The organism is Streptomyces sp. B1I3 (assembly GCF_030816615.1).
Classification (GTDB): Bacteria; Actinomycetota; Actinomycetes; order Streptomycetales; family Streptomycetaceae; genus Streptomyces.
Genome location: NZ_JAUSYD010000001.1, coordinates 4659367 through 4771436 on the forward strand (window position 1 = coordinate 4659367; position 112070 = coordinate 4771436).

The 112070-nt window shown below is 70.8% G+C and carries 101 protein-coding genes, 3 tRNA genes and 1 pseudogene (2 of these 105 only partly in view); 66 read left to right on the forward strand and 39 right to left on the reverse strand.

What is annotated here, in order from left to right; translation table 11 throughout:
• On the reverse strand, positions 1–568 hold the 5' portion of the coding sequence (locus QFZ58_RS21415) for a type 1 glutamine amidotransferase domain-containing protein (protein ID WP_307126518.1). 128 nt of this gene lie to the left of the window's left edge; only the first 568 of its 696 coding nucleotides appear in the window; it begins with the start codon at positions 566–568; its stop codon lies beyond the left edge, outside the window.
• Positions 569–737: 169 nt separating this feature from the next.
• Here QFZ58_RS21415 and QFZ58_RS21420 point away from each other — a divergent pair, with 169 nt between their 5' ends.
• A complete protein-coding gene (locus QFZ58_RS21420) occupies positions 738–1178 on the forward strand; it encodes a MarR family winged helix-turn-helix transcriptional regulator (protein WP_307126519.1) in 441 nt (146 codons plus the stop codon).
• A gap of 86 nt (positions 1179–1264) precedes the next feature.
• Here QFZ58_RS21420 and QFZ58_RS21425 read toward each other — a convergent pair whose 3' ends face one another.
• Positions 1265–1672: a PLD nuclease N-terminal domain-containing protein gene (locus QFZ58_RS21425; protein WP_307126520.1), complete on the reverse strand. Its 408-nt coding sequence runs from the start codon at positions 1670–1672 to the stop codon at positions 1265–1267.
• A 90-nt stretch (positions 1673–1762) separates the two neighbouring features.
• On the opposite strand from QFZ58_RS21425, the gene QFZ58_RS21430 reads away from it, so the two are divergent.
• Together QFZ58_RS21430 and mqnP are read left to right on the forward strand one after the other, a co-directional pair.
• On the forward strand, positions 1763–3220 hold the full coding sequence (locus QFZ58_RS21430; RefSeq protein ID WP_307126521.1) for a menaquinone biosynthesis decarboxylase: 1458 nt from the start codon (positions 1763–1765) through the stop codon (positions 3218–3220).
• The gene (gene mqnP, locus QFZ58_RS21435; protein WP_307126522.1) at positions 3217–4128 is read left to right on the forward strand and encodes a menaquinone biosynthesis prenyltransferase MqnP; all 912 of its coding nucleotides are present in this window, start codon (positions 3217–3219) and stop codon (positions 4126–4128) included. The genes QFZ58_RS21430 and mqnP overlap by 4 nt, the downstream gene beginning before the upstream one ends.
• Here mqnP and QFZ58_RS21440 read toward each other — a convergent pair.
• A complete protein-coding gene (locus QFZ58_RS21440; protein WP_307126523.1) occupies positions 4118–4723 on the reverse strand; it encodes a rhomboid family intramembrane serine protease in 606 nt (201 codons plus the stop codon). The two genes, mqnP and QFZ58_RS21440, sit on opposite strands and share 11 nt — an antisense overlap.
• A gap of 113 nt (positions 4724–4836) precedes the next feature.
• Between QFZ58_RS21440 and QFZ58_RS21445 the strand changes: the two genes are divergently transcribed.
• On the forward strand, positions 4837–5502 hold the full coding sequence (locus QFZ58_RS21445) for a UbiX family flavin prenyltransferase (RefSeq protein WP_307126524.1): 666 nt from the start codon (positions 4837–4839) through the stop codon (positions 5500–5502).
• Between the two features lie 10 nt (positions 5503–5512).
• Here the strand turns inward: QFZ58_RS21445 and QFZ58_RS21450 are convergent, their stop codons facing one another.
• Entirely contained in the window at positions 5513–5665 is a 153-nt protein-coding gene (locus QFZ58_RS21450; protein WP_307129101.1) for a hypothetical protein, read from the reverse strand.
• Between the two features lie 122 nt (positions 5666–5787).
• On the opposite strand from QFZ58_RS21450, the gene QFZ58_RS21455 reads away from it, so the two are divergent.
• The 5 genes from QFZ58_RS21455 to QFZ58_RS21475 all read left to right on the forward strand — a co-directional run bounded on the left by QFZ58_RS21455 (position 5788) and on the right by QFZ58_RS21475 (position 10337).
• Positions 5788–6243 carry an Lrp/AsnC family transcriptional regulator gene (locus QFZ58_RS21455; RefSeq protein ID WP_307126525.1) on the forward strand — a complete coding sequence of 152 codons (456 nt, stop codon included), beginning with the start codon at positions 5788–5790 and terminating at the stop codon, positions 6241–6243.
• 90 nt (positions 6244–6333) lie between these two features.
• Positions 6334–7497: an aminofutalosine synthase MqnE gene (mqnE, locus tag QFZ58_RS21460; protein WP_307126526.1), complete on the forward strand. Its 1164-nt coding sequence runs from the start codon at positions 6334–6336 to the stop codon at positions 7495–7497.
• Between the two features lie 126 nt (positions 7498–7623).
• Entirely contained in the window at positions 7624–8154 is a 531-nt protein-coding gene (locus QFZ58_RS21465) for a GNAT family N-acetyltransferase (RefSeq protein ID WP_307126527.1), read from the forward strand.
• Between the two features lie 120 nt (positions 8155–8274).
• Positions 8275–8571 (forward strand): DUF4229 domain-containing protein, encoded by a 297-nt coding sequence (locus tag QFZ58_RS21470; RefSeq protein ID WP_307126528.1) that lies wholly within the window; start codon positions 8275–8277, stop codon positions 8569–8571.
• A gap of 410 nt (positions 8572–8981) precedes the next feature.
• The gene (locus tag QFZ58_RS21475; protein ID WP_307126529.1) at positions 8982–10337 is read left to right on the forward strand and encodes a dicarboxylate/amino acid:cation symporter; all 1356 of its coding nucleotides are present in this window, start codon (positions 8982–8984) and stop codon (positions 10335–10337) included.
• A gap of 67 nt (positions 10338–10404) precedes the next feature.
• Here the strand turns inward: QFZ58_RS21475 and QFZ58_RS21480 are convergent, their stop codons facing one another.
• Positions 10405–11607, reverse strand: a complete 1203-nt coding sequence (locus QFZ58_RS21480; protein WP_307126530.1) for an alpha/beta hydrolase — start codon at positions 11605–11607, stop codon at positions 10405–10407.
• A gap of 232 nt (positions 11608–11839) precedes the next feature.
• Between QFZ58_RS21480 and QFZ58_RS21485 the strand changes: the two genes are divergently transcribed.
• A complete protein-coding gene (locus QFZ58_RS21485) occupies positions 11840–12460 on the forward strand; it encodes a TetR/AcrR family transcriptional regulator (protein ID WP_307128943.1) in 621 nt (206 codons plus the stop codon).
• A gap of 9 nt (positions 12461–12469) precedes the next feature.
• On the opposite strand, the gene QFZ58_RS21490 is transcribed toward QFZ58_RS21485, so the two are convergent.
• Positions 12470–13318, reverse strand: coding sequence for a MaoC/PaaZ C-terminal domain-containing protein (locus QFZ58_RS21490; protein WP_307128944.1), 849 nt, complete (start codon positions 13316–13318; stop codon positions 12470–12472).
• 4 nt (positions 13319–13322) lie between these two features.
• Positions 13323–14642: a 3-oxoacyl-ACP reductase gene (locus QFZ58_RS21495; RefSeq protein ID WP_307126531.1), complete on the reverse strand. Its 1320-nt coding sequence runs from the start codon at positions 14640–14642 to the stop codon at positions 13323–13325.
• 76 nt (positions 14643–14718) lie between these two features.
• On the opposite strand from QFZ58_RS21495, the gene QFZ58_RS21500 reads away from it, so the two are divergent.
• The 5 genes from QFZ58_RS21500 (at position 14719) to QFZ58_RS21520 (ending at position 22536) form a co-directional block, all read left to right on the forward strand.
• Entirely contained in the window at positions 14719–15996 is a 1278-nt protein-coding gene (locus QFZ58_RS21500) for an acetyl-CoA C-acetyltransferase (protein WP_307126532.1), read from the forward strand.
• 257 nt (positions 15997–16253) lie between these two features.
• Positions 16254–18182 carry a long-chain fatty acid--CoA ligase gene (locus tag QFZ58_RS21505; RefSeq protein ID WP_307126533.1) on the forward strand — a complete coding sequence of 643 codons (1929 nt, stop codon included), beginning with the start codon at positions 16254–16256 and terminating at the stop codon, positions 18180–18182.
• Positions 18183–18424: 242 nt separating this feature from the next.
• Positions 18425–19993 (forward strand): APC family permease, encoded by a 1569-nt coding sequence (locus tag QFZ58_RS21510; RefSeq protein WP_307126534.1) that lies wholly within the window; start codon positions 18425–18427, stop codon positions 19991–19993.
• 77 nt (positions 19994–20070) lie between these two features.
• On the forward strand, positions 20071–20916 hold the full coding sequence (locus tag QFZ58_RS21515; protein ID WP_307126535.1) for a TIGR03619 family F420-dependent LLM class oxidoreductase: 846 nt from the start codon (positions 20071–20073) through the stop codon (positions 20914–20916).
• A 135-nt stretch (positions 20917–21051) separates the two neighbouring features.
• The gene (locus QFZ58_RS21520) at positions 21052–22536 is read left to right on the forward strand and encodes a penicillin-binding protein 2 (RefSeq protein WP_307126536.1); all 1485 of its coding nucleotides are present in this window, start codon (positions 21052–21054) and stop codon (positions 22534–22536) included.
• A gap of 59 nt (positions 22537–22595) precedes the next feature.
• Here the strand turns inward: QFZ58_RS21520 and QFZ58_RS21525 are convergent, their stop codons facing one another.
• Positions 22596–23768 carry a hypothetical protein gene (locus QFZ58_RS21525; RefSeq protein WP_307128945.1) on the reverse strand — a complete coding sequence of 391 codons (1173 nt, stop codon included), beginning with the start codon at positions 23766–23768 and terminating at the stop codon, positions 22596–22598.
• Between the two features lie 178 nt (positions 23769–23946).
• Positions 23947–24618 carry an HAD family hydrolase gene (locus tag QFZ58_RS21530; RefSeq protein WP_307128946.1) on the reverse strand — a complete coding sequence of 224 codons (672 nt, stop codon included), beginning with the start codon at positions 24616–24618 and terminating at the stop codon, positions 23947–23949.
• A gap of 151 nt (positions 24619–24769) precedes the next feature.
• Here QFZ58_RS21530 and QFZ58_RS21535 point away from each other — a divergent pair, with 151 nt between their 5' ends.
• Positions 24770–27352, forward strand: coding sequence for a bifunctional FO biosynthesis protein CofGH (locus QFZ58_RS21535; protein WP_307126537.1), 2583 nt, complete (start codon positions 24770–24772; stop codon positions 27350–27352).
• 114 nt (positions 27353–27466) lie between these two features.
• Here QFZ58_RS21535 and QFZ58_RS21540 read toward each other — a convergent pair whose 3' ends face one another.
• The gene (locus tag QFZ58_RS21540; protein WP_307126538.1) at positions 27467–27841 is read right to left on the reverse strand and encodes a MerR family transcriptional regulator; all 375 of its coding nucleotides are present in this window, start codon (positions 27839–27841) and stop codon (positions 27467–27469) included.
• Between the two features lie 60 nt (positions 27842–27901).
• Between QFZ58_RS21540 and QFZ58_RS21545 the strand changes: the two genes are divergently transcribed.
• The 3 genes from QFZ58_RS21545 to QFZ58_RS21555 all read left to right on the forward strand — a co-directional run bounded on the left by QFZ58_RS21545 (position 27902) and on the right by QFZ58_RS21555 (position 31013).
• Positions 27902–28993 carry an alkene reductase gene (locus tag QFZ58_RS21545; protein WP_307126539.1) on the forward strand — a complete coding sequence of 364 codons (1092 nt, stop codon included), beginning with the start codon at positions 27902–27904 and terminating at the stop codon, positions 28991–28993.
• Between the two features lie 89 nt (positions 28994–29082).
• Positions 29083–29556 (forward strand): carboxymuconolactone decarboxylase family protein, encoded by a 474-nt coding sequence (locus QFZ58_RS21550; RefSeq protein WP_307126540.1) that lies wholly within the window; start codon positions 29083–29085, stop codon positions 29554–29556.
• Between the two features lie 341 nt (positions 29557–29897).
• Positions 29898–31013, forward strand: a complete 1116-nt coding sequence (locus tag QFZ58_RS21555; RefSeq protein WP_307126541.1) for an ADP-ribosylglycohydrolase family protein — start codon at positions 29898–29900, stop codon at positions 31011–31013.
• Between the two features lie 138 nt (positions 31014–31151).
• Here QFZ58_RS21555 and QFZ58_RS21560 read toward each other — a convergent pair whose 3' ends face one another.
• From QFZ58_RS21560 to QFZ58_RS21575, 4 genes are all read right to left on the reverse strand, one after another.
• On the reverse strand, positions 31152–32732 hold the full coding sequence (locus QFZ58_RS21560; RefSeq protein ID WP_307126542.1) for a sodium:solute symporter family protein: 1581 nt from the start codon (positions 32730–32732) through the stop codon (positions 31152–31154).
• 508 nt (positions 32733–33240) lie between these two features.
• Positions 33241–33447, reverse strand: a complete 207-nt coding sequence (locus QFZ58_RS21565) for a DUF397 domain-containing protein (protein ID WP_307126543.1) — start codon at positions 33445–33447, stop codon at positions 33241–33243.
• A 328-nt stretch (positions 33448–33775) separates the two neighbouring features.
• On the reverse strand, positions 33776–34633 hold the full coding sequence (locus QFZ58_RS21570) for a helix-turn-helix transcriptional regulator (protein WP_307126544.1): 858 nt from the start codon (positions 34631–34633) through the stop codon (positions 33776–33778).
• A 216-nt stretch (positions 34634–34849) separates the two neighbouring features.
• Positions 34850–35569 (reverse strand): GPP34 family phosphoprotein, encoded by a 720-nt coding sequence (locus tag QFZ58_RS21575; RefSeq protein ID WP_307126545.1) that lies wholly within the window; start codon positions 35567–35569, stop codon positions 34850–34852.
• Between the two features lie 164 nt (positions 35570–35733).
• Between QFZ58_RS21575 and QFZ58_RS21580 the strand changes: the two genes are divergently transcribed.
• The 3 genes from QFZ58_RS21580 (at position 35734) to QFZ58_RS21590 (ending at position 41726) form a co-directional block, all read left to right on the forward strand.
• Positions 35734–38523, forward strand: a complete 2790-nt coding sequence (locus tag QFZ58_RS21580; protein ID WP_307126546.1) for a hypothetical protein — start codon at positions 35734–35736, stop codon at positions 38521–38523.
• A gap of 226 nt (positions 38524–38749) precedes the next feature.
• Positions 38750–40600, forward strand: a complete 1851-nt coding sequence (locus QFZ58_RS21585; protein WP_307126547.1) for an MFS transporter — start codon at positions 38750–38752, stop codon at positions 40598–40600.
• Between the two features lie 280 nt (positions 40601–40880).
• A complete protein-coding gene (locus QFZ58_RS21590) occupies positions 40881–41726 on the forward strand; it encodes an adhesin (protein ID WP_307128947.1) in 846 nt (281 codons plus the stop codon).
• A 67-nt stretch (positions 41727–41793) separates the two neighbouring features.
• Here the strand turns inward: QFZ58_RS21590 and QFZ58_RS21595 are convergent, their stop codons facing one another.
• The gene (locus tag QFZ58_RS21595) at positions 41794–42567 is read right to left on the reverse strand and encodes an ATP-grasp domain-containing protein (protein ID WP_307126548.1); all 774 of its coding nucleotides are present in this window, start codon (positions 42565–42567) and stop codon (positions 41794–41796) included.
• 83 nt (positions 42568–42650) lie between these two features.
• Here QFZ58_RS21595 and QFZ58_RS21600 point away from each other — a divergent pair, with 83 nt between their 5' ends.
• The gene (locus QFZ58_RS21600; RefSeq protein ID WP_307126549.1) at positions 42651–43559 is read left to right on the forward strand and encodes an aminoglycoside phosphotransferase family protein; all 909 of its coding nucleotides are present in this window, start codon (positions 42651–42653) and stop codon (positions 43557–43559) included.
• Positions 43560–43648: 89 nt separating this feature from the next.
• Here QFZ58_RS21600 and QFZ58_RS21605 read toward each other — a convergent pair.
• Positions 43649–43715 (reverse strand) — tRNA-Arg (locus QFZ58_RS21605).
• 321 nt (positions 43716–44036) lie between these two features.
• Here QFZ58_RS21605 and QFZ58_RS21610 point away from each other — a divergent pair.
• Positions 44037–44882, forward strand: coding sequence for a hypothetical protein (locus tag QFZ58_RS21610; protein ID WP_307126550.1), 846 nt, complete (start codon positions 44037–44039; stop codon positions 44880–44882).
• A 282-nt stretch (positions 44883–45164) separates the two neighbouring features.
• Here the strand turns inward: QFZ58_RS21610 and QFZ58_RS21615 are convergent, their stop codons facing one another.
• Complete coding sequence (locus tag QFZ58_RS21615) at positions 45165–45557, reverse strand: hypothetical protein (RefSeq protein WP_307126551.1); 393 nt, start codon at positions 45555–45557, stop codon at positions 45165–45167.
• 230 nt (positions 45558–45787) lie between these two features.
• Between QFZ58_RS21615 and QFZ58_RS21620 the strand changes: the two are divergent.
• A pseudogene (locus QFZ58_RS21620) lies at positions 45788–45922 on the forward strand (site-specific integrase); the annotation flags it as partial.
• 71 nt (positions 45923–45993) lie between these two features.
• Here the strand turns inward: QFZ58_RS21620 and QFZ58_RS21625 are convergent.
• A tRNA-Arg gene (locus QFZ58_RS21625) sits at positions 45994–46066 on the reverse strand.
• Positions 46067–46370: 304 nt separating this feature from the next.
• Here QFZ58_RS21625 and QFZ58_RS21630 point away from each other — a divergent pair.
• From QFZ58_RS21630 to QFZ58_RS21640, 3 genes are all read left to right on the forward strand, one after another.
• Complete coding sequence (locus QFZ58_RS21630; RefSeq protein ID WP_307126552.1) at positions 46371–46997, forward strand: RNA polymerase sigma factor; 627 nt, start codon at positions 46371–46373, stop codon at positions 46995–46997.
• The gene (locus QFZ58_RS21635; protein WP_307126553.1) at positions 46994–48148 is read left to right on the forward strand and encodes a CU044_5270 family protein; all 1155 of its coding nucleotides are present in this window, start codon (positions 46994–46996) and stop codon (positions 48146–48148) included. Before QFZ58_RS21630 ends, QFZ58_RS21635 begins: the two co-directional genes overlap by 4 nt.
• Positions 48149–48444: 296 nt before the next feature.
• Positions 48445–50160, forward strand: coding sequence for a class I adenylate-forming enzyme family protein (locus QFZ58_RS21640; protein ID WP_307128948.1), 1716 nt, complete (start codon positions 48445–48447; stop codon positions 50158–50160).
• A 3-nt stretch (positions 50161–50163) separates the two neighbouring features.
• Here the strand turns inward: QFZ58_RS21640 and QFZ58_RS21645 are convergent, their stop codons facing one another.
• Entirely contained in the window at positions 50164–51441 is a 1278-nt protein-coding gene (locus tag QFZ58_RS21645) for a M6 family metalloprotease domain-containing protein (RefSeq protein ID WP_307126554.1), read from the reverse strand.
• Positions 51442–51708: 267 nt separating this feature from the next.
• Here QFZ58_RS21645 and QFZ58_RS21650 point away from each other — a divergent pair, with 267 nt between their 5' ends.
• Together QFZ58_RS21650 and QFZ58_RS21655 are read left to right on the forward strand one after the other, a co-directional pair.
• The gene (locus QFZ58_RS21650; protein WP_307126555.1) at positions 51709–52371 is read left to right on the forward strand and encodes a TetR/AcrR family transcriptional regulator; all 663 of its coding nucleotides are present in this window, start codon (positions 51709–51711) and stop codon (positions 52369–52371) included.
• Between the two features lie 238 nt (positions 52372–52609).
• Positions 52610–54142 carry an MFS transporter gene (locus QFZ58_RS21655; RefSeq protein WP_307126556.1) on the forward strand — a complete coding sequence of 511 codons (1533 nt, stop codon included), beginning with the start codon at positions 52610–52612 and terminating at the stop codon, positions 54140–54142.
• 53 nt (positions 54143–54195) lie between these two features.
• On the opposite strand, the gene QFZ58_RS21660 is transcribed toward QFZ58_RS21655, so the two are convergent.
• Positions 54196–54708: a MarR family winged helix-turn-helix transcriptional regulator gene (locus QFZ58_RS21660; protein WP_307126557.1), complete on the reverse strand. Its 513-nt coding sequence runs from the start codon at positions 54706–54708 to the stop codon at positions 54196–54198.
• Positions 54709–54875: 167 nt separating this feature from the next.
• On the opposite strand from QFZ58_RS21660, the gene QFZ58_RS21665 reads away from it, so the two are divergent.
• Complete coding sequence (locus QFZ58_RS21665) at positions 54876–55658, forward strand: dioxygenase (RefSeq protein WP_307126558.1); 783 nt, start codon at positions 54876–54878, stop codon at positions 55656–55658.
• On the opposite strand, the gene QFZ58_RS21670 is transcribed toward QFZ58_RS21665, so the two are convergent.
• The gene (locus QFZ58_RS21670; protein WP_307126559.1) at positions 55606–56187 is read right to left on the reverse strand and encodes a GNAT family N-acetyltransferase; all 582 of its coding nucleotides are present in this window, start codon (positions 56185–56187) and stop codon (positions 55606–55608) included. The two genes, QFZ58_RS21665 and QFZ58_RS21670, sit on opposite strands and share 53 nt — an antisense overlap.
• 147 nt (positions 56188–56334) lie before the next feature.
• Between QFZ58_RS21670 and QFZ58_RS21675 the strand changes: the two genes are divergently transcribed.
• Positions 56335–57336 carry an RNA polymerase sigma factor RpoD/SigA gene (locus QFZ58_RS21675; RefSeq protein WP_307126560.1) on the forward strand — a complete coding sequence of 334 codons (1002 nt, stop codon included), beginning with the start codon at positions 56335–56337 and terminating at the stop codon, positions 57334–57336.
• A gap of 141 nt (positions 57337–57477) precedes the next feature.
• On the opposite strand, the gene QFZ58_RS21680 is transcribed toward QFZ58_RS21675, so the two are convergent.
• Entirely contained in the window at positions 57478–58506 is a 1029-nt protein-coding gene (locus tag QFZ58_RS21680; RefSeq protein ID WP_307126561.1) for a YafY family protein, read from the reverse strand.
• A gap of 61 nt (positions 58507–58567) precedes the next feature.
• Here QFZ58_RS21680 and QFZ58_RS21685 point away from each other — a divergent pair, with 61 nt between their 5' ends.
• On the forward strand, positions 58568–60139 hold the full coding sequence (locus QFZ58_RS21685; protein ID WP_307126562.1) for an MFS transporter: 1572 nt from the start codon (positions 58568–58570) through the stop codon (positions 60137–60139).
• Positions 60140–60237: 98 nt separating this feature from the next.
• Here the strand turns inward: QFZ58_RS21685 and QFZ58_RS21690 are convergent, their stop codons facing one another.
• Positions 60238–60984, reverse strand: a complete 747-nt coding sequence (locus QFZ58_RS21690) for a DUF6227 family protein (RefSeq protein ID WP_307126563.1) — start codon at positions 60982–60984, stop codon at positions 60238–60240.
• A gap of 122 nt (positions 60985–61106) precedes the next feature.
• Positions 61107–62186 carry a P1 family peptidase gene (locus tag QFZ58_RS21695; protein WP_307126564.1) on the reverse strand — a complete coding sequence of 360 codons (1080 nt, stop codon included), beginning with the start codon at positions 62184–62186 and terminating at the stop codon, positions 61107–61109.
• A 357-nt stretch (positions 62187–62543) separates the two neighbouring features.
• On the opposite strand from QFZ58_RS21695, the gene QFZ58_RS21700 reads away from it, so the two are divergent.
• Genes QFZ58_RS21700 through QFZ58_RS21725 form a run of 6 tightly spaced genes read left to right on the forward strand, consistent with a single transcriptional unit; the run spans position 62544 to position 67975 of the window.
• Entirely contained in the window at positions 62544–63704 is a 1161-nt protein-coding gene (locus QFZ58_RS21700) for an MFS transporter (RefSeq protein WP_307126565.1), read from the forward strand.
• On the forward strand, positions 63701–66025 hold the full coding sequence (locus QFZ58_RS21705; RefSeq protein ID WP_307126566.1) for a molybdopterin oxidoreductase family protein: 2325 nt from the start codon (positions 63701–63703) through the stop codon (positions 66023–66025). Before QFZ58_RS21700 ends, QFZ58_RS21705 begins: the two co-directional genes overlap by 4 nt.
• Positions 66026–66032: 7 nt before the next feature.
• A complete protein-coding gene (locus QFZ58_RS21710; protein WP_307126567.1) occupies positions 66033–66635 on the forward strand; it encodes a 4Fe-4S dicluster domain-containing protein in 603 nt (200 codons plus the stop codon).
• A complete protein-coding gene (locus tag QFZ58_RS21715; RefSeq protein ID WP_307126568.1) occupies positions 66632–67327 on the forward strand; it encodes a ubiquinol-cytochrome c reductase iron-sulfur subunit in 696 nt (231 codons plus the stop codon). The genes QFZ58_RS21710 and QFZ58_RS21715 overlap by 4 nt, the downstream gene beginning before the upstream one ends.
• Entirely contained in the window at positions 67324–67728 is a 405-nt protein-coding gene (locus tag QFZ58_RS21720) for a hypothetical protein (RefSeq protein ID WP_307126569.1), read from the forward strand. Before QFZ58_RS21715 ends, QFZ58_RS21720 begins: the two co-directional genes overlap by 4 nt.
• Before the next feature lie 22 nt (positions 67729–67750).
• A complete protein-coding gene (locus QFZ58_RS21725) occupies positions 67751–67975 on the forward strand; it encodes a hypothetical protein (protein ID WP_307126570.1) in 225 nt (74 codons plus the stop codon).
• Positions 67976–67996: 21 nt separating this feature from the next.
• Here the strand turns inward: QFZ58_RS21725 and QFZ58_RS21730 are convergent, their stop codons facing one another.
• The 5 genes from QFZ58_RS21730 to QFZ58_RS21750 form a co-directional block, all read right to left on the reverse strand.
• A complete protein-coding gene (locus QFZ58_RS21730; RefSeq protein WP_307126571.1) occupies positions 67997–68596 on the reverse strand; it encodes an RcpC/CpaB family pilus assembly protein in 600 nt (199 codons plus the stop codon).
• Between the two features lie 204 nt (positions 68597–68800).
• A complete protein-coding gene (locus QFZ58_RS21735) occupies positions 68801–69649 on the reverse strand; it encodes an S-methyl-5'-thioadenosine phosphorylase (RefSeq protein WP_307126572.1) in 849 nt (282 codons plus the stop codon).
• An 89-nt stretch (positions 69650–69738) separates the two neighbouring features.
• Positions 69739–70083, reverse strand: coding sequence for an FmdB family zinc ribbon protein (locus QFZ58_RS21740; RefSeq protein WP_307126573.1), 345 nt, complete (start codon positions 70081–70083; stop codon positions 69739–69741).
• A 66-nt stretch (positions 70084–70149) separates the two neighbouring features.
• Positions 70150–71430 (reverse strand): MFS transporter, encoded by a 1281-nt coding sequence (locus QFZ58_RS21745; RefSeq protein WP_307126574.1) that lies wholly within the window; start codon positions 71428–71430, stop codon positions 70150–70152.
• Between the two features lie 298 nt (positions 71431–71728).
• Positions 71729–73327: a potassium/proton antiporter gene (locus QFZ58_RS21750; protein ID WP_307126575.1), complete on the reverse strand. Its 1599-nt coding sequence runs from the start codon at positions 73325–73327 to the stop codon at positions 71729–71731.
• Positions 73328–73602: 275 nt separating this feature from the next.
• Here QFZ58_RS21750 and QFZ58_RS21755 point away from each other — a divergent pair, with 275 nt between their 5' ends.
• Positions 73603–76353: a penicillin acylase family protein gene (locus QFZ58_RS21755; RefSeq protein WP_307126576.1), complete on the forward strand. Its 2751-nt coding sequence runs from the start codon at positions 73603–73605 to the stop codon at positions 76351–76353.
• A 24-nt stretch (positions 76354–76377) separates the two neighbouring features.
• On the opposite strand, the gene QFZ58_RS21760 is transcribed toward QFZ58_RS21755, so the two are convergent.
• Entirely contained in the window at positions 76378–76959 is a 582-nt protein-coding gene (locus QFZ58_RS21760; RefSeq protein WP_307126577.1) for a 5-formyltetrahydrofolate cyclo-ligase, read from the reverse strand.
• A gap of 106 nt (positions 76960–77065) precedes the next feature.
• Here QFZ58_RS21760 and galU point away from each other — a divergent pair, with 106 nt between their 5' ends.
• From galU to QFZ58_RS21795, 7 genes are all read left to right on the forward strand, one after another.
• Positions 77066–77968, forward strand: coding sequence for a UTP--glucose-1-phosphate uridylyltransferase GalU (gene galU / locus QFZ58_RS21765; RefSeq protein ID WP_307126578.1), 903 nt, complete (start codon positions 77066–77068; stop codon positions 77966–77968).
• Between the two features lie 4 nt (positions 77969–77972).
• Positions 77973–79283, forward strand: a complete 1311-nt coding sequence (gene glp / locus QFZ58_RS21770) for a gephyrin-like molybdotransferase Glp (RefSeq protein WP_307126579.1) — start codon at positions 77973–77975, stop codon at positions 79281–79283.
• Positions 79284–79406: 123 nt separating this feature from the next.
• On the forward strand, positions 79407–79907 hold the full coding sequence (gene moaC, locus QFZ58_RS21775; protein ID WP_307126580.1) for a cyclic pyranopterin monophosphate synthase MoaC: 501 nt from the start codon (positions 79407–79409) through the stop codon (positions 79905–79907).
• Positions 79904–80437 (forward strand): molybdenum cofactor biosynthesis protein B, encoded by a 534-nt coding sequence (locus QFZ58_RS21780; RefSeq protein ID WP_307126581.1) that lies wholly within the window; start codon positions 79904–79906, stop codon positions 80435–80437. The genes moaC and QFZ58_RS21780 overlap by 4 nt, the downstream gene beginning before the upstream one ends.
• 17 nt (positions 80438–80454) lie before the next feature.
• On the forward strand, positions 80455–81075 hold the full coding sequence (locus QFZ58_RS21785; protein ID WP_307126582.1) for a GNAT family N-acetyltransferase: 621 nt from the start codon (positions 80455–80457) through the stop codon (positions 81073–81075).
• 124 nt (positions 81076–81199) lie between these two features.
• Positions 81200–82348: a gephyrin-like molybdotransferase receptor GlpR gene (gene glpR / locus QFZ58_RS21790; protein WP_307126583.1), complete on the forward strand. Its 1149-nt coding sequence runs from the start codon at positions 81200–81202 to the stop codon at positions 82346–82348.
• Positions 82349–82433: 85 nt separating this feature from the next.
• Positions 82434–82507: transfer RNA gene (locus QFZ58_RS21795), tRNA-Ala, on the forward strand.
• Positions 82508–82870: 363 nt separating this feature from the next.
• On the opposite strand, the gene QFZ58_RS21800 is transcribed toward QFZ58_RS21795, so the two are convergent.
• Positions 82871–83404 (reverse strand): flavoprotein, encoded by a 534-nt coding sequence (locus QFZ58_RS21800; RefSeq protein ID WP_307126584.1) that lies wholly within the window; start codon positions 83402–83404, stop codon positions 82871–82873.
• A 373-nt stretch (positions 83405–83777) separates the two neighbouring features.
• On the opposite strand from QFZ58_RS21800, the gene QFZ58_RS21805 reads away from it, so the two are divergent.
• Positions 83778–84563: an SAM-dependent methyltransferase gene (locus QFZ58_RS21805; protein ID WP_307126585.1), complete on the forward strand. Its 786-nt coding sequence runs from the start codon at positions 83778–83780 to the stop codon at positions 84561–84563.
• A 24-nt stretch (positions 84564–84587) separates the two neighbouring features.
• On the opposite strand, the gene QFZ58_RS21810 is transcribed toward QFZ58_RS21805, so the two are convergent.
• The gene (locus QFZ58_RS21810; RefSeq protein ID WP_307126586.1) at positions 84588–85064 is read right to left on the reverse strand and encodes a GNAT family N-acetyltransferase; all 477 of its coding nucleotides are present in this window, start codon (positions 85062–85064) and stop codon (positions 84588–84590) included.
• Positions 85065–85113: 49 nt separating this feature from the next.
• Between QFZ58_RS21810 and QFZ58_RS21815 the strand changes: the two genes are divergently transcribed.
• A complete protein-coding gene (locus tag QFZ58_RS21815) occupies positions 85114–85938 on the forward strand; it encodes an exodeoxyribonuclease III (protein ID WP_307126587.1) in 825 nt (274 codons plus the stop codon).
• Positions 85939–86215: 277 nt separating this feature from the next.
• Here the strand turns inward: QFZ58_RS21815 and QFZ58_RS21820 are convergent, their stop codons facing one another.
• Entirely contained in the window at positions 86216–86884 is a 669-nt protein-coding gene (locus QFZ58_RS21820; protein WP_307128949.1) for a MerR family transcriptional regulator, read from the reverse strand.
• A gap of 168 nt (positions 86885–87052) precedes the next feature.
• Here QFZ58_RS21820 and QFZ58_RS21825 point away from each other — a divergent pair, with 168 nt between their 5' ends.
• The 4 genes from QFZ58_RS21825 to QFZ58_RS21840 all read left to right on the forward strand — a co-directional run bounded on the left by QFZ58_RS21825 (position 87053) and on the right by QFZ58_RS21840 (position 90688).
• The gene (locus QFZ58_RS21825; RefSeq protein ID WP_307126588.1) at positions 87053–88573 is read left to right on the forward strand and encodes an NAD(P)/FAD-dependent oxidoreductase; all 1521 of its coding nucleotides are present in this window, start codon (positions 87053–87055) and stop codon (positions 88571–88573) included.
• On the forward strand, positions 88570–89511 hold the full coding sequence (locus QFZ58_RS21830; RefSeq protein ID WP_307126589.1) for an alpha/beta fold hydrolase: 942 nt from the start codon (positions 88570–88572) through the stop codon (positions 89509–89511). The genes QFZ58_RS21825 and QFZ58_RS21830 overlap by 4 nt, the downstream gene beginning before the upstream one ends.
• The gene (locus tag QFZ58_RS21835; protein ID WP_307126590.1) at positions 89508–90392 is read left to right on the forward strand and encodes an SDR family oxidoreductase; all 885 of its coding nucleotides are present in this window, start codon (positions 89508–89510) and stop codon (positions 90390–90392) included. The genes QFZ58_RS21830 and QFZ58_RS21835 overlap by 4 nt, the downstream gene beginning before the upstream one ends.
• Before the next feature lie 86 nt (positions 90393–90478).
• Positions 90479–90688, forward strand: a complete 210-nt coding sequence (locus QFZ58_RS21840; protein WP_307126591.1) for a hypothetical protein — start codon at positions 90479–90481, stop codon at positions 90686–90688.
• Positions 90689–91175: 487 nt separating this feature from the next.
• Here the strand turns inward: QFZ58_RS21840 and QFZ58_RS21845 are convergent, their stop codons facing one another.
• Positions 91176–94517 (reverse strand): S41 family peptidase, encoded by a 3342-nt coding sequence (locus QFZ58_RS21845; protein ID WP_307126592.1) that lies wholly within the window; start codon positions 94515–94517, stop codon positions 91176–91178.
• 179 nt (positions 94518–94696) lie between these two features.
• On the opposite strand from QFZ58_RS21845, the gene QFZ58_RS21850 reads away from it, so the two are divergent.
• Together QFZ58_RS21850 and QFZ58_RS21855 are read left to right on the forward strand one after the other, a co-directional pair.
• Positions 94697–95269 (forward strand): TetR/AcrR family transcriptional regulator, encoded by a 573-nt coding sequence (locus QFZ58_RS21850; RefSeq protein WP_307126593.1) that lies wholly within the window; start codon positions 94697–94699, stop codon positions 95267–95269.
• A 118-nt stretch (positions 95270–95387) separates the two neighbouring features.
• Positions 95388–97601: an MMPL family transporter gene (locus QFZ58_RS21855; RefSeq protein WP_307126594.1), complete on the forward strand. Its 2214-nt coding sequence runs from the start codon at positions 95388–95390 to the stop codon at positions 97599–97601.
• Between the two features lie 164 nt (positions 97602–97765).
• Here the strand turns inward: QFZ58_RS21855 and QFZ58_RS21860 are convergent, their stop codons facing one another.
• A complete protein-coding gene (locus tag QFZ58_RS21860; RefSeq protein ID WP_307126595.1) occupies positions 97766–98125 on the reverse strand; it encodes an SsgA family sporulation/cell division regulator in 360 nt (119 codons plus the stop codon).
• Between the two features lie 194 nt (positions 98126–98319).
• Between QFZ58_RS21860 and QFZ58_RS21865 the strand changes: the two genes are divergently transcribed.
• The 5 genes from QFZ58_RS21865 (at position 98320) to QFZ58_RS21885 (ending at position 102940) form a co-directional block, all read left to right on the forward strand.
• On the forward strand, positions 98320–99372 hold the full coding sequence (locus QFZ58_RS21865; protein WP_307126596.1) for an energy-coupling factor ABC transporter permease: 1053 nt from the start codon (positions 98320–98322) through the stop codon (positions 99370–99372).
• Position 99373: 1 nt separating this feature from the next.
• Positions 99374–100135, forward strand: a complete 762-nt coding sequence (cbiQ, locus tag QFZ58_RS21870) for a cobalt ECF transporter T component CbiQ (protein ID WP_307126597.1) — start codon at positions 99374–99376, stop codon at positions 100133–100135.
• Positions 100132–100902, forward strand: a complete 771-nt coding sequence (locus tag QFZ58_RS21875) for an energy-coupling factor ABC transporter ATP-binding protein (RefSeq protein ID WP_307126598.1) — start codon at positions 100132–100134, stop codon at positions 100900–100902. The genes cbiQ and QFZ58_RS21875 overlap by 4 nt, the downstream gene beginning before the upstream one ends.
• Positions 100903–100979: 77 nt before the next feature.
• Positions 100980–102143: a serine hydrolase gene (locus tag QFZ58_RS21880; protein WP_307128950.1), complete on the forward strand. Its 1164-nt coding sequence runs from the start codon at positions 100980–100982 to the stop codon at positions 102141–102143.
• Positions 102140–102940: an SDR family NAD(P)-dependent oxidoreductase gene (locus tag QFZ58_RS21885; RefSeq protein ID WP_307126599.1), complete on the forward strand. Its 801-nt coding sequence runs from the start codon at positions 102140–102142 to the stop codon at positions 102938–102940. Before QFZ58_RS21880 ends, QFZ58_RS21885 begins: the two co-directional genes overlap by 4 nt.
• A gap of 77 nt (positions 102941–103017) precedes the next feature.
• On the opposite strand, the gene QFZ58_RS21890 is transcribed toward QFZ58_RS21885, so the two are convergent.
• The 3 genes from QFZ58_RS21890 to QFZ58_RS21900 all read right to left on the reverse strand — a co-directional run bounded on the left by QFZ58_RS21890 (position 103018) and on the right by QFZ58_RS21900 (position 105716).
• On the reverse strand, positions 103018–103869 hold the full coding sequence (locus QFZ58_RS21890; RefSeq protein ID WP_307126600.1) for a DMT family transporter: 852 nt from the start codon (positions 103867–103869) through the stop codon (positions 103018–103020).
• A complete protein-coding gene (locus QFZ58_RS21895) occupies positions 103866–104000 on the reverse strand; it encodes a hypothetical protein (protein WP_307126601.1) in 135 nt (44 codons plus the stop codon). The genes QFZ58_RS21890 and QFZ58_RS21895 overlap by 4 nt, the downstream gene beginning before the upstream one ends.
• 75 nt (positions 104001–104075) lie before the next feature.
• Entirely contained in the window at positions 104076–105716 is a 1641-nt protein-coding gene (locus QFZ58_RS21900) for a penicillin-binding transpeptidase domain-containing protein (RefSeq protein ID WP_307126602.1), read from the reverse strand.
• A gap of 449 nt (positions 105717–106165) precedes the next feature.
• On the opposite strand from QFZ58_RS21900, the gene QFZ58_RS21905 reads away from it, so the two are divergent.
• Complete coding sequence (locus QFZ58_RS21905) at positions 106166–106459, forward strand: hypothetical protein (protein ID WP_307126603.1); 294 nt, start codon at positions 106166–106168, stop codon at positions 106457–106459.
• Between the two features lie 124 nt (positions 106460–106583).
• On the opposite strand, the gene QFZ58_RS21910 is transcribed toward QFZ58_RS21905, so the two are convergent.
• Complete coding sequence (locus QFZ58_RS21910; protein ID WP_307126604.1) at positions 106584–108350, reverse strand: dolichyl-phosphate-mannose--protein mannosyltransferase; 1767 nt, start codon at positions 108348–108350, stop codon at positions 106584–106586.
• 53 nt (positions 108351–108403) lie between these two features.
• Between QFZ58_RS21910 and rsmI the strand changes: the two genes are divergently transcribed.
• The 5 genes from rsmI to rsmA form a co-directional block, all read left to right on the forward strand.
• On the forward strand, positions 108404–109300 hold the full coding sequence (gene rsmI, locus QFZ58_RS21915; RefSeq protein ID WP_307126605.1) for a 16S rRNA (cytidine(1402)-2'-O)-methyltransferase: 897 nt from the start codon (positions 108404–108406) through the stop codon (positions 109298–109300).
• Positions 109301–109471: 171 nt separating this feature from the next.
• Entirely contained in the window at positions 109472–109837 is a 366-nt protein-coding gene (locus QFZ58_RS21920; RefSeq protein WP_307126606.1) for a hypothetical protein, read from the forward strand.
• A 33-nt stretch (positions 109838–109870) separates the two neighbouring features.
• Positions 109871–110737 carry a TatD family hydrolase gene (locus tag QFZ58_RS21925; RefSeq protein WP_307126607.1) on the forward strand — a complete coding sequence of 289 codons (867 nt, stop codon included), beginning with the start codon at positions 109871–109873 and terminating at the stop codon, positions 110735–110737.
• 106 nt (positions 110738–110843) lie between these two features.
• A complete protein-coding gene (locus tag QFZ58_RS21930) occupies positions 110844–111488 on the forward strand; it encodes a ubiquitin-like domain-containing protein (RefSeq protein WP_307126608.1) in 645 nt (214 codons plus the stop codon).
• Positions 111489–111497: 9 nt separating this feature from the next.
• Positions 111498–112070, forward strand: partial view of a 16S rRNA (adenine(1518)-N(6)/adenine(1519)-N(6))-dimethyltransferase RsmA gene (gene rsmA, locus QFZ58_RS21935; protein ID WP_307126609.1) — the 5' portion only. It continues 300 nt past the right edge of the window; only the first 573 of its 873 coding nucleotides appear in the window; its start codon is at positions 111498–111500; the stop codon falls past the right edge of the window.

A 112070-nucleotide genomic window follows, 5' to 3' on the forward strand; every position in this document is an offset into this window, starting at 1 on the left:
CGACGAGCCGGTCCTCCAGCAGCCACGGAGCCTTGTCCGCGAACCCGGCCTGGGTCTCCTCGGCGTTGCTGAACCCGGTCATGCGGTAGCCGGCGAAGGGCCAGCTGCCGTCGTCGCGGCGGGCGGGCAGCAGGGCGGCGGGGGCGTGGCACAGGACGGCGACCTGGGCTCCCGAGTCGAGCGCGGCGGTGAGCAGCCGGCCGGAGGCCTCGTTGACGGCCAGGTCCTCCATGGGGCCGTGGCCGCCGGGGTAGAAGACGACGTCGTACGAGGTGGGGACGGTGTCCTCCAGCCGGGCGGGGATGCGGAGCGTCTCGTCGATCGAGGCGAGGTACGAGGCGACGGCGTCGGCCTGTTCCTGGCCCCCGTTGGCGTCGGCGGCCAGGCTCGCGGTGTCCACGGTCGGGGCGACGCCGCCCGGGGTGGCGATGGTGATGTCGAACCCCGCCTGCGAGAAGACGCGGTGCGGGGCCGCCAGCTCCTCGGCCCAGAAGCCGGTGGGGTGGGTGGTGCCGTCCTTGAGGGTCCAGTGGTCGGCGCCGGTGAGGACGAAGAGTACGGAGGGCATGGGGGGGGTGCTCCCTACGACATAGGCAGGACACAAGGAAGCTTGATATGCTCAAGCAATAAAAGCCATGTAACTGCCAAAAATTGGGCATGTCAAACGAATGCGGCTGTGTGGCGTCATCTGTCCCGGGGCCGCCGGGCCATGCGCACCGATCGAAGGATGACCGACCATGACGACGGAACCGGCACCCCGCGCCGTCCCTACTCCGGACGAACTGCTGGAACCCCTCGCGCTCGTCGTCCGCGGTCATCACGACGACCTCACCGCCGTCGCGGCCCGGCACGGACTCAGCACCTCGCAGGCGCGGGCGCTGATCGCGCTCGGTGAGCCCATGCCCATGAGCGCACTGGCCCGTCACCTGGTGTGTGACGCGTCCAACGCCACGGGGCTCATCGGACGCATGGAGAGCCGCGGCCTGGTCACCCGCGCCCCCGCCCCCGACGACCGCCGCTCCAAGGTCGCCGCCCGCACACCCGAGGGCACCGAGCTGGCTCACCGCATCCGCGCCGAGATGCGGGTGGTGCACGGCGCCCTGGAGGCGCTCACCCCCCAGGAGCGCACAGCGCTGCTGCCCCTGCTCGACCGGCTGGGGCGGCTGCTGTCGTCGTGAGCCCGTCCCGTGGCGGTATGGGCGGACGGAGTGGCGGTGCGGGCCCACGGAGCGGCGGGGTGGGCCCCTGCGCGGCGGGGGCGAACCTACGAAGTGGCGGGCGGGGCGGACTCGCCGGGTCCCGCGTTGCCCTCGGGGCGCTTGATCTCCTCCTCGCGGCGGCGCAGGTCCGCCTCCCAGTCCTTGAGGAGTGACTCGTCCCTCTTGTTCTCGTCCTTCAGCGACTTGAGGAAGTCCGGATTGTCGTCCGGTGCGACCCAGGTGGTGCGGTGGTTGCGGTGCCACTCGGAGGGCGTACGGCCCCCGGCGGGTACGTGGCGCAGCTTGCCGGCGGCGAACCAGACGATCGGGCCCACGATCCAGAACAGCAGAATGATGAAGACCCAGGCCAGCTTCGGCAGATGCCTGGCCTCGTCCTCCGGGGTGTTCAGGCAGTCGATGAACGCGTAGATCGTCAGCGCCAGCGGCAGAAGATAGATCAGGGCCCGCAACATGGTGGAAGGATCCCCCGAGATGAGGTGAGGGGGCGCACTGTCCCGCCCCGGTGACGGGCCCAGGGTAGCGGGTGGCCGATACTGGACGGCATGGCTTACGACGATCTTCGCTCCCTGCTCCGGGCTCTGGAGCGCGAGGGCGATCTCAAGCGCATCAAGGCCGAGGTCGACCCGCACCTGGAGGTCGGCGAGATCGTCGACCGCGTCAACAAGGCGGGCGGCCCCGCGCTGCTCTTCGAGAACGTCAAGGGGGCGTCCATGCCCCTGGCCATGAATGTCTTCGGGACGGACCGCCGCCTGCTCAAGGCGCTGGGGCTGAAGTCCTACTCCGACATCAGCGACAAGATCGGCGGACTGCTCAGGCCGGAACTGCCGCACGGTTTCGTCGGCGTCCGGGAGGCGTTCGGCAAGCTGGGCTCGATGGTCCATGTGCCGCCGAAGAAGGTGAAGCCCGAGAACGCCCCCGTCCAGGAGGTCGTCCTCACGGGCGACGACGTGGACCTGGACCAGCTGCCCGCGCTCTTCACCTGGCCCGAGGACGGCGGCTCCTTCTTCAACCTGGGCCTCACCCACACCAAGGACCCCGAGACCGGCGTGCGCAACCTGGGGCTCTACCGGCTCCAGCGCCACGACAGGCGCACCATCGGGATGCACTGGCAGATCCACAAGGACAGCCGTAACCACTACCAGGTCGCCGCCAGGCGTGGTGAGCGGCTGCCCGTGGCCATCGCGTTCGGGGCGCCGCCCGCGGTCACGTACGCCTCGACCGCGCCGCTGCCCGGGGACATCGACGAGTACCTCTTCGCCGGTTTCATCCAGGGCAGGCGGGTCGAGATGGTCGACTGCAAGACCGTGCCGCTGCAGGTCCCCGCCCAGGCGGAGGTCGTCATCGAGGGGTGGCTGGAGCCGGGCGAGATGCTGCCCGAGGGCCCCTTCGGCGACCACACCGGTTTCTACACGCCGCAGGAACCGTTCCCCGCACTGAAGATCGACTGCGTCACCATGCGCAGGCGCCCGCTGCTGCAGTCGATCGTGGTGGGCCGGCCGCCGACCGAGGACGGGCCGCTGGGGCGGGCCACCGAGCGGTTCTTCCTGCCGCTCCTCAAGGTGATCGTGCCGGACATCGTGGACTACCACCTGCCGGAGTCGGGCGGCTTCCACAACTGCGCGATCGTCTCGATCGACAAGAAGTACCCGAAGCACGCCCAGAAGGTGATGAGCGCCGTCTGGGGTGCGCACATGATGTCGCTGACCAAGCTGATCGTGGTCGTGGACGCCGACTGCGACGTCCACGACCTGCACGAGGTCTCCTGGCGGGCGCTCGGCAACACCGACTACGCCCGTGACCTCACCGTCGTCGAGGGCCCGGTCGACCACCTCGACCACGCCTCCTACCAGCAGTTCTGGGGCGGGAAGGCGGGCATCGACGCGACCCGGAAGTGGCCCGAGGAGGGCTACACCCGGGACGGCGGCTGGCCGGCCATGGTCGAGTCGGACCCGGATACGGCGGCCAAGGTCGACCGCCGCTGGAAGGAGTACGGACTGTGAGCACCTCCGCTTCCACCGCTGCCGTGCCGCAGCCCCGCAGCAGGCCCCGGGCGTTCCTGCGGTTGGTGATGATCGAGCACTCGGTCTTCGCGCTGCCCTTCGCGTACATCGCGGCACTGACCGCGATGTTCCGGCTGGACAAGGACATCCACTGGGGCACGCTGCTGCTCGTGACCGTCGCGATGGTCGGGCTGCGGACGTTCGCCATGGCCGCCAACCGGATCATCGACCGGGAGATCGACGCCCGGAACCCGCGGACGGCGGGCCGTGAGCTGGTCACCGGCGCGGTCTCGGTGAAGTCGGCGTGGACGGGTGCGATCGTGGCCGTCGTCGTCTTCCTCGGAGCGGCGGCCCTGCTGAACCCGCTCTGCCTGGCGCTGGCGCCGGTGGCCGTCGTGCCCATGGTCGTCTACCCGTACGGCAAGCGGTTCACGAACTTCCCCCACGCGATCCTCGGCGTCGCCCAGGCCATGGGGCCGATCGGCGCCTGGCTGGCGGTGACCGGGAGCTGGTCGTGGGACGCGGTGATCCTCGGGCTCGCAGTCGGCGTCTGGATCGGGGGATTCGACCTGATCTTCGCCTGCCAGGACGTGCAGGCGGACCGGGCCCACGGTGTCCTCTCCTTCCCCGCCCGCTTCGGGATTCCGGCAGCCCTGTGGGGTGCGCGGGTCTGCCACGTGGTGACGACCGGACTGCTGGTCTGGTTCGGCGTGGCGACGGACGCGGAGCTCTTCTACTGGATCGGCATGGTGATCGTCGCCGTTGCCTTCGTGTACGAGCACCGGGTCGTGCGGCCGCACGACCTGTCCCGGTTGAACCGGGCGTTCTTCTCGGTCAACGGATTCATCGGCATCGCCCTGTTCGCGTGCGCGCTGCTCGACCTGCTGGTGCGGGGCCTCACGCCGTGACGTACCCCTTCGGGCCCTGGGCGCGGCGGGGACGGCGGAAGGCGAACGCCGCCGCCACGCCGCCCACGAGTCCGAAGAGGTGGCCCTGCCAGCTGATGCCGGAGTCGGTGGGCAGCACACCCCAGAGCAGCGAGCCGTAGGCCGCGGCGATGATCACGCCGACCACGATGTCGAGGGGGCGGCGGTCCACGAAGCCCCGGACCAGCAGATAGCCGAAGAGGCCGAAGACCACACCGGACGCGCCCAGCGTGACCGTGTTCGGGGGAGCGGTGAGCCAGACGCCGATGCCGCTCGTCACGACGACCACGAGCACCACGGCGGCGAATCTGCGTATCCCCGCCAGGGCGGCGATGAAGCCGAGGACCAGCAGCGGGACGCTGTTGGAGGCCAGGTGCTCCCATCCGCCGTGCAGGAAGGCGGAAGGCACTATGTCCGCCAGCTCGGCCGGCTCGCGCGGACTGACGCCGTAGGAGTCGAGGGAGTGGCCGGTGATCGTGTCGATGCCTTCCAGCACCCACAGCAGTGCGATCCAGGCGAGCATCACCACGCCCGCCGTGACCGCGCGTGCGGTGGCTCCGGTGCGTGTCTCCGTCATGGTCACCCCCTGTCCATGCCAGTCCTGTCGTCCGTTGCAACGTACGGAGCCCCTGCCTCGGTTCCTGGCGCCGGGTGCCGGATAGGCTCGGGCGTGTGGAATCCGGGACTTCAATGAGTCAGCACCAGCGACGGCCTTGGATTGTCGGGGTGTCGGGAGCGTCGGGGACCCCCTTCGCGGCCTCCGTCCTACGGGGGCTGCTGGCCGCGGGGGAGAGCGTGGACCTGGTGGTGAGCCGGGCCTCGCGGCTCACGCTGCTGGACGAGACGGGGATCGCGTTCCGCGACGCCCACTGGCAGGAGGACCTGGGGAAGTGGCTGGCCCGGGGGGCGGACGGGAAGCCGGACACCTTCCGGCCGGACCTCGGGGGCGTGCGGCACTGGGCGGCCGGAGACCTGGCCGCCGGGCCGTCCTCGGGCTCGTACCCGGCGAAGGGGATGCTGATCGTCCCGGCGTCCACGGCGTGTGTGGCCGGAGTGGCGCTCGGACTCTCGAAGGATCTGCTGCAGCGGGCCGCGAGCGTGACGCTCAAGGAGCGGCGGAAGCTGGTCGTCGCCGTGCGTGAGACGCCGCTCGGCGGCTCGACGCTGAAGCAGATGGTCGCGCTCGACGAGGCGGGCGCCGTGGTGCTGCCCGCCTCTCCGGCGTTCTACGCGGGGGCGACGCACATCCAGGATCTGGTGGACTTCGTCGCCGGGCGGGTGCTGGACGCGGCGGGGGTGCCGCACCAGCTGTACCGCCGGTGGGAGGGAGAGCTCGGTGGCGGCTCCCGTGGCTGACCCGGTGGGGTCAGTGCTTCTTGGCCGCGCGGCGGGCGCGGGTCCGGGTCCGGTCGACGCGGTGGGCGGCGGCGGGCTCATGGGCACGCGAGCGGTTGGCCAGGTCCTGCAACTCACGCATGCGGGCGTAGGCCATCTCGATCGAGTACACGGTGTCGTTCACTCCTGAAGATTCGAAAGCGTTTCTTGGATGATCTGAAAGATTCGCAGGGTGAAAACCCTGTTGTGCCTTAGATTCTACACATAAACTCGCGGTACTGCTGAACAATGGAAGGTTTCAGTCACATGGACGCGGTGGACAGGCAGCTCATCCAGGCCCTCAGAGAGAACGGCAGGGCTTCGTACGCCGAGCTGGGGCGGCTCGTCGGGCTCTCGGGCCCCAGCGTCACCGACCGCATCAACCGGCTGGAAACCGCCGGTGTCATCACCGGCTACCGCGCCACTGTCGACTCCGCGTCGCTGGGGCTGGGCGTCACGGCGCTGATCGGGATCTCGCTCTCCGACGCGGCGGACCACGAGGACGTCGCGCACCGGCTGAAGGACCTTGCCGAGATCGAGGACTGCTGGTTCATCGCGGGCGACGACTCCTACATGCTCAAGGTGCGCGTCGGTGACGTGGACGGTCTGGAGAAGACGATCCGCAGGCTGAGCGGGACGAAGGGGGTCTCGAGGACCCGCACCACGATCGTGCTGTCGACCAAGTGGGAGAACCGGGTCGGAGAGCTCCCGGGCGAGGACTGAGGCGCAGCGCCGGACGGTGGTGACCGCGGCCCGGGGACGGGGGAGTACGGTGGGCCGGAGTCTGTTACGTAGAGGTATGGGAGGCCACTGGTGGACGCGGGACTCAAGCGCGAGCTGGAGGAGAAGGTCCGGGCCGGCGAGCGGCTGACCCGCGAGGACGGGATCGCGCTCTACGAGTCCGACGACCTGGCGTGGCTCGGCGGGCTGGCCCACGAGGTGCGTACGAGGAAGAACGGCGACGTCGTCCACTTCAACGTCAACCGGCACCTCAACATGACCAACGTGTGCACCGCGTCCTGCGCCTACTGCTCGTTCCAGCGCAAGCCGGGCGAGAAGGACGCGTACACGATGCGCATCGAGGAGGCCGTCCGTCTCGCCAAGGCGATGCAGGGCGAGAACCTCACCGAGCTGCACATCGTGAACGGTCTGCACCCCACCCTCCCCTGGCGCTACTACCCCCGCTCGCTCAGCGCGCTGAAGGAAGCGCTCCCCGAAGTGGCGCTCAAGGCGTTCACGGCGACGGAGATCCACCACTTCGAGACCATCTCGGGGCTCTCGGCCTCCGAGATCCTCGACGAGCTGATCGAGGCCGGTCTGGAGTCGCTGACCGGCGGTGGCGCGGAGATCTTCGACTGGGAGGTCCGCCAGCACATCGTCGACCACAACACCCACTGGGAGGACTGGTCGCGCATCCACCGTCTGGCGCACGAGAAGGGTCTCAAGACCCCGGCGACGATGCTGTACGGGCACATCGAGGAGCCCCGCCACCGCGTCGACCACGTGCTGCGGCTGCGGGAGATGCAGGACGAGACCGGCGGCTTCCAGGTCTTCATCCCGCTGCGCTACCAGCACGACTTCGTGGACATGAAGGACGGCAAGGTCCGCAACACGCTCCAGGCGCGCACGTCGATGGCGACCGGCGCGGAGGCGCTGAAGACCTTCGCGGTCTCCCGGCTGCTCTTCGACAACGTCCCGCACGTCAAGGTGTTCTGGGTGATGCACGGTGTGCAGACCGCGCAGCTCGCCCTCCAGCACGGTGCGGACGACATGGACGGCTCGGTCGTCGAGTACAAGATCACGCACGACGCGGACGACTACGGCACGCCGAACAAGCTCGGACGTGAGGACCTGCTGGACCTGATCCGTGACGCGGGCTTCCGCCCCGTCGAGCGCAACACCCGCTACGAGATCCTGCGCGAGTACCCGGGCCCGGACGCGGGGCGGCGCGAGTCGCCGCAGCCGATGCGCGTCTGACGCGTACAGCCCGGCGCGGGAGTCCCGCTCTGTACGAAAGCCCCGGTCCGCCGTCCCCCGGCCGGGGCTTTCCCGCGTGGTGGACGGCGTTTTGAGTACAGCCGGCGTAATGGCTAATCTGCCGCCATGGCGCTTACATTCGAAGTGGATCCCGCACTCGACCGGGCACTGAGGGACGGCATCACCGCGCTCTGGGTCGACGTCAGCAACGCCGGCGGAGCGGTCGGCTTCGTGCCGCCGGTCACCACCGAAGAGGTGCGGCCGGAGCTGGTCAGGCACCTCTTCGGTATGGCCGAGGGACGCACCAGCCTGGTCGTCGGCCGCGACGAGGACGGCACCGTCGCCGCCACCGCCTTCCTCACGCACAACACCCACCAGCTGATGCGCCACTGGCTCTGGATCTACACGGTGATGGTCCACCCGCGCCACCAGGGCAAGGGCTACGGGCGCGACCTGATGGCCGCCGCGGCCGATGCGGCCCGCGCGATCGACGGCATCGACGCCATCCGGCTCACCTGCCGAGGAGGCACCGGCGCCGACCGCTTCTACGCCTCCTGCGGGTACAAGGAGGTGGGCCGGGTCCCGAACGCCATCCGGGTCGCCGATGACGACTACCGCGACGACATCATCATGCTGCTCCCGCTCTTCCGGCCGTAGGGGGCGGCGCGCCCCGGAAGGAACCCTGCGAACTGATCGAATTCGGGGCATGCTTCACTGGTCGGGCAGGATTCCAGACTGCACGACCGCAGGAACGTCGGACGTAGAAAGAGGTCAGCCGTGTCCGCTGCCAAGCCGAGCGCCACGATCCGGTACACCGCGCTGCGCGTGCTGATTTTCGTCGGCTGCTTCTTCGTCGCCGGTGTCGCGGTCCACTTCGGCCTGCTGCCCGCCGGAGCCGGCGGCTCCAACGCGGTCTGGGTCATCCTCCTCGGCCTGCTCCTGTCGGCGCCCCTCAGCTACGTGCTGCTGCGCAAGCAGCGTGACGAGATGTCCGCGCAGCTGATCTCCACGGTCGACCGGACCAAGGCCCGGCTCGAGGCCAACCGCACGCGCGAGGACAGCGTCACCCGGTAGGCGCCGCGTAAGGTTCCTCACACCGCACCCAGTACACACCGGACCCCGGTACCGGAGCAGCCGCTCCCGTGCCGGGGTTCCGGCGTGTGCGGGCGCGGGCGTGTGCGGGTTCCGGTGCGGGCGGGCGGTCACGATCAAAGCAGACCTTTGAGGTTCCCAAAGTTCAAGTGTTAACGTATTCGACATGAACGCTGCAGCGCGCCCCCTTGACGCCATGAGCCCCCCGCTCGTGGCGCGCCTGCATGTCGATCTCTGCCGCTGTATGTCCGCGGTCTGTTGCCGCAACGTCTGAACCGGCATCATGCAGCGGCGCCGCCCTTGACGCGGGCGCCGCACCCCCGTCCCCGTTCGACCGCACGACCGTACGTCTGTCCTCGTACGTCCCGCTGCGTCCCCTCAGGAGTGTGTCCGTGTCCGCGAATTCCGCGCCCCCAGCCGCGACCGACGCCGGCAAGCCGTCCGGCTCCGGCTTCCGCCTGCCCAGCGTCCCGTTCTGGGCCCAGATAGTCGCCGGTCTCGTCCTCGGTGTCCTGCTCGGCTGGCTCACCCGCAGCCAGGACATCGGCTGGCTCTACACCACGCTCGACAAGGTCGGCCACATCTTCGTCCAGCTGCTGAAGCTGGCCGTCGCGCCCCTCGTCTTCTTCGCGATCATGGTGTCGATCACCAACCTGCGCAAGGTCAACAACGCCGCGAGGCTGGCCACCCGCACGCTGCTCTGGTTCATGATCACCTCGTTGATCGCGGTCGCGATCGGCCTCACGATCGGCCTCGTCACCAACCCGGGCGCCGGCACCGGCCTCACCCCCAAGGACGGTGCCAAGCCCGAGAACGCCGGCTCCTGGCTCGACTTCCTGACGGGCATCATCCCGAAGGACGTCATCACGCCGTTCACCGAGCTGAACGTCCTGCAGATCGTCTTCATGGCCGCCGTCGCCGGTATCGCCGCGCTCCAGCTCGGTGAGAAGGCCAAGCCCATCCTCACCCTCAGCGAGTCGATCCTGGAGCTCCTCCAGAAGGCCCTGTGGTGGGTCATCCGCCTCGCTCCCCTCGGCACCGTCGGCCTCATCGGCTACGCCATCGCCGACTACGGCTGGGACCTGATCGGCAAGTACGCCACGTTCACCGCCGACGTCTACATCGGCTGCGCCCTGGTGCTGTTCGGCGTCTACCCGCTGCTGCTCGCCACGGTCGCCAAGGTCAGCCCGCTGCAGTTCTTCAAGGGCGCCTGGCCGGCGATCCAGCTGGCCTTCGTCTCCCGCTCCTCGGTCGGCACCATGCCGGTCACCCAGCAGGTCACCGAGCGTCTCGGCGTCCCGAAGGAGTACGCCTCCTTCGCCGTCCCGTTCGGCGCCACGACCAAGATGGACGGCTGCGCCGCGATCTACCCGGCGCTGGCGGCGATCTTCATCGCGCAGATCTTCGACGTCCAGCTCGGCATCGGTGACTACGTCCTGATCGCGTTCGTCTCGGTGATCGGCTCGGCGGCCACCGCCGGTCTCACCGGCGCCACGGTCATGCTGACCCTCACCCTGTCGACGCTGGGCCTCCCGCTGGAGGGCGTGGGCCTGCTGCTCGCCATCGACCCGATCCTGGACATGATGCGCACCGCCACGAACGTGGCAGGTCAGGCGCTGGTCCCGGTGATCGTCGCGGCGCGCGAGAAGATCCTCGACCACGACGCGTACAACTCGGCGTCGGCCTCTCCGGTCGACGAGGCCGAGACGCGCGACGCGGAGCCGAAGGGCGTGCCCGTCGCCGCGTAGCGGACACGACGGCCCCAGGAGCGCCCCCGGACATCCGTCCGGGGGCGCTCCGGCGTTCTCCGGTCCGTCAGGGCCGGTGGAAGACGACCTCGGGGTTGCCCTGGGTGGGGCCGTCCAGCAGGGGCTGGTGACGGCCGCGCAGGTGCTGGTCGAGGAAGGCGCCGACGTAGTCACGGGTGATCCGGACCTGCCGGTCGGTGGAGAGCGTGACCGTGGGGTCCAGCGTCACCCCCATCAGGTCCTCCAGTACGGGGACGTCGGTGAAGCTGGAGTGGCCGGAGCCCTCGACGCGGATCCAGCGTTTCCAGCCGTCCAGCCGCTGCCAGCCCTGGTCCCAGGAGGTGTCCCCGCCGCCGGGGGAGTGGGGCGCGCTGCCCAGCATCATGAACGGGCGCCGGCCGAGGCCTGAGGCGGGAATGCGCTCCATGAACGTGCCGTCCATGTTGATCCCCGCGTCGAAGCGCGGGTCGGCGAGCATCGCCGAGGCGGCCGCGCTCCCGCCGATGGAGTGGCCGGTCACGGCGACCCGGCGCCGGTCGACCATGCGGGAGTTCTTCCAGGCGGGACGGTGGCCGGTCAGCCGGTCCAGCACGAAGGAGAGGTCGGCGGCCCGGCCGGTGGAGACGAGCCTGCCCAGCTCCTCCCGGGCCTCCTCGGTGGGCGCGGACTCCAGCCTCTCGCAGGCCACGCAGGTCAGGAGCCGGCCGTCGGGCAGTTCCGTCCCGGCGGACTCGTAGGCATGGTCCACGCTCGCCACCACGTAACCGCGGCTCGCCAGGTCCTCGGCCAGCGAGGTCACCGTCGCCCGGGGGTTGCCGAACCCCGGGGAGAGCAGTACCAGGGGGAAGCGCCCGGGTGCCGTCCGGGCGCCGGTGCGGGCGTGGGTGCCGAGCGAGCTGAGCGTCGCCGGTGGCACGGTGCCTTCCAGCCCGGCGCCGGCCAGCACCAGCCGGGCCTCCTCGGTGCTCATGTACGGAGCGGTGGAACCCGCCCGCCCGGTGCGGGCGGGGTAGTACAGCGACACCATCAGTTCGCGGTCCCCGGCGGCGGGCACCCAGGGGTCGGTGCGCGCGTGGTCGGTGAGGTGCAGCACCTCGGTGCCGACGGCGTACGGGCCGGTCGGGCTGGGCAGTCGGGACGTGACGGCGGCGGGCGCGGCCGGTGCGGACGCGGGGGCGGACAGGGCCTGTGCGGTGGTGACGGGCGCGGCCAGCAGGAGCATGGCCGAGAGGGCGGCGACGGCCGTCCGTCTGCGGAGTCTCATCGTCATGTCAGGGACACTAGGCGGCGGTATCGGGCGCGGGCATCGGTCCCGAGGGCGACACCGGGGGCGACCGTGGTCGTACGGGACGTCCCCCTGAGGGTGGGGCGACTACCGGCCGCCGTGGCCGGGCCGCGTCCCTTCCGTACGACGGTGGACGGGACCGCGCCGTAGTCTTACCGAGGAGTAGCGCAGTGGGGGCGGGAGGGAAGTCGACGTGAGTGCAGTGAAGAGCAAACGCATGCCGCGCGCCGTGCGGGAGCAGCAGATGATGGACGCCGCGGTGCGGACCTTCGGGCAGCGCGGCTACCGGGCCGCTTCGATGGACGAGATCGCCGAGCTGGCCGGAGTGTCCAAGCCGTTGGTCTATCTGTACCTGAACTCCAAGGAGGAGCTCTTCACCGCCTGCATCCGGCGCGAGGCGAAGGCGCTGGTGGAAGCGGTACAGGCCTCGGTGGAACCGGGGCTGCCGGCCGACCGGCAACTGTGGGCCGGACTGCGCGGGTTCTTCACGCACACCGCGGAGCATCCGGACGGCTGGGCCGTGCTGCACCAGCAGGCGCGGGCGCAGGGGGAGCCGTTCGTCAGTGAGGTCGGGGTGCTGCGGGAGGAGATCGTTGCGTTCGTGACGGGTCTGATCGCGGCGGCCGCCCGCGAGGCGCACCACGATCCCGCGCTGCCCGACCGGGATGTGGCCGGGCTCGCGCAGGCGCTCGTGGGGGCCGCGGAGGCACTGGCGGGGTGGGCGAACGTCACCCCGGGTGTCTCGGCCAAGGAGGCGGCGGCCACCCTGATGAACTTCTCCTGGGCGGGCCTGGAGAACCTCATGCACGGACGCGGCTGGCAGCCTCGGGGGAACTGACCCGGAGCGTCAGCCCTCCCGTGTCATCCGGCCCGTGAGGTGGACACGGCCGGCGCCGCGCACCTCGAAGGCGGAGCCGGCGGCGGCGTACGTCACGGTGGCGGGCAGCAGGACGGGTGCCCTGAAGTCGGCCCGTACCGTACGGATCCGGCCGGGCGCGTCCGTCCCGGCCTCGGCCAGGCAGCGGGCGACGGTCCACATGCCGTGCGCGATGTGCCGGGGGAAGCCGAACAGCCGTGCCGGCAACGGGTGGAGGTGGATGGGGTTGCGGTCGCCCGAGGCGGCGCCGTACCGCCGTCCGAGGTCGCCGGGCAGACGCCATTCGGCGACGGCCGGCAGCTCCTCACCGCTCGCAGGGGTGGCCGTCCCGCCGGTCCGCGCGGAGGCCGGTGCGCAGGCTCCTCCGGTCGCGTGCCGGGACAGATAGCCGCTTCGCGACTCCCAGACGAGCTCGCCGGCCAGCCGTGCCTCGGTCACCATCGTGACCTCGGTCCCCCGCCGATGGGGCGTCAGTGTCTGCGCGTACACGGTGATTTCCGGGGCGTCCGCCGGACGCATCGGCCGGTGGCCGGTGATCTCGATCCAGGTGTGGACGAGCCCCAGCACCGGAAGCGGGAAGGCGCGGCCCGCCATCACCCGCATGGCGGGCGGGAAACCCAGGACGTGCGGGTAGGTCAGCGGCAGCACGTCCGGTCCGGTGAAGCCGCAGATCCTGTTGTACGAGGCGAGGCGGCCGGGGTCGACGCGCGCGGGCGGGAGCACCACCCGGGTGGAGGGGAGCGTGGCGCCGGAACGTCCCGCCCGCTTGAACGGCGAGGTGACTGCCCCGCGTACGAGGGTGACGGTCAGGCCGGTCACGGCGTCACGCACCCAGCAGGCTCTGGCCGCAGACCCGCACGACCTGGCCGTTGACGGCGCTGGAGGCGGGCTGGGCGAGCCACGCGGTGGTCTCGGCGACGTCGACCGGGAGTCCGCCCTGGGACAGGGAGTTCATCCTGCGGCCGGCCTCGCGGACGAGGAGCGGGACGGCTGCCGTCATCTTCGTCTCGATGAAGCCCGGTGCGACCGCGTTGACGGTGACGCCGTGGCCGGCGGCGGCGCGTGGGGCCAGGGAACGGACGAGCCCGATGATGCCCGCCTTGCTGGCCGCGTAGTTGGTCTGGCCGTTGTTGCCCGCGATCCCGGCTATGGACGCGGTGGCGACTATTCGTCCGCCGCGGCGGACGGTGCCCGCCTCCAGGAGCGCGTCGGTGGTGCGCAGGACGCTGTTCAGGTTGACCTCCATGACCGAGGCCCAGCGGTCGGCCGGCATGTTGGCGAGCCTGCGGTCGCGGGTGATGCCCGCGTTGTGGACCAGGACGTCGAGACCATCAGATGCGGTCGCTGCGATCAGGCCGGCCGCGTCGGGTGCGGTGATGTCGAGGGCCAGGGCGGTCGCTCCGAGGCGGTCGGCGGTACGGACCAGGTCCTCCCGGGCCTGGGGCACGTCCAGGCAGATCACCTGGGCGCCGTCCCTGGCCAGGACGGAGGCGACGGCGGCCCCGATGCCCCGGGCGGCCCCGGTGACCAGCGCCGTGCGGCCGGCCAGCGGCGCCGCCCAGTCGGCGACCGGGTCCGGGGCCGTGCCGTCGAGCTCGATGACCTGGCCGCTGACGTACGCGGACCGGGGGGACAGCAGGAAGCGGAGCGTGGACTCGGCCGATGCGGCGGCCCCGGGGGCGATGCGCAGCAGCTGGACGGTGGTGCCCCTGCCGATCTCCTTGCCGAGCGAACGCACGAATCCTTCGAGGGCCTGCTGGGCCGCCGCCTGGTGGTGGTCGCCGGCGGACGGCGGTGTGCCGAGAACGACGACGCGCCCACCGGCGGCCGACGACCGCACGACGGGGTGGAGGGCGGCGTGTACGTCGCCGAGTCCGGTGACGGTGGTGATTCCGGTCGCATCGAGGACGATGGCCGCCGGACGCTCCGCGCGCTCGGTGACCTTCAGCCCGGTCGCGGCGAGTACCGCGCCGAGTGTCCCGGGGTGGGCGGACGCACCCGCTGTGAGGTGCAGCAACGGCCCGTCCAGCGTGGGCGTCCCCACCGTCCACCGTCGCAGCGGGGCGGGTTCTGGAAGGCCGAGCCTGCGGGTCAGCAGGCGGCCGGGTGCTGTGCCGGTGAAGCGGAGATAGCGATCGGCCATTGTCCGGACTCCCTGCTCGGTCGTAGATTTACTCCAGAGTAAGGTTACTCAAGGGTCAGGAGCTGGTCGAGATGAGTTGGTCGAGTTGATTCCCCTCGCACTTCCGCAGCCGCGCCGGGTCGCCGTCATCGGCGGCAGCCGCATCCCGTTCGCCCGCTCCGACGGCCCGTACGCGCGGGCCTCCAACCAGGAGATGCTCACCGCCGCGCTGGACGGGCTGGCCGAACGGTTCGGCCTGCGCGGGCAGCAGGTCGGGGAGTTCGTGGCCGGAGCGGTCCTCAAGCACAGCCGGGACTTCAATCTGGCCCGCGAGACCGTCCTGGGTTCCTCCCTCGACCCGCGCACCCCGGCGTACGACATCCAGCAGGCGTGCGGCACCGGCCTGCAGGCCGTCGTCGCCGCCGCCAACAAGATCGCGCTGGGTGCCGTCGACTCGGCTGTCGCAGGCGGTGCGGACACCACGAGCGACGCACCCCTGGGCGTCAACGACCAGCTGCGGAGGATCCTTCTGGAGGCCCGCCGGGCGAAGTCGGCGGGTGGCCGGCTCAAGGCGCTGGCGGCCGTGCGCCCCCGTCACCTCGTCCCGGACATCCCCCGCAACTCCGAGCCGCGCACGGGCCTCTCGATGGGGGAGCACGCCGCTGTCACCGCCCGGAAGTGGGGGGTCGGCCGCGAGGAGCAGGACCTGCTGGCGGCCACCAGCCACCAGCGGCTCGCCGCGGCGTACGAACGCGGCTTCCTGGACGACCTCGTCGTCCCCTTCCTCGGCCTGGAACGCGACCAGAATCTCCGTCCCGGCTCCACGGCCGGGAAACTCGCCACGCTGAAGCCGGTGTTCGGCACGGACCACCCCGACGCGACGATGACCGCGGGCAATTCGACCCCGCTCACCGACGGCGCGGCCACCGTGCTGCTGGCGAGCGAGGAGTGGGCGGCGGATCGCGGGCTGGAGCCGCTGGCGTATCTCTCGCTGTACGAGACGGCAGCCGTGGACTACGTGAACGGCGAGGACGGGCTGCTGATGGCGCCCGCGTACGCCGTACCGCGCTTGCTGGAGCGGGCCGGGCTCACGACGGCGGACTTCGACCTCTTCGAGATCCATGAGGCCTTCGCCTCACAGGTCCTCGCCACACTGGCCGCCTGGGAGAGACAGGGGCTGGCACCCGTCGACAGGGCCAGACTGAACGTGGCCGGTTCCTCCCTCGCCACCGGGCACCCCTTCGCCGCGACCGGCGCGCGCATCGTGGCGACCCTGGCCAAGCTCCTGGCAGAGCGGGGAGCCCCGGGTCGCGGCCTGATCTCCATCTGTGCGGCGGGCGGCCAGGGCGTCACGGCCGTCCTGGAACGCCCCTGACGGCAGGGCCTCCGAGTGAGTCAGGATCAGCGTGGGAGTCAGGATCGGCCCGGACGCACCGAACCCCGGGCACCCGCCGCTCCCCGCCTGACGCCGACGACGCCGACGACGCCCGCCGATCACGCTCGACACCCGACGGCACCCGACGCCGCCGGCCACGCACGACGCACGTGTTCTACCCCGCGCACCCAGCAGCCGCACCGGCGCCGGACCCAGGGACGGGACCGCCGCCGGCCCCCTTGTCGAGGAGCCGCCCCGTGTCCACGCCCGCCTCTGCCGCCGTGCCCCCTCCGCCCGCCGCGCCCACCGTCCCGATCCTGGTCGAGCCGGCCAGGACCCGAGGGGCGGACGGCACCGTGCGGGAAGTGTCCGTTCCCCTGTTCGCGCCGACCGTCCGGCGAGGGTCACTCGCCGAGATCCCCTACGACAACGCGCGCGAGGCCCCGACCGAGGCCGTCCTCAGCCGTGAGCAGGCCGACGGCAGCTGGCAGGACGTGAGCGCCGCCGACTTCGCCACGGAGGTCCAGGCCGTCGCCAAAGGGCTGATAGCGGAGGGCCTCCAGGCCGGTGACCGGGTCGCGATCATGGCGCGTACGACCTACGAGTGGACGCTGCTCGACTTCGCCTCCTGGGCCGCCGGGCTGGTCACCGTGCCCATCTACCCCACCTCGTCCGCCTTCCAGACCCGCTGGATACTCCAGGACTCCGGGGCGGCGGCCTGTGCCGTGGAGAGCAAGGAGCAGGGCCGGATGGTCAGCCAGGAGCGGCAGCAGCTCGCCGGCCTCACCCATCTCTGGCAATTCGACGCGGGTGTCATCGGCCGGCTGAAGGAGCTGGGCACGAACATCCCCGACGCGGTCGTCGCCGCCCGCCGCGCCACCCTGGAACCGCACACCCCCGCCACCATCATCTACACCTCGGGCACCACAGGCCGCCCCAAGGGCTGCGTACTGACCCACGGCAACTTCTTCGCCGAGGTCGACAACGCCATCGAGCTGCTCCACCCCGTCTTCACCTCGGTGTCCAAGTACCCCGCCTCCACCCTGCTGTTCCTCCCCCTCTCCCACGTGTTCGGACGGATGGTCGCGATCGGCTGCATGCGCGCCCGGGTCAGGCTCGGGCACGCGCCGTCCATCCGGACCGAGGACCTGCTGGCGGACCTGGCCGGCTTCAAGCCGTCCTTCCTGCTGGCCATCCCCTACGTGCTGGAGAAGGTGTACAACACCGGCCGGGCCACCGCGGAGAAGATGGGCCGCGCCTCCTCCTTCGACCGTGCCGCCCGCATCGCCCAGCGCTACGGCGAAGCGGTCGAGGCCGCCGAACACGGTACCGGCCCCGGTCCCGGCCTCGGGCTGCGCGCCGCCCGCGCCCTCTACGACCCTCTGGTCTACCGCCGCATCCGGGCCGCTTTGGGCGGGCGGGTCCGGTACGCGATCTGTGGCGGCTCCCCGCTGGGGCACCGGCTCGCCGCGTTCTACGCGGGTGCGGGCATCCAGATCTTCGAGGGCTACGGCCTGACGGAGACCACCGCCGCCGCCACGGTCACCCCACCCCTCAGGCCCCGCCTGGGCACGGTGGGCTGGCCGCTGCCGGGCACGGCCGTGCGGATCGCCGACGACGGGGAGGTCCTGCTCAAGGGCGGCCAGGTCTTCCAGGGCTACTGGGACTCGGAGCGTGGCGAGGCCGTTCCGTGCCTGGAGGACGACTGGTTCGCGACCGGCGACCTGGGCGCGCTCGACGAGGACGGCTACCTCACCATCACCGGCCGCAAGAAGGACGTCATCATCACGTCCGGCGGCAAGAACGTCACTCCGGCCCCGCTGGAGGACTGGCTGCGGGCGCACCCACTGATCAGCCAGTGTCTCGTGGTCGGTGACAACCGCCCCTTCGTCACCGCCCTGATCACCCTGGAGCCCGACGGGCTGGCGCACTGGCGCAGGATGCGGAAGAAGGAGGGCGTCCCCCTGCCCGAGCTCGTCCGTGACGACGAGCTGCGTGCGGTGCTGCAGCGTGCGGTCGACGAGGCCAACCGGCTGGTGTCGCGCGCCGAGTCCATCCGTGCGTTCACGATCCTGCCGGAGGATTTCACCGAGGAGAACGGGCACCTCACGCCCTCCCTGAAGGTCAAGCGGGACGCGATCACCCGGGACTTCGCGGCGGAGATCGAGGAGCTGTACCGCGGGTGACCGGAGAGGGCCCGAAGGTGGCCGAAAGATGACGTCGGTAAATTTTGAATCGGGTGAAAACGGACAGGGGTGCGATTACCGTACGTCATCCTTCGCGCCCCTGAGGTGTCAATTGCAAGGTGGTGAGCATCAAGGGCCTTCGATGCGGTGAGTAGTTTGTTGATCTGGTCTGCCAACTCAAGGGTGAGACAGCGGAGTCTCACCCTCCGGATGTGGATATCGCAGCGCATACCGTCCTCTTCATGACTCAGCTGGATGCGCGGCCACAGGCCGGAGACACGGTAAGGGGAGACGCCCCGGCCGACGGCGGTGTACGCGAGAAGGGGCTCGGCGGGAACTCCGTCGGACTGATGGGCAGCGCCGTCATCGGCGTCTCCACCGTCGCCCCCGTGTACTGCCTCACCTCCACGCTCGGCTCCACCGCCGGTGAGGTCGGCGTGCAGATGCCCGCCGTGTTCCTGGCCGGATTCCTGCCGATGCTGCTGGTGGCCTTCGCCTACCGGGAGCTCAACAAGGTCATGCCGGACTGCGGCACCTCGTTCACCTGGACGGTCAAGGCCTTCGGGCCGCGCCTGGGCTGGATGTGCGGCTGGGGCCTGGTCATCGCGACGATCATCGTCCTGTCGAACCTGGCGGGCGTCGCCACCTCCTACTTCTGGCTGCTGGCCGGCGAGGTGTCCGGGAGCGACTCGGTCGCCGCCCTGGACGACAACAAGGCCGTCCACATCCTCACCTGTCTCCTGCTCATCGCCGTGGCGACGGCGATCAGCTACCGGGGGATGACGGCCACCAAGAGCATCCAGTACGCCCTCGTCGGCCTGCAGCTCGTCGTCCTCGCCGTGTTCGTCGTGATGGCGGTGCAGAAGGCGGGCAGCGGTGACTTCTCCGGCTCGTCGCTGGACTTCTCCTGGTCCTGGCTGAATCCGTTCGCCGTCCAGTCCTTCGCCGCCTTCACGGCCGGCCTCTCCCTCTCGATCTTCATGTTCTGGGGCTGGGACGCCTGTCTCACCGCCAACGAGGAGACCACCGGCAGCGAGAAGACACCGGGCCGCGCCGCGCTCATCGCGATGGTCGTCCTGGTCGGTTCCTACCTCGCCACCGGCATCGCCGCCCAGATGGCCGTCGGCTCCGGTGACTCGGGGCTCGGCCTCTCCAACCCGGACACCTCCGACAACGTCTTCGCCGCCCTCGCCGGCCCGGTCATGGGCCCCGGCCTCGGCATCCTGCTCTTCCTGGCGGTGCTGGCGTCGGCCGCCGCGAGCCTGCAGACCACGTTCATCCCGGTGGCGCGCACGGTCCTGGCGATGTCGGCCTACGAAGCCCTGCCCGCCTCCTACGCCCGTGTCCACCCCCGCTTCCGGACCCCCGGCAAGGCCACCGTCGTGGCGGGCGTCGCGACCGGTGTCTTCTACACGGTGATGACGCTGGTCAGCGAGCACGTCCTGGTCGACACGATCTACGCCCTCGGCCTGATGATCTGCTTCTACTACGCGCTGACGGCCTTCGCCTGTGCCTGGTACTTCCGCGCCGACCTGACCAGCTCCGCACGCGATCTCGTCTTCAAGGGCCTCTTCCCCGTCGTCGGCGGCATCCTGCTCACCGCTGTCTTCGGCAAGACCCTGTACGACATGTGGGACCCGGCCTACGGCTCCGGCTCGTCCGTCCTGGGCGTCGGTTCGGTCTTCGTCATCGGAGTCGGGCTGCTGCTGCTCGGCGTGGTACTGATGCTGGCGATGCAGCGCCGAAGCCCGGCGTTCTTCCGCGGCGAGGTGCTGACGAAGGAGACCCCCGCGCTGGTCGTCCAGGACTGAATCTCGGCCGACGCTCCGATCCGCCCGCCGCACGGCATACGTTGGGACCGCCACGGACGACGACGGAGGTGCCCTTCATGCGGATCGCCACAACGATCTTCCTCACCGACGGGACGATCACACCGGTACGGCTCGCGCGAGAGCTCGAACAGCGGGGTTTCGCCGGGCTGTACCTGCCCGAGCACACCCACATCCCTGTGGGCCGGGAGACCCCCTACCCGGCGGGCGGTGAGCTTCCGGCGGAGTACGGCCGCACCCTCGACCCGTTCGTCGCCCTGGGCCAGGCCGCGGCGGTCACCGAGCGGCTGGAGCTCGGCACCGGTGTCACGCTGGTCGCCCAGCACGACCCCATCGACCTGGCGAAAAAGGCCGCCACGCTCGACCACCTCTCGGGCGGCCGGTTCACGCTCGGCGTCGGTCTGGGATGGAACGTCGAGGAGGCCGCGGACCACGGCGTCCACTGGCCGACCCGGCGTTCGCTGGTCCGGGGGCGAATGGCCCTGATGCGGGCCCTGTGGGCGGAGGAGCCGACGGCGTACGAGGGTGAGTTCGGCTCCGTCCGGGCGAGCCACGCGTACCCGAAACCGGTACGGAAGCCCCGAGGCCCGGTCAGTGGCCCGCGCACCCTGATCGGCGGGACGGCGGGGCCCAAGCTGTTCGACCAGATCGCCCAGGACGCCGACGGCTGGCTGCCCATCGGAGGGCGCGGCCTCGCGGATTCCCTGCCGCGGCTGCGCACCGCCTGGGAGCAGGCCGGCCGGGACCCGGAGCAGCTCCACGTGGTGCCGTACGCGGTGGTGCCCGATCCGGGCAAGCTGGCGTACTACACGGACCTGGGGATCTCGGAGGTCGTCCTTCAACTGCCCCCGGCCGAGGAGGCGGAGGTGCTGCGCGCGCTGGACGCGTACGCGGCGTATCTGTGAGGAACCTGTGGCCGGGACGTGCCGGTGGTGATCTTCCGGTGCGGCTATCGACGCTAACATCGCCTCCATCACCTCCGGACATCGATGGTGCGGCCCGTGTGCCTGTGTGCCCGGCTGCCTGGGAGCGGGAGCACGATGAACAGGCCGTTGCGGCACATAGCCATCTTCTGCGGGCTCTTGATGCTGGCCCTGCTGGTACGCACCAACTGGCTCCAGTACGCCAGGAGCGAGGAGCTCGCCACCCACGAGCACAACCGGCGGGTCAAGATCACCCAGTTCGCGACGCCGCGCGGCGACATCATCGTGAACGGCAAGGCGATCACGGGGTCGAAGGAGGTCGAGGGGACCGACTTCAAGTACCAGCGCACGTTCAAGCAGGGCGCGATGTACGCACCCGTCACCGGCTACGCCTCCCAGGCGCAGGGCATGTCCCTCCTGGAGAAGACGTACGACAGCATCCTCAGCGGCCAGGACGAGCGCTTCGCCTTCCGGCACGCCAAGGACATCCTCACGGGTGAGGAGCGGCGCGCCGGCGATGTGATCACGACCATCGACCCCAAGGCCCAGGAGGCGGCCTACAAGGGTCTGACCGACCTCGACGCACGGGGTGCGGTCGTCGCCCTCGACCCGAAGACCGGAAAGGTCCTCGCCCTGGTGTCGACGCCCTCGTACGACCCATCGGTCTTCGCCGGCAACTCCTTCAAGGAGGGCGACAAGTTCCAGGCGCTGGTCGACGACAAGGGCAAACCGCTGGCCAACCGCCCGCTGCGCGAGACCTTCCCGCCCGGCTCCACCTTCAAGATCCTCACTGCCGCCGCGGCCCTGGAACACGGCGTCGTCACGGACGTCGACGCCCGCACCGACGCGGCGTCCCCCTACCCGCTGCCGCTGTCGAGCAGCAGGATCAGCAGTGAGGCGGGCGACGCGACCTGCAACAAGGCGTCGATGAAGACGGCCATGCAGCACTCCTGCAACAACGTCTTCCTGGACGCCGCCCTCAAGGTGGGCGACGAGGGGATGCGCGAGACGGCCGAGAAGTTCGGCTTCAACGAGGACGTCTACTCCGACGCCTTCGGCGACATGCTCGCGACGAGGAGTCTCTACCCCGAGTCGCTGGACAAGCCCGGCACCGCCCTCACCGGCATGGGCCAGGGCAGCCTCACGAGCACCCCGATGCAGATGGCGATGGTCACGGCGGCCCTCGCCAACGACGGCAAGCTGATGCAGCCGTACATCGTCGACGAGCTGCGCGGCCCGGACCTGTCCACCCTGGAGAAGAACGAGCCGCAGCTCAAGAGCCAGGCCGTCTCCGAGGAGACGGCGAAGAAGGTCCAGGAAATGATGGAGTTCACCGCCGCGGAGGGCAGCGCGAGGCGCGCGCTGATCGACGGCGTGACGGTGGGCGGCAAGACGGGTACGGCTCAGCGCGGCGACGACGTGAGCAAGGAAGTCCCGTACGGCTGGTTCGTCTCGTACGGCAAGAAGGCGGACGGCCAGTCGGTGGCGGTCGCCGTGTTCATCGACCCGACGGCGATGGACATCTCGCGGTCGGACATCTCGGGTGGTGGCCTGGGTGGCCCGATCGCGAAGAAGGTCATGGAGGCGGTGCTGGGCGAGTAGGCAGCCACCCGAGGGACGAACGGCCCCCGCCCGGACACGTGCCGGACGGGGGCCGTCCGTCATCCGAGGGGACGGTCCGGCAGCTCCGCGGGCGCCGGCGCGGCGGGCGGTACGGCGGGCGTGGGGCCGGCGGTCTCCGTGCGCCCTCCGGACAACCGCAGGGTCACGACCGTGGTGAGGCCGGCCACCAGGCCCCATGTCAGGGCGGCGGGGACGCCGTTGCCGAGGGCGCCGGACAGGTACTGCCACCCCCAGCGCATGCTCGAGTCCGCTCCGGTCACCGCTGTCTGCACCAGTTGGTTCGCCAGCAGACCGACGACCGTCGCGCAGACCGCGCCGACCGCCATGGCCGGCACGGTGGCCCGGGTGAGCAGGACGGGCAGCTGACGCAGCGCCCACCACACCACGGCGAGCAGCAGCACGTCGGCGACGCGGTACAGGAGCCAGTGGCCGAGCGCCCCGTCCGCCGGGGCCGACCAGCCGCCGAGCAGCAGCCACGTGCGCAGCAGGTCGCCCGGTTCGGTGAGCAGCCGTCCGGACAGGGAGACCCTCTGGAGGGATGCGGCAACCGACTCGTAGGACAGGACCACCGAAGACAGTGCGACCACGGCGGTACCGGCGGCGGCGGCCAGGCGGGCCGCGCGCACCGGCACGGCACCCAGGGGCAGTTCGCCCGCACCCTTGGCGGTGATCCGCGCCAGGGGGACGACGACCGCCGCTGTGACGAGCGAGGCCACGACGGTGATCTGCTGCCCGGAGGAGGCCATGCTCGCCAGCTGGGGCAGGAAGCGGTAACTGCCGCGCCCGTGCGAGGCGATCAGCCACGGCGCGGAGATCACCGACGCCAGGGCCCCGGCCACCATGCCCCAGGCCCACACCACGAGCAGGGCGGCCGGCATCCTTCTGCCCACCGGCGGCAGCCTGCGGACCAGGAGCAGCGCCCCGGGGACGAAGAAGGCGAAGACCGCGGCGAACCTGATCTGCATTCCGGTCTCGTGCAGCGACCGGTAGCGCTCGCCGCCCGGCATGTCGGCGCCGAACAGGAGGGAGTCCGAGGGATCGTACGACCAGGGGGTGAGCCAGTACTGGAGGTCGGCGACCGTCCGGCCGCCGAGCGCGTCGGTGGCGCCCTGGAGATGCAGCGCGTTCGCGCTGGCCCCCGCCCACCACAGAAGCACCGTGAGCAGCAGCCCTCCGGCCAGCGCCGGTATCGCCGCGCGCCGGTATGTCATGTTCTTCCCCCGCTGTGCTCGCATACCCCGCCAGTCCTCTGACGGTCGGAGGCTACGGGGCGCTGATCACGCGACGGTCACGGGCGTCCGCGGTGCGCCGACGGGCCCTCCGCCGGCCGAAACGCGCGTCGTCGTCAGCCCGCCTGCGGGACCTGCGCCGCCACGTCCGATGTGCGGCTCAGCGTGTCAGTTCGGGGGCCCTCGCGCCGGCGGGTTCGGCGAGCAGTCCCGGCAGGTCGGTCAGCGCGTTGATCCGCCAGTCCGCCGTCTCCGTGACGTCCGCGTGGTCGGCCCACCAATGGCCGTACGGGCCGCGGCGGATGTGGGCCGCCCGCAGGCCCGAGGACTTCGCCGGAAACAGGTCGTCGGCCGGGTGGTCTCCCACGTACAGGGTGGCGTGCGGCGGAGCGTCCGAGACGGCCAGTACGCGCGCGAAGAACTCCGGGTCCGGTTTGGTCACCCCCCACTCCTCCGAGGTGACCACCAGGTCCGCCGGCAGGTCCAGTGCCCGTAGCAACTCACCGGCGCGGCGGCTCCGGTCGCCCGCCACGACGACACGCAGGCCGAGCGCGCGCAGCTCCGCCAGCGCCGGGCGGACGTCCGGGTAGAGGTCCGTCTCGTCCAGGTACTCGCCCCGGCCGGCCGCCGCACGGGCGTGGTACGCCTCGGTGACGTCCATGCCGGGACGCAGGATGCCCAGCGCGTCGGCGCTGTCCCGGCCCTGGGCCACCGCGGCGCCCACGAGTGCGCTGACGGTGTGCGGCGGGACCCCGAGCCAGTCGGCCCAGGACGCCCAGTGGCGGTCGTCGCGCACGAGGGTTTCGCCGATGTCGAAGACGATCGTTTCCATCACCTCTCCGACCCTACGGTGCAATCGGGGCATAACGTCCAAGGCGCCAGGGGGGACCGGCGGGCCGGTCCGTCCTGAGGCGCCGGGCCGGCCGTCCGTGGCGGACAGAGGTCCTGGTCCGGGCGAGGTGGGGCGCTCGTATGCTCGGTTCATGACCGATCCTCAGCGCGGACGCCCGACCACCAACTCCATGCGGCGGGCCCTCAAGCGGGCCCGTGACGGAGTCGCACTCGATGTGACCGAGGCCGCCGTCCTGCTCCAGGCGCGCGGCGACGACCTGACGGATCTCGCCGCGTCAGCGGCCCGGGTGCGGGACGCGGGACTCGACGCCGCGGGACGGCCCGGAGTGATCACGTACTCCCGCAAGGTCTTCATCCCCCTGACCAGGCTGTGCCGCGACACCTGCCACTACTGCACCTTCGTCACGGTCCCCGGGAAGCTCAGGCGCGCCGGCCACGGCATGTTCCTGTCCCCGGACGAGGTCGTCGACATCGCCCGCAAGGGCGCCGCGATGGGCTGCAAGGAAGCGCTGTTCACGCTCGGCGACCGGCCCGAGGACCGTTGGCCCGAAGCGCGCGAGTGGCTGGAGGCCGAGGGGTACGACGACACCCTGGCGTACGTACGGGCCATGTCGATCCGGGTGCTGGAGGAGACGGGGCTGCTCCCGCACCTCAACCCCGGGGTGCTGACCTGGACGGACCTGCAACGGCTGAAGCCCGTCGCGCCGTCCATGGGCATGATGCTGGAGACGACGGCGACCCGGCTGTGGTCGGAGAAGGGCGGCCCCCACCACGGGTCCCCGGACAAGGAACCGGCCGTCCGGCTGCGTGTGCTGGAGGACGCGGGGCGGTCCAACGTCCCCTTCACCACCGGCATCCTCATCGGGATCGGCGAGTCGTACGAGGAGCGCGCCGACTCCCTCTTCGAGCTGCGCAGAACGGCCCGCGCCTATCACGGCCTCCAGGAAGTCATCGTCCAGAACTTCCGCGCCAAGCCGGACACCGCGATGCGGGGGATGCCGGACGCCGAGCTGGAGGAGCTGGCCGCCGCGATCGCCGTGGCCCGCCACGTCCTGGGACCCTCCGCCCGCATCCAGGCCCCGCCGAATCTCGTCGACGCCGAGTACGCCCTTCTGATCGGCGCGGGCATCGACGACTGGGGCGGCGTGTCACCCCTCACCCCGGACCATGTGAACCCCGAGCGGCCCTGGCCCCACATCGACGAATTGGCCGCGAAGACCGCCGAATCCGGCTTCGAGCTGCGGGAACGGCTCACCGTCTACCCCGAGTTCATCCGGCGCGGCGAGCCCTGGCTCGACCCGCGCCTCCTCCCGCACGTGCGGGCGCTCGCCGATCCGGAGACGGGCCTGGCGAAGGAGGGCGTGATCCCGGCCGGGCTGCCCTGGCAGGAGCCCGACGAGGGCTTCGCCGCCTCCGGCCGCACCGACCTGCACCGCACCATCGACACCGAGGGCCGCACCGGTGACCGGCGGAACGACTTCGACGAGGTGTACGGCGACTGGGAAGCCCTGCGCGAGGCCGCCGCCCCCGGCATGGTCCCGTCCCGCATCGACACCGACGTACGCCAGGCACTGAGCCAGGCCGCGGACGATCCCACGAAGCTCACCGACGAGCAGGCCCTCGCCCTGCTCCACGCGGACGGCCCCGCGCTGGACGAACTGTGCCGGATCGCGGACGCGCTGCGCCGTGACGTGGTCGGTGACGACGTCACCTACATCGTGACCAGGAACATCAACTTCACCAACGTCTGTTACACCGGCTGCCGCTTCTGCGCCTTCGCCCAGCGGCGTACCGACGCCGACGCGTACACCCTCTCCCTCGACCAGGTGGCCGACCGTGCGGCCCAGGCCTGGGACGTCGGCGCCGTCGAGGTCTGCATGCAGGGCGGCATCCACCCGGACCTGCCCGGCACCGCGTACTTCGACATCGCCCGGGCCGTGAAGGAACGCGTACCGGGGATGCACGTCCACGCCTTCTCGCCGATGGAGGTCGTCAACGGCGCGACCCGCACCGGCATGTCCATCCGCGACTGGCTGACCGCCGCGAAGGAAGCCGGCCTCGGCTCGATCCCCGGCACGGCGGCGGAGATCCTCGACGACGAGGTCCGCTGGGTCCTCACCAAGGGGAAGCTGCCGACGGCCACCTGGCTGGAGGTGGTCAGGACGGCGCACGAGACGGGCCTGCGCTCCTCCTCCACCATGATGTACGGCCACGTCGACCAGCCCCGCCACTGGCTCGGCCACTTCAGGACACTGGCCCGGCTCCAGCAGGAGACCGGCGGCTTCACCGAGTTCGTCACGCTGCCCTTCATCCACACCAACGCACCGGTCTACCTGGCGGGCATCGCCCGTCCCGGCCCCACCGACCGCGACAACCGCGCCGTCACCGCGATGGCGCGTCTCCTGCTCCACCCGCACATCACCAACATCCAGACCAGCTGGGTCAAGCTCGGCACGGAGGGTGCGGCACAGATGCTGCGCTCGGGAGCCAACGACCTGGGCGGCACGCTGATGGAGGAGACCATCTCCCGGATGGCGGGGTCGAGTTACGGTTCGTACCGCTCCGTCCAGGATCTTGTCGCCATCGCCGACCTCGCGGGCCGCCCGGCGAGGCCGCGCACGACGCTGTACGGCGAGGTCCCGGCCGAGCGCGTCACGGCCGCGGCGGCGTCGGACGGGCATCTGCCGGAGCTGCTCCCGGTGCTGGAGGGCTGACGGCCGGGGGGCTGGCCGGACCGCAGGCGGAGCCCGGGAGCGGTACGGCTCGGGCCGGGCGGAACCCCCTCGACCCGGGCGCGCCCCGGGGAAGGGCCCGCGTCACGCCCGGGCTCAGCCCCCGGGCGCGTCCTGGCCCTTCGCCGTGGTGATCACGTCGTCCAGCACGTCACGCGAGCGCAGCAGTTCGCCGATCATCCGGTTGATGCGGTCGCGCTCCACCGAGAGGTCCTCCACCAGGCGCGGGGTGGCGATCGATGACGGGCCGCCGTCCACGTCCCGCACACAGGGCAGCAACTGGGCGATCTTCGAGCTGCACAGCCCGGCCGCGTAGAACTCCTGGATGCGGATCACGCGGTCGACGGCCCCGGCCGGGTAGTCGCGATGCCCGCCGGGGGTACGGTCGGCCGCCAGCAGCCCCTGGGTCTCGTAGTAGCGCAAGGAGCGCTCACTCACGCCCGTACGCCGGGCCAGCTCGCCGATCCGCATGGGACTCCTCGTCCTCCCGCACTTGAACCTGACACCGGTGTCAATTCTTACCGTGCAGGCATGACGAACGCAGCCGCATCCCCGAAGCTCTTCGAGCCTTTCGCCCTCGGCCCCCTCACCCTCCCCCACCGTCTGGTGATGGCACCGCTGACCCGGAACCGTGCCACGCCCGACGGAGTCCCGACCCCGCTGATGGCCACGTACTACGCACAGCGGGCCTCGGCCGCGCTGATCATCGCGGAGGCCTCCACACCGAACGCGGAAGGGCAGACGTACCCGAACATCACCGCGATCCACAGCCCGGCCCATGTCGCAGGATGGCGCCAGGTCACCGAGGCGGTGCGGGCGGAGGGCGGCCGGATGTTCCTCCAGATCCAGCACGGAGGGCGCGTCGGTCATCCTGACACCAGTGGGCTGACACCCGTGGCCCCCTCACCGATCGCGCTGCCCGAGACGATCCACACCCCTGGCGGGCGCCGGCCCTCGGTCGTCCCCCGTGAGATGACGGCCGAGGACATCAGGAACACCGTGGCGGACTTCGCCTTCGCCGCCCGTAACGCGATCGACGCGGGCTTCGAAGGGGTCGAGGTGCACAGCGCCAACGGCCACCTGCTCCATCAGTTCATGGCCCAGGGGACCAACCGGCGCACCGACGGCTACGGCGGCTCCGTGGCCGGCCGCATCCGCTTCGCGGTCGAGGTGGTGGAGGCCGTCGTCGAGGCGGTCGGCCCGGAGCGGGTCGGCCTGCGCGTCTCGCCGGCGTACACGGTCAACGGCATCGACGAGGGCGACACCGAGGAGCTCTACCCGGCCCTGGTCGCGGCTCTGGCCGCTCACCGTCCGGCGTATCTGCACGTGGTGCGCGCGGACCCCGATCAGGCCGTCTTCCAGCGGATCCGGAAGGACTGGCCCGGCACTCTGATCGCGAACCCGGTGCTGCCCGCGGACCGCATCCCGGCCGACGGCGGCATCGCCCGGGCCGAGCGGCTCCTGGCCGCCGGTGCCGATCTGATCGCCCTCGGCCGCCCTTTCCTCGCGAATCCCGACCTGGTCCACCGCGTGCGCACCGGGGCCCCGGTGAACCAGGTCAGGAACGCCTACCTGATGTACGTGGGCGGCGAGACGGGCTACACGGACTATCCGGCCCTGTGAGACCCGCGTCACACCTCCCCGATGTCACATCGCGAGGGGCCGCGTCCGTCGAAGGGGTGTACGCATCAGCATCGGCAGGGGAGTGCACCATGGACGCTCGTTTGAACCTCTTCGGAAACCAGCTCGCGGCCAAGGTCGTGAAGCACATCAACTCGGCGGGCAAGGTGGTCACGGATTCGGGGCTTCCGGCCGCGACACAGGAACTGGTGAAGATCCGGGCCAGCCAGATCAACGGCTGCGGGTTCTGCACCGACATGCACACCAAGGACGCCACACACGCCGGCGAGACGGCGACACGACTCAACCTGGTCGCGGCGTGGCGCGAGGCCACCGTCTTCACCGACGCGGAGCGCGCCGCGCTGGAGCTGGCGGAGCAGGGGACCCGCATCGCGGACGCGGCCGGGGGCGTCACGGACGAGGCATGGGCGAACGCCGCCAAGCACTACGACGAGGAGCAGCTCACCGCCCTGGTGGCGCTCATCGCTCTCATCAACGCGTACAACCGCGTGAACGTCATGGTCCAGCAGCCCGCAGGTGACTACCAGCCCGGCCAGTTCGGCTGACGAGCCGCACGTGCCGCTGCCGGGACCGCCGGTGCCGGCAGCGCGCGCGAGGCGCGTCGCCGGCACCGACGGTCCCGAGGACCGCACTCGAGACCGTCTCGGGTGCCGTCTCGAGTGCCGTCTCGAGTGGCCTTTCCGGCCGGCCTCACAAAGAATCCGGAAGGTCATCACAGGAAATCCGCGCGCTTCTCCCGGAGAACTTCCGGAAATCGTGAGGAATGCCGTTCAACAGTGCTCCCGCGCGCTAGTCCGTACATACTGTTCCGGCCCCGAACCGGCCCTTCCCGTTCGATTACAGTGCTTGCGCAGTCGCACACGGTAGGTCGGACGGAAGGGGCACGGTGAGCACAGGGACCACAACTGTCTGGGGCCGTGCCGAGCAGCAGGACTTCCGCAGCCGGGTACGGGGCTCCCTGCTGGGCGGTGCCATCGGTGACGCGCTCGGTGCCGGCGTCTCCGGCCTCACCCTGGAGGAGATACGGGCCGTCCACGGTGTGGACGGGGTCGCCGACTTCGTCGCCGGGCAGGCCGGACGCGGGGCCGTCACCGCCGTCACCCAGCTCACCCTGTTCACCGTGGACGGTCTGATCCGGGCCCAGGTGCGCCGTGACACGGGTGCCTGGCACCCGCCCACCGACGTGCACCGCGCCCACCTGCGGTGGGCGGCCACCCAGAGTGCCTGGGGGCCCGACGAACGCCGGGCGGACAACGGCTGGCTGGCCTGCGAGGAGTGGCTGTACGCCCGCAGGGCCCCGACCCGGGAGTGCCTGGTCGGCTTCGGCGACGCGACGATGGGCACCCTCGCCGTCCCCAAGAACCCGGCCGCACGGGATTCCGCCGCGCTGACCCGCTCCGCGCCCTTCGGGCTGCTCGTCGGCTGGGACCCGCAGCTCGTCCTCCAACTGGCCGTCGAATGCGCCGCCCACACCCACGGCCATGCCACCGCACAGCTGGCGGCGGGCGCTTTCGCCCTCCTGGTCCACGGGCTGGCCCGCGGCGAGACCCTGGACGGTTCGGTCCAGCACGCCCTCGCGCTTCTCGCGGAACGCCCGGGCAGCGAGCAGGTCACCGATGCACTGCGGCAGGCACTCGGCTCCGTACGCCAGGGCATTCCCGGCCCCGCCCTCATCGAGGCACTCGGCGACACCGACTCCGCGGAGGAGGTCCTGGCCGTGGCGCTGTACTGCGCCCTGGTCGGGGAGGACGTACGGCACGGCCTGCGGCTCGCCGTGAACCACTCGGGGCCCTCGGCGGCCACCGGGGCCGTCTGCGGCACCCTGCTCGGGGCGATGCACGGCGAGACGGCACTCCCGCCCGCGTGGCTCGCCGAGCTCGAAGGGCGCTCGACCGTCCTCGAACTGTCCGACGACTTCGCGATGGAGATGACCCAGGGGCCGGCCCTGCACAGCCCGACGGCCGTCGCTCCTGGCTGGCTGGCCCGCTACCCGCGGGGTTGAGGACCGGACTGAGGGGTGGGGAACGCGGACGGACGTGGGCGGGCACCGCCGTGCCCGCCCACGTCCGACTCCGTGCGTGTCCTGTCCGTCCGCGCCACCACGCCACGCGAATGCGCGCGTTCTACGCGGGTGCGCAGGTCAGTCCTTCACCCCCTCGGGAACCACCGTGCCCTCCGGACCGGACTGCTGGGCCGGAACGGCGGCGGCGGAGCCGCCCGCAGGGCCCTCGTCGTCCGTGTTGATCCGCTCGATGAGCGCGTCCCGCTCCGGGGTGTCCTCCGGCTTGATGTAGCCGATCACGATGTAGAGCACGAGGGAGATCGCGAGCGGCAGGGCCACCTGGTACTGCAGCGCCACGTCCGTCTTCACCGAACCGTCGAAGTTGTAGTTGGTGAAGTAGAAGGCGAGCAGGCCCGCGGCCCAGCTGGTGAGCGCCGCCGTCGGGCCCGACCTGCGGAACCCGCGCAGCAGGCCCAGCATGAACGGGATCGCGATCGGGCCCATCAGGCCGGCCACCCACTTGATGACGACCGAGATGATGTCCTTGAACGCCGGGGAGTTGATCTGGGTCGCCAGGGCCATCGACAGACCGAGGAAGGCGAGCGTGGACAGCCGCGCGGCCAGCAGACCGCTGCGGGCGTTCCAGTTGCGGGCCGCCTTGGAGAAGGCCGGGGCGATGTCCCGGGTGAAGACGGCGGCGATGGCGTTGGCGTCGGAGGAGCACATGGCCATCGTGTGCGAGAAGAACCCGACGACGACCAGGCCCAGCAGACCGTGCGGCAGCAGCTGCTCGGTCATCAGGGCGTAACTGTCCGACGCGTCGGGCTTCTTGGCCTCGACGAGCAGCGGGGCGACCCACATCGGGAAGAAGAGCACCGTCGGCCAGACCAGCCAGAGAATGGCGGAGAGCCGGGCCGAACGGGTCGCGGAGCGCGCGGAGTCCGTGGCCATGTAGCGCTGGGCCTGGTTCCACATGCCGCCGTTGTACTCGAAGGTCTTGATGAAGAGGTACGCGAGCAGGAAGGTCACCGTGTACGGGCCGGCCGTCGGGTCCGTGTGGCCCTCGGGCAGCTTGTCCCAGACCGTCCACAGCGAGCTGAAGCCGCCCAGCTTGCTCATCGCGATGACCAGCATGGCGACACCGGCGAAGAGCTGGATGATGAACTGCCCGAGCTCGGTGAGCGCGTCGGCCCACAGCCCGCCGACCGTGCAGTAGACGGCGGTGATGGCGCCCGTGATGAAGATGCCCTGGGTGAGGGTGATGCCCGTGAAGACGGAGAGCAGCGTGGCGATGGCCGCCCACTTGGCACCGACGTCCACGATCTTCAGCAGCAGACCGGACCAGGCCAGCGCCTGCTGTGTCTGGATGTTGTAGCGGTTCTTCAGGTATTCGAGTGGTGAGGCGACGTGCAGTCGCGAGCGCAGCCGGTTGAGCCGGGGTGCGAAGAGCTTCGCACCGATGCCGATGCCTATGGCGATCGGCAGCGACCAGGTCACGAAGGACGTGACGCCGTACTGATACGCGATACCGGCGTAGCCGGTGAACATCACCGCGCTGTAACCGGACATGTGGTGCGAGATGCCCGACAGCCACCACGGCATCTTGCCGCCGGCCGTGAAGAAGTCGCTGACGTTGTCCACGCGCTTGTGCGACCAGAGTCCGATCGCGACCATCACACCGAAGTAGCCGATGAGCACGGCCCAGTCGAGACTGTTCATGCCCCCTCCAGGGGTCCGCCTTGTGAACGGGAACGCGCTTCGTCAGTACGGCCGTTCAGCGGGCCCCGTGCGGGAAGGGGACTTTGTGGATTGAACCGCCTGTTCGGTCTGCCGGTCAAGGTTTTTGGGTCAGGGATGTGAACGCGGATCAGCAAGACGAACGATTTTACGTTTTCTTGACCTTGTGGGGCGTTGTCGCGCACGTGACCGCGGCCACACGATGAGCGGGCACTTCGTCAGGCTGTGCAGAGCTGGAAGCAACGGGGTGATCGCCCCAGAACGCAGAACGACCGCACGGGATGCGGGTCCCGTGCGGCCGGAGAGAGGAGAAGGGCTGAACGATGGGAGTCCGGGATGCCGGACTGCTGCAGGAAGGCTGCACAGCGGTGCGCCGACAGGCGCCGCTGGATCCTGCAGTTGGCCGAGCCCCCTCGGCCAGGACGGCGGACCAGTCGAGAGGGCTCCTGGCTGCGAGGCGCGGCCGGCGTGCGCGGCCGGTCCTCGCCGGTCAGGCGGTGACGGTACCCGCTGCCACGTCACGCACGAACGCGTTCCACGCGCCGGGCACGAAGGTGAGCGAAGGGCCCTCGGGAGCCTTCGAGTCGCGTACGGCAATGGCTCGCGTGACGGGGGACTTGACCTCTACGCACGCCCCGTTGCCGCCGGAGTACGACGACTTCGTCCAGTTTTCCGTAGCACCCTGAAGAATAGCCATGTTCACTCCGGTTCAGAGAGGTGTATGGGTCGGCGCCAACCTCGTTCCCGTCGGCGTGATCGACGCTACTCGCCAACATCGCCGAGTGGGGGAGCCGTTCACTCGACCGGATGGCATATTCCATACGCCTCTTCCGCCGTGAGGTGGTGACGGTGTATCGTCCCGCCCCCACCTCACTTGAATGGCAGCAAATCCGGTAGATCCGTTTCTTTCCGGGTGCCCTTTCCGGCGATGGACCGGCGGGTGTCCAGGCCGGTGGCCAGGCCGCTGTTCCGCATGCGGTTCCGGGGCTTGTCCCGACCCGTTCCTGGGGTGCGCGGCAGGATTGTCAGTGCGTGTAACTCTTGGCGATCTCGCCGATGAAGTGACGGGTCTGGTCCACATTCAGCGCCTGCGCCCGCAGGTGCTCGTACATGACGCTGTACCGCTGCACGTCATTCGCCTTCTCGAGGTAGAGGTCGCTGGTGACCCCCTCGATGTACACGACGCTGGAATCCGCGGCGTCCGGGAATTCCAGGATGGCGTATTGGCCGTTGATGCCCGGGTGCGCCCCCATCTCGAACGGCAGCACCTGGACGGTCACATGGGGCAGTTGCGACTGCTCGATGAGGTGCTCGAGCTGTTCCAGCATGACCTGCTTGCCGCCGACCAGCCGGCGCAGGGCGGACTCGTCGATGACGGCCCACAGCCGCAGGGGGTGCTCGGGGGCGTTGACGCGGTCCTGGCGGCGGGCGCGGACGTTGACCCGCTTCTCGATGTCGGACGGCGGCGCCTCGGGCAGTGCCCCGTTGATCAGCGCCTCCGCGTAACTCCGCGTCTGCAACAGGCCCGGAACCACCTGGGGCTCGTACACGCGCAGGGACTCGGCGTCCGTTTCCAGACCGATGTACACGCTGTACGGGATGTCCCCGAAGGCGTGCCACCAGCCCTGCTGGCGGGAGTCCTTCGCCATCTGCATGAGCGAGTCGACGATCCGGTGGTCCTCGACCTCGTACACCCCACAGAGATCGCGGACGTCACGCTGGCTGATGGACCGGCGGCCGTTCTCCAGACGGCTGATCTTCGACTGGGAGACCAGCAGCCTCTCCGCCACCTCCTCGGCCGTCATGCCCTTGATCTCGCGCAGGCGGCGCAATTCCTGGCCCAACCGGCGTCGCCGGACGGTGGGATTGACGTTGGTCGGCACGGAAACGGCACCTCCGGCTATGCAGCTGTTGTAGCTGTGCGTATCTACTGCTCAGCAGATTGCCACCCATGGCCCCGGGCGCGCTGGGAAACGGCCACACGCAAGCGCGCGGGGCAGCCGGTGGATCCGGCTGCCCCGCGCGTGGTGCGGCTCCCGAACCGGGTCATGGGGACGTCGGTGCGGCGGTGTGCGGTGCTCCGCGCGTGGCGCGCGCGGTCAGTGGACGGAGGTGTGCGCCATGCTGCCGCGATGCGCTTGGGGTTGCGGCTGCAACGGCACGCCTGCCGTCTGCTGATTACGGCGCGGCTGGACGGCCACGCCGTTCTGGACGTCCATCACGGCATGTGCCACGAGGCCGCCCATCGGGTCGTGTCTGATCAGGTCCCGGAGCCGGGAGCGCGAAGAGCGCCCCTCGTTCCCGGGGTACAGGTGCTTGCCGAGTCCGACCGCGTGGGCCAGTGCGGCGAGCGCCGCGGTCCGCGGGTCCGGCGGTACGCCGGTGCGGATCGCACTGTCCAGCCGGGCCTTGATGTCCCGGCTGATTGCCGTGTCCGTCGCCTGGTAGCGAGTCGTCGGCAGTACTCCGCACATCTGGCCCGCCACGGCATGCACCATGCCGCACCGCTCCAGATGAGCGAGGTAGATCTGGCGAAGTCCCAATCGGGGTCCGCCGATCCAGTGGACCGCCCGGACCGGGCTGCCGCGACGGCGCAGCAGTTCCAGTGCGGAGTCCAGAGTCGGATCTCCTGTCGGCCGTGGCATCACCACGGCGATACGATCCCCGTCAGGGGCTATCCGTCCTGCCAGAGCCAGCTCCACTAGCTGTGCCCCGGCCAGGCCGAGGTCGAGCGACTGCGGCTGCGCTGTGGTACCCGTGGTCGGGTCCAGAGCGAGCAGCAGAAGCTCCTCCGGAATTGTTCTGCGGCTCCTGCCCATCCATGCCTCCCCGCGTGGATGAGTGACAGGGTGACCCCTCTCACATTGGTCTGTCGAGGGTGCCTGGGTGCTTTGTGAGGGAACCGTTAGGTATGTCGTTCTCGTCTAGCAGCCCGGCCAAGGGTTCACACAGGACACTGGTAGATGGTTCGGACAGTGCGGGCATGTCCCCGCGGCGCATGGAGGAGGCATCGGTGGCGGGCGAGCCCGACAAGTCGGAGCAGCGGGAGTCGTCGGGGACGGCTGAGGAACGCGATCCGCGTTTCGCCGTGTTCCGCGAACCGGCCGCCGCGGCGGACAGCGGAAGTACGGCAGGCAGGACGACGGGCGCCGTGACGGATACGGCGACGGCTGTCTTCCGCGCGCCGCACCTCGCGGACGCCGAGAGCGGTACGCAGGCCACCGGGACGGGGCGGGACTCCTCCTCGCGGGACGCCTCGCGTCCCGGGGACGACTCCGAGGCCGGCACGAAGGCCCGTGAGGGCGGCTCCACGGCCCGTGGAGAGCGTGGGGCGCCCGACGGCGCCTCGAGGGCTCCCGAGGATGCCTCCGGGGCTTCCGGGGGGGCCTCTGCGGCTTCCGCCGATGGTTCCGGGGCGGAGGAGGCCCGCCCGGACGCCTCCGAGGCCGTGGACGAGCGCGAGGGGACCGCGAAGGGACCCGCCCCCGTCTCCGCGGAACCGGTGGCCGGGGCGTCTTCGGACGACGGGCCCGCGTCCGCCGCACGCGCCGAGGCCGGCCCGGAGGGTCGGGCCGATGCTCAGCCCGGCTCCGGCTCCGATTCCGGCTCCGATTCCGGTTCCGGTTCTGCCACCGCGGCCGAAGCCGCCACCGGCACCGGGCCCGAGGAGGGCTCCGAGCCCTCGGACCAGGCAGGTGCCGCGTCGTCCGAGGCGAGGTCCGACGCCGACACCGAACCCGAAGTCGGCGCCGTGACCGAATCGGACGCCGACGCCGACGTCGACGCCGACGCCGACACCGACACCGAGTCCGAGACGGAGACCGACAAGGACGTCGGCACGGGAGAAGACTCCCAGGCCGCGCCGAACGACGCCCGGCTGCGGGCCGCCGTAGCGGCCTGGGTCGCGGGCGACGACGAGGGCACCACGCCCCGAGCCGGGGCGGACGGGGACGAGGCAACGGCCGAGGCGCGGGACGCCACAGCTCGGGCAGGCGTGGCCGACGGCGCCAAGACGGATGACGCCACCGCGGCCTTCCGTGTGCCGAAGACCCGCAGCGAGGCCTCCGTCGCAACCGGGGCCGACCGCGAGCCTGCGGAGGCCAAGCCTGCGGAGGCCAAGCCCGCGGAAGCCGAGCCCGCCGAGCCCGCGGATGCCGAGTCCGCTGCGGACAGGCGAGGAATCGATCAGCCGACGACGGCCCTCAAGGCGCTCCGCCCGGACCGGGTCGACCAGCCGACGACCGCGCTGAAGCTTCCGCCGCCGGCGAAGAAGGCGCAGCCGGCCCCGGAGACCCCTGCCGAGCGCACCAGCAAGTTCGTACCGCTGCGGTCGGACGACGTGAAGCCGCCCCGCAGGCCGGGCTCGTCCCTGCCCCCGGTCGGTCCGACGGTCACTCCGGACCTCACGGCCGGGACCGGATCCCCGGCGGGTCCGGCGGGTCCGGCGACCGGGCTCACCGAGGCCGAGCGGACCCGGCAGCAGCCCATGCCGCCGAAGCCGCCCCTCGACCTGCTCGCCGAGCTGACCAACACTCCGCCGCCCCCGGAGACCCCGGTCCGCACAGCGGTCCGGCGGGTCAAGATCTGGACCCCGCTGGTCCTGCTCGCGCTGGTCGTCTTTGCGATCGCGCAGGCGGTCCGGCCGCTTCCGGAGCCCGGTCTCGCGCTCACGGCGAAGTCGTCGTACGCCTTCGAGGGGGGCAAACCGACGCTGCCGTGGCCCGGCGAGGGCCAGGGCTACATGGCGGCCACGGGCCTCGGCACGGTCGACTCGTTCGGTGAGCAGGAGCCGGTGCCGATCGGCAGCGTCGCCAAGGCGATGACCGCCTACATCGTGCTCAGGGACCACCCGCTGAAGAAGGGCGAGGACGGGCCCGCGATCAAGATCGACGCCAAGGCGGAGGCGGACGGGAAGCTGGACTCGGAGGGCGAGTCGACACTCAACACGGTCAAGGCCGGTGACACGCTCACGCAGCAGGAGGCCCTGGCCGCCATCATGATCCCTTCGGCGAACAACATCGCCAGGTTGCTCGCCCGCTGGGACGCGGGCTCCGAGCAGGCGTTCGTCGAGAAGATGAACGACACGGCCGAAGAGCTCGGCATGAAGAACACCACCTACACCGATCCGTCCGGCCTCAACGCGACCACGGTGAGCTCGGCCGAGGACCAGGTGAAGCTGGGACAGGAACTGGTCGAGATCCCGGCACTGATGGACATCACCAAGCTGCCGTCCTGGACGGACCCGTCGGGGCACAGCTGGCGGAACTACAACACCCTCGTCCCCTACAACGGTGCCCTCGGCATCAAGACCGGCTCGACGACCAAGGCCGGTGGCAACCTGCTCTTCGCCGCGCACAAGATGGTCGGTGACACCGACCAGCTGATCGTCGGCGCGGTGCTGGGACAGCACAAGCCGTCGATCATCGACACGGTCAACGCGGTGAGCAAGGAGGTCATGCTCGCCACGCAGGACCTGCTGGAGAGCCGGACCATCGTGAAGAAGGGACAGGTCGTCGGCACCGTCGACGACGGCTTCGGCGGCACCACGGACGTGGTCGCGGCCGAGGACGTGACGGCAGTCGGCTGGCCGGGTCTCACGGTCGAGCTCGAACTGACCGACGACGGCAAGACGATCCCGAATTCCGCGGCCGCCGGTACCCGTGTCGGCACCATGACGGTCGGCGAGGGCGCCAGCCAGGTGAAGGTCGCGGTCGTGCTGGACAGCGCGCTCGCCGACCCGACCTTCGGCGAGAAGCTGACGCGGATCAGCTGACCGGACCGGTTCCTCCCGTACCCCTGCCGCGCGCACCGCGCGGCAGGGGTACCCCGCCCGCAGGGGGTGCGGGCCCGGGCGCCCATCGGCGAGGACGGGAAAAACAGCGCGTGCTAGCGTCCCCGGGAGCAACGTGTGGACGCTTGCGGGCGTCCCTCCGAGTACGTGAGCCCGTGCAGCACATCGTCGGTTCGGCAAGGCCCGGGCGAGGACGGGGAGAGTCGAAGTGACCACCGCTGAGCCGACGCGGGCGAACGAGAGCAAGATTCCCGCGACAGTGTCCGGCAGGATGCCGGCACCCCGTGACGGCAGCGAGGAAAGGCCGGGCGGACCCACCGCGCCGAGCCGGCCGCGCCGCCCCGCACGGCACCGCCCGTGGCGGCGCACGGTCCTTCTGACGACCGCGGTGGCCGCGGCCGTCCACCTGCTCTGGTTCTTCTTCTTCGCGAACAGCGGTGGCGACATCGCCGCCCAGGACGCCTGGGCCGAGTTCGTCGGCCGGCATCCCGGCACCGCGTACAACCTCGCCTGGTACGGCGGGATGCACCCGGTCTCGTACAGCGTGGTGTCGCCCTACCTGATGTCGTTGCTCGGTGTCCGCACGACGATGATGATCGTCGGTACGGTGTCGTCCGCGCTCACCGCGCTGATCCTGGTCAGGGTGCCCGCCGTCCGCAACCCTCTCGCCTGCTCGCTCGCCGGCGTCTTCGCGTACCTGTGCAACGCCCTGTCCGGGCGGGTGACCTTCGGCCTCGGCATGATGTTCGCCCTGGGGGCCGTCGCCGCGGTCTTCTGCTGGCCGTACCGCTGGCGCTACAGACGGTGGGCGAAGGCGGCGGTCGCCGCGCCGCTGGCCGGGCTCGCCACCGCGGGCAGTCCGGTCGCCGGGCTCTTCCTCGGTGTGGTCGCGGCGGCGCTCTTCCTGAACAAACGACGTCCAGGGGCGTACGCCCTCGGCCTCGCTCCGGTCGTCGTGGTGGTCCTGTCCGCATGGCTCTTCCCCTTCTCGGGCACGCAGCCGATGTCGCTCGGGACCCTCTCCATGCCGTTCCTCTTCGCGGTCCTGGTCTTCTTCCTCGTCCCCCGGGACTGGCACACCGTGCGCACAGCCGCCGCGGTGTACGGGGTGGGGACCCTGCTGACGTACGTCGTCGACTCGCAGATCGGCTCGAACGTGTCGCGCATGGCGATGCTGTTCGCCGGTGTCGTGCTGCTGGCCGCGCTGCCGTTCACAGCACCGCGCACCGTCCGCTGGTACGCCCTGGTCATCGCCTTCGTCGGACTGAACTTCTGGATCGGGTTCAAAGGCGTCGACGACATAGCGCGCACGGCTCCCACCGCGTCCTGGAACCGTGAGCTGGCCCCTCTGGTCAACCAGCTCCAGAAGGCCGGGGCGGAGCGGGGCCGGGTCGAGGTCGTACCGGCCAGCAGCCACCGAGAGGCCTCGGCGCTCGCGCCGTACGTGAACCTGGCCCGCGGCTGGAACCGGCAGGCCGACATGAAGCGCAACCCGCTCTTCTACGACGACACCCTGAACGCGGTGAACTACCGCGAGTGGCTCGACCGCTGGGCCGTGCATTTCGTGGTCCTGCCGACCGGGAAGCCGGACTCCAGCGGTGCGGAGCAGGAGGCGGCGCTCGTCGAGAAGGGCCAGCCGTACCTGAAGGCGGTCTGGAGCGACGCCAACTGGAAGCTCTTCCGGGTGCTGGACCCGGTGCCGCTCGCGGATCCGCCGGCGACGGTGGAGCGGGCCGGGGCGGACGAGCTGACGATCCGGGTGCAGTCGGCGGGCCGGGTGCTGATCCGGATCCCGTACTCCCGGTGGCTCGCCGTCGTCGACGACGAGGGGAAGAGCGTGGAGAGGCCACAGGAGACCGAGGCCTCCAAGCAGCGCACGGAGAAGGACGGGGAAGCCCCGAAGGAGTACACCAACGCGCACGGCTGCCTGATCAAGGTGGAAGAGGACCCTGACGGCGACGAGTGGACGGAGCTGCTCGCCCCGCGTCCGGGTGTCTACCGGCTCGCGGCGCCGTACCAGCTGCAGCCGGGCACGCCGTGCCCGGAGGAACTGCGCTGACGACGGCTTCGCGCGGGCCCGCCCCATGGCGTCCGCCCGGTCAGGGCGTCCGACGACCGCCCGGTGAGGGCGCGCTTCCCGTCCGCCGCGACCGACCGGGCACGGCACGCACCCCCGTCCGCCCGGTCAGGACGTCACCACGGTTGTCCGACGTCTCCACCGTCGTCTCCCGCTGCGGCAATAGTGCGGGAACCCTCCCTCCGGAGGCCCGGCCCTGGCAAGGTGTGCTGGCATGAGGTGCCAACAGTGCGGCGGCGCACACACGGGCGCGCTGCCGGGCATGGTCTGTCCCCGGTGCGGTTCCGTGGCACGTTCGGCCGGCGGAAGCGGTTCCTGGATCGCGCAGGAGACGCTGGCCGGCCGCGTCTCCACCCTGACGCGCCGGCGGAAGGCCCTGCTGGCGGCGGGGGTCGTCGTGACCGCCGGGAGCCTGGCCACCGCAGTGGCGCTGCTCGCCACCGGCGGCGGGGCGGGGCGCCCGGCGGCTGCTGGACGCGCCGGCGCCGTACCCGCACCGATCGGTGGCGGGGCCCCCACCCGGATCGGGCCGGGAGACGGCGAGAGCCCCGGGGTGCCGGAGACCGGTGCCCCGGCATCCCCCGCCGAGCAGGGCACGTACCGCTACACCGCGTGGGCCGGCCCGGGCTGCACGACGGGCGACTACGTCGAGCACGGCCGCTTCGAGAACGGTGACGCGGGCTGGTACACCGTCGAGTCGGGCGGTTTCGAGGGGAGCGCGTGCGACGGACGGTTCAGTGCCGTCCCGATGTCCGGGAGCCCGTCCGAGGACCGGGGGAGCAGCGCCGTCTGGTCCTGGCACCTCGGCGAGGGCTTCGGTGAATGCGCGCTGACCGTCTTCGTGCCGGAGAGCGTCCGCGACAGCGATGTGGCGGGCGACCCGACCGTGTACCGCGTGCTCTCCGACCCCTTGGACGAGGACTCCGCCTACACGGGTTTCGCCGTGCGGCAGCGGGACCACCGGGGACAAGCGGTCGATGTCCGGAGCTACCCGGTCAAGGGCGGAACCTTCGCCGTACAGCTGCTCGACCGGGGCCGGGACTGGGGCGACGCGGAGCTGGTGGGCGCGCACCACGCGGCAGCGCAGATGAAAGCCTCGTGCCGCTGACACCGGGACGGACGGGCGTGCAGGCTCCGGAACTCAGCCGTGGCGTGCCGCGCCCCGGCGGCCTGCCTCAGCGGACGAAGGCGCGGTCATGTTCCGCCAGCTCCGCGGCGGGTCCTGCGGCACGGAGGACGACATCGAGGGCGCGCTCCGGATCCGAGGCGTAACATCCGCTCGCCCACGCGGCGTTGGCCTCGACGACCGCCCACTGCCCCGTGTCGGTGACCCCGGCGTCCACGACGATCGCGGACGGCAGGGTGTGCCCCGCTGCAGCCAGCAGCTCCGCGCCGAACGCGAGTGCTCCCGCGGGCAGCGGGCCGGGACGGAACCGGCCGTGCTCGGCGTACCGGCTGCCGGTGTGGACACGTCCGTCGAGCAGGTACAGCCGGTACTCGGCGGTGAAGACCACGACATCACTCACGAGGACCACCGTCTCGGGGGCGACCGCGTCAGGCCCCGGAAGGCGGGACCCGTCCGCGTACACCAGTGCCGGAATGCCCTTGTCGTTCGGTGACTTGACGAACGCCGGGCGGCGCAGGCCGTACGCCTCACGGATCGGCACCGCGTGGATCTCGCGTCGTGTGAACGCGGCGGGAAGCCGGGCGAGCCAGTCGGCGGGTGCCTGGAGCGGCGCGATGCCCAGTGCGGGGGCCACGGCGTCGGCGAAGGACGGCCCGGCATGCAGATGCACGCTCCTGTCCCGTGCCCCGTCCTGCGCTCCGTTCCGGAGTTCGGCCGGCACACCGATATCCGGGGACTGCACGGTCCGCAGGCCGCGCCGCCGGGCGGTGTCACGGAGGAGCTGCGCGGACGCGGTCAGACGCGGGGGGAGCAGAAGGGGCATGGACCCGATATTCCTCCGGCGGCGGCGCGGGGGCCATCGAATTGCGCTTGACCCCCGGCACCCGGGACCGCTTGCATCGGCAGATGCATGCCCACGAGGTGACGACCGACGCGGTGCTCGTACGCCGGCTGCTCGCCGCACAGTTCCCCGCATGGGCGGACCTGCCGGTCGAGCCCGTCGACTCCCACGGCACGGTCAACGCGATCTACCGGCTGGGCGCGGACATGGCGGTGAGGCTGCCGCGCGTCGAGGGCGGCTCGAAGGATGTGGCAACGGAACACCACTGGCTGCCACGGCTCGCCCCCCACCTCCCGTACGCCGTCCCTGAGCCGCTGGCGCACGGCACACCCACCGACGACTACCCCTGGTCCTGGTCCGTCTGCCGCTGGCTGGAAGGCGACAACCCGGCCGCCGGGGCAGGCACGGCCGAACTCGCCGCGGACCTGGCGGCATTCGTCACGGCGTTGCGGAAGATCGACGTCACGAACGGGCCGCCCGCCTACCGCAGTGAAGCGCTGCCCGCGCGGGACACGGACACACGCGCCGCCCTGGCGACGCTGCGCGGAGTCGTCGACACGGCGGCGGCGACCGAGGCCTGGACCGAGGCGCTGCGCGCCCCCGGCCCGCCGGCTCCCACATGGGTCCACGGCGATCTGCAGCCCGGCAACGTCCTGCTGTCCGACGGCCGCCTGACGGGGGTCATCGACTTCGGCTGCATGGGCGTGGCCGACCCGGCGGTGGACCTGATCGCCGGGTGGTACCTGCTGCCGGCCCGGACACGGCAGGTCTTCCGTACGCAGACGGCGGCCGACGACGCGGCGTGGGCGCGGGGCCGGGGCTGGGCGCTGTCGATCGCGCTCATGGAGCTCTCGTACTACCGGACCACGAACCCGGTCATGGCGTCGACCGCCCGGCATGTGATCGAGGAGACCCTCGAGGACGGCCGGCGCCGCGCCCGTGGGGCCGGTGGGGGAGTCCGGAGTCCGGGGTGAGGCCTGCTCGCATCGGGACGCGGCTGCCGTCAAATGATGCCGTCAAAAGGCCCCGGACCATGAGCGATCCGAGGCCTTTTCCCTTGTGCCCCCGGCAGGATTCGAACCTGCGACACCCGCTTTAGGAGAGAGGAAGGGCGGTAAGACAGGTGACCTGCAAAAATGCCTGCCAAGTTAGCCGGCGCGGTTAAGCCTGCCCGCCGCCCTTGCTGACCGTGGCTGACCCCTGCATCTGGCACGCCTGTGGCACGCGGCGAGAAGGCTGTTTGCAGGCTGGCTGTCAGCTCCATTGCTGTGTGATAACCCGTTGCAGCTGCGCGGATCCTGGGTGATCCGGAAATCAGTCGGCTGGCGGGCGTCTGCCGTGACGTATCCGCCAACGAAAAAGTTATGGCTATTTTAGGGCAAAAGTGTACAAACATCCGACACTCTCACGTAAAGCTTGATCTAGTCTCCCTCCTGAAATACCTGTTTATTATGAACTTGACCGAGGTGTGGCGTCAGGGTTGGACAGGCGGTTGGACGTCACTCGTCCCGCTTCAGCTGAACGGCCAGGTGTACCTGCTGTCGTACAAGGCTCAGTCTGGCGAGGCCGCGTTGGACCACTTCAAGCCCGACGGTAGCTACGCGGAAGTGTGGCGTCAGGGTTGGACAGGCGGTTGGACGTCACTCGTCCCGCTTCAGCTGAACGGCCAGGTGTACCTGCTGTCGTACAAGGCTCAGTCTGGCGAGGCCGCGTTGGACCACTTCAAGCCCGACGGTAGCTACGCGGAAGTGTGGCGTCAGGGTTGGACAGGCGGTTGGACCTCGCTCGTCCCGCTTCAGCTGAACGGCCAGGTGTACCTGCTGTCGTACAAGGCTCAGTCTGGCGAGGCCGCGTTGGACCACTTCAAGCCCGACGGTAGCTACGCGGAGGTGTGGCGTCAGGGTTGGACAGGCGGTTGGACCTCGCTCGTCCCGCTTCAGCTGAACGGCCAGGTGTACCTGCTGTCGTACAAGGCTCAGTCTGGCGAGGCCGCGTTGGACCACTTCCAGCCCGACGGTAGCTACGCGGAGGTGTGGCGTCAGGGTTGGACAGGCGGTTGGACCTCGCTCGTCCCGCTTCAGCTGAACGGCCAGGTGTACCTGCTGTCGTACAAGGCTCAGTCTGGCGAGGCCGCGTTGGACCACTTCAAGCCCGACGGTAGCTACGCGGAAGTGTGGCGTCAGGGTTGGACAGGCGGTTGGACGTCACTCGTCCCGCTTCAGCTGAACGGCCAGGTGTACCTGCTGTCGTACAAGGCTCAGTCTGGCGAGGCCGCGTTGGACCGGCTTGATACCTGAGTCAACGCTGTCGTTGAAGGGATCGAGCGCATTGTTGAACTTGGCTGGACTCCAGCGTGGTCGGCGTAGTGCCGACCACGCCTGGTGATGGCTCCGCGCCGACTTTGCAGTCTGGCCTCATCTTTATCAGGTCGGTCACATAGGACAGTCGACGTCGGCCAACCATGCCTGCGCCTCGGCCGATGGTCCACTGAGGTTCGGCGTCGGCCGCTGCTGTTCACGCTTGTTGGTGTCAGCCGCTGATGTCAGCCACAACACGCGGGCTTGACAGCGCACACGACTCTACTCCTCGACGCAAAGAACCACGTCAGCAGCACGCGCGTACCCATTCGGGTTATCCACTGCCACGCGCACTCGCCAGCGTTGCGGTCCTCCGATGTACTTGACGAACCGGCTCTCGCCCAGCACGTCACCGATCACGAAGCGCCTGTCTGCCAAGTAGAGCGACCCATCAAACACCGTGGTGAATGACGGATCGGCAGCGACGGCCTCACCGTAGTCCTGGAACAACCGCACCTTGATCAAAGCCGTCTGTGCTTGTACACGGACGACGACGTGAGTGTCGGTGGACGCAGCGGGAGCGCCGCCCAGCTCCAGGTCAGTGCTAATCCAGTCCGGAGACCCCAAGGCCATGATCGGATGATTGACGTACAAGTCCACTCCCGCGATCTGCACGGGTCCCCCTTCTGTCAGCCTTGGGCCTGCCGACATACTCGCGTACACCCGGCATCCAACCCACACCCCCACTACCTAACCCGGCTCCCATCCCGTCCGCCTTCGACCCACACACCGTGGAGCGGTCGTGGTTCAGGGCGTCAAGGTGGAGCGCGCCACTGTACGAACGACCTTGACGCCCTGGGCCGCGACTGCTCGGCTCCGCCTGGGTCGGAGGTGGTCGATGGGAGCTCGTGATGGAGATCCTCGGGCACAGCCAGATCAGCATCACGATGGACGTGTACACGCACGTCGTGCAGGACACGCAGCGAGAGGCGATCAGCCACATGGACCGGCTACTCAAGAGGCGGCCCGGCCGTGAGTGACCGCCGCCGTTGATGTCAGACGTGGATGTCAAAGGCCACCTACGGATATCCGTAGGTGGCCTTTTCCCTTGTGCCCCCGGCAGGATTCGAACCTGCGACACCCGCTTTAGGAGAGCGGTGCTCTATCCCCTGAGCTACGAAGGCGGGGCGGGCCCGTGACGAGCGGATCCTCGATCAGTGTGGCGATCTTCGGGTCTGCTGGACAAACGCCCTGGTCACATCAGTGCCGGAGGGTTCTCGGCGGGACTCCGTGAGGAGAGGGTCCGTCGGGTGCCGTTCCGTGGCTGTGCGGCCAACGACAGGGTACCGGATCGGGTTGGGTGGAGCCCTGGAGATACGGGGGACTCGGCCTTGATCTTGGGCAGTGCACGGATGCCGGGCAGGGGATGTGATTCAGCTCACAGGAACTGACCGGCGTGGGCGGACAAGTCAGAAGGTGAACTACTCGATGCATGCCCGCATCCGTGCAGGGGACCCGGAGGCGTTCCGGGAGCTGTTCCGGGACCATGCCCAGCTCGTCTATCGGCATGCGGTGCGGACGACCGGGGACTGGGACGCGGCAGAGGACGTCGTGTCGCTGACCTTTCTGGAGGCATGGCGGCTGCGCGAGAAGCTGCGGGACGAAGGTGACAGCCCGAGACCCTGGCTGATGGGAATCGCGGTCAACGTGCTGCGCAACACCGGCCGTGCGGTCCGTCGGCACGAGAAGGCACTGGCCCGGGTTCCGCTGAGGGACGTCCTGCCCGACTTCGCGGACGAGTTGGTCGGACGGATCACCGACTCGGAGGAACTGGCGGCGGCCAAGACGGCGTTGGGGCAGTTGCGCCGCGGTGAGCGTGAGGTGTTCGCGCTGTGCGTCTGGTCCGGGCTCGGGTATGCGGAGGCCGCCGAGGCCCTCGGGGTGCCGGTCGGCACCGTGCGTTCCCGGCTCTCCAGGGCGAGGACGCGGCTGCGCAAGCTCACGGACGGGGAGCTGCGCCGCCGACGGAGAAGGGTGGAACCGGTCGGGGCGGCCGGACAAGTACAGGGTGGCCGCGTCGCTGCGGTCCGGTCGAACGAGGAGAGAAGCCGATGAATCGCACCCCTTGGCGGCGGCGCCCGGAGCCGCTCGACCATGCGGAGCTGGTGGCATTGCTGCCGGCGGCGGGCGATCCGGTGCTGTCCCACGGCCGTCTGACCAAGATCGAGGAGCATCTGATGCACGAGATCCAGCAGGCGCAGGCGCAGGCTCAGGCGCAGGCTCAGAGGACGGCGGAAGCGCGACAGCGGGCTCGGTCCGGGGGGCTCCTCCCGCCGCCCGAGCGGCCGCGCCGCGCAAGCCGCCGGTCAGCACTCGTCGGGGCTGCCGTCGCTGTTGTCGTGCTGGCCGGCGCGGCCGGCGCCGTGCAGTTCAAGGGGCAGGGGAGCGGCCAGGCGGCTGGGCCCCCCGAGGGAGCCGTGCCCGCATCGGTCGTGCAGGTGGCACAAGGCACCAAGGAAGGGCTGAGCAGCACGGTCGCGCGGATCTCGGCTGCTGCGGTGCGGGAGAAGTTGCCCGAGCCCCGGCGCGGCCAGTTCATCTACATCAAGAGCCAGGTCTCCTGGCTGTCGATCTCGGAGAACGCCGACACCGGGAAGAGCGACACCTATGTGCAGAAGCTGCATCCCCGCCAGGTCTGGTTCTCGCCGGACGGCCGCAAGGGCTGGCTGATCGAGCCGGGCAACGACACCACCACCAAGGACGGAATGACTCTGGACGACGGCCCGGAGGACAGGTCGAGGCCGAGCATCGGAGCGCCCAGCTACGACTATCTCAAGACGCTGACCACCGACCCCGACGAGCTGCTGGCGCTGATCTACAAGGAGACGGAAGGGCAGGGCAACGGCCCCGATCAGCAGGCCTTCACCACGATCGGTGACCTGGTCATGGAACAGGTGATGCCGGCGGAGCTGGCATCGGCCCTGTACCGGGCCGCTGCGAAGATCCCGGGCGTTGTGGTGGTCGGCGACACGACCGACGCGGTGGGCCGGCACGGTATCGCCATAGCCCGGACGGACGAGTCGTCCGGCGATCGCACAGAGTGGATCTTCGACCCGAAGACCTACAGCTATCTCGGTGAGCGCACGGTGCAGATGCGTGACGCGGAAGGGATCAAGGCGGGTACGGTCACCGGGCACACGGCCATCACGGAACGGGCCGTCGTCGACGCGATGAAGGAGATTCCGGGCTCCAAGAAGAGGGCGTGATCCCAGGGGGGACGGGGAGCGGCAGTCCGCGAGGCCGCCAAGCAGGGGTTCAGGGGCCGGGCCGAAGCCGAGGCCGGGGCCGGGGTCGGGCCGTCGGCGGGGGCCGGTCCTTGACCACGGCCGGGCTCGGGCATAGCGTCGCCGGGTTGCTGAGACAGCACTCGGAGAGGTCGTTCGTGCCGCACACCGATCCCGGTCCTTCCCCTTCATCCCGACCCTCGTCCTCCTCGTCCCCGCACCCGTCGCCACCTCCCGCCGCTCCCGCCCCCGCCGAGGATCCGAAAGACCCGGCGCGCATCGTGGCGGAGCTGACCGCTCCGGGCGCCCCGTTCGCCGTGGTCCGCGCCGATCACGGGCCCCTTGTCTATGCGAACGGCCCCCGCACTCTCCGCGAGTTCGTGGAGGCCACCTGGGCATTCGGGGACCAGCCGTTCCTCATCGCGGGTCAACGGGTGTGGTCGTACGCGGAGTTCTTCGCCGCCGCCTCGGCGCTGGCGCGGCGGTTCTGCGATGAGTACGGGCTCCGGCCCGGGGACCGGGCTGTGGTGGCGATGCGCAATCGCCCCGAATGGCAGGTCGCCTTCTGGGCGGCCCAGTTGGCGGGCCTTGTCGCCGTGCCGCTCAACACCTGGTGGACGGAGGCCGAGTTCGGCTTCGCCCTCGTCGACTGCACGCCCAAGGTGCTGCTGGTCGACGGGGACCAGCTGCCGAAAGTGGCCGCCTGGGGGGAGAGGGCCGGCGCACGCTTCGTCGTCTTCACAGATGTTGCAGCCGGGGACATGGGAACCGGGGGCAAGGAAGCGGGAGAGCCGGGAGGCGCCCTACCTGCCGGGGCCGAGCGGTACGCGGACTTCTCAGAACCCGATCCGCTGGAAGCTCCTCCCGAGGTGGAGGTCCGGCCGGAGGACGATGCCACGATCATCTACACCTCCGGCACCACCGGGCGGCCCAAGGGGGCCGTGGCGACCCAGCTCGCCCAGGCGGGCGCAGCCCTCAACCCGCGGTTCCAGGCGGCCGCCTCCGCGCTCGGCCGAGGGGTCGTACCCGGCCAGGGCCAGGCCCCGGTCACCCTGATGACCTTCCCGTTCTTCCACGTCGCCGCGTTCACCAGCCTCTACGGGGCCATGGCGGCGGGAGGCACCCTCGTCCTGATGCGGAAGTGGGACGCCGACGAGGCCTTGCGGCTCATCGACGAGCACCGGATCACGTACTACGCCGGAGTGCCGGCCACCGCGCTTCAGCTGCTCGCCGCGGCGGACCGGGCGGGTGACGGTCTGGAGAGCCTGCGGATGCTGAGCACCGGTGGGGCGGCCGCTCCGCCGGACCTGGTCGCCCAGCTCATTGCCCGGCACGGCGATCGCATCGAGCCGCGCAACGGCTACGGCCTGACCGAGACCAGCGGTGGAGTCCTCGCCAACTTCGGCGCCGCGTACCGGGCACACCCGGAGAGTGTCGGTACCCCGACGCCTGTCACGGAGGTGCGGATCGCGGGCACGGGCGGGGAGGCCCTCCCGGAGGGAGAGGTCGGCGAGTTGTGGCTGCGCGGCCAGTCCCTGGCGCGCGGCTACTGGCGCAACGAGGCGGCGACGGCGGCGGCGTTCGGCGGAGGGTGGTTCCGCACGGGAGACCTCGCCGTGGTCCGGGACGGGCGGGTAGCAGTCGTCGACCGGATCAAGGACGTGGTGATCAGGGGCGGCGAGAACGTCTACAGCGTGGAGGTCGAGGCCGCCCTGCACGATCACCCGGACGTGGAGGAAGCGGCGGTGCTGGGCATCCCGCATCTCACGCTGGGCGAGGAGGTCGCGGCGATCGTGAGGCTGCGCCCGGGAGCCGAGGTCTCGGTGGACGAACTGCGGGCACTGGTGGGACGCGCTCTGGCCGCGTTCAAGGTTCCGGCCCATGTGCTGGTGACACGCGACCCGCTGCCCCGGAACCCGACGGGGAAGGTCCTCAAGCGGGCGTTGCGCGGGACGCTGCTGGAGCACGCCCGCGGTGACGACGGGAACGGATAGCGGTCAGGGCCGGGTGATCCGGATCCGGTAGTTACCGTCGGCGTCCTCCGTGAGCACGGATATGCGTATGCCGTTGGACCGGTCGGTGAACGTCTCGCCCGGCTCGAACGGTGCGTCGGAGAGCTCGGCGTGGATGTTGGGCCGCCGGGTGCAGCCGCCGCTGTCCTCGGTGCTGTCCGCGACGGATATCGGCCCCTGGCCGGTGTCGACGTCCGAGCTCACCTTGTAGATGAGGACTCCGGGCCGGCAGATCGCGTCGTCGTTGCCGGCCGCGGTCCGCACCTCCACCGCGTAGCCGGACTGGGCGCTCAGCGGGACGAAGGCCAGTTTCGGGCCGCCCGTCGTGGCCAGCGGCCCGATCGTGTGTTCGCTGGTGCCGGGCATGGCGGCGCAGCTGACCTGGTCGTTGTCGAGCCAGCCGAGCTTCCATTTGTGCCAGCCCAGGAGGTCGTTGTTGGCTCCCCAGTCCTCGGACATGATGTCCCAGTGGCCCACGGAGCCGCCACCCTCCGTCGTGTAGAGGTCGGGCAGCCCGAAGACGTGCCCGTTCTCGTGGGGCAGGACCCGGTAGCCGGTCTCCTCGTACGATCCCGAACCGTCGTCCTGGCGGCTGTAGACGAAGGACGTGTTGGCGAGCGGTACCCCGTCTGCGAAGGGGGCGTCGTCGTTGCCGGAGAAGGTCACCGACAGCACGGTGTCGAGAGCCGAAGGGCCCGCGTTCGGCGTGACCAGCACGTTGACCAGGTCGTACGCGGCGAAGTCGACCTTCCGATCGGCGACGCGCACGAGGTCCTTGACGAGCTTGCGGTAGCCCGGTTCGTACGGGGAGCCGCGCTCTATCCCGTACTCGGCGAACGGCAGGGGCATCCGCAGCCAGTCCTTCAAGGGCGTGTGGGGCTCGTAGGTGAGGCGGCCGTAGGAGCTGGTGTGGAACCAGTCGGCGGTCTGTGGGAAGAACTCGGCGAGCCGGTCGGCGGCCGGTTCGGTCGCCTCCGCGTCCGGGAAGTCGATCATCAGGTTGAGGGCGTTGAGCCGCCCCGTCGACCGCGCGTATCCGGGCGGCGTCGGCATGCCCTCCGACATCTGCACACCCATGGTCGCGGCGATCCGGCACGGGCCGAGGCCGGTTCCCCGGGGCGCGGCCACAGGTCCTGCGGCGGCGCGGCCGGGGGCGTGGAGCGTTGAGCTGGCCGAGGCCATGGTCGCGATGACCAGGACCGTCGCCCCGGCGAGTGCGAGGGGGCGACGGCATCTGCGTATCCGGTGGCGGGGCTGCTGCATAGGGCATCGCCTTCGGGTCCGCGGCAGCCGGCCGGCCCTGACTGCGCTCTGGCGATCAGCCTGTGCCGGGTGGTTGGGGCTCGCGCGTTGGGTGCGCCCGATGGAGGGGTACCGCCAAGTAGGTCCTGTGACTCACGTCACAAGGAAGGGAGAAATAACCGGGGATCCTTTCCCCGTTTGCACCTGTGTCCCCGCGAAACGGGGAAGCGGTCCCCGGTTGCACCGGCCGAGGGCCGTCCCACACTCCGTAAGGGAAAGGTCGCAGTCGTGGAGACCGTCACCGACACCGCCGCCTGTGCCGCGCAGCGCCGTGCGTCCCGTCCGCGGGCCGACGCACTGCGCAACCGGGAGCGCATCGTGACGGCAGCCCGCGAGATGTTCGTCGAGTTCGGGCCGGACGTGCCGCTCGACGAGGTCGCCCGCCGGGCGGGAGTGGGCAACGCCACGCTCTACCGCAACTTCCCCGACCGGGCCGCTCTGACCCACGAGGTCGTCCTCGCGGTCACGTCCCGCACCACCGACCGTGCGGAGGAAGCCGTCGCGGCGGAATCCGACCCCTTCGCCGCTCTCAGCCGCTTCGTGCACGCGGCGGCCGACGAACGGATCGGCGCCCTGTGCCCGATGCTGTCGGGCGGCTTCGACAAGGACCACCCCGAACTGCTCGCCGAGCGCCGTCGCCTCGAAGAGGCCGTCGAAGGGCTCGTGGAGCGCGCCATGTCCGCCGGGCGTCTGCGCACCGACATCGCCGTCGGTGACGTACTCGTCGCCCTTTCCCAGCTCACCCGGCCGTTGCCCGGCATCGCCTGCCCGGACATCGACCGGTTCACCCACCGTCACCTGCAGCTCTTCCTGGACGGCCTGGAAGCCCCGGCCCGCTCCGAGCTGCCCGGATCGGCGGCGACCTTGGAGGTTCTGCGCCGCGGGCACTGACACCCGTAGCACCGGAAGACCCAGCAGACCACGGCCCGAGCGGCCGACAGACCCCTTCAGGCAACAGGTCCGGATCTGACCGTCAGGCTCCGGCCGTGAGCCGGCAGGCCGTGTGCCGGTGCGTCCGGAGCAGGCCGATCCGCCTACCTCGCCGCCGCAGCCGGGCTCACGACCCCTCCCACTCCTCTCGACCCTCACGACTTCTCACGCCCACGTGCGTCCTTAGGTGGCTACTCCCATGTCGAAAACAGCCGACACCCGGCTTCCGGATCCCAGTCGCTGGAAGGCGCTGGCCTTCATAGCCCTCGCCCAGTTGATGGTCGTGCTCGACGCGACCATCGTGAACATCGCCCTGCCCTCGGCCCAGGTGGATCTCGGTATATCCGAGGGCAACAAGCAGTGGGTCATCACCGCCTACGCGCTCGCGTTCGGCGGGCTCCTTCTCTTCGGCGGGCGCATCGCCGACCTCTGGGGCCGTAAGCGCACCTTCGTGGTCGGCCTGCTCGGCTTCGCCGCGGCCTCCGCACTCGGTGGCGCCGCGCAGAGCGAGGCGATGATGTTCGGCTCCCGTGCCCTGCAGGGTGCCTTCGGTGCACTGCTCGCACCGGCGGCCCTGTCGCTGCTCGCGGTGATGTTCACCGACGCCAAGGAACGTGCCAAGGCCTTCGGTATCTACGGTGCCATCGCGGGTGGCGGTGGCGCGGTCGGCCTGATCCTGGGCGGCTTCCTCACCGAGTACCTGAACTGGCGCTGGACGTTCTTCGTCAACATCCCGTTCGCGATCGTCGCGGCCGCGGGCGCCTACTTCGTCATCCGTGAGCCGGCCGGCGGCCGCAACCGCTCGCCGCTCGACGTGCCCGGTGTCGTCCTGTCCACACTCGGCCTGGTCGCGCTGGTCTACGGCTTCACCCGCGCCGAGTCGGCCGGCTGGTCGGACTCGCTGACCATCGGCATGTTCATCGCCGCCGCCGTCCTGCTCCTGGCCTTCGTCGTCACCGAGTCGCGCGTCTCGTCGCCGCTGCTGCCGCTGCGCGTACTGACCGAGCGCAATCGCGGGGGCGTGTACCTCTCGCTGGGGCTCGCCATCATCGCGATGTTCGGGCTCTTCCTCTTCCTGACGTACTACCTGCAGGTCGCCAAGGGCTACTCGCCGGTCAAGACCGGCTTCGCGTTCCTTCCGATGATCGCGGGCATGATCACCGGTTCCACCCAGATCGGTGCCCGGCTGATGACCCGCGTCCCGCCGCGGCTGCTGATGGGCCCCGGCTTCCTGGTGGCCGCGATCGGCATGCTGCTCCTGACCCAGCTGGAGGTCGACACCTCGTACGCGAGCGTCATCCTGCCGGGACAGCTGCTGCTCGGACTGGGCATGGGTACGGCGTTCATGCCGGCCATGTCGCTGGCCACGCACGGCATCGAACCGCGTGACGCGGGAGTGGCCTCCGCGATGGTGAACACCTCGCAGCAGGTCGGCGGTGCCATCGGTACGGCGCTGCTCAACACCATCGCCGCGGGAGCCACCACCGCCTACATCGCCGACCACGCCGCAGGGGCCACCGACGCGAGGCTGCTGCAGCTCCAGGCCATGGTGAGTGGTTTCGCCAGTGCGATCTGGTGGGCGGTCGGCATCCTCGTCGCCGCCTCGGTGATCGCGGCGACGCTGATCAACACCGGACGTCCGGGCACCGGAGCGGCCGGCCGGTCCGACGGCTCCGGCGACCACGCGGACGGCATCGAGGACGAGTTCAAGATCCCGGTCGTCGCGCACTGAGCGCCGGCGGGCGCGACGTCTGACCCACGTGGGTGAATCTGCCCTGGCTCCGCTCAGCGGAGCCAGGGCAGATCCGCGTCCGTGTCCTCAGGCTGCAGCCCGGTGGCGATGACCTGCATGATCTCGCCGAGGCTCTGCACCTGTTCGGGGGTCAGCCGGGCGAACATCGCCTGGCGCACGGCCTCCACGTGCCCCGGTGCGGAGCGTGCGAGCATCTCGAAGCCCTCGTCGGTGAGCACCGCGTTCTGGCCGCGCTTGTCGGAGGGGCACTCCTCGCGGCGGACCCAGCCGTTCTTCTCGAGCCGGGCGACGGCGTGCGAGAGCCGGGAACGGGTGATCTTGGCATCCCTGGCCAGCGCGGTCATCCGCTTCTGGCGCCGGGGGGCGCGGGAGAGCTGGACGAGCAGCCCGTAATAGATGTGCGGCATGCCGGCGTCGCGCTGCAGCTGGCGGTCGAGGTGATCCTCCATGAGCGTCGTGGCGTGCAGGTACGCCAGCCAGACGCTCTGCTCTTCGTCGGTGAGCCATCGGGCCTCGCCGGTGGATGCCGTGGTCATGTACTCCACTGTACGACCTTTTCTTGAAACTTGAACTAGATAGAGCTAAGGTCTCCGGTAGTAGGAACTTGAAGATTCAAAGAAATGATCTGTCGAATCCTGATGCCTACGGCACATGCCCTACACCGGTGCCTGTAGAGAACACTTACCTTGATCGGCAGAGGAATGGGAGTGCCATGACCGTCGCCGCCGAGCGCATGCCGGCCCTCTACCTGTCCCACGGCGCCCCGCCACTCGCCGACGACCCGGTCTGGCCCGGCGAGCTCGCAGCCTGGTCCGCCGGTCTGCCTCGCCCCAAGGCCGTCCTCATGGTCTCCGCGCACTGGGAAGAGGCCCCGCTCGCACTCGGTGCCACCGAGTCCGTGCCGCTCGTGTACGACTTCTGGGGCTTTCCCGAGCACTACTACCAGGTGCGGTACGCCGCCCCGGGCGCCCCGAAGCTCGCCGATGACGTCCGTAAGCTCCTGCGTGGCGCCGGCACACCGGTCCAGGACATCCCCGACCGCGGCCTCGACCACGGAGCGTACGTGCCCCTGGTCGAGATGTTCCCGGCTGCCGACATCCCCGTGCTCCAGATCTCGATGCCCACGCTCGACCCGCAGAAACTGATGGACATCGGGCGCAAGCTCGCCCCGCTCCGCGACGAGGGCGTGCTGATCGTCGGCAGCGGCTTCTTCACGCACAACCTGGCTGCGCTGCGCCACCCGGGCGGCGGCACCCCCGGTTGGTCGGCGGAGTTCGACGACTGGGGGAACCGGGCCCTCCAGGCCCAGGACATCGACTCCCTGCTGGACTTCGAGCACACGTCGCCGGCCGGCCGGCTGGCCCACCCCCGCACCGAGCACTTCGCCCCGCTGTTCGTCACGCTGGGCGCGGCGGAGAGCGAGCTGGGCTCGGGCCGCAGTGTCATCGAGGGGTTCTGGATGGGCCTGGCCAAGCGGTCGCTCCAGTTCGGCTGAGCATTTGCTTCTCGTACCAGGCCACGTCCCAGTACCTGCCGAACTTCCGGCCCACCTCCGTGTACGTGCCGACGTGGCGGAAGCCGAAGGCGTGGTGCAGCCGGGCCGATGCCTCGTTCGGCTGCGCGATCGCCGCGTAGGCGCGGTGGATGTCCTCGTCGGCCAGCGCCTCGAACAGCGCCTTGTAGAGCAGTGTGCCCACACCGCGACCCGTGGCGCCGGGTGCGCAGTAGACGCTCACCTCGACCGATGTGCTGTACGCCGCCTTGGGGCGGTAGGGACTGCTGGTGGCATAGCCGAGGACTGAGGGCGCGTTGTGCGGGGAACACGCGTTCTGGGCGACCAGGAGACGGTGCGGACCGTCTTCGGGGTGGGAACGCAACCAGGGGAGGCGCTCCTGGGCGGTGAAGGGGACCGTGTCGAATGTGAGGGCAGTCTCACGGACGTAATGGTTGTAGATGTCCGTGAGAGCCTCCAGATCGGCTGCGGTGCCCGGCCTGACCTGCACTTCTGTGGGTATCTGTGCCATCTGTCCTCCTCGCGGGGCGGACAGGGTACTGCATGAACTCGAAAGTGAACGGTCGCCGTGGGAATTCTGTCCGGATTCCAGTCGTTGTTTCCATCGGATGCAGGGCACCCGAAAGGGTGTCGCGACCTACTCAGCAAGGGAGCACGCATGGCAACCCGTGCCGTCGCCCGTCGTTCGTCCACCGCCGCCGGTGGGACCGACCGGGCAAGCAGTGTTCGCGCCGTGGGCGGGGAGATCGCCGATCGCGACCTGGTCGGCATGTACCTGGACGAGATCGCTCGCACACCGCTGCTCGACGCCGCCAAGGAGGTCGAGCTCTCCCAGACGATCGAGGCGGGCGTCTACGCCCAGCAGATCCTCGACGGCGAGGTGGAGAGTGAGGCGGGCGGAGCGACGCGTGAGGAGCTGGAGGCGCTCGTCGCCGAGAGCGAGCGCGCGAAGGACGTATTCATCCGCTCCAACCTCCGGCTCGTCGTCGCCGTGGCGCGGCGCTACCCCAGGGCCGGCCTGCCCCTGCTCGACCTCATCCAGGAGGGCAACGCGGGTCTGGTGCGCGCCGTCGAGAAGTTCGACTACGCCAAGGGCTTCAAGTTCTCCACGTATGCGACATGGTGGATCAGGCAGGCCATCACCCGCTCCATCGCCGATCAGTCCCGCACCATCCGGCTCCCCGTCCACCTGGTGGAAGAGCTGGGCCGGATCCGGCGCGTGCAGCGCGAGTTCAACCGCGAACACGGGCGGGACCCGGAGCACGCGGAGATCGCGGCCGAGCTGGACTCCAACGCCGAGCGCGTGGGCAACGTCCTGGACTGGGCCCGTGACCCCGTCAGCCTGAACATGTCCGTGGACGACGACGGCGACACGCAGTTCGGTGATCTGCTGGAGGACACCTCCGCCGTCTCGCCCGAGCAGTCCGTGATGACGCTGCTGCGCAGCGAGGAGCTCGAGGACCTGATCGGCAAGCTCGACAACCGGACCGCCTCCATCATCCGCATGCGCTACGGCATCGAGGACGGGCGCGAGCGGACCCTGACCGAGGTGGGCAAGCAGCACGGTCTGACGAGGGAGCGGATCCGCCAGATCGAGAAGCACGCACTGCTCGAATTGAAGCGAATGGCTCACGACACGGGCTTTGACGCTGCGGCGTGAGCCAATAACCCGTAATCTCCCCATCAAGCCGGTTCGCACCGGCCCGACGACCGGTCTCCTTCCGGTCCCCTGAGCTGAGTCCCGGCGCCCACCCCCCCCCGGCGCCGGGGCTCATCCCTTTCTGCTCTGCCGCCTCGCCGCCTACGAGGTGGGCGGCACCGCACCTGACCCGGACACGGCTCCCGGCCCGGAGGATCCCGGCCCGGACGAGGCGGCGCGGCTCAGGCGGGCGCCCAGACCGCTCAGGTACTCCACCAGCTGTGCGGGCCCATGCGCCTCGAACTCGCAGTCCACGAGCGCCAGCCGGAGCGCCACCCATTCCAGGGAGTCCGAGGAGGCCGTGCGCAGCCGGCAGCTCTGTTCACCCGTCGGCTCCACCGCACCGAGCGTCGAGGGCAGCCGTGCGGTCACGAAGCCCGCCGGGGCCCGGAAGGTCACGTCGATGTGCAGCTCGGACTGTGTGCGCGACATCGACCGGGCGAAGAACCCCGCCGCGTCGCCGTCCCCGGTCGGCAGCTCGCGCGGCGTGAAACGGGACCCCGTGGCGAACGGCTCGCTCACCCGGTCCACCCGGAAGGTGCGCCAGTCCTCGCGGTCCATGTCGTACGCCACGAGATACCAGCGGCTCCCCGTACTCACCAGCCGGTACGGCTCGGTCTGCCGCCTGGAGTCGGTGCCGTCCCCCGAGCGGTAGGCGAAGCGCAGCCGTTCCCGCCCGGTGACCGCCGAGGCGATCGCCGTGAGGGTACGGGGATCGATGGTCGCACCGTCACCGCGGGTGAGTGGCACGGTGGCGTTCTGGAGGGAGGAGACCCGGTGCCGCAGGCGTGCGGGGAGCACCTGCTCCAGTTTGGCCAGCGCCCGTACGGACGCCTCGTCCACACCCTCGATGGCGTGACCTGCCCCGGCCCGCAACCCCACCGCGATGGCCACCGCCTCCTCGTCGTCCAGGAGGAGCGGCGGCATGGCGCTGCCGGCGACCAGGCGGTAGCCGCCGATCGAACCGCGCGTCGCCTCGACCGGATAGCCGAGATCACGGAGCCGGTCGATGTCACGGCGGATGGTGCGCGGGGTGACGTCGAGCCGCTCGGCCAGTTCGCTGCCCGGCCACTCACGTGGTGTCTGGAGGAGCGACAGCAGATTCAGCAGTCGTGCCGGGGTATCGGTCATGGATCCAGGATGCCGGTCCATTAGGTCATAACCTGACCTGTTGGGCCTCTAGCTTCCCCCCATGACTTCTTCCGAATCCCTGCCGGCCACGGCAGCCGCCCGCACGGCGTCACCTGGGCCGGCCACTTCGCAGGACCCGGCGGACCGGCGCCGCTGGTTCGCGCTCGCGATCGTGATGACCGCGGCCTTCATGGACCTGGTCGATGTCACGATCGTCAACATCGCCATCCCCAGCATCACGCGCGACACCGGCGCCTCCTTCACGTCGATCCAGTGGATCACCGCCGGGTACGCGCTGGCCTTCGCGGCCGGTCTGATCACCGGCGGTCGACTCGGTGACATCTACGGCCGCAAGCGGCTCTTCCTCATCGGCATCGGGGGGTTCACGATCGCCTCGGCCCTCTGCGGCTTCGCCGTGAATCCGGAGATGCTGGTCGCCTCGCGCATCCTGCAGGGCGGCATGGCGGCGCTGATGGTGCCGCAGGTGCTGTCGATCGTGCACGCCACCTTCCCGGCGCACGAGCGCGGCAAGGTCTTCGGGCTCTTCGGCGCGATCGTGGGGCTCGGCGCGGTGTCCGGTCCGCTGCTGGGCGCCCTGCTCACCGAGTGGAACCTCTTCGGTCTCGAGTGGCGGCCGATTTTCCTGATCAACCTGCCGGTCGGCATCGCCGGACTGCTCCTGGGGCGGAAGTTCATCAGCGAGTCCAAGGCCCCGAAGGCACTCCGGCTGGACCTGACCGGCGTGGCCCTCGTGACCCTCGGTCTCCTCATGCTGCTCTACCCGCTGACCAGGGGACGCGAGCTGGGCTGGCCGCTGTGGGGACACGTGTCGATGGCCGCCAGCCTCCTGGTGTTCGCGGCACTGGTCGTGTTCGAGCGCCGGAAGGCGAACCGGGACGGCTCGCCGCTCATAGAGCTGTCGCTGTTCCGGGTGAAGAGCTTCGCGGCAGGCACCGCCGTGCAGTTGACCTTCGGCGTCGCCCTCGGCATCTTCTTCCTCGTTTGGACGCTCTACCTGCAGATGGGGCTCGGCTGGAGCGCCCTGCGAGCCGGTTCGACGGGAATCCCGTTCTCGATCGCCGTCTCGGTCGCCGCCGGGATCTCCGTACAGAAACTGGTGCCCCGCTTCGGCCGCAAGGTACTGCAGGCGGGTGCGCTGCTGATGATCACTGGGCTGCTCCTCTACATCTGGGAGGCCGGACGGTACGGGCTGGACATCACCCCCTGGCAGATGGCTTTCCCGCTGGTGGTCATGGGCGTGGGCATGGGGCTGATCGTGGCTCCGCTGACGGACGCGGTGCTGTCGGGTGTGCCGAAGGAGCACTCCGGATCGGCGTCCGGGCTGATCAACACCGTGCAGCAGATGGGCACGGCGCTCGGGCTCGGCCTCGTGTCGGTCGTCTTCTTCGGTTCGATCAGCGACCGGTTGCCGCCGGAAGCGACAGGGCCGGCGTTCGTGAACGCCTTCCAGCAGTCGCTGTGGTGGGTGGCCGGGGTACTCGCGGTGATCTTCCTCGTGATGTTCGCCCTGCCGGCCAGGCCCCAGCTGCACCTGGAGGGCGGTGGGGACGACGAGGCCCCTGCCCAGGCAGAGGACGGGGGCATCTCGAAGGAGCCCGCGCTCGCGGGCTGACCGGCCGGCGGGCACGGCCCGCTCCCGGCCGGGCGATTCACGTGTGGTGACCTGTGCGCGGGGCCTTCCGGGCGATCCGCGCACGATCCCCGGGGTTCTCAGCAGATCCGGGTGCGGTTCTCCATGGCCCGGCGGGCGGCCTGCTCGTCGCCGTACACCTCGCACATGTGGCGGCCGTCGGGCGTCGCCGTGTGCTCGACCTCCCACAGGCTCGTCTCGCTGCCGTCCAGGAGCAGGAAGGCGTGTTCGTAGAGCGTGAATCCCGCGTCCCGGCCGTCGACGCGGCACTGGCGTCCGAAGATCTGGGTGATGTGGTGGGCGAAGGCGGCACGCAGCAGCCCTGCGGTCTCCGCTCCCGGCCTGTCGCCGTTCTCCGCCCGGCGCAGGACGCGGCGCGCATGGTCCGCCGACTTGTCCTGGGCGTACATGCGGGGCAGCGGGGCCGGAGGGAAGGCCGTCAGCAGAGTGAGGACCTCCAGGTCCGCGTGTGAGGTGTCGTCGGCGAGGGTGCGGGTGTCCAGGAAGCCGCCGGCCAGCCGGGCTGCGGCGATCTGTGCGTCGGCCTCGATGTCGTACAGCTCGTGACGCCGGGGCGCCCCGGTCTCCCGGCCCCCGCCGTGCACCAGCTCCCACAGGGAGAGGGCGGTGCCGTCGGCAAGCAGATAGGTGTGCCGGTAGGTCTCACGGTGCAGTGCGGAACTGTGGTGGGACGAATGCAGCGCACTGCTGTGCGTCAGCGCCGTCCCGAGCCGTTCGATGGTGGTGTCTGACAGATCGAAGGAGTTGAGGGCGCATCGCAGGAGTCGCTCGAGGTGCTGCTCGGTTGTCTCGTACGGATCGCTCAAGGTGCTGTCTCCAGGCCGTCGCCGCGCGTTACTTGATGCGTGCATAACGTAGTCCCTGGGTCTGACATCGTGACCGGGGTTCGCGAAAAACGTACCGCCCGGGTGAAAAGTTCCGGGGCTCCTCAGGACGCGCCGCCGCGCTCGCTGTCCACGGCGCCGTAGAGGTCGCTGTACGAGGGGAAGGTGCCGCCGGGGCCTTCGACACCCCGGGCTGCCCTGACGGCCTTCACGACAGCCCGGGCCAGCGCGTCCGCCCCGGCCGCCAGGATGCCGTTCAGCGCGGAGACGGGCTCCGGGGACAACGGCAGCCGGCCGGTGGCCAGGGTGAAGACCGTGTCCCCGTCGGTCAGCAGATGCACCGGCCGGACGGCGCGCGCCAGGCCGTCGTGCGCCGTGCCCGCGAGCTTCTGTGCCTGGGCGCGGGTGAGGGCGGCGTCCGTGGCGACCACGGCGATCGTGGTGTTGAAGGGGCCCGCGCCCCGTCTCTCCCGGATCTCCGCCAGTCGCCGGCGGGCCGCCTCGTGCGTCGCGCGGGCCGGGCGGGTGGGTGGCTCCGCGGCCCCGTACTCGCCGTACAGGATGCCGGTCCGCGGGTCCAGGACGGAGCCGGCGGCGTTCACCACGGCCAGCGCGGCGACCGTGGTCCCGGAGTCCAGCCGCACACTCGCCGTGCCGACTCCGCCCTTGAGTTCCCCGGCGACGGCGCCCGTGCCCGCGCCCACCGTGCCCTGGGGGACCGGCGAGCCCGGCTCGGAGGCGGCGGCGGCCTCGACCGCGGCCCGGCCGGTCGAGGCGTCGGGGCGGGCCCGCCAGTCACCGCCCCGGCCCAGGTCGAAGAGGCAGGCTGCCGGCACGACCGGCACCACCTGGCCGGGACCTGGCCCGACAGGCACCCCGCGGCCCTGCTCCTCCAGCCACGCCATCACGCCGGAAGCGGCGTCCAGTCCGTACGCGCTGCCGCCGGTGAGGACGAGCGCGTCGACGCGCTGTACGAGGTTGCGCGGATCGAGGGCGTCCGTCTCCCTGGTGCCGGGGCCGCCACCCCGGACGTCGACGGCGGCGACCGCGCCACCTGCGGGTGCGAGGACGACGGTGGTCCCGCTCAGACCTCTCTCGCCGGGCACGCGGGCATGGCCGACACGGATCCCGGCCACATCCGTCAGGGCGTCCAGCGGCCCGGTGAAGGGCGCGTCCTCGGGCATGGCGGGCTCCTCGGAGTGTGTGCGGCGGTCCGGCGGCCCAGGGGGGCGCGCACCGTGTCCCGCGAACGTACAGCGGACCGGGCCGGAACCGGGAGCACGCCTGCGGATCGAGCACCGCATCGGCGTGGGCCACGGAACCTGACACGGCGCCGGGCACGGCATCGCTCCCCGGCCCGTGCCCGGCATCGCTCAAGGCGCCGGGCACGGCATCGCTCCCGGGCCGGGCGCAGCGGCCGTCACTGCTGCACGCCTGGGTCACGTCCAGGCCCCCCGGGGCCCCGGACGCAGGCGCGACGCACTCACTCTCTCGGAGGTCAAAACCGGATCAAACACGCTATTCAGCCCTACGGTGGCGGAGTGACCGAGCCACGAGAAGCGCCCGCCGCGGCCGAACAGCCCGACCCCGGTGCTCACACCGATCCTCCCGGGGGACCGGACGTCCGGCAGCCGAGGCGAGGCTCCGCCGCCGTCGCGAGAGCCGTGGAGGCCCTTCCACGGTCCGTCAACGGCAGGGCGACGCTGGCGGGTGCGGTCGTCTCCGCCCTGCTGGTCCTCGCGATCGTGCTCGGCAGCCGGATGCTGCGCAACTTCGACTCGGCCCTCCTCCCGTACGCCGTGGCCAGTGTCTTCCTCGCCTTCGGCGTCGCCTACCGCTACACGGTCTGGGTCTCGGCCCCCGGCGCCCGGCGGCTCTTCGTCAACGGCTGGCGCAGCTTCTTCTCGGCCGAGAACTTCCGCAGGGCCCCCACCGCCCTGCCCAGGATGATCGCGACCTACCTGGGCTTCCAGAAGTTCCTCGGCGCCCGGTCGCACGCGCGCTGGGCGGCCCACCAGCTGATCTTCTGGGGCTGCGTCCTCGCCGCGCTCATCACCTTCCCGCTCACCTGGGGCTGGTTCACCTTCACTTCCGGCACGGGGGCCGGGCCGGGTTACGAGATGCGGATCTGGGGCTTCGAGATCATCGGGTTCGACTCGCTGAACTTCCTCGGCTGGCTGATGTTCCACGGCCTCGACTTCGCCGCCGTGCTGGTCATCCCCGGCGCCGCCTTCTTCCTCTGGCGACGGATGAAGGACCGCGGCGCCATGACTGGGCAGCGTTTCGCCTACGACATGGTTCCGCTGCTGGCGCTGATCATCATCTCCGTGACCGGCCTGCTGCTCACCTTCTCGTCGATCTTCCTGCACGGCGGCGGCTACGAGTTCCTGGCGATCCTCCACATGGTGTCCGTGGTCTTCACCCTCATCTACATCCCGTTCGGGAAGTTCTTCCACATCGTGCAGCGCCCCGCAGCCGTCGGCATGCAGCTTTTCAAGTACACGTCGCGGCAGGGTGACGAGGTCTTCACCTGCCGACGCTGCGAGGAGCCCATCGACACGGGTGCGTACGTCGAGAACCTGCGCGGCACCATGCGCGACCTGGAACTCGGCTTCGACCGCTGGGCCGAATACTGCCCGCGCTGCAAGCGGGTGCTGCGCGGCAACGCCTACCTCTCCCAGGTGAAGAAGGGCTACAAGTGACGGCAGATCCACGTGCAGCCGACCGTCGTGCGGTCGTTCCCCTCGACCCCGCGATCGCCCCGCCGGGCTCCCAGGGATTCCGCGACGCGGGCGGGATCCCGGCCGACAAGTGGCATGCCGACCAGCACGGCGAAACGCTGGTCCCGACCCACTGCTGCTTCTGCGGCGTCCAGTGCGGCATGTACCTGCGCGTCGACCGGCACGGCAAGGTCTTCGGCGTCGAGCCCCGCAACCACGACATCAACCGCATGCGTCTCTGCCCCAAGGGAATCCACGCCTACCAGCAGGTCAACCACCCCGACCGGCTCACCGCGCCCCTCATGCGCCGTTCCCGCGACGAGGAACTGCGGGAGGTCTCCTGGGACGAGGCGCTCGACTTCACGGTCTCCGAGATCCGGCGCATCCAGCGGGACCACGGAAGGGACGCCTTCGGCGTACTCGGCGGCGCCAGTCTCTTCTCCGAGAAGACCTACCTCGTCGGGAAGTTCGCCCGGGTGGCGCTCAAGACCCGGCACGTCGACTACAACGGCCGGCTCTGCATGGTCAGCGCCGCCGGCGCCAACAAGCTGGCCTTCAACATCGACCGGGCCGGCAACCCCTTCTCCGACATCCTGCTCACCGACTGCCTACTGCTCGCCGGGGCCAACGTCGGCGAATGCTTCCCCGTGCTGACCCAGTACGTCTGGGGAGCCCGGGACCGCGGTGCCACCCTGATCGTGGTCGACCCGCGTGAGACGGCGGTCGCGCGCACGGCGGACATCCACGTCGCGCTCAAGTCGGGCACCGATTCGGCCTTCTTCAACGCGGTGCTGAACGTGGTGATCGAGGAGGGCCTCACCGACGAGGCCTACCTCGCAGCCCACGCCACCGGCTGGGAGGAGGTCAAGGCCACCGTCGCCCAGTACCCGCCGTCCCGCGCCGCCGCGATCTGCGGGATCCCCGCGGAGCAGGTCGTCCAGGTCGCCCGCGCCTTCGCCCGCGCGCCCAAGGCCATGGCCTTCCACGCCCGGGGCATCGAACACCACACCCAGGGGGTCGAGAACTGCCTCTCCGTGATCAACCTCTGTGCCGCGACCGGCCACATCGGCAAGCCCGGCGCCGGTTACGGCACCCTCACAGGGCAGGGCAACGGCCAGGGCGGTCGCGAGCACGGGCAGAAGGCCGACCTGCTCCCGGGCGGCCGCTCGATCCTCAACGAGGAACACCGCCGGCAGATCTGCGAGATCTGGGGCATCGAGGAGTCCGAACTCCCCACCGCCGGCACCTCGATGATGGAAATGGTCTGGCAGATGCAGCGGAAGGAGATCCGCGGTCTGATCGGCATCTGCAACAACCCCTTCGTCTCCCTCCCCAACTACGCCGTGGTGAAGGAGGGATACGACACCACCGAGTTCCACGCGCAGTTCGACTTCTTCCTCTCCGAGACCGCGGCCAACGCGCACGTCGTCTTCCCCGTGACGGTCTGGGCCGAGGACGAGGGGGTGATGGCCAACGCCGAAGCCCGCGTCGTCAAGCACAACAAGGCACAGGAGCCACCCCTCGGGGTGCGGACCGACACCTGGGTGATGTGCGAGCTCGCGCGGCGCCTCGGCGCCGGCGACAAATTCGCGTTCGACCGCACCCGCGACGTCTTCGACGAACTGCGCAGGGCCTCGGCCGGCACGATCATCGACTACTCGGGCATCACCTACGAACGGCTCGAGGAGACCGGCGGCATCTCCTGGCCCTGCCCGTCCACCGACCACCCGGGCACTCCCCGGCTGTTCGAGGACGGCACGACCTACCACGCGGACGGCAAGATCCACCTGCAGGTCGTCGAATGGCATCCCCCGGCCGACCCGTACGACGACGACCACCCGATGACGCTGACCACCGGGCGCACCGTCGCCCACTTCCTCTCCGGCAACCAGACCCGCCGGCTGGGCGGTCTCGTCGAGCAGACTCCGCGCCCCTGGGCCGAGGTCCACCCCTCCCACGGTTTCCGCAACGGTGAACCCGTCCGGGTCGTCACCCGGCGCGGCAGCGAGGTCTTCCCCGCCCTGGTGACCGAGGCGATCCGCCCCGACACGGTGTTCATCCCGTACCACTGGCCCGTCCCGACAGCGGCGAACGCCCTGACCATCGACGCCCTCGACCCGCGCTCCAAGATCCCCGAGTACAAGGTCTGCGCCTGCCGCATCGAGCATGCCGGAACGGTCGACGAGGTCCCCGCGCCTCCGGTCGCCTCCGGCCACGTCGCCTACCCCGAGACCCAGGTCTCCCGTACCGACCCGCTGCCGCCCACGGCCCCGCAGGGCCGCGGCACCTCGGAGAGGGGCTGATGCCCGGATGATGGGCAGAACGATCTTCATCGACCCGGGGCGCTGCATCGGCTGCCAGGCCTGTGTCTCCGCCTGCCGGGAATGCGACTCGCACCGCGGCAAGTCGATGATTCACCTCGACTACACCGACGAGGGCGTATCCGTCGCCTCCCTTCCCACGGTCTGCATGCACTGCGAGGACCCGGTGGCCCCTTGCGCGGAGGTCTGCCCCGCCGACGCGATCCTGGTGACCGCCGACGGCGTCGTGCAGGAGGCCGACGCCACCCGCTGCATCGGCTGCGCCAACTGCGTCAACGCCTGCCCCTTCGGCGTACCCAAGATCGACCTCCAGGCCAAGCTGCAGTTGAAGTGCAACCTCTGCTACGACCGCACCGCCTACGGACTCGCACCCATGTGCGCCACCGTCTGCCCGACCGGCGCACTCTTCTACGGCACCGTCGAGGAACTCCAGGCCGAGCGTCCAGGAGTCCAGGTGGCCGACACGTTCGTCTTCGGCGAGAGCGAGGTACGCACCGGCGTGGCCATGGTCGTACCCGCGGAGCGGGTCCAGTGGCCGGTCCCCGGTGGACTTCCCGTCGTCGAGATCAACGGGAAGGACGTCCGCCGATGAGCATCACCGACCAGGAGCAACCGGGCAACGACCGGAACGCAGCCGGTGACCCCCGTGCGGCGCTGCACGACAGGATCGCCGCCGATGCGCTGACCACCCGGCGCGACTACCTCCGGATCGTCACCACCGTCTCCGGCGGTCTCGCGCTGGGCGGTCTGGGCGTGGCCGCCGGCATCCTCCACCGGCACGGGGACGAGCCGGGTGGCAGGGTGCCTGAGCCGAAGCAGATCGCCGCACGACTGCTCCCCGGTGAATCACTCGCCTTCCGCTACCCGGGCGAGGAGGATCGGGCGGTGGCCGTCCGCTTGGACGACGGCACCCTCGCCGGCTACTCCGCCGTCTGCACCCACCTGGCCTGCGCCGTGCTCTGGCGCAAGGACCGCGGCACGGAGGGCGAGCTGTACTGCCCCTGCCACGAAGGCGTCTTCGACGCCCGGACCGGTGAGGTCACCGCGGGCCCGCCGCCCCGCGGACTGCCCAAAGTGGTGCTGGCCGAGCTGGACGACGGCAGCATCTGGGCCGTGGGCACCACCCGATCCGGCGAGAGCGCCGAGGAGGGCCTGTGCCGCCAGATCGGCCAGGACCGCCCGGACCTCGCCGCCAGGATCGGCTGCCCCGGCACCGGAGGCGGCGCCGAGGCGCCACCCCCCGCGGCACCGTCCGGTGCCTCTGCCCAAGGGGGGCGGACATGACCGAACCACTGGATCCCGTCGAACCGCCACGGCCTCCCGGCACCCCCGGATCGCCGTATCCGGACTACCACCCGGGCAGTGAGCGCCTCGAGCTGAACCGCCCCCTCCATGAGCGCTATCCCCAGATCCGGCCCACCAGTGGCTATGGCGATCCACGGGTGCGCCACACCGGGCCCGGGCCCGGAGCGGGCAGCGAGCAGGAACCCGAGCGCTCCGCGAAGCTGACGGCCCGGCTGGTGCTGGCTCTGAGCGTCGTCGTCGGGCAGCTGTGGGGGCTGACGGTGGTCGTCGACGAGTGGATGGAGGGCAGCACCGGTACGGCCTGGTGGGGTGCGGGCTTCCTCTGCCTTTCGTTCCTCGCCGTCCTGGGGCTGTGGCTGCTCGACCCGAAGGATCGCTGAGCGCCGCCGTACCCTTGGAGACATGAGTACCGCCCCCGCCCCCGGACCGCGAGAGTCGAAGCCGTCGCGGCCGCACGAGCAGCCGCCGCAGGAGCCAAGGCCGAGGCCGGTTCTGATCTTCGACGATCCGCTGGACCGGCAGTCCGCGGACGATACGGACCAGGGGTGGGGCGAGCGGGCTCCGGCCGGTGGCAGTGCCGCCGACCTGGCGCGTTTCCTCGACGAGAAGCCGCCGCACCACACCTGATCGCCCCGGGGACGGCACCGGCTACCCGGCACGTGACACCGCCAGGACGAGCCTCCCCGACGCACCGGCGCCCGCCAGGGCCGCCGCGGTCTCGCGCCGCACGGCGAGAACGACCAGCGCCCCGCCGCCATGGTCGGGCGCGCCGCCGGGCCCGGACGCCCAGGCCGGTAGCGAGCCGTCAGGACCGCGCGGGATCCTCGTGACCCGTACGTCCTTCGCCACGAGGCGGGCTCTCGGCTCCCCCTCGTGCGCCGCGATCACATCGACCCGGTCTCCCGGCCGGAGCAGGCCGACCGTTGCCGCGTCGGCGATCCGCACGGGTGCGGACACGAGCCGGACGCGCCGCCGGTCCGCCTCCGGTCCGGGCCGTGCGTCACCCCCGGCCGAGGCCCTCCCCTCCGCTCCCGCCTGAGCCACGCCGCCGGAGCCGGAACCCCCGAGACCCGAGACGGCGAACACGGCGCAGGACAGGGCGAAGCCGGCCGCCGTCGCGCGGCGGTGTCCCCGCAGCGTGCGCCGCAGCCTCCCGCCACCCCCGCCGCGCACACGCAGGGGCGCGAAGGGTGGGATGCCGCAGGGCGCGGGAGGCGCGGGACGCGTATCGGGCACCGACGGGAACATGGCCAACACCACCAGTCGTGAGGGGCGTACGAGACGGACTCGCTCACCCTCCCCCGAGATGACGAACCTCGCTGGTGCCTGTGGACAGCCCTCACGTTGTGGACAACTCGGCCGCCCGTACGAGCCCGTACGAGCCACGCCCGTACGAGCCACGCCCGTACGAGCCCGTACGAGTCGGCGGCGTGCGTGAGCCGCCGACCTGACCTAAGGGAGCTCCACCCCGGTCTCGATCCCGTCCAGCCCGTGGGCGCACACGCAGTCGCGGTCCTCGCCCTTGGGCAGCGCGGCCACGGCGTCGAACAGCACCGACCGCAGGCGGTCCACATTGGCCGCGAACACCTCCAGAACCTCCCCGTGATTGACGCCGTCACCGGCTTCGGCACCCGCGTCGAGGTCGGTCACCAGGGTCAACGTCGTGTAACACAGGCTTAGTTCGCGAGCGAGTACGGCCTCCGGGTGCCCCGTCATCCCGACGACGGACCAGCCCATGGCCGCGTGCCAGCGTGATTCCGCGCGGGTCGAGAAACGGGGACCTTCGACCACCACCAGCGTCCCGCCGTCCACCGGTTCCCAGTCGCGTCCCCGTGCCGCCGCCAGGGCGGCCCTGCGTCCCTCGGGGCAGTAGGGATCGCCGAATCCGAGATGCACCACGTTCGGTCGGACGCCGTCGCTCCGCGTCTCGCCGTCGTAGTACGTCTGGGTGCGGGCCTTGGTCCGGTCCACCAGTTGATCCGGTACGAGCAGGGTGCCCGGCCCGTACTCCGGGCGCAGGCCGCCGACGGCGCACGGGCCCAGTACCTGGCGGACGCCGAGGGAACGCAGGGCCCAGAGATTGGCGCGGTAGTTGATGCGGTGCGGCGGCAGGTGGTGGCCGCGCCCGTGGCGGGGGAGGAAGGCCACCCGGCGGCCCGCGATCTCGCCCAGGAAGAGGGAGTCGCTCGGTGCCCCGTACGGGGTCTCCACCTGGACTTCGGTCACGTCCTCCAGGAAGGAGTAGAAGCCCGATCCGCCGATGACACCGATTTCCGCTGTAGCTGCTTCTGCGTTCGCCATGCGGTCACACTAACCGCGGGGTGGACACGACAGGGACCCCGCCGAGTGATCAGCGGGGTCCCTGCGAAGCCTGTGGTGTACGCGCGGTCTCAGGCGGCCGACGTACTGCTCGACGACGAGGACGTCGACGACGAGGACGAGGACGTCGAGGACGAGGTGGACGCCGAAGCCGCCGGCTTGGAATCCGATCCCGACGAGGACGGCGTGGTGGACGAACCGGACGCCTTCGGGGTGACCGGCGTGCTGCTCGACGAGGAGCCGCGGCTGTCGTTCCGGTAGAAACCGGAACCCTTGAAGACGATGCCGACCGCCGAGAACACCTTCTTGAGGCGTCCCTCGCAGTTCGGGCACACGGTCAAAGCATCATCGGTGAACTTCTGCACCGCCTCGAGGCCCTCGCCGCATTCGGTGCACTGGTACTGATAGGTCGGCACTTGCTCCTCCTGGCACTCTCACTCAATGAGTGCTAACGACGCTCCATACTGACGTATTCCGAGCCATCAGTCCACTGCGACCGGCTCGCGGTGACCGATCCCACGTGCCACCGTCCGTCCCTGCGGCCGGGGTGCCAGCCGTGAGCGCAGGGCAAGGAGGGTCACCAGGGCCAGCGCCGTCCCGGCCAGGGGGACCACGAAACCGGTGCTCGCGCCATGGGCGTCCGCGAGTTGTCCGGCCGCGGTGACGGCGGCCGCCTGGCCGAGCGCCACCGCGCCCGTCAGCCACGTGAAGGCCTCGGTTCGGGCGGAGGCCGGCACCAGCGCCTCGACCAGCGTGTAGCCGCTGATCAGCGCGGGGGCGATGCAGAGGCCGACCAGCAGCCCGAGACCGGCCAGCAGCGGCACGGAGTGGACCGCCCAGAGCCCGGACGCGGTCAGTGTCAGGGCCACGTACCCGACGATCAGCCGACGGCGCGGACTGCTCTTCCAGGCGATGGCGCCACAGGCGATCCCGGCCAGCATGTTGCCGGCCGCGAAGATCCCGTAGAGCAGACCGTTGACGCCCGGACGCCCGATCTCCTCGGAGAACGCGGTCAGGGAGACCTGCATGCCCCCGAAGACGGCGCCGATGCCCAGGAAGGTGATCGCGAGGACACGTACGCCCGGTACGGAGAGTGCCGAGCGGTGCGGCTCGGCGGCGGTCGCCGCACTCCGGACGGCCGGCTCGGTGGAGCGCCGGGCGGCGAACAGGACACCGCCGACGAGCGTCAGCGCCGCCTCGGCGACCAACCCGGCCGCCGGGTGCACGCCGGTGCACAGCGCGGTGGCGAGCACGGGGCCGATGACGAAGGTGAACTCGTCCGTCACGGACTCGAAAGCGGCGGCCGTGGCCATCAGGGGGGACGCGGGCCGCCCAGGGGCGGCACCGAGCCGGGCCGCCCAGCGGGCGCGGACCATGGGCCCGACCTGCGGGATGGAGGCCCCGGTGGGCACGGCCGCGAGGAACAGCACCCACAGGGGCGCGTGAACCAGGGCGAGCGCCGTGAGCGTTCCGACGGAGACGGCGTGCACCAGGACGCCGGGCAGCAGAACCGCGCGCTGGCCGAACCGGTCGGCGAGCCTGCCGCTCTGCGGGGCGAACAGGGCCATCGAGACGCCGGACGCGGCGGCCACGGCGCCCGCACTGCCGTACGAACCGGTGGTGTGCTGAACCAGGAGCACGATGCTGATGGTCAGCATCGCGAAGGGCTGCCGGGCGGCGAAGCCCGGGAGAAGGAAGGTCCACGCACCCGGGGTGCGCAGCAACTGCCCGTAACCGGGGCGGTCGGAGACCGTGGACGCCACGGTCCATGCCTTTCTGCCGCCTGGTGGCCTTGCTCCCTCGGGCCGGCACCGGGGTGCCGGGCTCCTGCGGGCGCTGCCGAGAGCTGTCCTCTTCGCGCGGGACTGCGGTAGATGCCGGGCGCTCGCTCCAGAGGCGAGAGACGCCACGACCGCCATACGGTCGCGCCAGCTCTGCATCAGGCAGAGTTGGTCGATCAAATCAAATCGGGTGAATCAATGGGGTAGCAGTCCTTCATCTTACAGGCGAGGGGGCAGGTGTGCCTGTGATTGCGCCTGAGGTCCCCGTCACCACCTCTGTTCAGTGGCGGGCCTTCGTGCCCCCCGAAGCGCTGCCCGGCCGGCGCCGCGTGCCGCCGGCCGGTGAGCCGCCCCGGGCGGAAGACCCGCCCTCGCCGCCCCGGCCCAGCTTCTTCGCCAGCTTCATGACGTGCGGCAGGTCCAGGGAGGCGTCGTCCTGACGCCCGGCCCCGCCGGCCCCCAGCCAGCCGGCCAGCTTGCCGCCCCGGCCGACCGCACGCAGGCGTGCCTCGGCCGCGTCACGCACCGGGTCGGTCGCGACGACCAGGAGTTCGTCCCCGCGCCGTAGCACCGTGGACGGCGCGGGCACGAAGCTCTTGCCTTCCCGTACGACGAGGGTGACGGCTGCCCCGGCCGGCAGCCGCAGTTCGGCGACCTCCACGCCGTGCATCTTCGACTTCCCGGGGACCGCGACGGACAGCAGATGCCCGCGCAGCCGCTCCAGGGGCGCCGATTCGATGCCCAGGTCCGCGGTTTCGGAGGGGTCGTCGGCGATCTTCAGGGCCTTGGCGAGCCAGGGCAGGGTGGGCCCCTGGATCAGCGTGTAGACGATGACGAGCACGAAGACGATGTTGAAGACCCGGGTGCTGCCCTCGATCCCGGACACCATCGGGATGGTCGCCAGGATGATGGGTACGGCGCCACGCAGTCCCGCCCAGGACATCAGGGCCTTCTCGCGCCCCGGCAGCCGGAACGGCACCAGGCTGATGAAGACCGACAGCGGCCGTGCGACGGCGGTGAGGACCAGCCCCACGACCACGGCGGGCCAGAAGTCGTCGATCAGGTCGTGCGGGGTGACCAGCAGGCCGAGCAGGACGAACATGCCGATCTGCGCCAGCCAGCCGAGCCCGTCCGCGAAGCCCCGGGTGGCCGGCCAGTGCGGCAGCTTGGAGTTGCCGAGGACCATCGCGGCCAGGTAGACGGCCAGGAACCCGCTGCCGTGGGCCATGGCGCCGGCCGCGTACGCCGACACCGCGATGGCCATGACGGCGATCGGGTAGAGCCCGGACGCGGGCAGTGCCACATGGCGCAGGCCGAAGGAGCCGAGCCAGCCCACGGCGAGGCCGATGGCCGCGCCGATGGCCAGCTCCAGGGCTATCTCGCCCACCAGGACGTACCAGTGCTCCACGGGGCCGACCGTGGAGAACGCGACGACGAGGATGACCACGGGGGCGTCGTTGAAGCCCGACTCGGCCTCCAGCACGCCCGTGATGCGGGAGGGGAGGGGGACCTTGCGCAACACGGAGAAGACCGCAGCCGCGTCGGTGGACGAGACGACGGCGCCGATGATCAGGGCCTGCCGCCATTCCAGGCCGACGAGGTAGTGTGCCGCGCCCGCGGTGACACCCACGCTGATGCCCACGCCGACGGTCGACAGCATGGCCGCCGCCGGGAGGGCGGGCCTGACTTCTTTCCACTTCGTGCCCAGACCGCCCTCGGCGAGGATGACGACAAGGGCGGCGTAGCCGATCACCTGGGTCAACTCGGCGTTGTCGAACTTGACGTCGAAGAAGCCGTCCTGGCCCATGGCGATGCCGATGCCGAGGTACAGGAGCAGGCTGGGGAGTCCGCTGCGGGACGAGATGCGTACGGCCGCCACGGCGACCAGCAGGACGAGTGAGCAGACGAGCAGAAGTTCGTTGAGCGCGTGGACAGTCAGGGTCCGTTCCTTCCCTGCGTACGCCTTCCGGATCGGCCTCCGGCGGCCAGTACTTCGTTACCTTACCTAATCTTTAACGTTTTCTTGACGCTTCGAGTGTTCGTGCGAGCAGTACGCAAATGGAGGCATCTCCGTACCGCGTCCGAGTGGCTTCGGCAGGGCGCCTATGGTTGCTCCTGCACTCCCAGGACCACCCTGCCCCTCGAAGGACAGCGATGCCCGCCAATACAACCGCCCCTTCCGGTTCTTCCGATGCGAAGAAGTCCGGCAGGAAGAAGGGGCGACGCGCCCGCCTGCTCGTGATCGTCCTGGTGCTGGCGCTCGTCGCGGGTATCGGTTACGGCGCCTTCTGGTCCGTTTCCACGGTCCGGGCCTCATATCCGCAGACCACCGGTTCGATCGAGCTCAAGGGCCTCACCGGCAACGTCGACGTCAAACGCGACGACTACGGGATCCCGCAGATCTACGCGGACTCCGACAGCGACCTCTTCCGGGCCCAGGGCTTCGTCCAGGCCCAGGACCGGTTCTGGGAGATGGACGTCCGCCGTCACATGACGTCGGGCCGGCTCTCCGAGATGTTCGGCTCCGGCCAGGTCGAGACCGATGCCTTCCTGCGGACGCTGGGCTGGCGTCAGGTCGCGCAGAAGGAGTACGACGAGGTCCTGGACGAGGACACCAAGAAGAACCTGCGGGCTTACGCGGACGGAGTGAACGCGTACCTGGAGGGCAAGGACGGCCAGGACATCTCCGTGGAGTACGCGGCACTCGGCCTGACCAACGACTACAAGCCCACCGAGTGGACCCCGGTCGACTCGGTCGCCTGGCTCAAGGCGATGGCCTGGGACCTGCGCGGCAACATGCAGGACGAGATCGACCGCTCGCTGATGACCAGCAGGCTCGGCGAGAAGCAGATCGAGGACCTCTACCCGGCCTATCCGTACAAGAAGAACAAGCCGATCGTCGAGCAGGGCGCGGTCGACCCCGTCACGGGGAAGTTCGACCAGGACGCCGAGCCGTCGGACGGCATCGGCTCGAGCACCGTCCAGGACGCCACCGACGGCCTGAACACCCAGCTCTCCGCCCTCTCCGACACCCTCGACGAGATCCCCGCGCTGCTGGGCCCCAACGGGAGCGGCATCGGATCGAACTCCTGGGTCGTCTCCGGCGACTACACGACGACCGGCAAGCCCCTGCTGGCCAACGACCCGCACCTGGCGCCGATGCTGCCCTCGCTCTGGTACCAGATGGGGCTGCACTGCCGTCAGCTCTCGGACACCTGCCGGTACGACACGGCGGGTTACACGTTCTCCGGGATGCCCGGTGTGATCATCGGTCACAACCAGGACATCGCGTGGGGCTTCACCAACCTCGGCGCCGACGTCACCGACCTCTTCCTGGAGAAGGTCTCGGGCGACGGCTACCAGTACGACGGCAGGACCGAGCCCTTCGTCACCCGCGAGGAGACCATCAAGGTCGCGGGCGGCAAGAGCCGGAAGATCACCGTCCGCGAGACCAACAACGGTCCGCTGGTCTCCGACCGCAGCAACGAGCTGGAGAAGGTGGGCAAGAAGGCCCCCGTCACCAACTCGGCCCCCGACCGGGGGGACGGCTACGCGGTCGCGCTGAAGTGGACCGCGCTGGAACCCGGAAAGTCGATGGACGCGGTCTTCGAGATGAACCGCGCCAAGGACTTCACGACCTTCCGGGCGGCGGCCGAGCACTTCGAGGTGCCCTCGCAGAACCTCATCTACGCGGACACCGACGGCCACATCGGCTACCAGGCCCCGGGCAAGATCCCGGTCCGCGTCAAGGGCGACGGCACCCTGCCGAGCCCCGGCTGGACCTCGGACTACGGCTGGAAGAAGGACCCGGTCCCCTTCGACGAGCTGCCGTACGAGTACGACCCGGAGCGCGGCTACATCGTCACCGCCAACCAGGCCGTGATCGACGAGAAGGACTACGGCCCCCTGCTGACCAAGGACTGGGGCTACGGCGCCCGCAGTCAGCGGATCAACGACCTCATCGAGTCGAAGATCAAGGGCGGCGGGAAGATCTCGACCGACGACATGCAGCAGCTGCAGATGGACAACCACAGCACCATCGCCGCCGAGCTGGTGCCCGAGCTGCTGAAGATCGGCGTCTCCGACAAGAGCGTCCGTGAGGCGCAGAAGCTGCTCGAGGGCTGGGACTACACCCAGGAGCCCGACTCGGCCGCGGCCGCGTACTTCAACGGCGTCTGGCGCAACATCCTCAAGCTCGCCTTCGGCAACAAGCTCCCCAAGGAGATGCGCGCCAAGGGCGACTGCCTGTACGTCCAGCCCGCCCTCGGCACCGGGCCGGTGGACGAGCGGAACAGGCTCGTACGGGAGTGCGGTCAGCGCGACCCCGACGCGGCGCAGCCGGACGGCGGCGACCGCTGGTACGAGGTCGTCGACGGCATCCTCGACGACACGGACAACGAGTGGTGGAAGGTCCCGGCCAAGGGGCGCGAAAAGGCGATCGACAGCCGTGACGAACTCTTCGCCCGTGCGATGGAGGACGCCCGCTGGGAACTCACCGCCGAGCTCGGCAAGGACATCAGCACCTGGAGCTGGGGCCGGCTGCACCAGCTGACCCTGCGCAACCAGACACTCGGCACCGAGGGCCCGGGTCTCCTGCAGCGCGCACTCAACCGCGGCCCCTGGCACCTCGGCGGCGGCGAGGCCGCGGTCGATGCGACCGGATGGAACGCGGCGGGCGGCTACGACGTCATCTGGGTCCCGTCGATGCGGATGGTCGTCAACGTGGGGGACTGGGACAAGTCCCGCTGGATCAACCTCACCGGCGCTTCCGGGCACGCCTTCAGCGCGCACTACACGGATCAGACCGACAAGTGGGTCGACGGTGAGCTCCTCGACTGGTCCTTCGGGACCAACGCGGTCGGCCAGTCCACGGTCGACACGCTGACGCTCAAGAAACCGTCCTGACGCCCGGCAGGCCGGGGTCCGCCGTCAGCGCGTGAAGCGCAGCGCCCGCACCGGCGTGATCACGGCGTCCACGGGGTGGTCGTGCGGTTCCTCCGGGACCTGCGCGACCACCTCGTCGTCGTACAGCAGGACGGCCAGGGCGGGACGGGCCCCGGCCGCCGACAGCCGGGCCAGCACCCTGTCGTAGCTGCCCCCGCCGCGGCCGAGCCGCATGCCGCGCCGGTCCACGGCGAGTCCGGGCAGCAGGACCACGTCCGCGTCGAGGACCGCGTCAGGACCGAGGCGGTCGCCGTCCGGCTCCAGCAGGCCCCGCCCGGCGGGCACGAGGTGACCGGCACCCCGGTACGCCGCCCAGTCCAGGTCGTTGTCCGCCAGGAGCACCGGCAGCAGCACCCGCACACCCCGGGCGCGCAGGAGGTCCAGGAGCGCGTGCGTGCCCGGCTCGCGCCCTACGGAGACGTACGCCGCCACCGTCCGGGCGCCAATGAGCTCGGGGAGGGCGGCGGCGCAGGAGGCGAGGAGCTCGGCGGCGTCCGTCACGTCCTGGGAGGTCAGGAGACGGCGGGCGGCCAGCAGTTCGCGCCGTAGGAGGGTCTTTCGGGACATGTCGTCGTTCAACAGGTGCTCACGTACCTCGCGTATGGGTTCATATGAGGGCGAAGTTAACCGGACGCTCATCTTCCGCCCATGTCCAGCGGTTAGAGTTCAGCGCATGACTCAGTCGCGCCCCAGGATCAGCAAAGCTGTCATCCCAGCTGCAGGTCTTGGCACCCGGTTCCTGCCGGCGACCAAGGCCACTCCCAAGGAGATGCTGCCTGTCGTCGACAAGCCCGCCATCCAGTATGTCGTCGAAGAGGCGGTCACCGCAGGCCTCTCCGACGTGCTGATGATCACCGGTCGCAACAAGCGTCCCCTGGAGGACCACTTCGACCGGAATTACGAGCTGGAGTCGGCACTGACCCGCAAGGGGGACGACGAGCGCCTCTCCAAAGTCCAGGAGTCGAGCGACCTGGCCACCATGCACTACGTCCGCCAGGGCGACCCGCGAGGCCTGGGCCACGCTGTCCTGTGCGCGGCGCCGCACGTGGGCGACCAGCCCTTCGCCGTCCTCCTCGGCGACGACCTGATCGACCCGCGCGACCCCCTGCTCGCACGGATGGTCGAGATCCAGGAGCGCGAGGGCGGCAGCGTCATCGCCCTCATGGAGGTCGACCCGGCACAGATCCACATGTACGGCTGCGCGGCCACCGAGGCCACGACGGACAGCGACGTCGTACGCGTCACGGGGCTGGTGGAGAAGCCCGACCCGGCCGACGCGCCCAGCAACCTCGCCATCATCGGCCGTTACGTCCTGGACCCCGCGGTCTTCGACATACTGCGCCGGACCGAGCCCGGCCGCGGCGGCGAGATCCAGCTCACCGACGCGCTGCAACTGCTGGCCGAGGACGAGAAGATCGGCGGCCCTGTGCACGGCGTCGTCTTCAAGGGCCGCCGCTATGACACCGGGGACCGCGGAGACTATCTGCGTGCCATTGTCAGACTCGCGTGCGAACGTGAGGATCTGGGCCCGGACTTCCGGACCTGGCTGCGCAGTTACGTCACCGAGGAGTTGTAACAGCTTGAGCGGCACGATCTGGTCGGTTGACGAGCACCTGGACGACATCCTCGCGGCGGTGAGACCACTCGAGCCGATCGAGCTGCAACTGCCCGATGCCCAGGGCTGCGTCCTCGTCGAGGACGTCGTGGTGGAGGTCGCCCTTCCGCCCTTCGACAACAGCTCGATGGACGGGTACGCCGTCCGGGTCTCCGATCTCGAGGGCGCCGACGAGGAGTTCCCCGCCGTGCTCACCGTCATCGGTGACGTTGCGGCGGGCGACGGAGGGCTGCCCGACGGCCGCTCCGTCGGCCCGGGCGAGGCGGCCCGCATCATGACCGGTGCCCCGCTGCCCGCAGGGGCCGAGGCGGTCGTCCCGGTCGAGTGGACCGACGGCGGCACGGGCGGTGGCCCGGCAGCGGCCATGCGGGCCCACAGCGAAGCGCCGGAAGGCGCGAGCGGAGAGGTCCGCGTCCACCGCCCCGTGCAGGCCCGCGCCCATGTCCGGGCGCGGGGCAGCGACGTGCGGCCCGGAGACCTGGCGCTCCGCGCGGGCGCCGTCGTCGGTCCGGCGCAGATCGGGCTCCTCGCCGCCATCGGGCGCTCCACGGTGAAGGTGCGGCCCCGTCCGCGGGTCGTCGTGGTCTCGACCGGCAGTGAGCTGGTCCAGCCGGGCGAGGCGCTGACCGGCGGCCGGATCTACGACTCCAACAGCTTCGCGCTGACGGCCGCGGCGCGCGACGCCGGGGCCATCGCCTACCGTGTCCCCGCCGTCGCCGACGACGCGGCCACGCTGCGCGCCACGATCGAGGACCAGCTCATCCGTGCCGACATTGTCGTCACCACCGGTGGCGTGAGCGTCGGCGCGTACGACGTGGTCAAGGAGGCCCTCTCCTACGTCGGCGACGAGGACGAGCCGGGCAGCGGCATCCAGTTCCGGAAGCTGGCCATGCAGCCGGGCAAACCGCAGGGCTTCGGATCGATCGGCCCCGACCACACGCCGCTGCTGGCACTGCCCGGCAATCCGGTCTCCTCGTACGTCTCCTTCGAGTTGTTCGTACGGCCGGCGATCCGGGCCCTGATGGGTCTCCCGGACGTCCACCGGCCGACGGTCCGGGCCGGGCTGAGCATCGACAAGGCCCTCGCCTCGCCAGCCGGCAAACGCCAGTTCCTGCGGGGCACCTACGACGCCGAGGCGGGCACCGTCACTCCGGTCGGCGGCGCCGGATCGCATCTGATCGCCGCCCTCGCGCAGGCGGACGCGCTGATCGTGCTGCCCGAGGACGTCACCTCCGCCGAGCCCGGCACGGAGACCGAGGTGATCCTCCTCCGCTGACTTCCGCGCGGTGGCGGTACGGTATCTGGCGCTGTGCCTTACCGGGGGAAGCCCCCGGGCCCCCGGCCCCCACCTCGGTGCGGGCCGAGCGGGCATCGGCGCCCTACCGCTAGGCGGAGTGAGTTGAGTACGCAGAACAGACTGACGCACATCGACGAGGCGGGCGCGGCCCGCATGGTCGATGTGTCGCAGAAGGACGTCACGGCACGCGTCGCCCGGGCGAGCGGCAGGGTTCTGGTGTCGCCGCGTGTCGTCGAGCTCCTCAGGGGCGAGGGCGTCCCCAAGGGTGACGCGCTGGCCACCGCGAGGATCGCCGGGATCATGGGGGCCAAGCGCACCCCGGACCTCATCCCGCTCTGCCACCCGCTCGCCGTGTCCGGCGTGAAGGTCGATCTGAGCGTCGCCGACGACGCGGTGGAGATCCTGGCCACCGTGAAGACCACGGACCGTACGGGTGTCGAGATGGAGGCCCTGACCGCCGTCTCGGTCGCCGCGCTCACGGTGATCGACATGATCAAGGCGGTCGACAAGAGCGCCGTGATCACGGACGTCCGGGTCGAGGCGAAGTCGGGCGGCAAGTCCGGTGACTACCGGCGTCCCGCGCCGGAGGGGGCGGACGCATGAGCACGCCGGCCACGGATGCGCGGGGGGACGGCGGGCCCACCCGCTCCGCCCTCGTCGTGACCGCCTCGAACCGCGCGTCGGCCGGTGTCTACGCGGACCGGGGCGGCCCGATCATCGCCGAGGCACTCACGAACCTCGGGTTCGCCGTCGACGGCCCGCAGGTCGTTCCCGACGGCGACCCCGTGGAGGCCGCTCTGCGGGCGGGTGCGGCGGCCGGCTACGACGTGATCGTCACCACCGGCGGTACGGGCATCTCACCCACCGACCGCACCCCCGAGGCCACGCGCGGCGTCCTGGACCGGGAGATCCCGGGCATCGCCGAGGCGATCCGTGCCGAGGGCCGGGACAAGGTGCCCACCGCCGCGCTCTCCCGCGGCCTCGCGGGTGTCGCGAACGGCACGCTCATCGTGAATCTGCCCGGGTCCACCGGCGGTGTCCGCGACGGTCTGGCCGTCCTGAGCAGGCTTCTGGTGCACGCCGTCGACCAGCTTCGCGGCGGCGACCACCCCCGACCGGGGAGCCCGAGCTGAACGTCCCGACCTGGCCGGTGACCCTGACGGACGGCGAGATCACTCTCCGTCCGATAAAGCTGCGGGACCAGCGCGAGTGGCGTGAGGTCAACCGGCGCAACCGCGACTGGCTCCGGCCCTGGGAGGCGACCGTCCCGCCGCCCGCCCCCGGCGGTCCGGTCGCCCAGCGTCCCACCTACCGGCAGATGGTCAGGCACCTGCGTGCCGAGGCGAACGCGGGCCGGATGCTGCCCTTCGCCATCGAGTACGAGGGGCGTCTCGTCGGGCAGTTGACGGTTGCCGGGATCACCTGGGGTTCGATGTGCTCGGGCCATGTCGGCTACTGGGTCGACCGGAGTGTGGCGGGCCGCGGGGTCGTGCCCACCGCGGTGGCGCTGGCCGTCGACCACTGTTTCGGCACGGTCGGGCTGCACCGGATCGAGGTGTGCATTCGGCCCGAGAACGCCCCCAGCCGGAGGGTCGTGGAGAAACTCGGATTCCGGGAGGAAGGGCTTCGCCCGCGCTATCTGCACATCGACGGTGCGTGGCGCGACCACCTGATCTTCGCCCTCACGGCGGAGGAAGTGCCGGACAGCCTTCTGCGGCGTTGGCGCAGAGTACGGCCGGGTGCGCCGCACCCGCCCGGAGAAATGAAATAAGTGTTCGAATTTGATCGCTCTCCGACCGTAAAGGGATCCAGTCACGTCGAGCGGTGATCCGAACAATCACAAAAAAAGTCCGTGATATCAGCCGGATCGTGCGACACACCGGGCCAATTGGCGGATGCCGCCGTGCAAACCCCTCTACGGTGTGAGCGTGAGCAGCAGCGGCCTCATCTACGCAGTCATCGTCGGGGCCTGGGCCGCCTACCTGGTGCCGATGTGGCTCCGAAGGCAGGACGAGCTCAACGAGGCCCGTCCGACGGAACGCTTCAGCACCGCCATCCGGCTGCTGTCCGGACGGGCGGCCATGGAGCGCCGATACGCCAAGGAGTTGCAGGAGCGCGGTGCCGAGGAGGCGTCCGCCGACGTGGACCCGGATGCAGTCACGGACCGATGGGAGTCCGTGGACGTCCGGGCCTTCGCCGCGCCCCAGGCGCATACGGAAGCCCGGTTGCGCGATCCGGCGCACGAACGCCCGGGTGCGGAGCTTCCTCCGGCGCAGTCACCACGCCCCGCGCCTGTCAGGCGCTCGCGCGTGCCAGGCGCGGAGACGGAGCGCGAGCGCCGCGCCCGGCGCTCCCAGGTCCTGGCGCGCCGCCGGCGTACGACGACCGTCCTTTTCCTGGCGTTCACGCTGGGTGCGGTCGTCGCGGCGGTCGGCGGACTGCGTTTCCTGTGGGCGCCTGCCGTGCCCGCCGTGCTGCTGAGCGCGTACATCGTGCACCTGCGGTCGCAGGAACGGCGTCGCTTCGTGTTCACCATGGACCGGCGCCGGGCGGAGGACGCCGCGCAGCGGCTCCGTGAGAACCGCCCCCGACGGCACCAGCCCGCCGCGACGGCTCCCGCCGAGCCCGACGAGGAGCCCGAAGCGCCGGTCCCCACGCCCACGGTCTCCCCGCAGGAGGCCGGCCGCCGGGCGCTCGTCGAGCAGACGGACCACGCCGAGTGGGTCGACCAGCAGCGCGAACGCGGCCCGGCCCAGGGCGACAGCTGGGAACCGGTCCCGGTTCCGCTGCCGACCTACGTCACCGCACCCGTCGCCCCGCGCGCCACGGGCGGGGTGGAGGTCGGTGATCCGGAGACCTGGAGCGCGGCCCGCTCCAGCGCGGCCGAGCCCACCCAGACGGGCACCTCGCACCCTGTCGCCCCCGACGCGGACCCGGCGCCACGCCGACGCGCCAACCAGCCCCGGCGCACCCGCGACCGAGGTCGCACCCCGCTCTTCGACCAGTACGACGACGAGGACCGGCCGCGCGCGGCCAACGAGTGAGACCTGGCGAGGCCGACTCGGCTGACCTGCGGGATACGGATTTCCGAGCACCCCGATGAGGGTGCTAGAGTTTCACTCGTTGCAAGGGCCTGTGGCGCAGTCTGGTAGCGCACCTCGTTCGCATCGAGGGGGTCTGGGGTTCAAATCCCCACAGGTCCACCGCACGTCAAAGCCCCTACCGGGTTCACCTGGTAGGGGCTTTGAGCTGTCGTACAGCAGTGGAGTACAGCAACGACCCCGGATCTTGCCGACCCAGGTGCTTGCCGAGCTTGCGCAGTGTCTTCCGCGTCGCCTCGGCCCTCCGGGACGTCGTCCGCATCAGGCAGGCCGCCTTCGTGGCGCTCCGATCAGGCGCCGGGCATGGGCGGCCAGGGCGGTGAGCTTGTCGAGTTCGGCGAATTCTCCGATGCGCCGGTCCGGTGTCCGGTGGTTGTGGCCGTCAGGGGCCGTTCATCTGCGGTGGGTGCGGAATGCGAACCCACGGTGAAATCGCTGCCACGACGGATTGAGCGAAGGTCCGACTCAATTCCCCGGTACCCGGTGCGCGGACCCCAAGATCGCGGCCCACGGAAGCTCTCGATCTGCGGGGCCCCGGCGCGGTTCGTCCAATGACCAGACGTCAGGCCCGTACACCAGCTCGACGCCTGCGTTCCGAAGGGTCTCGATGTGTCCCTCCCACGCCGGATGCCGCGCATGTGCTGTGTTGATCCGCGGGAACACCACGACCGGGAGGCCGAGGGTGCCCAAGGCCTCGCTCACTTGCGTCAGGGCTTGATTGTCGGCGATCCCCGTCGCGAGCTTGGCGACGTAGTTCGCGCTTGCCGGGGCGACCACGTAGCAGTCGGCGACCGGGTGGGGGCGGGGCTCAGCCGGCAGGCGAGGCGCATCCCGCACCGGCAGGCCGGTCAGTGCTTCCAGTCGGTCCCACTCGCCGTTTGCCCGCAGCCAGCGGCCGGCACTCGGCGTCAGGGTCACGGCCACCTGCCAGCCGAGGGCGATGGCCGGCTCCACCAGTCCGGTGCGTAGTCGCTCGACTCCATCGGTTGCCGTACCCACGACTCCCAGCACTCCGCGGCTGCCTGCACTCACGGTTCCACCACCCGTATCGATCCGTTCCCGAGGGCGAGCAGTACAGCAGAGAAGTGCCGCGACCACAGACACGAGGTCCCGTCCGATGACAGGATCGGGCAGGATCTCGTGCTTCCGGGGCCTGTTCGTCGCCCCGCCCTCCCCGTCCCGCCGCCGGGACGCAGCACACCAGGCCGTCCCGGCGTCTCGCACCGGTCCAGGCATCGGGTGTGCTGCGCGAAGAAGCGACCACCCGGTAACCTGGGCGGTCCTCGCTCTCCAGCCCTCCCGGTGACCGCCGTTGAGTGTCGTGCGGGGCAGGTGCGGGGTGTCTGCTCGTGGTTCGTATGGAGGGCCCACTGTGACGGCCGGTATACCCAGCTCCCGTATCGACACCGGCAAGCCCCATCCGGCGCGCGTCTACGACTGGCTTCTCGGCGGCAAGGACAACTACCCGGTCGACCAGGAGGTCGGGGAGAAACTGCCGGCCGAGGCCCGGGCCAACGCGGCGCGGAACCGGGCCTTCATGCACCGGGCCTCCGCCTGGCTGGCGGGGCAGGGGATCGACCAGTTCCTGGACATCGGCACCGGCATCCCCACGGCGCCGAACCTCCATCAGATCGTGCAGGCCGTCGTACCGCGGGCCAGGGTCGTCTACGCGGACAACGACCCCATCGTGCTGCGTCACGCGGAAGCGCTGCTGGTGAGTCATCCCGAGGGTGCGACCGATTACATCCAGGCGGATGTGAGGCAGCCCGAGGCGATTCTCGAACACGCGGCGAAGTTCCTGGACTTCGGGCGGCCGGTCGCCCTGTCCCTCATCGCGCTGATGCACTTCCTGCCCGACGACCACGACCCGTACGGCATCACCCGCACGTTGGTCGAGGCGCTGCCCTCGGGCAGCTACCTCGTCCTCTCGCACGGGACCGCAGATCAGCACCCGGAGCTGAGGCAGGAGACCGAGTCCGCGTACACGAAGGGTGCGATCGCGCTGCGGATGCGTACGCGCGGCGAGGTCGAGCCGTTCTTCGCCGGGCTGGAGCTCGTCGCGCCGGGGCTGGTGACGGCGCCCGAGTGGTACCGGGACGGGACCGCGCCGGTGTACGAGCGCAGTGGGTTCTACGTGGGCGTGGCGAGGGTTCCGTAGGGCGGGGTCCGGCGGGGTGGGTGGCTACAGCGGCTTGGCCATGCAGATGCTGTTGTCGTACGTGCGGTAGTGGCCGAACTTCTCGCAGGGTGTGTAGCCGCTCGACGTGTACAGCGCGATCGCCTCGGGCTGCTGGTCGCCGGTCTCCAGGACCATGCGGGTGCGGCCGGCCGTACGGGCGTCGGCCTCCAGTGCGGCGAGGATGCGGCGGGCCAGGCCGCGCCCCCGGCCTTCGGGGATCACGAACATCCGCTTTATCTCGGCGTCGCCGTCGGAGTAACCCTCGGCGTTCCGCTCCTGGCTACGCCAGCCGCCGGTCGCCACGGGCCTGTCCTGCTCGTCGTAGGCGAGCAGGTACAACCCGTGAGGTGGGTCGAACATCGTGGGGTCGAGCGGTGTGATGTCGCCCTCGTCCCCGTAGCGCTCGGCGTACTCGAGCTGCACCTGGTCGTTGAGTTTGACGGCATCGGGGTGATCGAAGGACCGGGGCTGGATAAGCATGCGGGACATGGTACATGTATGCGTTGGGTGGTCTCGGTACTGTGCCGGAATGCTGACCGTTACCACCGTAAACGTGAATGGGCTCCGCGCCGCCGCGAAGAAGGGCTTCGTCGAGTGGCTGGCACAGACCGAGGCGGATGTGATCTGTCTCCAGGAGGTCCGCGCCGAACCGCAGCAGCTGCCGGAGGAGGTGCGGGAGCCGGAGGGCTGGCACGTCGTGCATGCTCCGGCGGTGGCAAAGGGGCGTGCGGGGGTGTCCGTCTACACGCGCCACGTACCCGAGCGCGTGCAGATCGGGTTCGGCGGCTTCGGTGTCGCGGGGGGCGAGGAGTTCGACGCGAGCGGGCGCTACGCCGAGGTGGATCTCCCCGGTGTGACGGTGGCCAGTCTGTACCTGCCCTCCGGTGAGGTCGGCACGGAGAGGCAGGGGGAGAAGGAGCGCTTCATGGCGGCCTTCCTTCCCTATCTGCAGGGCCTGAAGGTGCGGGCGGCCGCCGAGGGGCGCGAGGTGGTGGTGTGCGGCGACTGGAACATCGCCCACCGCGAGGCCGACCTCAAGAACTGGAGGACGAACAGGAAGAACTCCGGCTTCCTCCCCGAGGAGCGCGAGTGGCTCACCCGGGTCTTCGACGAGGCGGCTTACGTGGACGTCGTCCGGCAGCTGCATCCGGACGTCGAGGGGCCGTACTCGTGGTGGTCCTACCGTGGCAGGGCGTTCGACAACGACGCCGGCTGGCGCATCGACTACCAGGTGGCGACGCCCGGGCTGGCCGGACGCGCGGTGAAGGCCTGGGTCGAGCGGGCCGCCACGCACGGTGAGCGATGGAGCGACCATGCGCCGGTGACGGTCACATACGAGGAACGCGCTCGCTGAGGGGCGCCCGCGCGGTCCGGCCGGACGACGGGCGGGCCCGGACCGGTACGGGGCGGGGCGTGTTGCAGCCGGGGCGGTTCGGCCGGGGCGCCGGCCCCGCCCGCTGCGGCGGACCGCCCGCCGGAGCGGGCCGACCGCGCTGCCCGGCGACCGCGCTGCCCGGCGACCGTGCTGCCCGGCGACCGTGCTGCCCGGCGACCGCGCTGCCCGGCGACCGTGCTGCCCGGCGCCGCGGGCCGGCGACCGCGCTGCCCGGCGCGTCCCCCGGGGCGGGAAGCTACGGCTCCCGGGTCTCCCCGGCTCCGGGGCCCTTCTGCGTCCGGGTGACGCCCTCTCCGCGCAGCCGGCGGTCCAGGGCCATGGACAGCTCCGCGTCCACCACCGCGTGCGCCAGCGTGCGTAGTTGTTCGCTGTCCGTGTTCGCGGTGTGGGTGCTCAGGGTGTGGACGAAGAGGTCGGCGAGGGCGTCGGCGTGCTCGCGGACCAGCCGGCCGGAGGCGAGCACCGCGGAGAGCGGCACCCCGGCCCGTACGAGTTCCGCCGACACCTCCAGCAGGCGGCGGCTGATGTGGACGATCTCGTCGCCGTCGGTGCCGAGATAGTCCAGCTCCATGGCGGCGGCGAGGTTCTCCGCCGTGGCCTGTTCCCCGAAGTAGTCGGCGAGCTGCTCGGGTGTCAGCCGGACCGGGATCTCCTCGGTCGGTTCGCCCAGGCCCAGCACCTCGGCGACGTCCCGGCCGCTGTCGAAGGTGGTGGCGAGGTCGGCGATGCCGTTCAGGGTGTGCCCGCGTTCCAGCAGGCCGGTGATGGTGCGCAGCCGGGCCAGGTGGTGGTCGTCGTACCAGGCGATGCGGCCCTCGCGGCGGGGCGGCTGGATCAGCCCGCGCTCCCGGTAGAAGCGCAGGGTGCGCACGGTTATACCGGCCTCCTCGGCCAGCTCCTCCATGCGGTATTCACGGTGCTCGCGTCCGTCAGCCACACCCGCACCCTATGTTGTACCGCCGGTAACTTTCTTTGCCCGGCCCCCTACCCATCAGTACGGAGCTGCTCTACCCTCCCAACAATGCCAGTGATTGCTGGCAGAGTCGTAGGCGTACCGCGGGGAGGCGGCAGCATGTCCCAGCACGAGCACGTACGAGTGGCGGTGATCGGATCCGGATTCGGGGGCCTCGGCGCCGCGGTCCGGCTGCGCCGCGAGGGGATCACCGACTTCCTGGTCCTGGAGCGGGCCGGGTCCGTCGGTGGCACCTGGCGCGACAACAGCTATCCGGGCTGCGCCTGCGACGTACCGTCCCACCTGTACTCGTTCTCGTTCGCCCCCAACCCCGACTGGCCGCGCACCTTCTCCGGTCAGGAGCACATCCGTGCCTACCTCGAGAACGTGGCCGACACCTTCGGGCTGCGCCCGCACATCAGGCTGAACCATGAAGTCACCGTCATGCGCTGGGACAACGACGAGCTGCACTGGGTGATCGAGTCGGCGAACGGCACCACGGTCGTCGCCGACGTGGTCGTCTCGGCGACCGGCCCGCTCTCCGATCCGAAGCTGCCCGACATCCCGGGGCTCGCCGACTTCCCCGGCAAGGTGTTCCACTCCGCCCGCTGGGACCACGACTACGACCTGCGTGGCAAGCGGGTCGCCGTCGTCGGCACCGGAGCCTCCGCCATCCAGATCGTGCCGGAGGTCCAGCGGGAGGCGAGCAGGCTCACGCTGTTCCAGCGGACACCGCCCTGGGTGATGCCGCGCATGGACCGCGCGATCAGCGGAGCCGAGAAGTGGCTGCACCGGGCGCTCCCGTTCACCGGTACGGCCCGCCGCGGACTGCTCTGGGGCATCCGGGAGTTGCAGGTCGGTGCCTTCACCAAGCACCCTGACCAGCTCGGCCTGGTCGAATCGATAGCCAAGGCGAACATGGCACGGGCGATCAAGGACCCGGAGCTGCGGGCCAAGCTGACCCCCTCGTACCGCATCGGCTGCAAGCGCATCCTGCTCTCCAGCGCCTACTATCCGGCGCTCGCCCAGCCCAATGTGGACGTGGTCGCCTCCGGCCTCTCCGAGGTACGGGGTTCCACCGTGGTCGCCGCTGACGGTACGGAGACCGAGGCGGACGTGATCATCCTCGGCACCGGATTCCACGTGACGGACATGCCCATCGCCGAACGGGTCGTCGGCGCGGAGGGGATCACGCTCGCCGAGTCCTGGAAGGGCGGCATGCAGGCGCTGCGCGGCGCCACGGCGGAGGGCTTCCCCAACTGGATGACCATCATCGGCCCCAACACGGGGCTCGGGAACTCCTCCATGATCCTTATGATCGAGTCCCAGCTGAACTACATGGCCGACTACCTGCGCCAGCTGGACGTGCTGGGCGGGCGGGCCGCACTCGGGGCGCGGACCTCGGCCGTCGGCGCCTGGAACCGGCGGGTCCAGGAGCGCATGAAGCGGACCGTGTGGAACACCGGCGGCTGCACCAGCTGGTACCTCGACGCCGACGGGCGCAACACCACGGTCTGGCCGGGCACGACGGCGGAGTTCCGCAGGGCCACACGCACGGTGGACCTGGGGGAGTACGAGGTCATCCGGCCCCCGGTCCCGGCCGGCCGGGAGAAGACGCTCACCGAGGAGGCGGCACGATGAGCCGGCTGCCGCACCGGGCGGACGTCCCGCCGGTGCCCGTACAGGAGCTGACCGTCGCCTCGGCCGACGGCTCGCGCCTCCACGTCGAACTGCACGGGCCCGAGGACGCCCCGGCCGTGGTCCTGGCGCACGGCTGGACCTGCAGCACCCGGTTCTGGGCGGCCCAGGTGCGCGACCTGGCGGCCGACCACCGCGTCGTCGTCTACGACCAGCGGGGACACGGCCGTTCGCCGGAGCCGGGCCCCGGCGGGTACAGCACGCACGCGCTGGCCGACGATCTGGAAGCGGTGCTCAGGGCCACGCTCGCGCCGGGACGAAAAGCCGTGCTCGCCGGGCACTCCATGGGCGGCATGACGCTGATGGCGGCCGCCGGACGCGATGCCGTGCGCGAGCACGGGGCGGCCGTGCTCCTGTGCAGTACCGGCAGCTCCCGGCTGACCGCCGAGTCCCTGGTGCTGCCGATGCGGGCCGGCGCCTTCCGCACCCGGCTCACCCGTGCGGTCCTCGGGGCGCGAGCCCCGCTCGGGCCGGTCACGGGAGTCTCGAAGGCCATTCTCAAGTACGCGACCATGGGCCGTGGTTCGGCCCCGGAACGGGTCGACGCCTGTGCCAGGATCGTGCACGCGTGTCCCCGCAGGGCACGCATCGCCTGGGGACACGTGCTGGCCGAGCTCGACCTCGAGGCGGGCGTACAGGAGCTGCGGCTCCCGACGGCGGTGATCGCGGGGACGGAGGACCGGCTGACTCCCCCCGTGCTCGCGCGGGCCATCGAGGCGGCGCTCCCGCAGAGCCTCGGGCTCACGGAGCTGACCGGTATGGGACACATGACACCGATCGAGGCGCCCGAGGCGGTCACGGCGAAACTCCGGGAACTGGTGGCCCTGTACGTCACTGTGGACAATGCGGCGCGGGCCGTGAGCGAGGAGGAGGTCGCATGAGCGGCAGGCGGAGTCTCGATGGGCAGGTCGTCGTCGTCACGGGCGCGGCGCGCGGTGTGGGTGAGCTGCTCGCGCGCAAGCTCTCCGCGCGGGGTGCGACGCTCGCGCTGGTGGGCCTGGAACCGGACGAACTGAAGAAGGTCGCGGAGCGGCTGCACGGCGAGAGCGGCCACTGGTTCGCCGACGTCACCGACCATGTGGCCATGGCGCAGGTCGCCCGTGAGGTCAAGGAGCGCTTCGGGAAGATCGACATGGTCGTCGCGAACGCCGGTGTCGCCTCGGGCGGGCCCTTCGTGGACTCCGACCCGGTGGCGTGGCGGCGGGTCATCGAGGTGAACCTCATCGGTGGCGCGGTCACGGCGCGGGCCTTCCTGCCCGTACTCATGGAGAGCCGCGGCTACTTCCTCCAGATAGCGTCGCTGGCCGCGATCACCCCGGCGCCGATGATGAGCGCGTACTGCGCGTCGAAGTCGGGCGTGGAGGCGTTCGCGCACAGCCTGCGGGCGGAGGTCGGTTACCGGGGGGTGAAGGTCGGGGTCGGCTACCTGTCGTGGACCGACACCGACATGGTGCGCGGTGCCGACGAGGACGACGTCATGCGGGAGTTGCGGCAGCGGCTGCCGTGGCCGACGAACCGCACCTACCCCCTGGGACCCGCGGTGGACCGCATCGTGGCCGGGATCGAGCGACGGTCCGCGCACGTGTACGCCCAGTGGTGGCTGCGGGGAATGCAGTCGGTACGGGGATACCTGCCGATGGTGATCGGGTCCGTGGGGCAGCGTGAGATGAAGCGGTTCGGGCCGCGGCTCGACGGGGTGAGCAAGGGGCTCGTGGGGGCCGGGGGCGAGGCGGACCGGGAGGCGCGTGCGCAGCGTAACTGATCGAAATGCGATGAATGTCCGGGTGTGTAAGTCTGAGCGAGGCCCTTACGGGGCCACCCCCACGCACCCACATAGGAGTGAACAGCATGGGCATCGCAGACCAGTTCAAGGACAAGGCGCAGGAGCTTGCCGACCAGGCCAAGCAGAAGAAGCAGGGCGGCAAGCGGGACGGGCAGCAGGACCGCTCGTCCGACGCCGCGGGCCGTGCCGCGGACAAGGCCGCGGGCCGCGAGTCCGGGACGCGGGACCGCGCGCAGGACGCGGCCGACCGGACGCGTGAGCGTTTCAACCGCTGACACCGCGCGGTCGGGCGGCGTCTGACGCGTCTGCGTCTGCGTTGCGCGAGGGGCGCATCCGGCTTCTGCCGGGTGCGCCCCTTCCTGTGCGGAGTGGCCGGGGGCGCGGGACCTGGGCGGTGTGGGGCGGTGCGACGGGTGCCGGCCGGGGTCGGGGCCGCCGTGCGGGGCCTGTCCCCTACCCGCCCCCTCGCGAAACCGAGGGCTCCGCCCTCGGGCCCCGGGTCCTGGTCCTCGAACGCCGGACGGGCTGAAAGGACTGCCCGCAAGCGCCGAACGGGCTGGTGGTCGCCGGGCAGTTGGTGGCCCGGGTGGGCTGGGGGACGCCGAGGGCGGGAGACCGGGCGGGTGGCCCGGGCCGCACCAGCCGTCCCGGGCCGCACCAGCCGTCCCGGGCCGCACCAGCCGTCCCGGGTCCGCACCAGCCGTCCCGGGCCGGCGCGGGAGTTGCCGGGTGGGTGGGAGGGTGGCTGCCGGCGGTCCGGGGTCACCTCGGGGGAAGTGGGGGCCTGCGCAGGATCGGGGCCGTGGCGTAGGTGGGGGGTGTCGAGGCCGGGTGGCCGGTGAGGAGGTCCAGGGCGACGCGGACCGCGTCGTCCAGTACCGCGTGGCGGCCCTCCGCCCAGTCCAGGGGGGTGCGCAGGGCCTCCAGGTCGGGTTCGACCCCATGGTTCTCGACGGACCAGCCGTACGTGTCGAACCAGGCCGCGTTCATCGGCACCGTGATCACCGTGCCGTCGCCGAGCCGGTGGCGGCCGGTCATGCCGACCACGCCGCCCCACGTGCGCTGGCCCACCACGGGTCCCAGCTTCAGCAGCCGGAAGGCTGCCGTGATCATGTCGCCGTCGGAGGACGTCGCCTCGTCGGCCAGGGCCACGACCGGGCCCCGGGGCGCGTTGGAGGCGTACGAGACCGCCTGTGCGTTGCGGGTGAGGTCCCAGCCGAGGATCTTGCGGCTGAGCTTCTCGACGACCAGCTCGCTGATGTGGCCGCCCGCGTTGCCCCGTACGTCCACGATCAGCGCCGGACGGGACACCTCCAGCCGCAGATCGCGGTTGAACTGGGCCCAGCCCGAGCCGCCCATGTCGGGGATGTGCAGGTATCCGCACTTCCCGCCGCTCAGCTCCCGCACGACCTCCCGGCGTTTGGCCACCCAGTCCTGGTAGCGCAGGGGCCGTTCGTCGACCAGGGGGACGATCGCGATACGGCGGGAACGGCCGCCGCACTCGCCCCCCGCGGGGCGGAAGGTGAGCTCGACCGTGGTGCCGCCCGCCGCCGTCAGGAGCGGGTACGGGCCGGCCACCGGGTCGACCGGCCGGCCGTCGACGTGGGTGAGGACCGAGCCCTCCCGGATGCCCGTACCGGCGAGCGGCGAACGGGCCTTGGAGTCCGAGGAGTCGCCGGGCAGGATCCGCTGCACCATCCAGTCGCCGTCCCGGCAGACGAGGTTGGCGCCCAGCAGCCCGATCGCCCGCTGGTAGTGCGGCGGGCCCTCGTTGCGGCGGGCGGGGGAGACGTAGGCGTGCGAGGTGCCCAGTTCGCCCAGGACCTCGCGCAGCAGGTCGGCGAACTCGTCGGGCGAGGCGACCCGTTCGACCAGCGGGCGGTACTGTTCGAGCACGCCGTCCCAGTCGATGCCGCACATGTCCGGCTCCCAGAAGTAGGACCGGATGATGCGCCCCGCCTCTCCGTACGCCTGGCGCCATTCGGCCGCCGGGTCGACGTCGTGCAGGATGCGGCGCAGGTCGAGGTAGACCGTCGAGTCGCTGTCGCCGGGCTCGTTGGACGGGGCGGCCCGCAGTTCGCCGTCGTCCATGACGACGAGCCGCGTCCCGTCCCCGCTGACCGCGAACCAGTCCAGGTGGGCCACCAGTTCCGTCTTCCGGGTCTTGGCGATGTTGAAGTGCTCCAGGGTGGGCCGGCCCGACATGTCCGCCGGGTTGGCGAACGTCTCACCCAGGGCGCCCGAGATCGGCCAGCGAAGCCAGACGAGTCCGCCGCCGCTGACCGGGTGCAGCGCCGAGTACTTCGACGCGGAGACCGGGAAGGGCGTGACCCGGCTCTCCAGCCCCTCGAACTCCACGGTGACCGTCGTGCCCTCGGCGGCGTCCACCGGGTCGAGTCCGCCCGCCGCGGGCCGGCCGTCCGGCAGCAGGGCGAAGGGTGACGGGGTGGCCGAGGAGAGCGGCACCAGATACGGGCGGCAGCCGAGCGGGAAGGAGAGGTCACCGGTGTGGACGTCGTACACCGGGTCGAAGCCGCGCCAGGAGAGGAAAGCGAGATAGCGGCCGTCACCCGTGAAGACGGGATTCTCGTCCTCGAAGCGGCCGTTGGTCACATCCACTATCAGCGGGGCGTCGGGTCCGCTGATCCGTGCCAGCTTGATCTGCCGGAGCGACCGGCCGACGCCCGGGTGGGACCAGGTGAGCCAGGCACCGTCCGGGGAGAACGCGAGGTCGCGGACCGGCCCGTTGGTGGAGCGGATGAGTTCGGTGACCTCGCACTCCCCGGTGACGGGCTGCTTCCCGGCGACGAGCGGCTCCGCGCTCTCGTCCAGGACCGCCACCGGCTCCTCCCCCTCCTCGGCCGTGTCCAGCAGCAGCAGGCGGCCGTCGTTCGAGGCGACGGCGAGCCGCTCCCCCTCAGGGTCCGAGATCATCTCGTGCACCCGGCCCAGCCGGCCGGAGGCCAGCCGGCGCGGCCGGCGGTCCCCGCTGGCCCGCGGGAGGTAGGCGATCTCGACGGCGTCGTCGCCGTCCGCGTCGGTGACGTACGCGACCTGACCGCTGCTGCCGAGCATCTCGGGCAGCCGGACGCGCACGCCCGGGGTGGCGTGGAGCGTCCGGGCGGGGCCGTCACGGTGCGTGAGCCAGTACAGACTGCCCCGTACGGAGACGGCGCTCGCCCGGCCCGTCTCGTCCACGGACAGCGAGTCCACGTGACTCGCGGCGGGCACCTGGTACGTACGCCGCCCCGCCCGCGGCCCGCCGAGCCGGACCTCCAGCTTCCGGGGCACGGCGTCCGGCGACTCCAGGTCGTCGACCAGCCACAGGTCGCCCGCGCACTGGTAGACGACCCGGAGCCCGTCGCTGGAGGCGTGCCGGGCGTAGAACGCGTCGTGGTCGGTGTGGCGGCGCAGATCGGTGCCGTCCATCAGGCACGAGTACAGGTTGCCGACGCCTTCGTGGTCCGAGAGGAAGGCGATGCGCCGTCCGACGAACATCGGCGCGTCCAGGTGCCCGCCGATGTCCGGCAGCAGCCGCTCGCCGTGGAGCCACAGCCGCCCGGTCGCGCCGCCCCGGTACCGCTTCCAGGCCGCGGGCTCGTGCGGCGGCTTGCCGGTGAGCAGCAGCGTGCGCCGCTTCCCGTCGATGTCCGCGACGGCGATGTCGGAGACGGGGCCCCAGGGGAGTTTGCCGCCCGGGCTGCCGTCGGTGGGAACGCTGTAGGCCCACGAGAAATAGGAGAACGGCTGGTTGTGCGAGGACACGGCGAGGATCTGGGAGGCGTCGCCGGGATCGGGACTCCAGCCGCAGACCCGGGCATCGGTCGAGCCCCAGTACGTGAGTCTGCGGGCGGGCCCTCCGTCGACGGGGGCCAGGTGGATCTCGGGGTCGAGCGTGCGCCAGGTCGTGTAGGCGATGCGGCTGCCGTCGGGCGAGAAGCGCGGATGACTGACCCTGGTCCGGTCGACGGTCAGCCGCCACGCCCGGCCGGGCCGGTGCCCCGCCGGGGCGAGGGGGGAGACCCAGAGGTCGTCCTCGGCCGCGAAGCAGAGCAGGTCCTGGTGGAGGTGCGGGAACCGGAGATACGCGACGTCGTCACTCACCCTCCAATGCTTTCCGTGTGACGGGCACGCGGCAACTTGTGGTGCAGGACACAAGCGAAACCGTTTCGTTTCGCTGGAGGGGGCGAGTACCTTCGAGGTGTACGAAACAGTTTCGTTCGCTTGGTTGATCATCGACCGGCGTACGATCGGCAGGCGCGACGGAAGACGGAGGTCGACACATGGCACGCACCCGGCTCACGCCCGAACGCGAGAGCGAGCTGTACGCCGCTGTGCTCGACCTGCTGGGCGAGGTCGGCTACGAAGCCCTGACCATGGACGCCGTCGCCGCCCGCACCCGCTCCAGCAAGGCCACCCTCTACCGCCAGTGGGGGAGCAAGCCCGAGCTGGTCGTCAAGGCGCTCCGGAACAACAAGCCGGTCCACCTCGCCGACATCGACACCGGTTCGCTGCGCGGCGACGTCCAGGCCGTGCTCATGCGTTCCGACGACTGCCAGATGGAGAAGAACTCCGCACTGCTGCGGGGTCTGAGCCATGCCGTCCACGACAACCCCGATCTGTTCCAGGCGCTGCGCGAGCTGCTGGTCGAGCCGGAGATGACCGGCCTGGCCGCGCTGCTCCAGAGGGCCGTGGACCGGGGTGAGGTGCGTCCGGACAATCCGGCGCTGCCTTATGTACCGCACATGATGATCGGCGCTTTCGCGGCCCGTGAGCTGGTCGAGGAACGTCCCGTCGACCAGGCGTTCCTCATCGACTATGTCGAAGCCGTGGTGTTCCCCGCCCTCGGCGTCTGACGTCCCCAGCCTTCCCGTACGGCCCCCTCCCCGACGCTCCACCTGACACGCCGCTCTCGTCGTCGGGCTGGTTCCTCACGCCCTTTCCACTCAACGACCTGACCGGGAGTTCCCCTCCGTGGCCACATTCCTCTACAAGCTGGGACGGCTCGCCTTCCGGCGCCGCCGCTATGTCGCCCTCGTCTGGGTGGCACTGCTGGCGCTCGCCGGATTCGGTGCCGCCTCCGCGTCCACTGCCACCTCCAGTTCCTTCTCGATCCCCGGCACCGAGGCCCAGAAGGCCTTCGACCTGCTGGAACAGCGCTTCCCCGGTGGAAGCGCCGACGGTGCCACCGCCCGGGTCGTCTTCAAGGCCCCCGAGGGCGAGAAGGTGACCGACGCCGGCAACAAGGCCGAGGTCGAGGAGATCGTCGGCGAGCTGAAGTCCGGCTCGGACCAGATCTCCTCGGTCGCCGACCCGTACAAGGCGAACGCCGTCAGCAAGGACGGCTCGACGGCGTACATATCCGTCTCCTACAAGGTCAGCTCCATGGAGCTGACCGACGGGACGCGGGAGTCGCTGGAGCACGCGGGTGAGTCCGCGCAGAGCGGCGGGATGACCGTGGAGATCGGTGGTGACGCGCTCCAGGTGATGCCGGAGACCGGGGCCACCGAGATCATCGGGGTCGCCATCGCCGCAGTGGTGCTGGTCATCACCTTCGGATCGCTGATCGCCGCCGGACTGCCGCTGCTCACCGCGCTGATCGGCGTGGGGATCGGTGTCTCGCTGATCACGGCCCTGGCCAACGTGCTCGACCTGGGATCCACCACCTCCACGCTCGCGATGATGATCGGCCTGGCGGTCGGTATCGACTACGCGCTCTTCATCGTCTCCCGCTACCGCGCCGAACTGGCCGAGGGGCGGGAGCGGGAGGAAGCCGCCGGCCGGGCCGTCGGGACCGCGGGTTCCGCGGTCGTCTTCGCCGGCCTGACCGTCGTCATCGCCCTGGTCGGCCTCGCCGTCGTCAACATCCCGATGCTGTCGAAGATGGGCTTCGCCGCCGCGGGTACGGTCGCGATAGCCGTCCTCATCGCCCTCACCCTCGTCCCGGCACTGCTGGGCTTCGCGGGCAAGCGGGTCATGGGGCGCAGGGCGCGCAAGGCCGCCGAGGCGGAGAACCGGCCCGAGGCGAAGCCGAACATGGGCACCCGCTGGGCGCGGTTCGTGCTGCGCAGGCCCGTGTGGGTGCTGCTCGCCGGAGTCATCGGCCTCGGAGCCGTCGCCGTACCGGCCGCCTCGCTCGAGATGGGCCTGCCGGACGACGGCTCCCAGCCGAAGAGCACCACGCAGCGCCAGGCCTACGACCTGCTCTCCGACGGCTTCGGCCCCGGGTTCAACGGTCCGCTGCTGGTCGTCGTGGACACGAAGAACAGCTCGGACGGCAAGACCGCGGTCGAGCAGGTCTCCCAGGAGATCGAGGGCATCGGCCGCGTCGAGGCCGTCACCCCCGCCACCTTCAACAAGGCGGGCGACGCCGCGACCATCACCGTCATCCCGAAGGACAGGCCCAGCTCCACCGAGACGGAGCAGGTCGTCCACTCGATCCGTGACGCGGGCGCCGACATCAGGAGCGAGACGGGCGCCGAGGTGCTGGTCACCGGTGCCACGGCGATGAACATCGACTTCTCGCAGAAGATGAACGACGCGCTGCTGCCCTACCTGGCGCTCGTCGTCGGCCTGGCCTTCCTGCTGCTCATGGTGGTCTTCCGCTCGCTGCTGGTGCCGTTGAAGGCGGCCCTCGGCTTCCTGCTCTCGGTCGTCGCGGCCCTGGGCGCGGTCGTCGCGGTCTTCCAGTGGGGCTGGCTCGCCTCCCTCTTCGGGGTCGAGCAGACGGGACCGATCATGAGCATGATGCCGATCTTCATGGTCGGCGTGGTCTTCGGTCTCGCGATGGACTACGAGGTCTTCCTGGTCACCCGGATGCGCGAGGCGTACGTCCACGGGGAGGCGCCCGGCCAGGCCATCGTCACCGGCTTCCGCCACGGCGCCCGGGTGGTCACGGCCGCCGCGGTGATCATGATGGCGGTCTTCGCCGGCTTCATCGGCTCCAGCGAGTCGATGATCAAGATGATCGGCTTCTCACTGGCCATCGCCGTCTTCTTCGACGCCTTCGTGGTCCGCATGGCCATCGTGCCCGCGGTGCTCGCCCTGCTCGGCAAGCGTGCCTGGTGGCTGCCGCGCTGGCTGGACCGCGCACTGCCCAACGTGGACGTGGAGGGCGAGGGGCTGCGCAAGGAGCTCACCGGGACGCCGGCGGACGAGGACGGCCGGCGGGAGACGGTCCACGTCTGAACCGCATGGACTCCGGGGCCCGCGTCTGAGCGGAACGCGGCCCCGGTGCGCCGGTTACCTGTGGGGACGGGGGACCGGGGCGACAGAAGGCCCCCGTGCACGCGGCACGGGGGCCTTCGTCGTGCGCCGGGCAGGTGCGGATGCCGGGCAGGCGTGGGCGCCGGTCAGGTGCCGGTGACCGCGGCGGGCGGGCGCGCCGGGGTTTCGCCCTGTGTACGCGCCAGGAAGCGGATCAGCGGGGCCACGTCGAACTGGAGTACGGCGACACCGTCCGCCGAGTGCAGTTCGACGATCAGCTGCGCCCGCCCGCACGGCCAGATCCGTATGTCGCCGCGCGTGACGGGCGAGCGCAGTCCTCGTTCCAGGAGGTCGCGGCCGATCGGCCGGTGGACTCCACCGGGGAGGCGGAGGTGGACGGTCCGCGGGTCGTCGGGGTCGCAGCGCAGTTCCACGGGGACCGTGCGGGGGTCGGGACCGTCCGTGATGAGCCGGGCTCGGATGTGTTCGTGGGGCGAGAGGGACATGGGCCGGCTCCTCCTGTGTGAAAATCTCTCCCCTAAATGTCCCATATGTTCTTAATTGGGCACATCGAGAGGCGTGCAGTGTGGCGGCGCGCTACCTGGCGCCCGTGCGCTCTTGCGAACCATTTGCAACAGGGCCCTATCATTGAGCGGTTCCCGACCCCGCCCGCAGCACCACCCGAAAGCGGAGCCACTCCATGCATGTACCCGACGGATTCATCAACGCACCCGTCTCCGCCGTCGCCGGGGTCGTCGCCGCCGGCGCGGTCGCGGTCAGCCTGCGCGGAGCCCGACGGGAGCTGGACGAGCGGACGGCGCCGCTGGCGGGGCTCGTCGCCGCCTTCATCTTTGCCGTACAGATGCTGAACTTCCCGGTCGCCGCGGGCACGAGCGGCCATCTGCTCGGCGGGGCGCTGGCGGCGATCCTCGTCGGGCCCTACACCGGGGTGCTCTGCATAGCGGTCGTCCTCCTGATGCAGGGCATCCTCTTCGCCGACGGCGGCCTCACCGCGCTCGGCGTGAACATCACCGTCATGGGCGTCGTCACGACCGTCGTCGCGTACGCCCTCTTCCGCGGGCTGACGGGCGTGCTGCCCCGCACCCGGCGCTCGACGACCGCGGCGGCCTTCGTGGCCGCGCTGGTCTCCGTGCCGGCCGCCGCCCTCGCCTTCACCCTCATCTACGCCGTCGGCGGGACCACCGACGTCCCCATCGGCAAGGTGCTCACCGCGATGGTCGGCGTCCACGTCCTGATCGGTATCGGCGAGGCCGCGATCACGGCGCTGACCGTCGGCGCCGTGATCGCGGTCCGGCCCGACCTGGTCCACGGCGCCCGCGGGCTCTCGGCCCCGCTCAAGCTCCGCGTCGACGGTCAACTCGTCGACGCCCCGGCCGCCCCGGCTGCTCCCGCCGTCGCCCCGGGCTCCACCCGCAAGGTCTGGGTGTCCGGCCTGGTCGCCGCGCTCGTCCTGGCCGGCTTCGTCTCCTTCTACGCCTCCGCCAGCCCCGACGGCCTGGAGAAGGTGGCCGCCGACAAGGGCATCGACGAGAAGGTCCAGGAGCACGGCGCGGCCGACTCCCCGCTCGCCGACTACGGCGTCAAGGACATCAGCGACGCCCGTGTCTCCGGCGGCCTCGCCGGCGTGATCGGTGTCGGCGTCACCGTCGCCGCCGGCAGCGGTGTCTTCTGGGCGGTGCGCCGGCGCCGTACGCCGGAGGCTCCCGAAGCCCGCACCACCGAGTCCGTCTGACATGGGCGCCGGTCACGCACACAAGCTCTACCGCCACGGGCACTCGCCGGTCCACGCCCTGCCCCCGCACTGCAAGCTCGCCGCCGTCCTCTGCTTCGTCGTGGTCGTCGTCTCGACGCCCCGCGAGGCCGTCTGGGCCTTCGCCCTGTACGCCGTGCTGCTCGCCGTCGTCGCCGCCGCGGCCCGGATCCCCGCCGGGTTCCTGCTGAGGCGGCTGGTCATCGAGGTGCCCTTCGTCGCCTTCGCGCTCCTCATGCCGTTCGTCGTGCCGGGGGAGCAGACCGAGCTGCTCGGCGTCTCCGTCAGCGTCCCCGGTCTCTGGGGCGCCTGGAACGTCCTCGCCAAGGGCACCCTCGGCGTGGCCGCGTCCGTGATCCTCGCCTCCACCACCGAGCTGCGCTCGCTGCTGCTCGGCCTCCAGCGGCTGCGGCTGCCGCCGCTGCTCGTCCAGATCGCGTCCTTCATGATCCGGTACGGGGACGTGATCACCGACGAGCTGCGCCGGATGTCGATCGCCCGCCGCTCCCGCGGTTTCGAGGCGAGCGGCGTGCGGCACTGGGGCGTCCTCGCCAAGACGGCGGGCGCCCTGTTCATCCGCTCCTACGAGCGCGGCGAACGCGTCCACCTCGCGATGGTCAGCCGCGGCTACACCGGCACCATGCCCGTGATCGACGAGGTGACCGCCTCCCGCACACAATGGGCGTACGCCGGTGCCCTCCCCCTGACCGCCCTCGCCGTGTGTCTGCTGGGATGGACCGTATGAGCCTGCCCACCGCCCCCGCACCGTCCCTCGAGGTCAGCGGCCTCGCCTACGCCTACCCAGACGGCCATCAGGCCCTCTTCGGCGTCGACCTGACCGTGGCCCGCGGCGAGCGCGTCGCCCTCCTCGGCCCCAACGGGGCGGGCAAGACCACCCTCGTCCTCCACCTCAACGGCATCCTCGACGCGGGGGCCGGCACCGTCCGGGTCGCCGGGTTGCCCGTCGAGAAGCGCAACCTCGCCGAGATCCGCCGCCGCGTCGGCATCGTCTTCCAGGACCCCGACGACCAGCTGTTCATGCCGACCGTCCGCGAGGACGTCGCCTTCGGGCCCGCGTCGGCCGGCTTGCGCGGCCCGGAGCTGGAGGAGCGGGTCATGGACGCGCTCAGGCAGGTCGGTATGGAGGAGTTCGCGACCCGGCCCCCGCACCACCTCTCCTTCGGCCAGCGCCGCAGGGTCGCCGTCGCCACCGTCCTCGCGATGCGGCCGGAGATCCTCGTCCTGGACGAGCCGTCCTCCAACCTGGACCCGGCCTCCCGCCGCGAACTCGCCGACATCCTGCGCTCCCTGGACGTCACCGTGCTGATGGTCACCCACGACCTGCCTTACGCCCTCGAGCTCTGCCCGCGCGCCGTCATCCTCAGCGACGGCGTGATCGCAGCCGACGACCGTACGCAGGACCTGCTCTGCGACGGGGAACTGATGGGCAGGCACCGCCTGGAGCTGCCCTTCGGCTTCGACCCGCGTTCCGTGTCCGTTCCGCATCCGTGAACAGATGGTGACCCGCCACCCGCCCGACCTGCGGCGCGATGCACCATGGGGGGATGAGCGGCAGCGCGGGAGCAGGCGTGGATGTACGGGGCACGGTGACACCGGGATTCGAGGCGGTACGGGACGCGTTCGTCCGTAACTTCGAACAGCGGGGCGAGCGGGGGGCGGCCGTCGCCGTCTACCGTCACGGCCGCAAGGTCGTGGACCTGTGGGCCGGTACGAGGGACGTCGACGGCAGCGAACCGTGGGCCGTCGACACCGTCCAGGTCGTCCGCTCGGCCGGCAAGGGCATCGCCGCCGCCGTGCTCCTGCTGCTGCACCAGCGCGGGCAGGTGGACCTGGACGCGCCCGTCGGCACGTACTGGCCGGAATTCAAGGCGAACGGCAAGGAGCGCGTCCTCGTACGCCACATCCTCGCCCACCGGGCCGGAGTGGCCGCCCTCGACCGGACGCTGACGCCCGAGGAGGCGGCGGACGGAGTCACCGGCCCGCAGGCCGTCGCCGCCCAGCGGCCCCAGTGGGAGCCCGGCTCGGACCACGGCTACCACGCCCAGACGTACAGCTGGCTCATCGGCGAGCTGGTGCGCAGGGTCACCGGACGCACCATAGGCCGCTGGGTCGCCGAGGAGATCGCCCGCCCGCTCGGCCTGGACTTCTGGTTCGGGCTGCCGGCCGACGAGGCGCACCGGACAGGCCGGATCGGTCCCGTGGAGCCGCCGGCCGCCGAAGGCGGCACGGGCGCCCTGCGCATGCGGCCCAAGCGCTCAGTCGTCGACGCCTACCGCGACCCCGCCTCGCTCACCCGGCGGGCGTTCGGAGCGATCGACCCCTTCCCCGACGAGAACGACCCCGCCTACCGCGCGGCCGAACTCCCCGCGTCCAACGGCGTCGCCACCGCACGCGGTCTCGCCCGCTGCTACGCCGCGATGATCGGCCAGGTCGACGGCCACCGGCTGTTCGCCCCGGCCACCCTCACCCTGGCCCGCACGGAGGAGTCCGCCGGCGCGGACCGGGTCCTGGTCGTCAACACCCGTTTCGGCCTCGGGTACATGCTGCACGGCCCGGCCGCCCCGCTCCTGGCGGCGGGGTCCTTCGGACATCCCGGCCGCGGCGGCTCACTGGGCTTCGCCGATCCCGAATCGGGCGTCGCCCTGGGCTATGTGACGAACGGTCTGCAGAAGGGAGTCACCGCCGATCCCCGCGCCCAAGCCCTGGTCAGGGCAGTACGGTCGGCCCTATGACTCCTCCTTCACGCTTCCACGGGTACGCCGCACTCCTCACCGGCGCGGGTCAGGGCATCGGCGCAGCCGCCGCCCGCCGGCTGGCCGCCGAGGGCGCGGCCGTCCTCGTCACTGACCTGGACGCCGACCGTGCCGTCCGCACCGCCGAGCAGATACGGGAACAGGGCGGGACGGCCGAGGCGCTGTCCTGCGACGTCGGCGACAGGGCTTCGGCCGAGGCGGCGGTGGCCCACGCGGTCGCCGCCTTCGGACGGCTCGACGTCCTGGTCAACAACGCCTACGCCAACCACGAGGACGCCACGCTGTTCGAGGACGAGGCGGACGAACCCTGGGCCCACACCCTCGACATCACGCTGACCGGCCCCTACCGCTGCTCCCGTGCCGCGCTGCCGCACCTGGTGGCCTCGGGGCGAGGCGCGATCGTCAACATCGGTTCGGTCAACGGAGAACAGGATTTCGGCGGGCACGCCTACAGCGCCGCTAAGGCGGGCCTCGCGAGCCTGACCCGGACGCTCGCCGGCCATGCCGGCCCGCGCGGGGTCCGCGTCAACCTCATCGCGCCCGGCACGATCCGCACCGACGCCTGGGCGGGTCGCGACGCCGACCTGGAGCGTGCGAGCGCCCTCTATCCGCTGGGGCGGGTCGGCGAACCGGACGACATCGCGGCCGCGGTCGCCTTCCTGGCGTCGAGCGACGCCGCCTGGATCACGGGCACGACGCTGCGGGTGGACGGCGGGCTGCTCGGGGTCAACACGGGCTTCCGGGCGGCGATGCGGGGTGGCACGGACAGCCGGTGACAGGACGCGCGGGGCAGCGGCACGGAAGCCGGTGACGGTGCAGCTGAGCAGCGGGCCGGACAGGCGGTGACGGATGGTCAGCCCGTGTGCAGCATCAGGCCGATGCCGACCACCATCAGCCCGGCTGCCGCGATCCGGGGCCCGCCGAACCGCTCCCTGAAGAACAGTGCCCCTATCGCCGCACCCACGATGATCGAGGACTCCCGCAGCGCGGCGACGGGGGCGAGCGGCGCCTTGGTCTGCGCCCACAGGACGAGGCCGTACGCGGTGACCGACAGGGCCGCGCCGAGCAGTCCGCGCGCCACGAACGGCCTGACCATGGCGCCCAGTTCCCTGCCCCGCCGCCAGGACGCGTACGCCGGGATGGCCACGCCCTGCACCAGCATCAGCCAGGCGATGTAGCCGAGCGGCGTCCCCGAGGCGCGCACCCCGACCCCGTCGACCGTGGTGTACCCGGCGATCGCGAACCCCGTCGCGAGAGCGGCCAGAACCGCCGGCCCGTGAGGACGCCTGCCGGACCCGCGGATGCCCCACAGGGCCAGCCCCACGAGTCCGGCGGAGGCCACCGCGACGCCCGCCGTCGCCCAGCCGTCCGGACGCTCACCGACGAAGACGGCGGCCAGGACCGTCACCACGAGAGGTGCCGTGCCCCGGGCGATCGGGTACATCTGACCGAAGTCGCCCAGCGTGAACGAGCGCATCAGCAGCGCCATGTACGCCACGTGCAGGGCGGCCGAGGTGAGGAGGTACGGCCAGGCACCGGCCGCCGGCAGGGGCGTGAGACAGGCCAGTACGGCCCCGATCAGTGCCCCGCCCCCGGATATGAGGGTGAAGGACAGCAGCTGGTCCCGGATGGCGTGGGCGATCGCGTTCCAGCTCGCGTGCGTGATCGCGGCGGCCAGGACGGCCGCCACCACCAGCGGGGTCACGCGGACGCCTCGCGCACGTCCACCACGGTGCCGCCCGCGTGGGCGGCCACGAGGCCGAGCTCACGCAGGGCATCGGCGAACCGGGGATGGGCGCCGGAGGCGGCGGTGGCAGTGGCGCCGGAAGTGCTCATGGCCGCACGCTACTGAACGGCCGGGCGCGCGCACCAGGCAGTTCCGGTGCGCGCGCCGTTGCCGGAGGGTGCAGCTCAGGGGCCCGCGCGCAGGACCTGGGCCACCACCGGGCCGGCCGCGTCGCCGCCGTGGCCACCGGACTGGACGACGGCCGCAGCCGCGAGGTCGTTGCTGAAGCCGGTGAACCAGCTGTTGGACGTGCCCTGGCCGTCGACCTCGGCGGAGCCCGTCTTGGCGCCCTTGTCGCCGCCGACCGAGGCCATGGCCGCCGTACCGGTGCCGCTGGGGCCGGTCGCGGTGTAGCGCATCATCTCCCGCAGCTGCTGCGCCACGTCGCCGGGGAGCGCGCGGGCGGTGGCGAACGGCCGGTCGTCCAGGTCGCGAGCGACGACGTGGGGCTGCTTGAAGGCGCCGTTCTTCGCGGTCGCGGTGACCGACGCCATGTTCAGCGGGCTCATGAGGATCTTGCCCTGGCCGATGTACGAGGCCGCGGTCTCGGCTCCCGAGGACTCCGGCACGCTGCCGTCGAAGGACGGTATGCCGGTCTCCCAGGTCTGCCCCAGGCCGAAGTAGTCGCGGGCCTCCTGGCCGAGTGCCGTGCCGGCCCGGTCGCCCAGAGGCTTGACCGGCTTGATGAAGGCCGTGTTGCAGGACCGGGCGAAGGCCTCCCGGAGCGTGCCACCGGTGATGGAGAAGTCATTGAGGTTGTGGAAGGGCACCCCCTCCCACGACACGGTGGACGGGCACTCCACCGCCGAGTTCATGCTTCCCAGCCCGTTCTGGATGATCATTGCCGCCGTGACGATCTTCATCGTCGAACCGGGGGCCAACTGACCCAGCATGGCCGCGTCGTAGCCGTCGGCCCGATTGTTGGCGATCGCGCTTATCGCGCCGGTCGACGGCTGGATCGCCACGACGGACGACTCCCCGAACTGCTTGACCGCCTTCTCCGCCGCCGCCTGGACGTTCGCGTCCAGCGTCGTCCGCAGCTTGCCGGGCTTGCCCTTGGCGAGTGTCAGCAGGGTCGTGTCCGGCAGTTGCGCGTCCGCGGGCTCGATCCAGGTCTCTATGCCGGGAGAGCCGCCGACGGTGTCGCCGTACTTCTTGCGAAGGGTGTCCAGGACCGGCCCCAGCGACGGGTACGTCTCCTTGTCGAGCACCTTGCCGTTCCGGTCGACGGCCTCTGTCGCCGCCGTCGACGACTCACCGGTCTGCAGCGTCGCGCCCTCGGTCAGCTGCGGATGGACCACCGTGGGAGCCCAGTCGACGAGCGCCTTGCCGGTGGTCAGTCCGCGCACCACGGTCAGTTCGGAGGAGTACGACCAGGGCTTGGTCCTCCCCTCGTACGACACCGTCGCCTTCACCGTGTACGGCACCTTGGCGCCGACGGCCGGGCCCGGGGTGATCACCGCCCCGGTGACGTGGGCGTCGGCCGCGTAGCCGGTCAGCAGCGCCTCGGCGCCGGACTCGTTGTTCGTGAGCAGGGCGGCGGCGGCCCCGTCGCCCGCCGCCCACGCCTTCAGGAAGTCCTTGGAGACCTCGTCGATCTCCGAAGCGGTCGGCGGGCCCGTCCGCACCTCGCTGGATTCGGCGACGGTTCCCGTCTCGCCACCGGCCAGGTCCTCGCCGAGCATGCTGTAGGCGCCGTATCCGAGGCCGCCGGCCATCAGGACGAACACTCCGCCGATCACGGCGACCTTCGCTCCACTGCGCATCAGGCAGTCCCCCTCCCCAGGAGCCCCTTGAACGCGTTCAAGAACAAGGGGATACCTCTGGACTCTACGGGACGGCAGTGACGTGTGAAGCGGTTGTTACCGGACCGGGACGCTGTTCATGAGAGCGCTTTCCGCCTCGCGTCGGACCCAGCTGTCCAGCCACATGAGGTCCGCCAGGAGTTCTCCGGGATCGACGTCCCCGTGTACAGGGGCCAGAAGTACACGAATCCCTGTTCGGCGCGGACTGCGACGCGGCCGGCGCGTTCCAGTGGTGCCTGTGGGAGCGGATGGCGGCAGACGGGATGGCGGGCAAGGAACGTCGTGGCTTGAGCACCCGGACACCGGTCACGTAGCCCTACCTCTGAATGGCCGCGTACCCCGAGCGTCTCGGTTCGTGTTCTGGTCAGCTGGGAGCGGCCCCAGCAACCAATCGAGAGCGGGACTTCCACGTGTCGATCATCATCGTCCTCGAGTACCCGGGCACTACGCAGGCCCAGTACGAGCAGGTCACTGACGCCCTGACCGGCGGACGCGGTGGGCTCAAGAAGCCGTCGGACTGGCCGGTGCCCGGCTTGATCTCCCACGCCGCCGGCCCGACCCCCGCCGGCTGGTTCGTGACGGATGTCTGGGAGTCCGAAGAAGCGTTCCGAAGCTTCGGGGAGAGACTCAAGCCCCTTCTGCGGGAGGCAGGGATGCCTGAGGTCGAGCCCACGATCTACGAGGCGTTCAACGTGGTGACCTAGCAGAAGCGTGGGTGACCCGTGGCGGGCCGGCGGTGCAGCAGGGGGACCGACGACGACCGGCGACGACTGGCGGCGACCGGGAGGGCACCGCGAGCAGCGGGGCCCTCCTTGCGTGTTCGCCCTGCTACACCCAGCTGTCCAGCCACATGCGGTCCCGCCAGGAGTTCTCCGGGATCGACGTCCCCGTGTACAGGGGCCAGAAGTACACGAAGTTCCAGACGATCAGCAGCACCAGCACGCCCGCCGCGATCGCGCCCAGGGTGCGTCTGCGTTCGCCCGTGGGGTCGGCGGTGGTCAGGCCCACGCGGTAGCGGGTGCCCGTACCGGCCGCAGGGCCCAGCAGGGCTCCGATCATCATCGTCACGGCCAGGCACAGGAACGGCACGAACACGACCGCGTAGAAGAGGAAGATCGTCCGCTCCTGGTAGAAGAACCAGGGGACCCACCCCGCTGCGACACCGCAGGCGATCGCGCCCGCCCGCCAGTCACGGCGGAAGAACCAGCGCCACAGCACGTACAGCAGGGCCGCGCACCCCGCCCACCACAGCAACGGGGTGCCGATGGCCAGGACTTCGCGGGCGCACTTGCCGGTCTCGGACGCGGTGCAGCCGGCCTTCTCCTCGTAGAAGTACGAGACGGGGCGGCCCAGCACGATCCAGCTCCACGGGTTGGACTGGTAGGTGTGGCCGGAGGTCAGGCCCACGTGGAACTCGTACACCTGGTTCTCGTAGTGCCACAGGCTGCGCAGCCAGTCGGGCAGCCAGGTCCAGCTGCCGCCCCTTCCGTCGGTGGCCGCCCAGTTGCGGTAATAGCCCTTGTCCGTGACGATCCAGCCGGTCCACGAGACGAGGTACGTGCCGATCGCGACCGGCACCGTCGAGACGAACGCGGGCAGCAGGTCCCGCAGCACCACGGCGCGGTACGGCTGCAGCGCGCCCGCCGTGCGCCGCGCGCCGACGTCCCAGAGCACCGCCATCACCCCGAACGCGGCCAGGATGTACAACCCGTTCCACTTCGTGGCGAAGGCCAGACCGAGCATCAGGCCGGCGGTGATCCGCCAGGGGCGCGCACCCAGGCGCAGCCTCTCCGCGACGTGGACGTCCGGGCGCAGCACACCGTCCTCGTCGACCGGCAGCGCGGCGGCCAGCTTGCGGCGGGACCGGTCCCGGTCGACGAGGAGGCATCCGAAGGCCGCGAGGACGAAGAACATGAGCACCAGGTCGAGCAGCGCGGTACGGCTCATGACGAAGTGCAGCCCGTCCACGGCCAGCAGCGTGCCCGCCAGGCACCCCAGGAACGTCGAGCGGAAGAGCCGTCGGCCGATCCGGCACAGCATCAACACGGAGACGGTGCCCAGCAACGCCACCATGAAGCGCCAGCCGAACGGGGTGAACCCGAACAGCTGCTCGCCCAGCCCGATGATCCACTTCCCGACCGGCGGATGGACGACGTATCCCGGGTCCACCGGGACGTCCACACCGGACGGGTCCTTGAGGATCAGTTTGTCGATGTCCTTGGGCCAGGACCCCTCGTACCCCTGGTTGACCAGCGCCCAGGCGTCCTTGGCGTAGTACGTCTCGTCGAATATCACCGCCTTCGGGCTGCCGAGGTTCCAGAACCGCAGCACTCCGGCGACCAGTGCCACCAGGAGCGGCCCGCCCCAGGCGGACCAGCGGACCAGGCGGTCCGCGAGGGTCGGCGGCACGGCGAGCACGTCCCAGAACTGGCGCCCCGGGCGGGTGTACGGCGGATCCAGGCGTTCACGCAGGCCCGTTTCCGGCTGGGGGGAATGGCCGAAGCGGCGCAGCCGCTGCTGCCAGGAAGGCGGCTGGTCGCCGGCGTGATCCCCGGCGTCGTTGCCCTGCTGGGCCTCGGGCGCAGTACTCGTCACCGCGCCATCGTAGGGAACGCATCTGTGCGAGGGGCGCCGCCCGGGCTGGGAGGATGGCCGATGTGACTGGAACGACTGGAACGCTCGTACTCGCAGGGACCCCCATCGGTGATGTGGCGGACGCCCCGCCGCGCCTCGCCGCCGAACTGGAGACGGCCGACGTCGTGGCCGCCGAGGACACCCGGCGGCTGCGCCGGCTCACCCAGGCCCTGGGCATCCACACGACGGGGCGTGTCGTCTCCTACTTCGAGGGCAACGAGTCGGCGCGCACGCCCGAACTCGTGGAGGCGCTGGTGGGCGGCGCCCGCGTCCTGCTCGTCACCGACGCGGGGATGCCGTCCGTCTCCGACCCGGGCTACCGGCTCGTCGCCGCGGCGGTGGAGCAGGACATCAAGGTCACCGCCGTACCGGGCCCGTCCGCCGTGCTGACCGCGCTCGCCCTCTCCGCCCTGCCCGTGGACCGCTTCTGCTTCGAGGGCTTCCTGCCGCGCAAGGCGGGGGAGCGCCTCGGGAAGCTGCGGGAGGTCGCTGACGAACGGCGCACCATGGTCTTCTTCGAGGCCCCGCACCGGCTGGACGACACCCTGGCCGCGATGGCCGAGGTGTTCGGCGGGGAGCGCAGGGCCGCCGTGTGCCGGGAGCTGACCAAGACGTACGAGGAAGTGAAGCGAGGGCCCCTGGCCGAGCTCGCCGACTGGGCGGCCGAGGGGGTGCGCGGCGAGATCACCGTCGTGGTCGAGGGCGCCACCGCCTCGGGGAACGAAGGACTCGACGCGGCCGAGCTGGTGCGCAGGGTGCAGGTGCGCGAGGAGGCGGGGGAGCGGCGCAAGGAGGCCATCGCGGCCGTCGCCGCCGAGGCGGGGCTGCCCAAGCGCGAGGTCTTCGATGCGGTGGTCGCGGCAAAGAACGCGGCTCGGACCGGCCTGCCGGAGGGCAAAGGACTAACCTGAAATGTAAAGCGCGAGCCGCGTACCGGGCCCAGGGGCCACGGATCGGCCAAGAGCGTCCCAACACTCGGCAGACCTGGTGCGTCGCCGCCGGGAAAGGCGTCCACTTGACGGTGGAACGCATTTTCCGGAGTGCTTGTCCGGAGTGCTTGTCCGCGGACAAGAGGAGCAGGCATGAGTGAGATCGCAGCGACCACGGTGCACGAGGCGTACGCGTTCGCCTGTATGAGGTGTGGGCACGGCTGGGAACAGGCCTACGAGATAGAGCACCACGTCGACGCCTCCGGCCAGGCGTACGTGGTCTACAAGGCGGACGGGGAGCGCGTGCCCTCACCGCTGTCCACTCCGACCTGCTCGAACTGCGGCGCGCACGTGGTACGGATCATGCGGTCCGGACGCGTCTCCACCGTCCAGCGGCTGCTCCAGCAGCAGAAGACGGTGCGGGAGGAGACGAGCGTGGACGAAGCGGCCGTACCCGCCGGGCCGGCGTCGCACCACTGGCAGCTGTCCGATCTCCTCCATCCCTTCCACCGGCGGTGATGCCGGTGCCCGTGCCCTCGTAGAGTCGGGGGCATGAGCCGTACCGACGCCCCGCCGCTGCCCGACCCCCTCCGGGTCCCGGTCGCCGATTCGCACACCCACCTGGACATGCAGGACGGAACCGTCGAGGAGGGCCTCGCCCGGGCCGCGGCGGTCAACGTGACCGCCGTCGTCCAGGTGGGCTGCGACGTGAAGGGTTCGCGCTGGGCCGCCGAGACGGCGGCCGCTCACCCGTCCGTGCACGCTTCCGTCGCCCTGCACCCCAACGAGGCGCCGCGCATCGTGCACGGGGACCCGGAGGGCCGGCCCGGTCATGAGGCGAGGGGGCCGGGCGGGAAGGCGGCGCTGGAGGAGGCGCTCGCGGAGATCGACGCCCTGGCCGCGCTCGGCCACGTGCGGGGCGTCGGTGAGACCGGCCTCGACCACTTCCGTACGGGCCCCGAGGGCATGGCCGCCCAGGAGGAGTCCTTCCGGGCCCACATCGAGATCGCCAAGCGCCACGGCAAGGCCCTGGTCATCCACGACCGGGACGCCCACGCCGACGTGCTGCGCATCCTCGCCGAGGCGGGCGCGCCGGAGCGGACCGTCTTCCACTGCTACTCCGGGGACGCAGACATGGCCCGCGTCTGCGCGGCGGCCGGGTACTTCATGTCGTTCGCGGGCAACGTCACCTTCAAGAACGCCCAGCCACTGCGCGACGCGCTGGCCGTCGCTCCCGCCGAACTCCTCCTCGTCGAGACGGACGCCCCTTTCCTCACCCCCGTGCCGTACCGCGGACGGCCCAACGCTCCCTACCTCATTCCGGTGACGCTCCGTGCCATGGCGGAGGTGCGGGGTACCGACGAGGACACACTGGCGGCCGCGATCTACGACAACACCGCGCGGGCGTTCGACTTCTGAGCCGGAGTCGTGGTGACGTTCCGTATCGACACGGATCCGCAAGGCGACGGAAGTCCGCTATCGTGCCCGCGCAACGGGGTCGGCAGACCGGATCTTCGGGAGCGTCGTGGGCCATGGACAGGGCAGTCACCGCGCACCGCGCCGCAGCCGGCGCGCGACGTACGCGCCACCGCGGGTACCTGCTCCCGCGGCGCCCCGCTCCCTCCACGAGGAGCGGACGATCGCCGTGCTCCGGCCGAGCAGCCTGCCGGTGCACGATCCGACCCTGCTGGACACCCCGTCGGCACTGAGGCGCACGGTGCCTCCGCAGGAGCCGGCCGGGCGCCGGGACACCGGCCGGGCAGCCGCCCGGCGGCGCAGACGAAGCCAGGAGCTGCGGCGGCTCGTCCCGCAGGTGCTGGTCGTCGCGGTCCTGGCCGGCGGGACCTCCGGGTTCCTCGCCCATGACAAGGCGGTCCGGATCAGCGTGGACGGGACGTCGCGCACCCTGCACACCTTCGCGGACGACGTCGGGGAGCTCCTCGACGCGCAGGGCGTCACCGTGGGCACGCGCGACACCGTCGCCCCGGCGCCGGGCACCGGGCTCGACGACGGCGACGAGATCGTCGTCCGCCGGGAGGCCCGCGGGCAGGCACCGCAGGACCCGCGGGCCGGGGAGCCGGCACCGCGGGATCCGCGGACCCGGGAGCCGGAGGCCCGGCGTCCGGTGCCCGTGGCGGGCCGCGGACCCCGGGCCCCGCGGCGGCCGTAGGCTTAACGGGTGAGCACCACAGAGCCCGACGCCCTCCTGGGCCCCGCAGACATCCGCGAGCTGGCCGCAGCGCTGGGCGTACGCCCCACGAAGCAGCGCGGCCAGAATTTCGTCATCGACGCCAACACGGTCCGCAGGATCGTACGGACCGCCGAGGTGCGGCCCGACGACGTGGTGGTCGAGGTCGGCCCCGGGCTCGGCTCGCTGACCCTGGCCCTGCTGGAGTCGGCCGCCCGGGTCGTCGCCGTGGAGATCGACGACGTCCTCGCGGGCGCCCTGCCGGCCACGGTCGCCGCCCGGCTGCCGGAGCGCGCCGACCGCTTCGCCCTCGTCCACTCGGACGCGATGCTGGTGACCGAACTGCCCGGCCCGGCGCCGACCGCGCTGGTCGCCAACCTTCCGTACAACGTCGCCGTGCCGGTCCTCCTGACCATGCTGGAGCGCTTCCCCTCCATCGAGCGGACGCTCGTGATGGTGCAGGCCGAGGTCGCCGACCGGCTGGCCGCCAGGCCGGGCAACAAGGTGTACGGCGTGCCGTCGGTCAAGGCCAACTGGTACGCCGACGTGAAGCGCGCCGGATCC

What these genes read in the sequence shown, in the direction of transcription:
- QFZ58_RS21420 (WP_307126519.1), top strand. Translation starts at nt 738, where the DNA reads ATGACGACGGAACCGGCACCCCGCGCCGTCCCTACTCCGGACGAACTG.
- QFZ58_RS21425 (WP_307126520.1), bottom strand. Translation starts at nt 1,672, where the DNA reads ATGTTGCGGGCCCTGATCTATCTTCTGCCGCTGGCGCTGACGATCTAC.
- QFZ58_RS21430 (WP_307126521.1), top strand. Translation starts at nt 1,763, where the DNA reads ATGGCTTACGACGATCTTCGCTCCCTGCTCCGGGCTCTGGAGCGCGAG.
- QFZ58_RS21440 (WP_307126523.1), bottom strand. Translation starts at nt 4,723, where the DNA reads ATGACGGAGACACGCACCGGAGCCACCGCACGCGCGGTCACGGCGGGC.
- QFZ58_RS21445 (WP_307126524.1), top strand. Translation starts at nt 4,837, where the DNA reads ATGAGTCAGCACCAGCGACGGCCTTGGATTGTCGGGGTGTCGGGAGCG.
- QFZ58_RS21455 (WP_307126525.1), top strand. Translation starts at nt 5,788, where the DNA reads ATGGACGCGGTGGACAGGCAGCTCATCCAGGCCCTCAGAGAGAACGGC.
- QFZ58_RS21465 (WP_307126527.1), top strand. Translation starts at nt 7,624, where the DNA reads ATGGCGCTTACATTCGAAGTGGATCCCGCACTCGACCGGGCACTGAGG.
- QFZ58_RS21480 (WP_307126530.1), bottom strand. Translation starts at nt 11,607, where the DNA reads ATGACGATGAGACTCCGCAGACGGACGGCCGTCGCCGCCCTCTCGGCC.
- QFZ58_RS21485 (WP_307128943.1), top strand. Translation starts at nt 11,840, where the DNA reads ATGCCGCGCGCCGTGCGGGAGCAGCAGATGATGGACGCCGCGGTGCGG.
- QFZ58_RS21495 (WP_307126531.1), bottom strand. Translation starts at nt 14,642, where the DNA reads ATGGCCGATCGCTATCTCCGCTTCACCGGCACAGCACCCGGCCGCCTG.
- QFZ58_RS21510 (WP_307126534.1), top strand. Translation starts at nt 18,425, where the DNA reads ATGACTCAGCTGGATGCGCGGCCACAGGCCGGAGACACGGTAAGGGGA.
- QFZ58_RS21515 (WP_307126535.1), top strand. Translation starts at nt 20,071, where the DNA reads ATGCGGATCGCCACAACGATCTTCCTCACCGACGGGACGATCACACCG.
- QFZ58_RS21520 (WP_307126536.1), top strand. Translation starts at nt 21,052, where the DNA reads ATGAACAGGCCGTTGCGGCACATAGCCATCTTCTGCGGGCTCTTGATG.
- QFZ58_RS21525 (WP_307128945.1), bottom strand. Translation starts at nt 23,768, where the DNA reads ATGACATACCGGCGCGCGGCGATACCGGCGCTGGCCGGAGGGCTGCTG.
- QFZ58_RS21530 (WP_307128946.1), bottom strand. Translation starts at nt 24,618, where the DNA reads ATGGAAACGATCGTCTTCGACATCGGCGAAACCCTCGTGCGCGACGAC.
- QFZ58_RS21535 (WP_307126537.1), top strand. Translation starts at nt 24,770, where the DNA reads ATGACCGATCCTCAGCGCGGACGCCCGACCACCAACTCCATGCGGCGG.
- QFZ58_RS21540 (WP_307126538.1), bottom strand. Translation starts at nt 27,841, where the DNA reads ATGCGGATCGGCGAGCTGGCCCGGCGTACGGGCGTGAGTGAGCGCTCC.
- QFZ58_RS21545 (WP_307126539.1), top strand. Translation starts at nt 27,902, where the DNA reads ATGACGAACGCAGCCGCATCCCCGAAGCTCTTCGAGCCTTTCGCCCTC.
- QFZ58_RS21550 (WP_307126540.1), top strand. Translation starts at nt 29,083, where the DNA reads ATGGACGCTCGTTTGAACCTCTTCGGAAACCAGCTCGCGGCCAAGGTC.
- QFZ58_RS21560 (WP_307126542.1), bottom strand. Translation starts at nt 32,732, where the DNA reads ATGAACAGTCTCGACTGGGCCGTGCTCATCGGCTACTTCGGTGTGATG.
- QFZ58_RS21565 (WP_307126543.1), bottom strand. Translation starts at nt 33,447, where the DNA reads ATGGCTATTCTTCAGGGTGCTACGGAAAACTGGACGAAGTCGTCGTAC.
- QFZ58_RS21575 (WP_307126545.1), bottom strand. Translation starts at nt 35,569, where the DNA reads ATGGGCAGGAGCCGCAGAACAATTCCGGAGGAGCTTCTGCTGCTCGCT.
- QFZ58_RS21580 (WP_307126546.1), top strand. Translation starts at nt 35,734, where the DNA reads ATGTCCCCGCGGCGCATGGAGGAGGCATCGGTGGCGGGCGAGCCCGAC.
- QFZ58_RS21590 (WP_307128947.1), top strand. Translation starts at nt 40,881, where the DNA reads ATGGTCTGTCCCCGGTGCGGTTCCGTGGCACGTTCGGCCGGCGGAAGC.
- QFZ58_RS21595 (WP_307126548.1), bottom strand. Translation starts at nt 42,567, where the DNA reads ATGCCCCTTCTGCTCCCCCCGCGTCTGACCGCGTCCGCGCAGCTCCTC.
- QFZ58_RS21600 (WP_307126549.1), top strand. Translation starts at nt 42,651, where the DNA reads ATGCATGCCCACGAGGTGACGACCGACGCGGTGCTCGTACGCCGGCTG.
- QFZ58_RS21610 (WP_307126550.1), top strand. Translation starts at nt 44,037, where the DNA reads ATGAACTTGACCGAGGTGTGGCGTCAGGGTTGGACAGGCGGTTGGACG.
- QFZ58_RS21630 (WP_307126552.1), top strand. Translation starts at nt 46,371, where the DNA reads ATGCATGCCCGCATCCGTGCAGGGGACCCGGAGGCGTTCCGGGAGCTG.
- QFZ58_RS21635 (WP_307126553.1), top strand. Translation starts at nt 46,994, where the DNA reads ATGAATCGCACCCCTTGGCGGCGGCGCCCGGAGCCGCTCGACCATGCG.
- QFZ58_RS21645 (WP_307126554.1), bottom strand. Translation starts at nt 51,441, where the DNA reads ATGCAGCAGCCCCGCCACCGGATACGCAGATGCCGTCGCCCCCTCGCA.
- QFZ58_RS21655 (WP_307126556.1), top strand. Translation starts at nt 52,610, where the DNA reads ATGTCGAAAACAGCCGACACCCGGCTTCCGGATCCCAGTCGCTGGAAG.
- QFZ58_RS21665 (WP_307126558.1), top strand. Translation starts at nt 54,876, where the DNA reads ATGACCGTCGCCGCCGAGCGCATGCCGGCCCTCTACCTGTCCCACGGC.
- QFZ58_RS21670 (WP_307126559.1), bottom strand. Translation starts at nt 56,187, where the DNA reads ATGGCACAGATACCCACAGAAGTGCAGGTCAGGCCGGGCACCGCAGCC.
- QFZ58_RS21675 (WP_307126560.1), top strand. Translation starts at nt 56,335, where the DNA reads ATGGCAACCCGTGCCGTCGCCCGTCGTTCGTCCACCGCCGCCGGTGGG.
- QFZ58_RS21680 (WP_307126561.1), bottom strand. Translation starts at nt 58,506, where the DNA reads ATGACCGATACCCCGGCACGACTGCTGAATCTGCTGTCGCTCCTCCAG.
- QFZ58_RS21685 (WP_307126562.1), top strand. Translation starts at nt 58,568, where the DNA reads ATGACTTCTTCCGAATCCCTGCCGGCCACGGCAGCCGCCCGCACGGCG.
- QFZ58_RS21695 (WP_307126564.1), bottom strand. Translation starts at nt 62,186, where the DNA reads ATGCCCGAGGACGCGCCCTTCACCGGGCCGCTGGACGCCCTGACGGAT.
- QFZ58_RS21710 (WP_307126567.1), top strand. Translation starts at nt 66,033, where the DNA reads ATGATGGGCAGAACGATCTTCATCGACCCGGGGCGCTGCATCGGCTGC.
- QFZ58_RS21715 (WP_307126568.1), top strand. Translation starts at nt 66,632, where the DNA reads ATGAGCATCACCGACCAGGAGCAACCGGGCAACGACCGGAACGCAGCC.
- QFZ58_RS21720 (WP_307126569.1), top strand. Translation starts at nt 67,324, where the DNA reads ATGACCGAACCACTGGATCCCGTCGAACCGCCACGGCCTCCCGGCACC.
- QFZ58_RS21725 (WP_307126570.1), top strand. Translation starts at nt 67,751, where the DNA reads ATGAGTACCGCCCCCGCCCCCGGACCGCGAGAGTCGAAGCCGTCGCGG.
- QFZ58_RS21730 (WP_307126571.1), bottom strand. Translation starts at nt 68,596, where the DNA reads ATGTTCCCGTCGGTGCCCGATACGCGTCCCGCGCCTCCCGCGCCCTGC.
- QFZ58_RS21735 (WP_307126572.1), bottom strand. Translation starts at nt 69,649, where the DNA reads ATGGCGAACGCAGAAGCAGCTACAGCGGAAATCGGTGTCATCGGCGGA.
- QFZ58_RS21755 (WP_307126576.1), top strand. Translation starts at nt 73,603, where the DNA reads ATGCCCGCCAATACAACCGCCCCTTCCGGTTCTTCCGATGCGAAGAAG.
- QFZ58_RS21760 (WP_307126577.1), bottom strand. Translation starts at nt 76,959, where the DNA reads ATGTCCCGAAAGACCCTCCTACGGCGCGAACTGCTGGCCGCCCGCCGT.
- galU (WP_307126578.1), top strand. Translation starts at nt 77,066, where the DNA reads ATGACTCAGTCGCGCCCCAGGATCAGCAAAGCTGTCATCCCAGCTGCA.
- QFZ58_RS21780 (WP_307126581.1), top strand. Translation starts at nt 79,904, where the DNA reads ATGAGCACGCCGGCCACGGATGCGCGGGGGGACGGCGGGCCCACCCGC.
- glpR (WP_307126583.1), top strand. Translation starts at nt 81,200, where the DNA reads ATGCCGCCGTGCAAACCCCTCTACGGTGTGAGCGTGAGCAGCAGCGGC.
- QFZ58_RS21810 (WP_307126586.1), bottom strand. Translation starts at nt 85,064, where the DNA reads ATGCTTATCCAGCCCCGGTCCTTCGATCACCCCGATGCCGTCAAACTC.
- QFZ58_RS21815 (WP_307126587.1), top strand. Translation starts at nt 85,114, where the DNA reads ATGCTGACCGTTACCACCGTAAACGTGAATGGGCTCCGCGCCGCCGCG.
- QFZ58_RS21820 (WP_307128949.1), bottom strand. Translation starts at nt 86,884, where the DNA reads ATGGAGGAGCTGGCCGAGGAGGCCGGTATAACCGTGCGCACCCTGCGC.
- QFZ58_RS21825 (WP_307126588.1), top strand. Translation starts at nt 87,053, where the DNA reads ATGTCCCAGCACGAGCACGTACGAGTGGCGGTGATCGGATCCGGATTC.
- QFZ58_RS21830 (WP_307126589.1), top strand. Translation starts at nt 88,570, where the DNA reads ATGAGCCGGCTGCCGCACCGGGCGGACGTCCCGCCGGTGCCCGTACAG.
- QFZ58_RS21835 (WP_307126590.1), top strand. Translation starts at nt 89,508, where the DNA reads ATGAGCGGCAGGCGGAGTCTCGATGGGCAGGTCGTCGTCGTCACGGGC.
- QFZ58_RS21840 (WP_307126591.1), top strand. Translation starts at nt 90,479, where the DNA reads ATGGGCATCGCAGACCAGTTCAAGGACAAGGCGCAGGAGCTTGCCGAC.
- QFZ58_RS21850 (WP_307126593.1), top strand. Translation starts at nt 94,697, where the DNA reads ATGGCACGCACCCGGCTCACGCCCGAACGCGAGAGCGAGCTGTACGCC.
- QFZ58_RS21860 (WP_307126595.1), bottom strand. Translation starts at nt 98,125, where the DNA reads ATGTCCCTCTCGCCCCACGAACACATCCGAGCCCGGCTCATCACGGAC.
- QFZ58_RS21865 (WP_307126596.1), top strand. Translation starts at nt 98,320, where the DNA reads ATGCATGTACCCGACGGATTCATCAACGCACCCGTCTCCGCCGTCGCC.
- cbiQ (WP_307126597.1), top strand. Translation starts at nt 99,374, where the DNA reads ATGGGCGCCGGTCACGCACACAAGCTCTACCGCCACGGGCACTCGCCG.
- QFZ58_RS21875 (WP_307126598.1), top strand. Translation starts at nt 100,132, where the DNA reads ATGAGCCTGCCCACCGCCCCCGCACCGTCCCTCGAGGTCAGCGGCCTC.
- QFZ58_RS21885 (WP_307126599.1), top strand. Translation starts at nt 102,140, where the DNA reads ATGACTCCTCCTTCACGCTTCCACGGGTACGCCGCACTCCTCACCGGC.
- QFZ58_RS21895 (WP_307126601.1), bottom strand. Translation starts at nt 104,000, where the DNA reads ATGAGCACTTCCGGCGCCACTGCCACCGCCGCCTCCGGCGCCCATCCC.
- QFZ58_RS21900 (WP_307126602.1), bottom strand. Translation starts at nt 105,716, where the DNA reads ATGCGCAGTGGAGCGAAGGTCGCCGTGATCGGCGGAGTGTTCGTCCTG.
- rsmI (WP_307126605.1), top strand. Translation starts at nt 108,404, where the DNA reads ATGGCCGATGTGACTGGAACGACTGGAACGCTCGTACTCGCAGGGACC.
- QFZ58_RS21920 (WP_307126606.1), top strand. Translation starts at nt 109,472, where the DNA reads ATGAGTGAGATCGCAGCGACCACGGTGCACGAGGCGTACGCGTTCGCC.
- QFZ58_RS21925 (WP_307126607.1), top strand. Translation starts at nt 109,871, where the DNA reads ATGAGCCGTACCGACGCCCCGCCGCTGCCCGACCCCCTCCGGGTCCCG.